Annotated in this window: 93 protein-coding genes and 2 other annotated features (1 of these 95 only partly in view); of the genes, 79 read left to right on the top strand and 14 right to left on the bottom strand. The window is 47.9% G+C overall.

Annotated features, from left to right (window positions below):
• Positions 1-20 precede the first annotated feature (20 nt).
• From KB186_RS18555 to KB186_RS18535, 5 genes are all read left to right on the top strand, one after another.
• Positions 21-131 carry an RCC1 domain-containing protein gene (locus tag KB186_RS18555; RefSeq protein ID WP_232774134.1) on the top strand — a complete coding sequence of 37 codons (111 nt, stop codon included), beginning with the start codon at positions 21-23 and terminating at the stop codon, positions 129-131.
• Positions 132-147: 16 nt separating this feature from the next.
• Positions 148-1,137, top strand: coding sequence for an RCC1 domain-containing protein (locus KB186_RS18550; RefSeq protein WP_232774131.1), 990 nt, complete (start codon positions 148-150; stop codon positions 1,135-1,137).
• 58 nt (positions 1,138-1,195) lie between these two features.
• The gene (locus KB186_RS18545) at positions 1,196-6,640 is read left to right on the top strand and encodes an RHS repeat-associated core domain-containing protein (RefSeq protein WP_232774130.1); all 5,445 of its coding nucleotides are present in this window, start codon (positions 1,196-1,198) and stop codon (positions 6,638-6,640) included.
• 17 nt (positions 6,641-6,657) lie between these two features.
• Positions 6,658-6,963: a barstar family protein gene (locus KB186_RS18540; RefSeq protein ID WP_173608525.1), complete on the top strand. Its 306-nt coding sequence runs from the start codon at positions 6,658-6,660 to the stop codon at positions 6,961-6,963.
• Between the two features lie 170 nt (positions 6,964-7,133).
• Positions 7,134-8,090 carry a phage lytic cycle repressor MrpR family protein gene (locus KB186_RS18535; RefSeq protein ID WP_232774129.1) on the top strand — a complete coding sequence of 319 codons (957 nt, stop codon included), beginning with the start codon at positions 7,134-7,136 and terminating at the stop codon, positions 8,088-8,090.
• 567 nt (positions 8,091-8,657) lie between these two features.
• On the opposite strand, the gene KB186_RS18530 is transcribed toward KB186_RS18535, so the two are convergent.
• The 4 genes from KB186_RS18530 to KB186_RS18515 form a co-directional block, all read right to left on the bottom strand.
• Positions 8,658-9,104, bottom strand: coding sequence for an acetyltransferase (locus KB186_RS18530; protein ID WP_232774133.1), 447 nt, complete (start codon positions 9,102-9,104; stop codon positions 8,658-8,660).
• Between the two features lie 158 nt (positions 9,105-9,262).
• Entirely contained in the window at positions 9,263-10,204 is a 942-nt protein-coding gene (locus tag KB186_RS18525) for a DUF4179 domain-containing protein (protein WP_232774128.1), read from the bottom strand.
• A complete protein-coding gene (locus KB186_RS18520) occupies positions 10,188-10,706 on the bottom strand; it encodes a sigma-70 family RNA polymerase sigma factor (RefSeq protein ID WP_232774127.1) in 519 nt (172 codons plus the stop codon). Before KB186_RS18520 ends, KB186_RS18525 begins: the two co-directional genes overlap by 17 nt.
• A 104-nt stretch (positions 10,707-10,810) precedes the next feature.
• Positions 10,811-11,560, bottom strand: a complete 750-nt coding sequence (locus KB186_RS18515) for a Gmad2 immunoglobulin-like domain-containing protein (RefSeq protein ID WP_232774126.1) — start codon at positions 11,558-11,560, stop codon at positions 10,811-10,813.
• Between the two features lie 242 nt (positions 11,561-11,802).
• Between KB186_RS18515 and KB186_RS18510 the strand changes: the two genes are divergently transcribed.
• On the top strand, positions 11,803-12,909 hold the full coding sequence (locus KB186_RS18510) for a peptidylprolyl isomerase (protein WP_232774125.1): 1,107 nt from the start codon (positions 11,803-11,805) through the stop codon (positions 12,907-12,909).
• An 83-nt stretch (positions 12,910-12,992) separates the two neighbouring features.
• Here the strand turns inward: KB186_RS18510 and KB186_RS18505 are convergent, their stop codons facing one another.
• Positions 12,993-14,024, bottom strand: a complete 1,032-nt coding sequence (locus tag KB186_RS18505) for a superoxide dismutase (RefSeq protein ID WP_221869276.1) — start codon at positions 14,022-14,024, stop codon at positions 12,993-12,995.
• 170 nt (positions 14,025-14,194) lie between these two features.
• Here KB186_RS18505 and racE point away from each other — a divergent pair, with 170 nt between their 5' ends.
• Entirely contained in the window at positions 14,195-15,007 is an 813-nt protein-coding gene (gene racE / locus KB186_RS18500; RefSeq protein ID WP_232774124.1) for a glutamate racemase, read from the top strand.
• Between the two features lie 96 nt (positions 15,008-15,103).
• Positions 15,104-16,156 carry a GerMN domain-containing protein gene (locus tag KB186_RS18495; protein ID WP_232774123.1) on the top strand — a complete coding sequence of 351 codons (1,053 nt, stop codon included), beginning with the start codon at positions 15,104-15,106 and terminating at the stop codon, positions 16,154-16,156.
• A 19-nt stretch (positions 16,157-16,175) separates the two neighbouring features.
• Here the strand turns inward: KB186_RS18495 and KB186_RS18490 are convergent, their stop codons facing one another.
• Positions 16,176-16,874 carry an MFS transporter gene (locus KB186_RS18490; protein ID WP_232774122.1) on the bottom strand — a complete coding sequence of 233 codons (699 nt, stop codon included), beginning with the start codon at positions 16,872-16,874 and terminating at the stop codon, positions 16,176-16,178.
• The gene (locus KB186_RS18485) at positions 16,831-17,028 is read right to left on the bottom strand and encodes a hypothetical protein (RefSeq protein ID WP_232774121.1); all 198 of its coding nucleotides are present in this window, start codon (positions 17,026-17,028) and stop codon (positions 16,831-16,833) included. The genes KB186_RS18490 and KB186_RS18485 overlap by 44 nt, the downstream gene beginning before the upstream one ends.
• 215 nt (positions 17,029-17,243) lie before the next feature.
• On the opposite strand from KB186_RS18485, the gene rph reads away from it, so the two are divergent.
• The 10 genes from rph (at position 17,244) to KB186_RS18435 (ending at position 29,097) form a co-directional block, all read left to right on the top strand.
• Positions 17,244-18,005, top strand: coding sequence for a ribonuclease PH (rph, locus tag KB186_RS18480; protein ID WP_173608511.1), 762 nt, complete (start codon positions 17,244-17,246; stop codon positions 18,003-18,005).
• Complete coding sequence (locus KB186_RS18475; RefSeq protein ID WP_048032069.1) at positions 17,998-18,591, top strand: XTP/dITP diphosphatase; 594 nt, start codon at positions 17,998-18,000, stop codon at positions 18,589-18,591. Before rph ends, KB186_RS18475 begins: the two co-directional genes overlap by 8 nt.
• 30 nt (positions 18,592-18,621) lie before the next feature.
• On the top strand, positions 18,622-19,161 hold the full coding sequence (locus KB186_RS18470) for a metallophosphoesterase family protein (RefSeq protein ID WP_173609121.1): 540 nt from the start codon (positions 18,622-18,624) through the stop codon (positions 19,159-19,161).
• A 125-nt stretch (positions 19,162-19,286) separates the two neighbouring features.
• Entirely contained in the window at positions 19,287-20,579 is a 1,293-nt protein-coding gene (gene tig / locus KB186_RS18465; RefSeq protein ID WP_221869279.1) for a trigger factor, read from the top strand.
• A 132-nt stretch (positions 20,580-20,711) separates the two neighbouring features.
• Positions 20,712-21,293, top strand: coding sequence for an ATP-dependent Clp endopeptidase proteolytic subunit ClpP (gene clpP / locus KB186_RS18460; protein ID WP_007722241.1), 582 nt, complete (start codon positions 20,712-20,714; stop codon positions 21,291-21,293).
• 20 nt (positions 21,294-21,313) lie between these two features.
• Positions 21,314-22,579 carry an ATP-dependent protease ATP-binding subunit ClpX gene (gene clpX, locus KB186_RS18455; RefSeq protein ID WP_012685515.1) on the top strand — a complete coding sequence of 422 codons (1,266 nt, stop codon included), beginning with the start codon at positions 21,314-21,316 and terminating at the stop codon, positions 22,577-22,579.
• A gap of 197 nt (positions 22,580-22,776) precedes the next feature.
• The gene (gene lonB, locus KB186_RS18450; protein WP_232774120.1) at positions 22,777-24,474 is read left to right on the top strand and encodes an ATP-dependent protease LonB; all 1,698 of its coding nucleotides are present in this window, start codon (positions 22,777-22,779) and stop codon (positions 24,472-24,474) included.
• 247 nt (positions 24,475-24,721) lie between these two features.
• On the top strand, positions 24,722-27,061 hold the full coding sequence (gene lon / locus KB186_RS18445; RefSeq protein WP_173608508.1) for an endopeptidase La: 2,340 nt from the start codon (positions 24,722-24,724) through the stop codon (positions 27,059-27,061).
• A complete protein-coding gene (yihA, locus tag KB186_RS18440; RefSeq protein WP_173608507.1) occupies positions 27,058-27,705 on the top strand; it encodes a ribosome biogenesis GTP-binding protein YihA/YsxC in 648 nt (215 codons plus the stop codon). The genes lon and yihA overlap by 4 nt, the downstream gene beginning before the upstream one ends.
• A gap of 39 nt (positions 27,706-27,744) precedes the next feature.
• Positions 27,745-29,097, top strand: a complete 1,353-nt coding sequence (locus KB186_RS18435; protein ID WP_232774119.1) for a protein O-GlcNAcase — start codon at positions 27,745-27,747, stop codon at positions 29,095-29,097.
• 49 nt (positions 29,098-29,146) lie between these two features.
• On the opposite strand, the gene KB186_RS18430 is transcribed toward KB186_RS18435, so the two are convergent.
• Positions 29,147-30,088: a DMT family transporter gene (locus KB186_RS18430; RefSeq protein WP_312027551.1), complete on the bottom strand. Its 942-nt coding sequence runs from the start codon at positions 30,086-30,088 to the stop codon at positions 29,147-29,149.
• 232 nt (positions 30,089-30,320) lie between these two features.
• On the opposite strand from KB186_RS18430, the gene hemA reads away from it, so the two are divergent.
• The 7 genes from hemA to KB186_RS18395 all read left to right on the top strand — a co-directional run bounded on the left by hemA (position 30,321) and on the right by KB186_RS18395 (position 37,363).
• On the top strand, positions 30,321-31,685 hold the full coding sequence (hemA, locus tag KB186_RS18425) for a glutamyl-tRNA reductase (protein WP_173604960.1): 1,365 nt from the start codon (positions 30,321-30,323) through the stop codon (positions 31,683-31,685).
• 242 nt (positions 31,686-31,927) lie between these two features.
• Positions 31,928-32,746, top strand: a complete 819-nt coding sequence (locus KB186_RS18420; protein ID WP_012685522.1) for a cytochrome C assembly family protein — start codon at positions 31,928-31,930, stop codon at positions 32,744-32,746.
• A gap of 24 nt (positions 32,747-32,770) precedes the next feature.
• Positions 32,771-33,700: a hydroxymethylbilane synthase gene (gene hemC / locus KB186_RS18415; protein ID WP_232774118.1), complete on the top strand. Its 930-nt coding sequence runs from the start codon at positions 32,771-32,773 to the stop codon at positions 33,698-33,700.
• The gene (locus tag KB186_RS18410) at positions 33,697-34,509 is read left to right on the top strand and encodes a uroporphyrinogen-III synthase (protein WP_232774117.1); all 813 of its coding nucleotides are present in this window, start codon (positions 33,697-33,699) and stop codon (positions 34,507-34,509) included. The genes hemC and KB186_RS18410 overlap by 4 nt, the downstream gene beginning before the upstream one ends.
• Entirely contained in the window at positions 34,493-35,467 is a 975-nt protein-coding gene (hemB, locus tag KB186_RS18405) for a porphobilinogen synthase (RefSeq protein ID WP_016739164.1), read from the top strand. Before KB186_RS18410 ends, hemB begins: the two co-directional genes overlap by 17 nt.
• Positions 35,468-35,474: 7 nt before the next feature.
• A complete protein-coding gene (hemL, locus tag KB186_RS18400) occupies positions 35,475-36,764 on the top strand; it encodes a glutamate-1-semialdehyde 2,1-aminomutase (protein ID WP_172142938.1) in 1,290 nt (429 codons plus the stop codon).
• A gap of 122 nt (positions 36,765-36,886) precedes the next feature.
• A complete protein-coding gene (locus KB186_RS18395; RefSeq protein WP_172142937.1) occupies positions 36,887-37,363 on the top strand; it encodes a GyrI-like domain-containing protein in 477 nt (158 codons plus the stop codon).
• A gap of 53 nt (positions 37,364-37,416) precedes the next feature.
• Here KB186_RS18395 and KB186_RS18390 read toward each other — a convergent pair whose 3' ends face one another.
• The gene (locus KB186_RS18390; RefSeq protein WP_232774116.1) at positions 37,417-38,094 is read right to left on the bottom strand and encodes an alpha/beta hydrolase; all 678 of its coding nucleotides are present in this window, start codon (positions 38,092-38,094) and stop codon (positions 37,417-37,419) included.
• A gap of 110 nt (positions 38,095-38,204) precedes the next feature.
• Here KB186_RS18390 and KB186_RS18385 point away from each other — a divergent pair, with 110 nt between their 5' ends.
• From KB186_RS18385 to KB186_RS18335, 11 genes are all read left to right on the top strand, one after another.
• Entirely contained in the window at positions 38,205-38,996 is a 792-nt protein-coding gene (locus tag KB186_RS18385; protein ID WP_221869284.1) for an alpha/beta fold hydrolase, read from the top strand.
• 88 nt (positions 38,997-39,084) lie between these two features.
• Positions 39,085-40,959 (top strand): bifunctional metallophosphatase/5'-nucleotidase, encoded by a 1,875-nt coding sequence (locus KB186_RS18380; RefSeq protein ID WP_221869285.1) that lies wholly within the window; start codon positions 39,085-39,087, stop codon positions 40,957-40,959.
• Between the two features lie 107 nt (positions 40,960-41,066).
• Positions 41,067-41,396: a PadR family transcriptional regulator gene (locus KB186_RS18375; RefSeq protein ID WP_173608498.1), complete on the top strand. Its 330-nt coding sequence runs from the start codon at positions 41,067-41,069 to the stop codon at positions 41,394-41,396.
• Complete coding sequence (locus KB186_RS18370) at positions 41,383-41,934, top strand: HAAS signaling domain-containing protein (RefSeq protein ID WP_173608497.1); 552 nt, start codon at positions 41,383-41,385, stop codon at positions 41,932-41,934. The genes KB186_RS18375 and KB186_RS18370 overlap by 14 nt, the downstream gene beginning before the upstream one ends.
• 1 nt (position 41,935) lies before the next feature.
• Positions 41,936-42,784: a DUF4097 family beta strand repeat-containing protein gene (locus tag KB186_RS18365; RefSeq protein WP_173608496.1), complete on the top strand. Its 849-nt coding sequence runs from the start codon at positions 41,936-41,938 to the stop codon at positions 42,782-42,784.
• Between the two features lie 138 nt (positions 42,785-42,922).
• Entirely contained in the window at positions 42,923-43,960 is a 1,038-nt protein-coding gene (hemE, locus tag KB186_RS18360) for a uroporphyrinogen decarboxylase (RefSeq protein WP_173608495.1), read from the top strand.
• 17 nt (positions 43,961-43,977) lie between these two features.
• Positions 43,978-44,910 carry a ferrochelatase gene (gene hemH, locus KB186_RS18355; protein WP_221869286.1) on the top strand — a complete coding sequence of 311 codons (933 nt, stop codon included), beginning with the start codon at positions 43,978-43,980 and terminating at the stop codon, positions 44,908-44,910.
• Positions 44,911-44,922: 12 nt separating this feature from the next.
• On the top strand, positions 44,923-46,332 hold the full coding sequence (hemY, locus tag KB186_RS18350; protein WP_221869287.1) for a protoporphyrinogen oxidase: 1,410 nt from the start codon (positions 44,923-44,925) through the stop codon (positions 46,330-46,332).
• A 94-nt stretch (positions 46,333-46,426) separates the two neighbouring features.
• A complete protein-coding gene (locus tag KB186_RS18345; protein WP_173608492.1) occupies positions 46,427-47,911 on the top strand; it encodes a LysM peptidoglycan-binding domain-containing protein in 1,485 nt (494 codons plus the stop codon).
• A gap of 14 nt (positions 47,912-47,925) precedes the next feature.
• A complete protein-coding gene (locus KB186_RS18340; RefSeq protein ID WP_173608491.1) occupies positions 47,926-48,924 on the top strand; it encodes a phosphotransferase in 999 nt (332 codons plus the stop codon).
• A complete protein-coding gene (locus KB186_RS18335; protein ID WP_173608490.1) occupies positions 48,911-49,906 on the top strand; it encodes a protein kinase family protein in 996 nt (331 codons plus the stop codon). Before KB186_RS18340 ends, KB186_RS18335 begins: the two co-directional genes overlap by 14 nt.
• Before the next feature lie 39 nt (positions 49,907-49,945).
• Here the strand turns inward: KB186_RS18335 and KB186_RS18330 are convergent, their stop codons facing one another.
• Positions 49,946-50,128: a hypothetical protein gene (locus tag KB186_RS18330; protein WP_217366939.1), complete on the bottom strand. Its 183-nt coding sequence runs from the start codon at positions 50,126-50,128 to the stop codon at positions 49,946-49,948.
• A 250-nt stretch (positions 50,129-50,378) separates the two neighbouring features.
• Between KB186_RS18330 and KB186_RS18325 the strand changes: the two genes are divergently transcribed.
• The 22 genes from KB186_RS18325 (at position 50,379) to KB186_RS18220 (ending at position 74,584) form a co-directional block, all read left to right on the top strand.
• Positions 50,379-51,581, top strand: a complete 1,203-nt coding sequence (locus tag KB186_RS18325) for a PP2C family protein-serine/threonine phosphatase (RefSeq protein WP_173608489.1) — start codon at positions 50,379-50,381, stop codon at positions 51,579-51,581.
• A 27-nt stretch (positions 51,582-51,608) separates the two neighbouring features.
• The gene (locus KB186_RS18320; RefSeq protein WP_173608488.1) at positions 51,609-52,847 is read left to right on the top strand and encodes an ATP-binding protein; all 1,239 of its coding nucleotides are present in this window, start codon (positions 51,609-51,611) and stop codon (positions 52,845-52,847) included.
• 107 nt (positions 52,848-52,954) lie between these two features.
• Entirely contained in the window at positions 52,955-53,281 is a 327-nt protein-coding gene (locus tag KB186_RS18315; protein WP_007726674.1) for an STAS domain-containing protein, read from the top strand.
• A 58-nt stretch (positions 53,282-53,339) separates the two neighbouring features.
• Positions 53,340-53,581, top strand: a binding site (T-box leader).
• Positions 53,582-53,638: 57 nt separating this feature from the next.
• The gene (locus tag KB186_RS18310; RefSeq protein WP_173608487.1) at positions 53,639-56,311 is read left to right on the top strand and encodes a valine--tRNA ligase; all 2,673 of its coding nucleotides are present in this window, start codon (positions 53,639-53,641) and stop codon (positions 56,309-56,311) included.
• Between the two features lie 43 nt (positions 56,312-56,354).
• On the top strand, positions 56,355-57,728 hold the full coding sequence (locus tag KB186_RS18305; protein ID WP_232774115.1) for a bifunctional folylpolyglutamate synthase/dihydrofolate synthase: 1,374 nt from the start codon (positions 56,355-56,357) through the stop codon (positions 57,726-57,728).
• Between the two features lies 1 nt (position 57,729).
• A complete protein-coding gene (gene murC, locus KB186_RS18300) occupies positions 57,730-59,112 on the top strand; it encodes a UDP-N-acetylmuramate--L-alanine ligase (RefSeq protein ID WP_173608485.1) in 1,383 nt (460 codons plus the stop codon).
• A gap of 456 nt (positions 59,113-59,568) precedes the next feature.
• Entirely contained in the window at positions 59,569-60,564 is a 996-nt protein-coding gene (locus KB186_RS18295; RefSeq protein WP_173608484.1) for a ketoacyl-ACP synthase III, read from the top strand.
• A gap of 113 nt (positions 60,565-60,677) precedes the next feature.
• Entirely contained in the window at positions 60,678-61,112 is a 435-nt protein-coding gene (locus tag KB186_RS18290; protein WP_173608483.1) for a prepilin peptidase, read from the top strand.
• Positions 61,113-61,229: 117 nt separating this feature from the next.
• Positions 61,230-62,522, top strand: coding sequence for a hypothetical protein (locus KB186_RS18285; RefSeq protein WP_232774114.1), 1,293 nt, complete (start codon positions 61,230-61,232; stop codon positions 62,520-62,522).
• 159 nt (positions 62,523-62,681) lie between these two features.
• On the top strand, positions 62,682-62,921 hold the full coding sequence (locus tag KB186_RS18280) for a DUF4321 domain-containing protein (RefSeq protein WP_007726664.1): 240 nt from the start codon (positions 62,682-62,684) through the stop codon (positions 62,919-62,921).
• A gap of 8 nt (positions 62,922-62,929) precedes the next feature.
• The gene (locus KB186_RS18275; RefSeq protein WP_173608481.1) at positions 62,930-63,517 is read left to right on the top strand and encodes a Maf family protein; all 588 of its coding nucleotides are present in this window, start codon (positions 62,930-62,932) and stop codon (positions 63,515-63,517) included.
• A 101-nt stretch (positions 63,518-63,618) separates the two neighbouring features.
• Positions 63,619-64,317 carry a RadC family protein gene (gene radC, locus KB186_RS18270; RefSeq protein ID WP_047072826.1) on the top strand — a complete coding sequence of 233 codons (699 nt, stop codon included), beginning with the start codon at positions 63,619-63,621 and terminating at the stop codon, positions 64,315-64,317.
• A 156-nt stretch (positions 64,318-64,473) separates the two neighbouring features.
• A complete protein-coding gene (locus KB186_RS18265) occupies positions 64,474-65,517 on the top strand; it encodes a rod shape-determining protein (RefSeq protein ID WP_173608480.1) in 1,044 nt (347 codons plus the stop codon).
• Between the two features lie 14 nt (positions 65,518-65,531).
• Positions 65,532-66,491 (top strand): rod shape-determining protein MreC, encoded by a 960-nt coding sequence (gene mreC / locus KB186_RS18260; protein ID WP_173608479.1) that lies wholly within the window; start codon positions 65,532-65,534, stop codon positions 66,489-66,491.
• Positions 66,491-67,015: a rod shape-determining protein MreD gene (mreD, locus tag KB186_RS18255; protein WP_173608478.1), complete on the top strand. Its 525-nt coding sequence runs from the start codon at positions 66,491-66,493 to the stop codon at positions 67,013-67,015. Before mreC ends, mreD begins: the two co-directional genes overlap by 1 nt.
• A gap of 21 nt (positions 67,016-67,036) precedes the next feature.
• Positions 67,037-69,469: a peptidoglycan D,D-transpeptidase FtsI family protein gene (locus tag KB186_RS18250; protein ID WP_221869295.1), complete on the top strand. Its 2,433-nt coding sequence runs from the start codon at positions 67,037-67,039 to the stop codon at positions 69,467-69,469.
• A gap of 151 nt (positions 69,470-69,620) precedes the next feature.
• On the top strand, positions 69,621-70,298 hold the full coding sequence (gene minC, locus KB186_RS18245; protein WP_026042972.1) for a septum site-determining protein MinC: 678 nt from the start codon (positions 69,621-69,623) through the stop codon (positions 70,296-70,298).
• A gap of 20 nt (positions 70,299-70,318) precedes the next feature.
• The gene (minD, locus tag KB186_RS18240; RefSeq protein WP_048032107.1) at positions 70,319-71,113 is read left to right on the top strand and encodes a septum site-determining protein MinD; all 795 of its coding nucleotides are present in this window, start codon (positions 70,319-70,321) and stop codon (positions 71,111-71,113) included.
• A gap of 57 nt (positions 71,114-71,170) precedes the next feature.
• Positions 71,171-72,301 (top strand): rod shape-determining protein RodA, encoded by a 1,131-nt coding sequence (rodA, locus tag KB186_RS18235; RefSeq protein WP_173608476.1) that lies wholly within the window; start codon positions 71,171-71,173, stop codon positions 72,299-72,301.
• A gap of 308 nt (positions 72,302-72,609) precedes the next feature.
• On the top strand, positions 72,610-72,810 hold the full coding sequence (locus KB186_RS18230; protein ID WP_005832370.1) for a cold-shock protein: 201 nt from the start codon (positions 72,610-72,612) through the stop codon (positions 72,808-72,810).
• Positions 72,811-72,969: 159 nt separating this feature from the next.
• Positions 72,970-73,755 (top strand): M23 family metallopeptidase, encoded by a 786-nt coding sequence (locus tag KB186_RS18225; protein WP_232774113.1) that lies wholly within the window; start codon positions 72,970-72,972, stop codon positions 73,753-73,755.
• Positions 73,748-74,584, top strand: coding sequence for a M50 family metallopeptidase (locus KB186_RS18220; protein WP_232774112.1), 837 nt, complete (start codon positions 73,748-73,750; stop codon positions 74,582-74,584). Before KB186_RS18225 ends, KB186_RS18220 begins: the two co-directional genes overlap by 8 nt.
• 10 nt (positions 74,585-74,594) lie before the next feature.
• On the opposite strand, the gene aac(6')-35 is transcribed toward KB186_RS18220, so the two are convergent.
• Positions 74,595-75,134 (bottom strand): aminoglycoside 6'-N-acetyltransferase AAC(6')-35, encoded by a 540-nt coding sequence (gene aac(6')-35 / locus KB186_RS18215; RefSeq protein WP_232774111.1) that lies wholly within the window; start codon positions 75,132-75,134, stop codon positions 74,595-74,597.
• A gap of 107 nt (positions 75,135-75,241) precedes the next feature.
• Between aac(6')-35 and KB186_RS18210 the strand changes: the two genes are divergently transcribed.
• The 9 genes from KB186_RS18210 (at position 75,242) to KB186_RS18170 (ending at position 82,557) form a co-directional block, all read left to right on the top strand.
• Positions 75,242-76,717 (top strand): Rne/Rng family ribonuclease, encoded by a 1,476-nt coding sequence (locus tag KB186_RS18210; RefSeq protein ID WP_173608472.1) that lies wholly within the window; start codon positions 75,242-75,244, stop codon positions 76,715-76,717.
• A 57-nt stretch (positions 76,718-76,774) separates the two neighbouring features.
• Positions 76,775-76,853, top strand: a sequence feature (ribosomal protein L21 leader region).
• Between the two features lie 10 nt (positions 76,854-76,863).
• Positions 76,864-77,175 carry a 50S ribosomal protein L21 gene (gene rplU / locus KB186_RS18205; protein WP_047072807.1) on the top strand — a complete coding sequence of 104 codons (312 nt, stop codon included), beginning with the start codon at positions 76,864-76,866 and terminating at the stop codon, positions 77,173-77,175.
• A 13-nt stretch (positions 77,176-77,188) separates the two neighbouring features.
• On the top strand, positions 77,189-77,539 hold the full coding sequence (locus tag KB186_RS18200; protein WP_173608471.1) for a ribosomal-processing cysteine protease Prp: 351 nt from the start codon (positions 77,189-77,191) through the stop codon (positions 77,537-77,539).
• A 7-nt stretch (positions 77,540-77,546) separates the two neighbouring features.
• Positions 77,547-77,840: a 50S ribosomal protein L27 gene (rpmA, locus tag KB186_RS18195; protein ID WP_005832382.1), complete on the top strand. Its 294-nt coding sequence runs from the start codon at positions 77,547-77,549 to the stop codon at positions 77,838-77,840.
• Between the two features lie 201 nt (positions 77,841-78,041).
• Complete coding sequence (locus KB186_RS18190; protein ID WP_012685565.1) at positions 78,042-78,626, top strand: sporulation initiation phosphotransferase B; 585 nt, start codon at positions 78,042-78,044, stop codon at positions 78,624-78,626.
• A gap of 13 nt (positions 78,627-78,639) precedes the next feature.
• Entirely contained in the window at positions 78,640-79,917 is a 1,278-nt protein-coding gene (obgE, locus tag KB186_RS18185) for a GTPase ObgE (RefSeq protein ID WP_173608469.1), read from the top strand.
• A gap of 8 nt (positions 79,918-79,925) precedes the next feature.
• Positions 79,926-80,591 carry a PilZ domain-containing protein gene (locus tag KB186_RS18180; RefSeq protein ID WP_173608468.1) on the top strand — a complete coding sequence of 222 codons (666 nt, stop codon included), beginning with the start codon at positions 79,926-79,928 and terminating at the stop codon, positions 80,589-80,591.
• A 289-nt stretch (positions 80,592-80,880) separates the two neighbouring features.
• Positions 80,881-81,336, top strand: coding sequence for a helical membrane plugin domain-containing protein (locus KB186_RS18175; RefSeq protein WP_047072800.1), 456 nt, complete (start codon positions 80,881-80,883; stop codon positions 81,334-81,336).
• Between the two features lie 42 nt (positions 81,337-81,378).
• Positions 81,379-82,557: an NAD(P)/FAD-dependent oxidoreductase gene (locus tag KB186_RS18170; RefSeq protein WP_221869300.1), complete on the top strand. Its 1,179-nt coding sequence runs from the start codon at positions 81,379-81,381 to the stop codon at positions 82,555-82,557.
• 50 nt (positions 82,558-82,607) lie between these two features.
• On the opposite strand, the gene KB186_RS18165 is transcribed toward KB186_RS18170, so the two are convergent.
• On the bottom strand, positions 82,608-82,760 hold the full coding sequence (locus tag KB186_RS18165; RefSeq protein ID WP_232774110.1) for a hypothetical protein: 153 nt from the start codon (positions 82,758-82,760) through the stop codon (positions 82,608-82,610).
• A 185-nt stretch (positions 82,761-82,945) separates the two neighbouring features.
• On the opposite strand from KB186_RS18165, the gene KB186_RS18160 reads away from it, so the two are divergent.
• The 7 genes from KB186_RS18160 to KB186_RS18130 all read left to right on the top strand — a co-directional run bounded on the left by KB186_RS18160 (position 82,946) and on the right by KB186_RS18130 (position 90,382).
• Complete coding sequence (locus KB186_RS18160; protein WP_106656758.1) at positions 82,946-83,389, top strand: ACT domain-containing protein; 444 nt, start codon at positions 82,946-82,948, stop codon at positions 83,387-83,389.
• Between the two features lie 37 nt (positions 83,390-83,426).
• The gene (locus KB186_RS18155) at positions 83,427-84,728 is read left to right on the top strand and encodes a homoserine dehydrogenase (RefSeq protein WP_173608466.1); all 1,302 of its coding nucleotides are present in this window, start codon (positions 83,427-83,429) and stop codon (positions 84,726-84,728) included.
• Positions 84,728-85,810, top strand: a complete 1,083-nt coding sequence (thrC, locus tag KB186_RS18150; RefSeq protein WP_173608465.1) for a threonine synthase — start codon at positions 84,728-84,730, stop codon at positions 85,808-85,810. The genes KB186_RS18155 and thrC overlap by 1 nt, the downstream gene beginning before the upstream one ends.
• Positions 85,807-86,736, top strand: a complete 930-nt coding sequence (gene thrB, locus KB186_RS18145; protein WP_173608464.1) for a homoserine kinase — start codon at positions 85,807-85,809, stop codon at positions 86,734-86,736. Before thrC ends, thrB begins: the two co-directional genes overlap by 4 nt.
• A 22-nt stretch (positions 86,737-86,758) precedes the next feature.
• Positions 86,759-87,622, top strand: a complete 864-nt coding sequence (pheA, locus tag KB186_RS18140; protein ID WP_088906742.1) for a prephenate dehydratase — start codon at positions 86,759-86,761, stop codon at positions 87,620-87,622.
• Positions 87,623-87,737: 115 nt separating this feature from the next.
• A complete protein-coding gene (locus KB186_RS28375) occupies positions 87,738-89,342 on the top strand; it encodes a LysM peptidoglycan-binding domain-containing protein (protein ID WP_304502619.1) in 1,605 nt (534 codons plus the stop codon).
• An 11-nt stretch (positions 89,343-89,353) separates the two neighbouring features.
• On the top strand, positions 89,354-90,382 hold the full coding sequence (locus KB186_RS18130) for a phosphotransferase (protein WP_173608462.1): 1,029 nt from the start codon (positions 89,354-89,356) through the stop codon (positions 90,380-90,382).
• Between the two features lie 55 nt (positions 90,383-90,437).
• Here the strand turns inward: KB186_RS18130 and KB186_RS18125 are convergent, their stop codons facing one another.
• Positions 90,438-92,426, bottom strand: coding sequence for a bifunctional 2',3'-cyclic-nucleotide 2'-phosphodiesterase/3'-nucleotidase (locus KB186_RS18125; RefSeq protein WP_232774109.1), 1,989 nt, complete (start codon positions 92,424-92,426; stop codon positions 90,438-90,440).
• Between the two features lie 214 nt (positions 92,427-92,640).
• On the opposite strand from KB186_RS18125, the gene KB186_RS18120 reads away from it, so the two are divergent.
• On the top strand, positions 92,641-93,213 hold the full coding sequence (locus tag KB186_RS18120) for a BofC C-terminal domain-containing protein (RefSeq protein ID WP_173608460.1): 573 nt from the start codon (positions 92,641-92,643) through the stop codon (positions 93,211-93,213).
• Between the two features lie 85 nt (positions 93,214-93,298).
• Here KB186_RS18120 and KB186_RS18115 read toward each other — a convergent pair whose 3' ends face one another.
• Positions 93,299-94,384: a hypothetical protein gene (locus tag KB186_RS18115; RefSeq protein WP_232774108.1), complete on the bottom strand. Its 1,086-nt coding sequence runs from the start codon at positions 94,382-94,384 to the stop codon at positions 93,299-93,301.
• A 132-nt stretch (positions 94,385-94,516) separates the two neighbouring features.
• Here KB186_RS18115 and KB186_RS18110 point away from each other — a divergent pair, with 132 nt between their 5' ends.
• The 4 genes from KB186_RS18110 to ruvB all read left to right on the top strand — a co-directional run.
• Positions 94,517-94,708 (top strand): hypothetical protein, encoded by a 192-nt coding sequence (locus tag KB186_RS18110; RefSeq protein ID WP_173608458.1) that lies wholly within the window; start codon positions 94,517-94,519, stop codon positions 94,706-94,708.
• Positions 94,709-94,851: 143 nt separating this feature from the next.
• The gene (gene ruvC / locus KB186_RS18105; protein ID WP_232774107.1) at positions 94,852-95,352 is read left to right on the top strand and encodes a crossover junction endodeoxyribonuclease RuvC; all 501 of its coding nucleotides are present in this window, start codon (positions 94,852-94,854) and stop codon (positions 95,350-95,352) included.
• The gene (gene ruvA, locus KB186_RS18100; RefSeq protein ID WP_047072771.1) at positions 95,349-95,966 is read left to right on the top strand and encodes a Holliday junction branch migration protein RuvA; all 618 of its coding nucleotides are present in this window, start codon (positions 95,349-95,351) and stop codon (positions 95,964-95,966) included. Before ruvC ends, ruvA begins: the two co-directional genes overlap by 4 nt.
• Before the next feature lie 4 nt (positions 95,967-95,970).
• On the top strand, positions 95,971-96,899 hold the 5' portion of the coding sequence (ruvB, locus tag KB186_RS18095; protein WP_012685582.1) for a Holliday junction branch migration DNA helicase RuvB. 70 nt of this gene lie beyond the right edge of the window; only the first 929 of its 999 coding nucleotides appear in the window; its start codon is at positions 95,971-95,973; its stop codon lies off the right edge, out of view.

Genomic DNA, 96,899 nt, shown 5'->3' with positions numbered 1-96,899 from the left:
CAGGTGGAGCACATACGTTGATGGTGAAAGAAGACGGAAGTGTATGGGCATGGGGACAAAACGCGAAGGGGCAGCTAGGAGATGGAACGGCACAAAATAGCACAGTTCCAGTATTAACGAATGATAAATAAAATGGAGTGAGCCTAAGTGAAAAAAAATCTAATTAAGTCAAATTTAATATGTAATATTTTACTGATGATGCTTGCAGTACTTTTTCTATCAAAAGAGACGACTTTGGCAGCGGGTAATGCAGTGAGTAGTGCTGCAGGTTCAGAGCACTCTCTCATTCTGAAGAGTGATGGTACCGTTTGGGCGTGGGGTGCAAATGGTGCCGGTCAATTGGGCGATGGTACAACCGTTCAAAAAAATGTTCCTGTCCAAGTAAGAGGCATTACAAACATTTCGCGTATTGCTGCGGGAGAGTACCATAGCGTAGCTTTGAAAGCAGATGGTACAGTATGGAGTTGGGGAACTAATGGTTATGGTCAATTAGGTAACGACACAACTAATAGTAGTGCCACACCAATACAAGCAATGGATCTAACAGATATTACAGAGATTGCTGCTGGAAGATATTATGGGTTAGCTCTCAAGAAAGATGGTACAGTTTGGATGTGGGGATATATGGCTGGAGGGAGCGTACAAAAAAAACCAATAAAAGTATGGGGTCTTACAGACATAAGGGCAATTGCTGCTGGGGGAGGTCACAGTCTTGCTGTTAAAAAGGACGGAACAGTATGGGCTTGGGGGGAAAACGAATATGGTCAATTAGGCATAAACAATACAACAGCGAATCAAGTTCCAACTAAAATAAACGGACTTTCAAATATTGTCTCTGTTGCTGCAGGATTCAAGCATAGTATGGCACTTGATGTAAATGGAAAAGTGTATGCGTGGGGCCTTGGGAACCAAGGACAAATTGGTGATGGCAATAATACGCTTAGAACTACTGTCCCAGTGAATGTACTAGAAGTGACAGAAATTGTGGAAATTGCAAGTGGGTCTCTTGCTAATCATAGTTTAGCTTTAAAGAGAGACGGAACAGTATACGCATGGGGAAATAATTATCCCGGTCAACTAGGAGATGGAACAACTAATAACAGTTTCAAACCTATAAAAGTTAAAATTACACCATAATATTTACTAGTAAATCCCCCTTCTAACCAAGGGGGACAACATTTCTTTCGGAGGCAATATGAAACTCCTGTCGACAAAATCAACCCTGATTTTTATATTAAGTCTTTCCCTATTTACGACGATGACACCACCAGTGAGCACCCTGGCAAATGAACCGTCAACCAGCGACTTATCAAATACTCAAGATATAGAATCATCAACTCCAAACGAGACAATAAATGAAATCCAGCAATCCATCGCAGAGCAAAATCTCAACCCTTTACCAGAAAAAACAGAAGCAAAAAATCCGGCATCATATAACGCCGAGGACATCGCTTCACTAACATGGACCCAGCTGGATGCAAACACAGCAATCGAAATCCACCAAACATTCGACCGATCCTTACTAAAGTACGCTGCCTATTTCTATCCAGATCTAATGCAGCTGCTTTCAACTGAAGAACAAGCAGAAGTCAAAGCTTTTTCCAGTGACCAGCTCATTTCTCAATTCGATAATCTCAGTCAGGAAAATAAGGACCTCTTAAATCGCCTTACACCCCTCGTAGCATCGAAAGTAAATGAAATCAAGAGTCTGGAAGAAACGCTCGACATTCAAGCAGTGAATACAACTCCTCCAGAAGTTCTCTACACAGAAAAAGATCAGGAGTTTCGCTTTGCTCGTTCAAAAACAGAGCAAGCCGTAGATGATGTATATCGCTCTGCAAACTTGGTCGAGCAAGATCTCTACTTACCAGGAAAGCATGGACTGGATCTGGATATAAAACGCCGATATCACTCCCTGAGCAGTAAAATCAGTGTACCAAGCTGGGACGATGATCTAGACAAGAATGAAGCCTTAAAGGCCAATGAGAAATTTGCAACAGGCTGGGATTTTAATATGCCGAGACTGGATATCGTCACGCGTGAGCAGGCAGCCACGGTAAGGGACGACCCCTATAATTCAGGCCAGCAAATCTACTCCACCAACGTAGACAAGAGTCCAACGGCGAATCGTTATTACATTAGCTTAGAGGACGGGACATCTTTAGAATACCGGTTCAACAAGTTTGTGAATTATCCATATAAAGACATCATGTTCATCACAGATGACGTGAATCGGAAGTACACACTGCATTACCGGAATCTGAAGTATGAATTTGATGTCAAGCTGGGAACGGTCGTCAAATCCAATATTTATGGGGACACGATCAAGTACAACCTGAACAGCGACGGAGAGCCAGTCAGCATCGAAGACAGTGTCGGCCGCTATGTGGTGCTGAAACGAAAGCAAAACGACACCACGCAAGACTTGATTGTCTATAAAGATAAAACTGAAACTACCGTGCTTAAGCACATTCGCTACCACTTTGAACGAAAGCTAGCATTGAACGGTTACTTTCAGCTCGTTCGAGTAGAAGTCCTGCCGACAGCAGGGAGTGGAAGCGGTCCTTATACTGTAGCAAATTATTCGTATCATAATCCTACTACCAAGGGCATTGCTTATTTCAATTTAAACAAGGAATACACATTGGACAAGCTCCCAACTGATCAAACGCTTCAAGATTCAGCAAAGTATTGGGAATCGGATACAAAGAAGCGTAAGGAAATCGATTACTTGCTCATGCAAGAAGTTTCCTATCCGTTGCAAGGATTAAAAATCAACTACGAATATCGCCCCTATCAACTAGGTCAAACGACGTTCAATGACGGTCTCGTACGGATTTTTCAAGACAAGTATGCACTAAGCTATGTAGCCTATCATCCTGTTAATAAAGTATCGTACAGCTATACGCAGAAAACGCCGAAAGGAACCAACACGTATAAGCTGGAAAAGAGCTATGCCAATAACGACAACCTCCGCGAAATATGGAAGGTGCCAAAGGAACAACTACCTAGATTGAAGAATTTTGCGGAACGACATGGGGATACCATCCAAGTCACCGAATCTGAGGCTTCCCGTTACACAAAGAATTCCATTTACAAGGTCAATCAGGACGGAAATACGTTGCTGCGAAGCGTTAAGACAACAGGCGTGAGCAAAGGCGGTACGAATGTATCTGGCGCGAAGTATCGGGTCGAGTACAATCCAACTACGTACACGACCTATGCCTATTCCGGCCGGAATACAAAGCCGACGTATCAATACGTTTTCTTGGAACCGACATCGGCAGTGAGCGATCTGGATGTATACAATTCCTACTTGAAAGATCCGAACCTTTCCAATCGTTCACGGTATGCGGCCAAGATAAACAATTACGCGCAAGAATCGTACTTCGAATATAACGATTACGGACAGCTGATCAAGCAGATTGCACCGGACGGGATTGTAAGTACATGGACATATGATGCAGAAGGGGTAAATCCATGGGGCTTCCGGACCTTCTCCGTACTAAAGGCAGCCAGAACGCAATCAACCTCCGCCTCGGGCGATCCGTATTATTCGAATACGACATTCGAGTACAACAATCAATATTTGCTCCGGAAGGAAACGGAGATCAACTCGTTCCCTGCCAATTTGATCAATAATCACAAGAGCCAATCGGTTGAACGGACATATGAGTACACCAATAACCAGCTCTACTCGATTACGGAAAACTTTGGCGCAGGAAAGACAAGGACGCAGACCTTTACCGCTTATGATCAATATGGCGTTCAGCCAACACAAATCGCACTCGCAGGTGTTGAGCTGGAAAGCGGCAAATCGGATGTATTGAATTTTTCCTACGACATCGATGACAAAGGCCAAATCAAAAGCCAGACCTATCCGAACGGAAGCAAAGCTACATACGATTACGATGAGTTAGGCCGACCGTTATCGGAGACTTTTCACAATCAAGGCGCAAAACGAACCATAACGTATGTGTATCGGGACGGCGAAGCTTCTGGATCGAGTTCAGAAGGACCGGGCATCGTGGAGAAAATTGCCCCGGATCAATCGAAGCTGATCACTTACTACACCCCGTATGGAGATACCGCCTATCAAGAGCAGGTGGGCACGACAGGTGCGAAGCGTCCATTGGTAGAAAACGAGTTTACGCCAGATGGCATGGAGATTAGTCGCACGGTTCCTTACGGGAAGCAGGAGCAAAGCACCTCGTACCTGTATGACTGGGACGGTTTTGTGTACCAAACGATGAATTCCTTAGGAACCACTAAGAACCATCGAAACAATGCCTACTCGGATGGAACAAGATACTTACCTCGTCTGACGGAACAAACGCTCTCTCCGAATGGCTATATCGCGACCACCTACCGTGATTTGTATGGAAAAGTGGAGAGCACGGAGGAGACGACGCAAAGCGGCAGTCATCATCGCGTGACGAACTACCAGACGGATCGATTCGGGAAAGTAACTAATAAAGAAATCTCAGACGGAAAAACTTCCCAAGCGTGGAGTATGCGCTTCGACCATAACGACAACCTGGTGTATTTGCAGGACCCTGAAAATAACGTAAATGTATACGGGTACGATGGGCTAGGCAATCTCACCAGTGTATTGGAGAATGGCACGACTACGGCAGAGTATACCTACAATAGTTTGTCGTGGAAGCTCTCGGAGAAGAATCCAGAGACAAGAGCGGAGACGTACACCTACGACAAAAGCGGTCTTGTGAAGAGTTACAAGGATAAAAACGGTGTCACATTCAACTACGACTACACGCCTTTCCATGAGTTAAAGAAAGTTTCTTCCGGCGCTTCTTTCTATGAAGACCGCGTGTATGATCCACAATCTGGCCTGCTTCTGAGTGAAAATAATCACACAGGAAACTCTATCAGCTATGGCTACGATGGGTTCCATCGGAAGAATCGCCAAACGATGATGGGCAAGGACTACCAGCTTCTGTATTCTGATAACGACGATACGATAGATACACTCGTATACCCTGCAAGAAGTGCGGTATCTGGTTCTGCCCCATCTCTAAGTGTCGGATACACCTATGACAACGCAAACCGCTTAAATTCGGTGGCGATACCGGGAGTCGGAACAACCACGTACACGTACGATATTAGTAACTCAGGAGAAACCAATGCGGTATCGTATCCGGGACAACCGAAAGCGATGCAGCAATCGGTCAGCTCATTTGGTGAAAAAACAGCCTTGAATCACGCAGACGGCTGGAATGAGACAAATGGCTACGATCTGTTTGGGAATATCACCAGCCAAAAGCGATCCGGTACGAATTATGGATTGTTTGTGTACGACAAGCTTTCCCGGATCAAGGAAGAATCGGTCGAAGGAAACGTCAAGCAATACGCCTATGACAAACGCGGTAACCGCCAAGTGTATGCAAACGCTCCGGTAGATATCCTGCGCTCCTATGAAATGAAGCACGATTTGTTTAATCGTTTACAGGAGTATAAGGACGAGAAAGGGACAACGACATACACGTATTATCCAGGTGGACTGCGGGCGACGAAGCAACAGACTGGTAGCGTAACGGATACGACTCACTACGTTTATTTGAATGGGCAAGTGATAGAAGAGCTGACGCAGGATGGCAGGGTCAAGGCGCGGAATGTGTTTGGTAACCAGTTGATCTGGCGAAAAGACTATGCGTCGAATCTTGAAGGTAATTACTATTACAATAGCCATGGTGATGTTGTCAAAATCAAGGCTCCCAATGGGAATGTTCTAAATACGTACGACTACGACATCTGGGGCAATTTGATTGCGGATAAGGTCAAAGAAACGATTTCCAACCCGTTTATGTATGCGGGGGAGATGTTTGATAAAGAGAGCGGGTTTTACTACCTGCGTGCCCGGTATTATGATCCGAAGATAGGGAGGTTTATCTCGGAGGATACGTATAAGGGGCAAGTGGATAATCCGTTGTCGTTGAATCGGTATACGTATGTAAGTAATAATCCACTGCGGTTTGTCGATCCAAGTGGTAATAAACAATGTGAAGGCGCGAATAATTGTGATGGAGATTACGAGTCACGTCTGCATTATATTTATGTAAGCACCAAAGATTTGGACTTGTCACAAGCTCTTACGATATTATCGACAAGTGGAAAGTTTTCCGATACAGTTGTCCAAGGTGCTCAAAGAACGGTATTACTATCAGTTATGGGACCAGACAAAGTCTCAAAATCATTCAGGAATGCGAAGAGTGCAGCCCAATTAACAAAATACAAAGAGGTTTTAAAGACATGGCAGGATGCTAACCCATTAATTGAGAGTTTAAGAAGTACTGGTAAACTACCGTCAAACTATTTTACTAAAGACCAAGCTCGGGCATATGGATGGGCAGAAGGTAAAGCAGTTGGAAGTTGGGTAAAGCATATCCCTAATGCACAAATAGGTGGAGACATATTTGAGAACAATAAAGGTACATTACCAATGATAAATGGAAGGGTGTGGTATGAGGCAGATGTAGGACTTGTAAATACAATGGGTAGAAATAAGCAGCCCGGTACTAGATTGGTATACTCAAATGATGGTCAAATGTGGATTACTATAGACCATTATGATAACTTTTATTACATTGGGAATTATTTTGATAATGGAAATATGACATAAAATAAAGGAGTGTCTTTATGAACGAATTTGATGATGAAGTACGTGTTGCAATGGTTGTTATTGATGTGTCGGAAGTCAAAGATCCTTTCGAGTTACAGAATGTATTGAAGGAGAAATTGGGGTTTCCTGATTTTTACGGTAAAAATTGGGATGCTTTTTGGGATGCTATTACTGGACTAGTTATGTTACCAGAAAAACTAGTTTTTATAGGATGGGATGATTTAGTAAGAAACCTACCTAAGGATGCAGAGTTTTTAGAAAAGTTAATTGAGAAAAAAAATAATAAGTACCCATCCACATTTGTGGAAGTAGACTATAAATAATGATTAGCCCCAAGCGAGTAACCAAAACTCGTATGGGGCTTCTTTAATTTATTCATGAAAAAAGCAAAAACTCTATTCTTGCTTTAAGGTGAAAATTTATAGTAATATAAATTCAAGGAAGTCAAACTGTAAATTTATAGTACACGTGTTTCAAAGAAAGGTGTGTAACCATGTTTAACCCCGAAACAAAAACAGCCTTTCTTCAAGGATATAAAGAAAATACCCAAAAAGCTTATTCTAGAGTGTTCAACCTGACAATGAAGTTCGAAGTGGAAAAGGATAAGGATTTGCTCCACTTTACACTGGATGAGATTGAAACTGCCCTGCACAGCTTCCATGCTTCTACAGGAGACTCTCTTAATACGGCTGGGAGAACGATTTCTGCTTACTTGAATTGGGCAAGGGCAGGGGGGCTTAGAGAGGACACCAATCCACTGGAGTCCGTTTCAAAAGAATGGTTTAAGAACATGGTAGGTAACACCCACCAACAATTTATTACGAAGCAAGAAATCGATGCAATTATTGACCAATGTAATAACGATCAGGATTCAGTGATTCTCTCCCTGTTATTCGAAGGTGCGGGTGGTAGAGAGGTAAGTGAACTACGCAATCTAAAACGTGATCAAGTCAATGATGAGAAACGAACATTGATATTGATTAACGATAAAGAAGAAACAAGAGAAATTCAAATATCCGAGCAGTGTCTGAAATTAATAAATGGCGCAATCAAGCAAAAGGATTATCTCAAAGGTAATGGGGAGATGAGACGAGATCATCTCAAAGAAACAAGTGAATTAATTGAAACAGGCTATGTAATCAGACCAGCCAAGACAAGAAATGTTCATATGGAACAAGTCAGTCCTCATCTGATTTATGGGAGATTACATGCATTAGAAGAATACTTTGGTTTTGATAATCTACGAGTGAAAACGATTCAACGCAGCGGGATGATCTGGATGGGAAAACAACTGTTAGAACGTGATGGCGAACTCGGAAAAGAGCAGTATTATGAGATATGCCAACAGTTCGGCATTAGCCAAGTCATGAATGGAAACAAGCTAGAGTATATGTGGTGGGGATTAAAAGACTTCGTAAATCCAGACATGATTGCTGTATTGTACAAGTAACGCACCTAGAGGATGTAATTCCTCTGGGAAAACAAGATAAAACTAAAAATTTATTGTAAATAGATAAAGGAAGGTGATCGAACGTATGAGTTGCTATCTTTTGTTCTAACATGCCAAATCATATTCAATATATTAAAATTTATAGTGAAAAGGAGAGAATACTATTGTTTGATTCCATCAAAATGAAAGTAAGTTCCGTATTTATTCAACCTGAAATATTACGACAATATAACTTTGCATCTTTAATCAGAAAACAGGTGTTATGACCACATTCCAAATGCAAGACGAGATCATACCATATATTAAATATCAGGATGCAAGCGGCACTTTAACTATCCAAGTTTCGATTCCCAAGATGCTTTATGGAAATAATGTCAAAGCAATCGAACAATCAGATATTCCCATTTTCTTTCAGCGTGTACAAGAACGATTACAGCAATTATTCGGCATCCACATTGCCACGAACCCCTGTTGGAAGCATACAAGATCATTCATGTAGAACAAGACTGTCTCGCAAGTAAAGAATTCCACTACACGAGACAGTCTTATTTTTCCAACAACCAAAAATTACCGTTCTAAACCTAAATGAATCAAAGGAAACGACCTCCCCGAACCATCCAGCTCAGACCGTCCTGTCTGCACAAACCCATACCTTCTGTAGAAAACGTAAGCCCCTTCGTTTTGCTCGTTGACATCTACTTTCAGATTCGGTCCATACTTACGTTCCGCATGTTCGAGTAATCTGCGCCCAATCCCTTTCCCGTGGTATTCTGGATCAACGAACAGCATTTCGATTTTCGCTCCATCAAGGCCAATGAAGCCTACAGGCTCTTTCTTCTCGTTAATTTCCATCCATACTTCAACAGCAGATAGTGCTTCATTTTTTACCATGTTTTTATAAAACGCAATATCTTCTTTCGCCAAAAAATGGTGCGTACGGCAAACGGCACGATACCAAATATCTACCAATTGATCACGATAGCTGGCTTCAAATTCAACAGTTTTGGTATTCATCATGAAACCTCCTGATTCAAACTAACAAATAAGAAAAGAGCGCTCTTGAGAGCTTATTATATAGAGTCGCTAAAAACTTTCCTATCCTGTTCACAGCTTTTCTATCCTCCCAGAATAATCTGACGATTGATCGGCGAGAAGGGGAGGGGAACCCAACCCTACCTGGCCTCAATCCCCCCAGGCACTTCCAAATACCCTCTCTTCTCCACAAACAATGGCTCTACAACCCCAAACTCATTCTGCAATTGCTTCATTTTCTCTTGAGCCTCGGCTTCCGTCCGATAATACCCGGCCTCGACAAAATATCCACCTTGCTTGTCCTTCAAAACCCGCATGTTGTCCGCGAACAACAGAGCTTCCTCCATAGCCCCGAGCGCCTCTCCATACGGCACGGAAGCAGTGCGCACCGAGTACACAGGCTGCTGCTCTTCTGGCGTTACTTCTTTTGGAGAAATCGTAATAACAACTTGCGCTGGCTGCTTATATTCCTTCACCTTATAAGCAATCGCTTCTTTAAAGGTCACATTAAACCGCACGAGAGAATCGTCCAACGAAATGATCTCGTAAGCATCTTCAATGTACGGACTTTGCTTCAATGTCTCGAAATCTTTGACAGCCGAAAATTTTCTCGCGCCACCAACAGCAAACGTCATCGTATTCGGATATTCCGTAAAACTCACGTGGAACGAGCTGGCGTTCTGCTGTACCTCATTATCCTGGGTAAAGTTCAAGATGATGTTTTCCCGGACTCCTTGCTTCTGTACCGTAATGAAGCTAACATCTACGGCATCCTGCGGAGTCCCCCCGCCTGCACTGCCTTTATTGAATTGCAATATTTTCACTAGCTTGCCCAGACCAGGCACGTTTTCCAAAGCACTCGCAAAGGCGGGGATTGTGTTCACGCTGACCGTGAAAAGAACAAAGACAGCGGCCGCGCTAACACCAGCGTGCTTTAACCAACGCGTTCTTGCTTGCGCACGTTTTCGATGAAGCTTTCCACGTTCGATGGCTTGCTCGGTGACTGCCGCCAACTCTTCGGGTATTTCAATATCGTGATAGGCTTGTTTGTAATCGTCCAGTTTGTTATCCAAGAGATTCACGCTCCCCAATGTTCACTTTCAATTTCTCCAGTCCGCGGTAAATGATCGACTTCACGGAGCTGAGGGGTATGTCTAGCACATCGGCAATGTCCTTGATGGGCATGTCTTCGAAATACCTCAGCATAATGACCGTTCTGGATTTTTCATCGAGTTGGCCCAAGGCATCATGCAAGTCGATGGCATCTTCCCGTGGTTTTTGCTCGTAGCTGCCTTCATGCTCTTTATCCATATAAACGACTTTTTTTGCTTTGCGTATGTGATCCAAGGCGCAGTTGACGGCGATTTTGGTTAGCCATGTTTGAAAATATTGCGGCTGCTTCAATTTGTGTATGGAGATAAAGGCGCGGTAGACAGTCTCCTGCACGATTTCCAGCGCGTCTTCCTTGTTTCGTACATAAGTAAAAGCCATGCGATATATTTTTTCTCTATTCTCTTGGATCAGAAGCGTAAAGCTGTCTTCATCACCGGAAATGGCTCTTTGTACCAGTTCAGTTTGATTCACGATGCTGCACACCCTCCTTGCTGAATACGTTAGGTTCTTCCTTTCCTCACCTAAATAATCCAGCAGCGCGAGACACACTGCGGGAGCGTAAATCCTTCTTATCCTTACTTTAATGGGAATACCATTTTATTTTTCGTTTCGCCGCTTTCTTGATCGATTTCAAACAGCTCGAGGGTGCTTGTGTTATTTTTAGACAGATTGCTCAGCGGAATGACAATCTCCTGAGAGAATTCACCCCATTCCGGGCCGCCTTTCGATGCTGTTCCAAAGCCTTTGGCAACGACTTGTTCGTCTTGCTTCACGGCATATTGATAGGTACCTTCGAAAACGCTAGCTTCGCCGGATACCGTGTACACGACAGACGGTGCTGCAAGCTTCAGGTTACGAAATACTTGGGTGTTTTTTACTTGATCGGAGCTATTTAATGGAATGGAAAGCTTGTTGATGATCTTCCCGTTCTCTTGATTAATTTCAAACATCTCGAGCATCAATGGCTCTTTTCCTATTAGCTCACTTGTTGGAATTTTAATCGTTTGCGCAAACGTTCCCCATTCCGGGCCACCATTTGAAGCTGTGCCGAACCCACTTGCGACAACGTGCTTCCCTTGCTTGACTACGTATTGGTACGTACCTTCAAAAACATTTGCTTCCCCTTTTAAAGTGTACAGGAGAGCAGGCTCTGCTAGTTTGATATTCCGAAACCTATTTTGTTCGGCTGGTTCGTTGTAGTTTGTTTCTTGCTGCGTGGTTACTGGGGGAGCAGCTTGGTTAGCCCAAGTCGTGCCGAGGACTCCGGCAAAAACAGTGCAAGTCAAAATAGAAGCAGCAACTACAGTGATCGTCTTTTTATTCATGGTATGTCTCTCCCTTATCAGGCATATGGTCGTGATGGATTGTTTGTTTTTGGTAGTAGCTTCATGAAGGTTACAAGGGTTAGACGGGGGAGGGACGCAAAAAGACGCAAGAGATTTTATGGGAAAAAATGATATTTTCTCGCTGTATTTAGCAGAATTTTTAAAATATTTCAGACAACGATTCACAGATTAAGCTATACTGTCTTTATGGAACAATCTTCTAATTAGTGGGGGCGGAAAATATGAAAAAACTCGTTTCACTGGCAGTCGTTGCAAGTATTGCGATCCCGTTACTAAGTCCAACGTTTGTCCAACATGCTGCTGCAAATGCTATTCATGACTATCGTAGCGAAGCTCAGGTCAACCAGTTCCGCCCACATGGTGGAGATAAGCAGGAAGTGAATGATTACATAGCGTCCTTGGTGAAACAACGATCCAATCCTGCTGAGGTAGCAAAGCTGGTGGCAGATGACTCCTTGACGAATTTTGCGATGAAAACCTATGTGGAAGGATTGGCGCAATACAAAAACATTCAGGTGATCGAAGCAAAAGTTGACAAGCTGTACACCGTCACGAAGGAGGATGCTTACAATAACTACCGTGCGATTGTGAAATTCAAATACGTCGGGTATACCGCAGATAACAAGGCCATTGAAAAAACGGATTATCTCGGTTTGGCCAGACTCGGTACAGACCCGGTGAACTGGAAGGCGTGGGGAGTCATTTGGCAGGACTCTGGCATCGATGTGTCAGATGTGAAGCTAATTCAGTTGGAGAAGCCGAGCAAAGGCGAAGAAATATGCGTGATCACGACAGATGCCGGTGTGATCAAGCTGAGACTGTTCCCGAACAAAGCTCCAAAAGCGGTGGAAAACTTTAAGACTCTCGCCAAAAAAGGGCAGTACAACAATATGATTTTTCATCGTGTGATTAACGATTTCATGATTCAGGCGGGAGATTTGAAAGGGCCGGATGGCAAGGAGCTGCCGAGTATTTACGGCGAGTCCTTTGAGGACGAGTTTAGCAGGGATCTGTTCAATTTCAGGGGAGCGCTCAGTATGGGGAATGCTGGACCCAATACGAACAGCACGCATTTCTACATTGTACAAAGTCCCAAGGTAGATCAGGAGTACCTCGATTTGTCGGCGCTGCCGTTGAACGCAGAAGCAAAGTATAAAGAAATTGGCGGACGGGCTTACCTCGACAACCGCCACACTGTTTTTGGTCATGTATTTGCCGGGATGGAAGTCGTTGACAAGATCGCTGCCCAGAAAACAGATGAGAATGCGAAGCCCATCCAAAATCCGATCAAGGTGCAAAAGATCGAATTTGTCCCGTATAACGAATAAGCTTCGCCAGCAAAGCAAAAACCCCCTCTCATTCCTGGCATTTGGGATGACGAGGGGGTTTGTCAATGAAGGGGAGATGCAAGTCAATACGGCTCCCAGCGCAGTTTGCGTGCCTTCTCGAATCGCTCTTCCACATAGGGCCAGTTGACGATATTCCACCAGTTCTCTACATACTTGTCTCGCTGGTTTTGATACGCCAGGAAATAGGCATGCTCCCATACGTCCAGGGCCAGTAGCGGAATCACATCCCATTGTGACAGGTTCTGGTGCTTTTCGGCCGTAAGAATCTCCAGATGATGTGCCCGCGGGGACCAAACGAGGATCGCCCACCCAGGACCTTCTACCTTTTCTGCCGCCTGACTAAATTGTCTCCTAAAGGCGTCATACGAACCGAAATACCGATTGATTGCCGCCGCGAGATCACCAGAGGGAGTGCCACCCCCATTTGGACTCATGGAGGGCCAAAAGATCGTATGCAAGTAATGACCGGCCCCGTTGAAGGCTAGCTCACGTTCCCAATGGCGAATGAGATCGAAGTTGCCACTCTCTCGGGCATCCGATAGCTTCCTCTCTGCTGTATTGAGATCGTCTACATACTTTTGGTGCAGTTTGTTGTGATGGATTTGCATGGTTGCTTCATCGATGTACGGCTCTAAAGCGTTGTACGCATAAGGGAGCGGGGGAAGGGTATGCCGGCCGACAGCCACGGGGCGTGCCGCACGGACTGGCTCGCGTGCACCGGGATAGGAAACGGGTTCTGGCACAACAGGCACTTGTGCTTCTTCCGCCACCGCTGGCTGTGCATTCATTGATTCCGCAACAGGTTCCCTCGTTTCTCCTTCCAGTTGGTCATCTTCACTCAACTGAGCCAGTCGTAAAAAGTGATGGAATTGCTGCTGCACTTGTTCGGCGCGAGTGATGAGAGCAGGGAGTTCGTCGCTGTCTTTTGCCGAATTGAGCATGGATGCTTGCCTTCCGATCTGTGTAAATGTTTCCTCGAATTTGTGCAGATGCCGTTCGAGTTCTCGGTTGAGGGTCTTATGTCTTCGCAAATGATCGATCCATTGGCGGCCCCATTGGCTCCAGTCCAGCAAATTCTTGGCTTCTTCTACCAAAAGATTCTCCTCCTCGTGGGCACATCATCACTCCTCACATTATGAAAGGTGCCTAGAGAAGGTGCGACATTTGCGGAGTACAAGAAATTTCATCTCGGCATATGGTAGTAGCACAAATGTTTGAGTGGTATGCTGTACTATATTCATTTCAACAGGGGAGACACATTAGCATGAGTAGAGAACGAGCGATAGCCGTTATTGATTCAGGAGTGGGAGGATTAACTGTTGCGAAGGAAGTCATGCGTCAGCTACCCGAAGAACGGATTGTTTATGTAGGCGATAACGCCCGTTGTCCGTATGGCTCCAAATCGCCGGAAGAGATTCGTACCTACAGCTTTCAAATGATCGACTATGTGATGCGTACACCGTTAAAGGCATTGGTGATCGCCTGTAATACTGCGACTGCCGTCGTGTTGGAGGAAGCGATGGGTGATTTGCCGCTGCCCGTCATCGGGGTGATTGAACCAGGGGCGCGTGCAGCTGTTCAAGTGACGAAAAACGGAAGGATCGGTGTCATCGGGACGGAAACGACCATTCGTACGAGGGCTTATGAACGTGCGCTTTTACGGATTCAGCCGGATCTGTACGTCGCAGGCATGGCTTGTCCCGCATTTGTGCCACTGGTGGAGAGCCACATGGCGAACACGGAGGAAGCAAGAAGAGTAGTAAAAGAAACGCTTGCCCCGTTCTTGCACGAAGATTTGGACACGTTAATTTTGGGTTGTACACACTATCCGTTGCTAGCTCCAATTATCTCGGAAGTGATGGGAGATCGAGTGCGCCTGATTAACTCCGCAGAGGAGACAGCACGAGAATTGTCCATGCAAATTGCGACGGACGCCGAAAGCAAGCAAATAGAGCGCCCGGAGCATCTGTTTGTGACCAGTGGGGACGCCCACAAATTCCGGACCATTGCAGAAGAATGGCTGGATTGCAAAGTAAACGTCCAGCACAACTCATTGGAAAAAACCGTCCAGCCCTAATGAAAGGCCTTGTCTGGCGAGACAAACTTTCAACGCATAAACCCAAGCCTAGCTCGTATACATGGTAGTACAAAGTGTGTGGAGGAGGCTGGGGAAATGAAGATAAGGCACATCGGGAAAATGACGGCCGTGCTGGGGGTGAGCGCAGTGCTTTTGTCGGGCTGCGGTCTCTTTGGCCCGGAAAAGGAAACGATAAGTATTGATGCACCACCACAGTCTGAGGTATCAGTTGATTTGCCAAACGGCACGCCGTCCCCGGATGCTGCAAAAGAAGGCGCACAACCGGTCGTTCAGGAGACTGGCGAGAGAATGGTGTACTTGCAGGATGCCAACGGATATATCGTTCCTGTCTCGATGACGCTCCCAAAATCAGAAGGTCCTGCCAAACAAGTATTGAGCTACATGGTAAAAGGTGGACCGGTAGAGAGCATGCTCCAGGGTGGCTTCTCCGCTGTCTTGCCGAAAGGGACGGAAGTAAAAGGACTTGTCATCAAAAACGGCATAGCCACTGTCGATTTTTCCAAAGACTTCAAAACGTACGAGGAGAAAGACGAGAAGAAAATTGTCGATGCCGTCACCCGGGCGCTGACGGAATTTAGCAATGTCAAGACTGTGCAAATTTGGGTGAACGGAACTCCATTAACAGAAATGCCAGCAGCCAAAACGCCCATAACGCTATTAGACCGTAATCAAGGAGTCAATCTCGAATTGGGCGATGGAGCAGTACCAGGAGACACTTCCAGCGTAACGGTTTATTTCCAGGGACAGCTGGATGATACCCGTACGTATTATGTCCCAGTCACTCGCCTGGTTCCTGAAACGGCTGATATCGCCAAGGCAACCGTTGAAGAGTTGATCAAAGGGCCGAAACAAGGATCTCATCTCTTCAGCTCCTTGCTGCGTACGACACGTGTTCTAAATGTGAAGCAGGAAAAAGATTTGGTGACGGTCAATTTGAGCAGTGACATCCTCAAGTATGACGATGGCAAGGAAGCGAGCCCAGAAGCTCTGCAATCGCTCGTCTTGTCATTGACAGAGACGACAGGAGCCAAGCAAGTGCAGCTGCTGGTGGAAGGAAAACCGCTAGCTAGTGGCGAGTTCACCAAGCCAGTGAGCCGTCCGGTTCAACTCAATCCCATACAGATGTAAGGAACGAGCCACGCCCGTATTAACGAGCGTGGTTTTTGTTCGTCAATGATTCGTTGCCACTACCGCGTACAGTTCTCCAAATAACCAGCCCGAGCACAAGTGATGGGATCGTGACCAAAAAGCCCGCCACAAAGCCGACTATGCGAGGCTCTGCTATCGTCAAAATCCAACCGCCAAGGAGCATGGATAGACCGATCAGGATGTTTGAAATCGTCGCATCCAAGGCAAATACTCTGCCATGGTAGCTGGGTGCGACATGCCGCATGATCAGCGTATTCAGGCTGGCGTTCCCCATTCCTCCTGCAACGGTGGACAGCGCAAAGAACAGTGCCGTTACATAAATCGTAGGTGAAAAGCTGGTCAAAAGCAGCGCAAAGCCTTCCAAAGCGAAGCTACTGGCAGCCACTTCGTTAAAGTAGCGCTGAAAGCGCTGAGCAAGCAGTCCCCCGATGATGAAGCCAATTCCGATCGCACCGTACAACAAACCAATTCCCCATTCACCGGCAGTAAACACTTGATAAGCATAGACACTGATCAGGACATTGATGATCCCCCCGCCGATTGGCCACACGGCTTTCAGCAAAAGGATTGCGTAGACAAGCGGTGTGGATGTGATGGCGCGAATCACCTCTCCGTAGGAAGAGACTTTAACCGTCTGCTGCAACTGCACGCTATTAACGGATTGGTCTGGGGAGGAGGGTACCTTCAGTCGAGCCAAAAACAGAGCTGCCTACAGCGATAGCTGTTCCCGTTATTTCGAGCAGCAGAGCGAGCACAGCAACGCTGTTAAACCAATCACCGATTCCGCTAAGGAAATTGGCGGTTAAAAGACGCCGCAAATTCGGCTTTTTCAAAAGAAACAGGAAGCTCATTACCTAAATTCACCTACCATCAAATTAATCAAATATCTAATTAGATAATATTCAAAGTAACGGGTGGTAGCAAGAGCTTTTTTTATGTGGAAGGAAGTGAAAAGAATATTTGCAATTAACGTAAATAGGGAAGAGGCGTTTGTGCAGTGGCAGATCGTTTCCTGCGTCTGGTATAATGAGCGGAGTGTAACAAAGCGATTTAGGAGGAACTTGGAATGAGAGTGGATGGCCGTGCCCATGATCAATTGCGCCCTGTAACCATTACGCGCAATTACATTAAACACGCAGAAGGATCGTGCCTGATTGAAGTCGGAGACACAAAGGTGATTTGTACGGCGACTTTGGAAGACCGGGTACCGCCTTTTATGCGTGGTGGCGGGAAGGGCTGGATCACAGCCGAGTATTCCATGCTTCCCCGAGCAACAGCGACCCGCAACGCGCGTGAGTCGTCCAAAGGAAAAGTCGGTGGACGAACCATGGAGATTCAGCGTCTGATCGGACGTGCTCTGCGCTCCGTTGTGAGCCTCGAAGCAATGGGTGAACGCACCATTTGGTTGGATTGCGATGTCATTCAGGCAGACGGTGGTACACGGACAGCTTCGATTACCGGAGCTTACGTGGCAATGGTAGACGCGATGCAAAAGCTGGTGGATAGTGGCACCTGGAAACAGCTGCCGCTCAACGACTTCCTGGCAGCGACCTCAGTAGGGGTAGTCGGTGAGGAAGCCGTGCTCGATCTCAACTACAAAGAAGATTCTACAGCGATTGTCGACATGAATGTCGTCATGACGGGAAAAGGAAAGTTTGTCGAGCTGCAAGGAACAGGGGAGGATGCTCCGTTTTCTCCTGAACAGCTACAAGAAATGATTGCCCTTGCAAAAGTCGGCATTGACAACTTGATTAACAGCCAAAAAGAGGCGCTCGCTGATGTTACGCTCTCTTTTGCACAATCAGTAGCGGAGGAAAGTCATGCCTAATCGAAAAAAAGTCGTTCTTGCAACACGTAACCAGGGAAAAGTGAAAGAATTCAACAGGCTGTTCGCAGATGCAGGCTGGGAAGGAATCAGCCTCGCTGAATTTGACGGTGTGCCTGAGGTAGTAGAAGACAAGGACACCTTCGAAGGAAACGCGCTGAAAAAAGCAATCGAAATCTCTACATACCTGAACATGCCTGCCCTCGGAGATGATTCCGGTCTGGAAGTAGATGCGCTGGAAGGACGCCCTGGTGTTTACTCCGCACGCTTCGCTGGGGAAGATGCAACAGACGAGCAGAATTGGCGTAAATTGTTGAAAGAGCTGGAAGAGGTTTCGACACAGGAACGCACAGCTCGCTTCCGTTGTACGTTGGCGTTGGTGATTCCGGGCGAAGAGCCAATCATTGCCACTGGCGCTTGCGAGGGTGTGATCGCACGTGAACCAAAAGGGACAAACGGCTTCGGTTACGATCCGGTATTCTACATCCCATCGATGGACAAAATGATGGCCGAACTCATGCCAGAAGAAAAGAACCAGATCAGCCATCGTGCTCGTGCCATGCAGCAACTGCTTGAAATCATCAAGTAGACAAGAGAGAAAACAGGAGAGTGAGGCGTGATGGGAATTCTCATCATGAGCGATAGCCACGGCTTGGTTCGGGAAGTAAGCCAGGTTGTCAACCGACATCATGTCGAAAAAATTTTGCATTGTGGCGATTTTTGTGTGGACCATAAGCGCGAGCCGTTTTCCAACATGACGCTTGTCCGAGGCAATTGCGATTCGACACAAGAGGTGCCGACCGAGCAAGAGACCAAATGGCGCGACCTTCACATCCTGCAAACGCACGGGCATCTTTATGGTGTGAAAGGCTCTCTTCTGCGCCTTCATTACCGTGCAGAAGAGGTCGGAGCAAACGTAGTCATATTCGGTCACTCTCATGTGCCTGTCTGTGGTGTGGAAAGAGACATCTTGTTTCTGAATCCGGGCAGCTTGCAAATGCCACGCGGCTTTCATGTACCGACATATGCTCTTTTAGAAGAGACAGGAACGAGTCCGACAGAAACTTACATATCAGTGGCGTTTTATGATCATGTAGGCAACCCGGTTTCACAATTGGGAGGGAACTATTCTGTTCGTCGACCAATGAGGTCTTCTTGAAAACTAAAAGATTTGTGCTATACTAGAATGGTTATAATGGCTAGAATATTATCATCCGAGCCTGCGAAGATACCATGGCGCGGCTGGCGATGTTCTGTTGATTCGATTTAGGAGGGGAAGTTTACGTGGCAGCAAATTGGGAAAAGGTAGAGAATAACCAGGGAGTCCTGACGGTTGAAGTAGATGCTACGCAAGTAGACGCAGCATTGGATCAAGCGTTTAAAAAAGTGGTTCAAAAAGTTCAAGTTCCAGGATTCCGCAAAGGAAAAGTACCACGCAAAATGTTCGAATCCCGTTTTGGTGTAGAATCTTTGTACCAAGACGCTCTTGACATTCTGCTTCCAACTGCATACGGACAAGCTGTTCGTGAAGCTGGTATTGAGCCAGTAGATCGTCCAGAAGTAGACGTAACGCAAATGGAACAAGGGAAAAACCTGATCTTCAAAGCGACTGTAACTGTGAAGCCTGAAGTGAAGCTGGGCGACTACAAAGGTCTGTCCATCGAAGATAAAGACTTCTCTGTAACCGAAGAGAGCGTTGACGCTGAACTGAAGCGCATGCAAGAGCGTCATGCTGAGCTCGTAGCAGTAGAAGAGGGTGCCGCACAAACAGGCGATATCGCTGTAATCGATTTCGAAGGCTTCCAAGACGGAGTAGCTTTTGAAGGCGGTAAAGCGGAAGATTATTCTCTGGAACTGGGTTCCGGTACTTTCATCGCAGGGTTCGAAGAGCAACTGGTTGGCCTGAACATCGGCGAAGAAAAAGAAATTACCGTAACTTTCCCTGAAGAGTACCACTCTCCTAACCTCGCTGGTAAAGAAGCGGTATTCCAAGTGAAGCTGAACAGCCTGAAGCGCAAAAACCTGCCTGCTTTGGATGATGAGTTTGCCAAAGACGTGAGCGAGTTCGACACGCTGGAAGAGCTGAAAGCAGACACCAAGAAAAAACTCGAAGAAAAAACTGCGCAAGAAAAAGATCAATATGTTCGTGAGCAGCTCGTTCTGAAAGCAGCTGAAAACGCTGAGATCGATTTGCCAGCAGTAATGGTTGAGCATGAATTGGATCAAATGGTAAATGAATTTGGTCAACGTCTGCAATACCAAGGCATGACGCTGGAACTGTACTACCAGTTCTCCGGAATGGATGAGAGCCAACTGCGTGATCAATTGCGTGCAGACGCAACATCCCGCGTTCGCACTTCCTTGACTTTGGAAGCAATCGGCAAAGCAGAAAACATCGAAGCAACAGAAGAAGACGTAAACGCAGAGCTGGATAAACTGGCTGGCGTATACGGCCGCCCAGCAGATGAGCTGCGCAAAATCTTCTCCGCACAAGATGGCATGGCTGCTCTGTACCGCGATGTGCAAACTCGCAAAACAGTAGATTTGCTGGTTGCAGAAAGCAAAGTAACAGCATAAGCTTAGAAGAACGCATGATTGGTCAGTGGGCAGGCTAACCCTGAGCGCTGGCTGTCAAGACCACAAGGCACGAGTGTATCGTGCCTTGTTTTTCCACCATTGACTTTTTTCGGCAAAGGAGGAAAATACATAATGCTAATCCCAATGGTCATCGAGCAAACAAGCAGGGGAGAGCGCTCCTACGATATTTACTCGCGCCTCCTGAAAGACCGGATTATTCTCTTGGGCACCGAGATTGATGATGAAATCGCCAATCTGGTTGTTGCTCAACTGCTTTTCTTGCAAGCAGAAGATCCGGACAAAGACATATCGCTATACATAAACTCTCCAGGTGGTTCTGTTACAGCCGGAATGGCCATCTATGACACCATGCAGTACATCAAACCGGATGTGTCCACGATTTGTGTGGGCATGGCTGCCAGCATGGGTGCGTTCCTGTTGGCTGCTGGTGCAAAAGGCAAGCGCTTCGCTCTGCCAAATGCCGAAGTCATGATTCACCAACCGCTCGGCGGTGTGCGTGGGCAAGCAGAAGACATCCGTATTCATGCGGAATGGATTATGAAAACGAAGCGCCAGCTGAATGAGATTTTGTCTGAGCGGACAGGTCAGCCTTATGAACGCGTAGAGCAAGATACAGACCGCGATAATTTCATGAGCGCAGAAGAAGCAAAGGCCTACGGATTGATTGACTCTATTATCGAACGCAAAAACTGACCCGTTGTGAGGTGAAGCGCATGTTTAAGTTTAACGACGACAAAGGCCAACTGAAGTGTTCCTTCTGCGGCAAGTCCCAGGAACAGGTGCGCAAGCTGGTAGCTGGTCCTGGTGTTTACATTTGTGACGAATGTATCGAACTGTGCAATGAAATTGTACAGGAAGAACTGGGCACTGAAGAAGAAATCGATATGAAAGAAATTCCAAAGCCAGTGGAAATTCGCAAAATCTTGGACGACTATGTGATCGGTCAAGATATGGCGAAGAAGTCCTTGTCTGTAGCGGTGTACAACCACTACAAACGGATTAATTCCGGGGCGAAGATCGAGGATGTGGAGCTGCAAAAATCCAACATCATGCTGATCGGGCCGACTGGTAGCGGGAAAACGCTGCTCGCGCAAACGTTGGCGCGCATTCTGAATGTGCCTTTCGCGATTGCGGACGCAACTTCTCTGACAGAAGCAGGCTATGTGGGCGAAGACGTTGAAAACATCTTGCTCAAGCTGATTCAGGCTGCCGACTATGATGTGGAGAAGGCTGAAAAAGGAATCATTTACATCGACGAGATTGATAAGGTAGCCCGCAAATCGGAAAACCCATCCATCACGCGTGATGTGTCTGGTGAAGGCGTTCAGCAAGCGCTTTTGAAAATTTTGGAGGGGACCGTTGCGAGTGTTCCACCACAAGGCGGACGCAAGCATCCTCACCAAGAGTTCATCCAAATCGACACGTCGAACATTTTGTTCATCTGCGGTGGTGCATTTGATGGCGTCGAGCAGATTATCAAGCGTCGTTTGGGTAAAAAAGTCATCGGTTTCGGTGCAGACTTCGGCGATGGCGTAAAAGGCGATCTGAAAGCCGGAGAATACCTAAAATACATTTTGCCGGAAGACCTGCTGAAATTCGGTCTGATTCCGGAGTTCGTCGGTCGTTTGCCAGTGCTGGCTACCTTGGAGCCGCTGGATGAGGAGACGCTCGTGCGTATCCTGACAGAGCCGAAAAACTCTTTGGTGAAACAGTACCAAAAACTGCTGAGTCTCGACGGTGTTGAGCTGGAGTTCGATAACGGTGCGCTGCTGCAAATCGCGAAAGAAGCGATTAAGCGCAACACTGGTGCGCGCGGACTGCGTGCGATTATCGAACAAATCATGCTCGATATGATGTATGAGCTTCCTTCCAGAGAAGACGTCAACAAGTGCGTCATTACCGAAGAAACGGTACGCGACAAAGTGAAGCCGCAACTGTTGACCAAAGAGGGACAGGAATTGCACGAAGAAACAGCCTAAGCATCGTCTACACGAACCATCTCGCGATAAGCGAGGTGGTTTTTTTGTTGTTGGTTTACGTCTACGCTTGCGGGGCAATACTACTTGATATCGTTCAAGAGAAGCTTTACATATGCACAAAACGGTCATGAACGTGTTCCTCTCTCTTCGGGGGACAAAAGTTGACCGCAAGCGAAGACGCATGGGAGGGACTGCATATGGACTATACGACATTGGTCATTGCTGTCATTGAAGTGGTTGTTGGTATCGTGATCGGCACCTACTTTTGGAACTTGCTGCGAGCGCAGAGAAACACGAAAACCTCAACCGAAAAGGAATCGCGCAAGGATCTGGATTCCATTCGTAAAATGAGAATGGTTGCATTGACAGAACCTCTGTCAGAAAGAACAAGACCAGCGACTTTGGAAGAAATTGTAGGACAAGAAGATGGGCTTCGTGCGTTGCGTGCCGCCTTGTGTGGTCCCAACCCGCAGCATGTCATTATTTATGGACCACCTGGTGTAGGCAAGACCGCAGCGGCTAGGGTCGTGCTGGAAGAAGCGAAGAAAAATCAGCTATCGCCGTTTTCTTCTGATGCCAAGTTTATTGAAATCGATGCGACGATTGCTCGTTTTGATGAGCGCGGGATTGCTGACCCGTTAATCGGCTCTGTACATGATCCGATCTATCAAGGGGCAGGCTCGCTTGGGCAGGCGGGGATTCCGCAACCAAAGCCAGGTGCAGTGACGAAAGCGCACGGTGGTATGCTTTTTCTTGATGAAATAGGGGAACTTCATCCTATTCAAATGAATAAGTTACTAAAGGTTCTTGAAGACCGCAAAGTCATGTTGGAGAGTGCTTACTACAGCGAGGAAAATAACCAAATTCCTTCGCATATTCATGACGTTTTCAAATACGGTTTGCCCGCCGACTTCCGTCTGGTTGGAGCGACGACGAGGTTGCCAGAAGAACTGCCTGCTGCGCTTCGTTCCCGTTGCCTGGAAATCTTTTTCCGCCCATTGAAGGCTGGGGAAATTGGGAGTATCGTGCGTACAGCTGTTCCTAAAATGAATATGAATATAGAAGACAGCGCTGTTTCCGTGATCGAGCGCTACGCGACCAATGGACGTGAAGCGATCAATACATTGCAAATCGCTGCGGGAATTGCCTTAACGGAAGAACGCGAGGACATCCAGGCTGCCGATGTGGAATGGGTGATGCACAGCAGTCAAAAATCGCCTCGCCCCGAAAAGCAGGTGCATGATGCACCGCAGGTCGGATTGGTCAACGGTCTTGCTGTGTACGGTCCGAACATGGGTAGTGTGATGGAGCTGGAAGTGACTGCTTCACCTACAGCTATTCCGGGTCAAGGTCGAATGGCGATGACAGGAATGGCAGAGGAAGAGGAAATGGGCAGCCGCAACCGGACGATTCGCCGGAAGTCGATGGCAAAAGGCTCGATCGAAAACGTTTTGACTGTATTGAACAGAATGGGCGTCCGTCCGTATGATTATGATCTGCATATCAATTTTCCGGGAGGCATCCCTGTGGATGGGCCTTCTGCGGGCATTACCATTGCCACTGCGATCTACTCGGCGATTGTGAATCAGCCTGTTGATAATTTACTGGCTATGACTGGTGAAGTGAGTATTCATGGGAAGGTAAAGCCAGTTGGGGGTGTAGTCGCAAAGGTGGAGGCTGCTAAACAGGCGGGAGCGACCCGAGTCCTCATTCCCCAGGAAAACTGGCAAAGCATTTTTGCCGACATGAAAGGGATCGAAGTCATTCCGGTCTCTACCGTCTCTGAAGTAATTGAGTTAGCTGTACCGCAAGCTGCCATGCAAGAAGCAGAGGCGACGGGATTTACTTTGCAGATCCCAGCAGAGGATCTCGCTTCCTCTCCGCTATCCCTGTAACAGTCGGGTATGCTCGCGGATTAGACATCGGATTGTGTTTGCGCTACAATGGAAAAAAGCTTCTGCTTGCAAAGAGCCTGAGGCCTTGCCCAGCCTGAAACGAGCTCCACAAAAAATGATTGTGTATGATCTTTTTTGTCTCGTTTTTGGGGCTGGGTGGGCGTTAGAAAAACGGCTTTGAGGGCCGTTTTTGTCTGTTATAGGGCTCTTTGCAAGAGGGTAGATCAACAAGGAGAGGTGCATCCGCTTGGGCGAACGTTCCGGTAAACGAGAATTACCGCTTCTCCCGTTGCGAGGATTGCTTGTTTATCCGACAATGGTACTCCATTTGGACGTTGGACGGGAAAAGTCCATCCGCGCATTGGAGCAAGCCATGGTAGACGATAACAAGATTTTGCTTGCGACACAGGAAGAGGTCCATATAGAAGAGCCAGATGCTGAGCAAATTTACAGTATTGGTACCGTTGCGCGTGTGAAACAAATGCTGAAGCTGCCGAATGGGACAATCCGTGTATTGGTAGAAGGCTTGCAGCGCGCGAAGATCGAGGAGTATCTTCAGCAGGAAGATTATTTCGTCGTGTCGATTACATATTTGCAAGATGAAAAAACAGAGCAAAACGAAGTGGAAGCCTTGATGCGTTCTTTGCTGGGCCACTTTGAGCAGTACATCAAGCTGTCCAAAAAGGTTTCTCCAGAGACGCTAACCTCTGTGCAGGACATTGAGGAACCGGGACGTTTGGCGGATGTGATTGCTTCGCACTTGCCGCTCAAGATGAAGGACAAACAAGAAATTTTGGAGACGACCAACATCAAGGAACGTCTCGAAATTCTTTTGACCATTTTGAACAACGAGCGCGAGGTACTGGAGCTGGAGCGCAAGATCGGCAACCGCGTGAAGAAACAGATGGAGCGCACGCAAAAGGAATATTACCTGCGTGAGCAAATGAAAGCTATCCAAAAAGAGCTGGGCGACAAGGACGGACGCCAGGGCGAAGTAGATGAGCTGCGTGCTCAGCTCGAAAAGTCCGACGCTCCTGAGCGAATCAAAGCGAAGATCGAGAAGGAGCTCGAGCGTCTGGAAAAGATGCCGGCGACTTCTGCGGAAGGCTCGGTTATCCGCACGTATATCGATACCTTGTTTGCGCTGCCGTGGACGAAGACGACAGAGGACAATCTGGACATTCATCATGCGCAGCAAGTACTCGATGAAGATCATTACGGCCTGGATAAACCGAAGGAGCGCGTTTTGGAGTATTTGGCAGTACAAAAGCTGGTAAACTCCATGCGTGGACCAATCCTTTGTCTGGTAGGTCCTCCGGGTGTCGGAAAAACATCTCTGGCCCGTTCCGTAGCGCGTGCAATCGGGCGTGAATTCGTTCGCATTTCCTTGGGTGGAGTACGCGATGAAGCAGAAATTCGCGGTCACCGCCGCACGTATGTAGGTGCTCTCCCAGGACGAATCATCCAAGGAATGAAGCAAGCCGGTACGATTAATCCTGTCTTTTTGCTGGATGAGATCGACAAGCTCGCATCCGATTTCCGCGGAGACCCTGCGTCTGCCCTGCTCGAAGTACTCGATCCAAATCAAAATGATAAATTCAGTGACCACTATATCGAAGAGACCTATGATTTGACGAACGTGATGTTTATTACGACTGCAAACAGTCTCGATACGATTCCACGTCCGCTTTTGGACCGGATGGAAGTCATCTCGATTTCCAGCTATACCGAACTGGAAAAGCTGAACATTTTGCGTGATTACCTCCTGCCGAAGCAAATGCAGGATCACGGTCTGGGCAAAGATAAGTTGAAAATGAACGACGATGCGATGCTGAAGCTCGTTCGTTTGTACACGCGGGAAGCGGGGGTTCGTAACCTCAATCGCGAAGCAGCCAACGTATGCCGCAAAGCTGCCAAGCTGATTGTGGGCGGTGAGAAGAAGCGAGTCGTGGTTACAGCCAAGACGTTGGAGACACTGCTCGGCAAACCGCGCTACCGCTATGGACTGGCGGAGAAAAAAGATCAAGTCGGCTCCGTTACAGGTCTGGCTTGGACACAGGCAGGCGGCGATACGCTGAATGTAGAAGTCAGCATTTTGCCTGGAAAAGGAAAGCTCACCCTGACAGGAAAACTGGGTGACGTCATGAAGGAATCTGCGCAGGCTGCATTCAGCTATATTCGCTCCCGTGCAGATCAGTGGGGAATTGATCCTTCCTTCCACGAGAAGAATGACATCCACATCCACTTTCCAGAAGGGGCGATTCCAAAAGACGGTCCGTCTGCTGGGATTACTATGGCAACCGCACTCGTATCCGCCCTCACGAAAATCCCTGTGAAAAAAGAAGTGGGGATGACCGGGGAGATTACGTTGCGAGGTCGGGTTCTGCCAATTGGCGGGCTGAAAGAAAAATGCATGTCTGCTCACCGTGCAGGTTTAACCACGATCATTTTGCCAAAAGACAACGAGAAGGATATCGAGGATATTCCGGAGAGCGTACGTGGTGAACTGACATTCTATCCAGTTGATCATTTAGATGAAGTGCTGCGTCACGCGCTAACTAAACAGCCAGTAGGTGACAAAGCATGAAAGTAACATCAGCAGAGTTTATTATCAGCGCGGTTGGACCGAAGCAGTATCCGACGGATGGCCTCCATGAGATCGCGCTGGTAGGACGCTCGAACGTAGGAAAATCATCATTGCTCAATAAAATGATGAATCGCAAAGGGCTAGCCCGGATCAGTTCTCGTCCGGGTAAAACCCAGACATTGAACTATTTCCGTGTCAATCAAATGCTCTACTTCGTTGACTTCCCGGGTTATGGGTATGCAAAGGTAGCGAAGACGATCAAGGAACAATGGGGAAAAATGATCGAGGGCTATTTGAAAAACCGGAAAGAGCTTCGTTTCATTATTCAACTGGTTGATATTCGCCATGCTCCGAGTAAAGACGATATTGCGATGTACGACTGGTGCAAGCAAATCGGGATTCCTACCGTAGTCGTAGCGACGAAAGGTGATAAAATCGCTCGCGGGCGTTGGATGCAGCATACGAAGGTCATCCGTCAAAGCCTGAATTTGCGCGGGGATGATACGATCATTGTATTTTCCTCGGAGACAGGTCAGGGCAAGGATGAACTGTGGGCAGAAATCATGCGTCGTATCCGTGCTGGAGAGGAAATGGCTAGGGAGACGGCTGCTATGGATGAAGAGACTGCTCCAGCCAATGAGTAATTCTTAGACCCAATTCGTCGTGGGGAAGGGAGCATCTGAGTGAGCGGGAGTGCTTGCTTTGCTGTACGTGGTGTGATCGAAGGTTTCTATGGAACACCTTGGACACATGAAGAGCGGCTGGATATGATCGACTTTTTGCACCGATATGATTACAACGCGTATTTCTATGCTCCCAAAGATGACGAGTATCTGCGGGAACGCTGGATGGAGCCGCTTCCTGAGAAAGCCAATCAACAGTTAGATGAGCTGATCCAGCGGGCAAAGGCTCATAACATGCAGTTTATTTATTGTCTGGGTCCTGGACTTAGCATGGAATATACGAATTGTCAGCACTTGGAGCTGTTGGGCAGGAAGTATCGGGATTTGTATGATCGTGGTGTGCGTTACTTTGCGCTATTGTTCGATGATATCCCCATGCACCTGTTGCATGACAAGGATGTAGCCGAGTTTGCCCATTTGGCGGAAGCGCATGCCCATACGACGCTTTACGTGTGGGATTTGATACGCAGTTGGGGCGATCCAGTCAAGCTGGTTGTCTGTCCTACGCAATACAATGGGATTGGAAAAGAAGCGTACATCATGTACCTCGGTCAGCATTTGCCGCCAGAAATCGATTTGTTCTGGACGGGACGATTCGTCTGTTCGCCCTATCTGACGGACGGCGATGCGATTCGTTTCCAAGAGTACACGGGTCATCAACCATTTTATTGGGACAACTACCCGGTGAATGATTTGGCCATGGCGAACGAACTACATATCGGTCCATTGCGTCACCGTGACCCTGACCTGTGGCAATACGCGGCAGGTTATGTGGCGAATGCGATGTCCAGACCAGAATGCTCGAAGATTCCTTTGATTACGACGGCAGCTTATTTGCGAGATCCGATCGGCTACGATCCTGATACAGTATGGAAACAAGCGGTCGAGGAAGTAGCGGGACAAAAGGATGCGGATGCTTTCTTCACCTTTGCGGATAACGTGCAAAGCTCGTTTTTATGTGAGGTGGAATCGCCGCGATTGCTGGAAGCGATCCTGACCTTCCGCTTTCATTTTTTGCAGGGAGATCGGCAAAAAGCCATTGCCGACTTGACTGCTCTTTTCCAGAAGATGGAGGCGGCGGCTGACAAGCTGTTGGCAGGGATGACGAATGGGAAGCTTGCAGAAGAAACGAGGCCATGGTTGGAGAAGTTCCATCTGTGGACCAAAGTCGGTCTTTCGGCAGTCGCTCTCATCGATCATGGGACAAGAGGAAGACTTCCACAAGCAGCCTATCACTTGCTCCGGCTCAAACAGTGGCTCAAACGAACGGAGCGTTACCCGCAAGAAGTGTGCGGACCGGTCATGCAGCTTTTTGTGGATGCGGTAATGCTAGAGGTTAAGAAGAGCTCATAAAAAAAGTTCCTTTCCCGAAGGGGTGAAGGAACTTTTTTTGCTTTTCGCATCAGGCGGATTCACGCCCGTCATTGGGTTTTCTCTGACGGAAATTCCGCAACCATTCTTGAATCGGCAGTTCTGCGAGAATCATGCCGGTGAAAATCAGGAGACATCCGGTTAACTGTCTTCCACTCAGTACTTCATGAATAAAGACGTAGGAGGTGAGGGCTGCAAATACAGGCTCCAAGGCGAAAATGAGAGCGACCCGCGTCGAGCTGGTTTGCTTTTGCAAGGCTGTCTGCGCGAGAAAGGCCAGTGCCGTGGCGAAAATAGAAGTGACGATCAAACCAAAGGCCACCTCGGGTATGAACAAGATCGCCGGATCAAAAGCACGACTCCAATCCTCAAAGAAAAAGGAGTACAGCCAGCTCATTACACCTACCGTGCCTAATTGCGTAATGGCAAGGGGCAAGGCTGCAAAACGAGGTGCGTATTTGCCTGTAGAGACGATTTGCATGGCGAAGCAGATTGCACCGAAGAATATCAGGGCATCACCAAGGTTAAAGGAGAATGACTGGTTCTGCGTCAGCAAATACAAGCCGAATGCTGCCAGAATCACACCGACGATAGCGAATGGTTTGACACGCTCACGCAAGAGCAAAAATGAGAAGAGCGGCACCAATACGACAGATAAGCCAGTGATAAATCCAGCTTTGGACGGCGATGTATACAAAAGTCCTACGGTCTGAAAGGCGTACCCCAAACAGAGCCAAAAACCGAGGATGACGCCGGCACGAAGCAGTGGTCCTCTCCATTCAGAGGTCTGCCCACGATGACGATTGCGGATGAAATAAATGATCAATAAAAATAGCGCAGCAATGGTAAAACGAACAGCGTTAAACGTATTGGGAGGCAGCGATGCGATTGCCTGCTGGACGATCAAAAACGTGGTTCCCCAGATAAAAGCAACGAGGAGCAGCGTTATGTCTGCCATCCATGGTTTTCTCAAAGCTTCTTTCCTCTCCTTTCTGACATTTTCGCAATTTTTCTTCTGCTTCATGTATAGCCGACATCATAAGGTATTCCCGGAAGGAACGCAAGCGGATTATACAGGATATACCCAAAGTGCACTCCGTTAAAAAACTTTTCACAATTACTCCTATCCGATTCGGGACATAATGATATAATAATAGTGCATTTTACATATGCCGCTAACAGGTTTGTTATTCTGGGAGGACATTATGGATATTCTTTTGCTGGGTTTAAACTATAAAACAGCTCCTGTCGAAATTCGCGAAAAGTTTACATTCAGCGACGATGGGACAGCACGCGCTCTTCATCTACTCTCCCAGACGAAGAGTATCGCAGAATGTATCATCCTGGGGACGTGCAACCGGACGGAAATTTACGTCGTTTGCGACCAGGCAAATATAGGCCGAGACTATACCCGCCGTTTTTTGGCTGAATGGTTCGGCGTGGAGAAAGAACAATTTAAGGATCATCTCTATATAAAAGAGAACGAACAGGCAATCGAGCACTTGTTCCGCGTCTCTTCCGGTCTTGATTCGATGGTAATGGGAGAAACACAAATCCTCGGACAAGTCCGGGATGCGTTTCTGTTGGGGCAGGAGCATCAAACGACAGGGACTGTCTTCAACACCTTATTCAAGCAAGCGATTACGTTTGCCAAGCGTGCCCATACAGAGACAGCGATTGGACAAAATGCGGTTTCTGTCAGCTACGCTGCTGTCGAACTGGGGAAAAAGATCTTCGGTTCCTTTGCAGGGAAGTCTGTCCTGATCGTCGGAGCGGGCAAAATGAGCGAGCTGACCGCCAAGCATCTGCACGCAAATGGATCGGAACGCGTCATGGTTGCGAATCGTACATTGGAGCGAGCGCAGCTTTTGGCAGAGAAGTTCAAGGGTGACTCCTGTACGATGGAGCAGCTGCCTGAGGCACTGCTCACAGCAGACATCGTCATCAGCTCGACCGGAGCGACAGGTTATGTTCTTGGCAAAAAAGAACTGGCTCCGATCATGAAACAACGAAAGCATCGTCCGTTGTTCATGGTGGATATCGCAGTTCCTCGCGATCTAAATCCTGACTTGCATGATCTCGATAACGTATTTTTATATGATATTGACGATCTGGAAGGCATCGTTGCGAGTAACGTTGCGGAACGTTCTCGTGAAGCGGAACGTCTGGATGTCATGATTCAAGAAGAGATCGTGGCTTTCACGACCTGGTACCAGACGCTTGGCGTGGCGCCATTGATCGCTGCACTGCGTGACAAGGCAAACACGATCCAAAGCGAAGCGATGCGAAAAATCGAAAACAAGCTGCCGAGCCTGTCTGAGCGGGAGATGCACATCATCCGCAAGACAACCAAGGGCATTGTCAATCAACTGTTGCACGATCCGGTCGTGCGTTTAAAAGAAATGGCAGCTACCAAAGATGGGGAAGAAGTACTGGATATTTTCGAGAAAATGTTTGCGTTGGAGGAGATCCTGGAGCGAAAAGAACAGGAAGCAATCTGGGCTAACGATAAAAATAAACAGACATCTTCTTCTCGGGAGCAAGTATTGGTTTCCCGGTTCCCTGACTAAGCTGACCTGACAATCTATCTGCTACTAGAGGTTGTTCAAAAAGTCGTCTTTTGATCACGAAGTAGCTCCGAAAGCTAATTCGACATCGAATATGGCGTTCACCTCCGAAGTCCGGTGCTCATGTAGATTACCTACACTGCGCTCCTCCTTCGTTCGGTTCTCGCCATCTTCTCGGTGCTAAAAAGCCGACTTTTTGAACACGCACTGTTAGAAACCGATTGGGAAAGTGGGGGAGAGAGTGCATGGCCGAGGTGAGATGGATCTACGACTTGACGATCTTTCTCTACGCTGCAAGTGTTCTCTTCTATTTTAACGACTTCTTGCAAAGCAACCGGAAAGTCAATCGTCTGGCTTTCGGGTTGCTTGTTGTCGTTTGGGCCTTGCAAACCGCATTTTTTGTCTCGCAAGCAGTCATGAAGGGGTATTTTCCAGTCATTACGCTGTTTGAGACGCTCTTTTTTTATTCATGGGTGCTGGTAGGCCTGTCGCTTGCCATTCACTATTTTTTTCGGATTGATTTGCTGGTTTTTTTTACCAATATTATCGGGTTTGTCGTGCTCGTCATGTCAATGTTTTTACCAGAAACGCCGATTGAGGCTGTATCGAGCATTTTGACCTCTGAGCTATTGCTGACGCATGTGACACTGGCCATGTTCAGCTACGGGGCGTTCTCGCTCTCGATGATCTTCTCGGCCATGTACTTGCTCCAGCACAAAATGCTCAAGGGAAGACGGTGGTCACCGTTGCTCAGGCGTTTGCCTAGCCTCGATCAATTGGAAGGCTACGCGTACCGAATGAACATGCTGGGTGTACCAATGCTCTTGCTTTCGATTGTATTAGGGATCATTTGGGGTAAAATGGTTTTGCCGGAGAAATTTCTGCTAGATTCAAAAGTAGTGCTCTCCGTGCTGGTCGTTGCGATTTATTCGCTGTGGCTGTACCAGCGCTATCGGGATACGATGCAGATGCGCAGACTCGCGCAGTGGAACGTCGTGGCGTTTTTGTTACTGCTTATCAATTTTTTAGGCTTCACTACTTCTACATTTCACGACTGGTGGTAGGAGCTGTTCATCAAGGAGGCTGTCATGGGAAAATGGAATGTGGGAACGCGTCGCAGCAAATTGGCGCTCACTCAAACGAATTGGGTCGTTGATAAACTGAAGGGGTTCGCACCTGAGGCTGATTTTGAATTGCATGAAATCGTGACGAAAGGCGATCGAATCCTCGATGTGACCTTGTCCAAAGTTGGCGGAAAAGGATTGTTTGTCAAAGAAATCGAGCAATCCTTGTTCGATAAGGAAACCGATTTTGCGGTACACAGCTTGAAGGATATGCCTGCTGAATTGCCAGAGGGCTTGGTAATCGGCGCGATTCCGAAGCGAGTTGATCCCAGAGATGTCCTGCTTTCCAAGGACGGCAAGACGTTGGATGAATTACCGCAAGGAGCTTTGGTAGGGACCAGTAGCTTGCGCCGTTCTGCACAGATTCTCGCCTATCGCCCTGATATTCAGATCGAATCTTTGCGTGGAAATATTGATACGCGCATGCGTAAGCTTGCGGAAGGAAATTTTGATGCGATCATCCTTGCTGCGGCTGGACTTGAGCGCGTGAACTTTGAAGGGGAAATCTCGCAGTTCCTGCCTGTTGAAATCAGCTTGCCAGCAGTCGGTCAAGGCGCGCTTGCCATCGAATGCCGAGCAGACGATGAGGAGACACTCGCTCTCTTGAAGCAGTTTGATGACGCACCGACGCGTTTGGCGGTAACGGCAGAGCGCAGCTTCCTGCACAAGCTCCAAGGGGGCTGTCAGGTGCCGATTGGCGCATATGCGACAATTGGTGAGAACGATGAAATTACGTTGACAGGAATGGTTGGCTCCCCAGATGGGAAGCAAATGTTCAAAAACACGGCGACTGGCCAGGATCCGTTAGCGCTGGGCATTCAAGTAGCAGAAGCACTTCTGGCGCAAGGAGCGGGAGACGTACTTGCGGAAGTATTGCGGGAGAATGAGCAATGATTGTCCACGGATCGCACAAGCCGCTGACTGGCAAGTGCATCATGGTCACCCGGGCAAGAAGTCAAGTTCGCGAGCTCGTTGAACAGATCGAGCGGTTGGGTGGAGAAGCATACGCATTTCCCCTGCTAAAAATGATGCCGCCGACGGACACTGCCAAGCTCGACGAAGCCATCACCCAGTTGCCAGCATACGACTGGGTGGTCTTCACGAGTGTGAATGGTGTGGGCTTTTTCATGGAGCGCATGCGCGAGGTCGGGGTAGGCCTTGAAGCGTTCACTGGCAAAATTGCTGCGGTTGGTCCGAAGACGGCCAAGGCGCTTGAGCATCACGGGCTCGAAGTAGCTGTCATCCCGTCTGATTACGTCGCGGAGGGCTTGCTGTCGAGCTTGTATGATCAGTTGCTTCCTGGTCAGCGCGTTCTGCTGCCTCGTGCAGATATTGCGCGCAAGACATTGCCAAAGGAGTTGGCTCGCTTGGGGCTTGCTGTGACAGAGGTAGACGTGTATCACACTGTCATTGATGCGGAGCACGCTCCAGAAGCAGCGGAAAAACTACAGCAAGGTCTCATTGATATCATCTTGTTTACCAGCTCTTCAACGGTGACGCATTTCATGGCGGCGATGGAGCCCTATGCATCGTTAGACTCGCTCAAGCACGTTCAGATAGCCTGTATCGGACCAATAACGGCAGATACAGCAAAGCAAAACGGGCTTTCTGTTCATGTGGTAGCAAGTGAGTACACCGTGGAAGGATTACTAGCAGCTATCATAGAGAATCTGGGAGGGAATCGACATGGCACAAACATTTGACCGTCATCGCCGTCTTCGCAAAAGCGCGGCTATGCGCAATCTGGTGCGGGAGAACCACGTACGGGTGGAAGACTTGATTTATCCGTTGTTCGTAGTGGAAGGAACCGGTATTAAGAACGAGATTCCGTCCATGCCAGGCGTATATCAGCTCTCTTTGGACAAACTGGCCGAAGAGATGAAAGAAATCGTAGCTCTGGGAATTCAAGCTGTTCTGATGTTTGGGGTACCAACACATAAAGACGCATGCGGAACAGAGGCGTACAATGATGATGCGATTACCCAGCAGGCGATGCGTCTGATCAAGGAAGCCCATCCGGAAATGATCGTGATTGCCGATACATGCCTGTGTGAATACACCGATCATGGTCACTGTGGTGTCATTCACGAAGGTGAAGTTGTGAATGATGAAACCTTGAAGCTTTTGGGTCAGACTGCCGTTTCCCAAGCAAAAGCTGGAGCAGATATTATTGCACCTTCCAACATGATGGACGGTTTCGTGATTGCAATCCGTGAAGCTTTGGACGAGGCTGGTTTTGAGCACATTCCGATCATGTCCTATGCGGTGAAATACGCTTCTGCCTTCTACGGGCCGTTCCGCGATGCGGCAGGCTCCACTCCACAATTCGGAGATCGCAAAAGCTACCAGATGGACGCGGCCAATGCACGTGAAGGTCTACGCGAGGCAGCTTCCGATGTAAAAGAAGGCGCGGACTTCTTGATCGTCAAGCCAGGTCTTGCCTTCATGGACATGGTTCTTCGTCTGCGTGAGAACTTCAACCTGCCGATCGTGGCTTACAATGTGAGTGCCGAGTATTCCATGGTAAAAGCGGCAGCTTTGAATGGCTGGATCGATGAAGAGCGTATCGTTATGGAAACATTGGTTGGCTTCAAACGCGCAGGTGCAGATATGATCATTACGTACCATGCAAAAGATGTTGCAAAATGGCTGGCGAGGTGAGCACGAGATGAATAGAGAAAAATCTACTCAGTTATTTGCAGAAGCACAGCATTACATACCAGGCGGAGTAAACAGTCCGGTTCGTGCGTTTAAGAGCGTGGGAGGCAATCCTGTTTACATCGCAAAAGGAGAAGGCTCCCGCATTTTTGATGTAGATGGAAACAGCTACATTGACTACATCGGCTCGTGGGGTCCATTGATCTTGGGTCATGCGCATCCGCGTGTCCTTGCAGCGATTACGGAAGTAGCTGCGCTTGGAACCAGCTTTGGTGCACCGACTGAGCGGGAAACAGAAATGGCAAAGCTCGTTTGTGAGATCGTGCCATCTGTCGAAGTCGTGCGCATGGTGAACTCCGGTACAGAGGCGACGATGAGCGCTCTGCGCCTCGCGCGGGGCTATACCCGACGCAACAAAATCATGAAGTTCGAAGGCTGCTACCACGGTCATGCCGATAGCCTGTTGATCAAAGCTGGTTCCGGTGTGGCTACATTAGGACTTCCAGACAGCCCAGGCGTACCAGAAGGAACAGCACACAACACGATTACGGTTCCTTACAATGATCTGGAAAGCGTCAAACTGGCATTTGAAGCGTTTGGGGATGATCTGGCAGCAGTTATTGTGGAGCCAATCGGCGGCAACATGGGGGTTGTTCCTCCACAGCCAGGCTTCCTCGAAGGGCTTCGTGAAATTACGGAGAAACATGGGACACTGCTCATTTTCGATGAAGTCATGACTGGCTTCCGTGTAGCATTGGGCGGTGCACAAGAGCTGTACGGCATTACTCCGGATTTGACAACGATGGGGAAAGTCATCGGCGGTGGATTGCCAGTAGGTGCATACGGCGGCAAACGGGAGATCATGCAACAAGTGGCTCCTGCAGGGCCAATCTATCAGGCAGGGACGCTGTCAGGAAATCCTTTGGCGATGGCTGCTGGTTTGACTACGTTGCAAGAGCTCAGCAAACCAGGCGCTTACGAGCGCTTGGAGAAGATGTCCGCCCGTTTGGCTGAAGGCTTGGCTGACAATGCCAAGAAGCTGGGCATTCCGCACACGCTCAATCGCGTAGGCTCCATGGTTTGCCTGTTCTTCACAGAGACGCCGGTGATCAACTATGAAACAGCGAAAACATCCGATCTGGAGCGTTTCTCGACATACTTTAGCTATCTGCTGGAGGAAGGCGTCATGATCCCGCCATCCCAGTTTGAGGGTATGTTCGTTTCTTTGGCTCATACGGATGAAGATATCGAACGGACGATTGAAGCAAGCTACCAAGCGATGAAAAAAGCGTTTGAATAAAGAATGAAAAGAAGAAAGCACTTCCTTGCTGATGCGGGAGGTGCTTTTTTTGACTTTGAGCAGGATTTTTCTATCTCCTGTCAAAATACGAAGGAAAATGCCGATGAATGAGGTGGAGAGAGATGGAAGGGACGATTGTTCACGTACCGCAAAAACATCTGATTGGGCTTAGCTTCTCCGGTTCTTTTCCGATGCTTGTCGAATACATGCCCAAACTATGGGAGACTTTTTTGAAGCGTCAGGATGAGATTCCTCTCGTGGTTTCACCAGATATACGTTACGACATCAGCGACGAGAATCGGACGTACCAAATGTATACCGAGTACATTGTGGTAGAGGTAGAGCGTTTTGAGCATATCCCTGAGGGCATGGTGGGGTTCACCATCCCAGCGAAGAAATACGCTCGTTTTACTCACACAGGACCGATGGAACAGGTTCAAAACACATACCACAGTCTGTTTGGCTGGCTCAACGAGAATGGACATCAAGTGGACGACCAAGCTCTTCGCATGGAGCGCTACGACCAGCGGTACCTTCCAACTGTGCATGAGTCTGCTCGGGTCGACAATGCCTATGAAATTTTTATTCCGCTTCGGTAAAAAACAAGAAAACAACACCTGCATTGCACGAGCAAGAGGTGTTGTTTTTGATGTCAATCCATTTGCTTGTCCAAGAAGCGTGATAGTTCACCCATGACAGACTGAAGCACTTGAAGGGAATCATCGACGTAGAGATCAACATCGAGGGAGTGCTTGGCGTTTTGCGGGAGATGGAGCTGGATGTTCGGTTTGGATGTGGCAAGCTGATCAACCACACCCTGGTTGTAGTAATGGTCGGCAGTGCCTGAGACGAGAAATACCTGTTGGGTAAGATTCAGCAATTCCGTATGGAACACATCCTCAGTCAGCAATGGAGTCAACAGGATAGCCGATGAACGGGCAAAACGAGATTCCTTGAGCAATCCGCTTGTTATCGGCACCGTACCGAGTGACTTCCCGAGGAAGAAAACTCGTTCATACTCGTGAACATCCAGCGCACGTGAAACAACGGTTTGCATCTCCTCGCTGATCCAAGCACTTCGCTCACCGAATGAGCAATTCCAAAAATCCGTATTGTCTCGTCCATACTCTGCGTGTACATGGACGAGATCGATCTGTTTGCTCAAAAAAATCATGGTAGAATAATACAGATAAGGTCTGTCGAACGAATAGCTGGCTCCGGGAAAGAAAAAACAGACGAAGCGAGATGGCGTCTGATTTGCCTGAATGTGCGTGTACGTCATTTCTCTGCCGTCCCTGACGATCACAGAGCCTGTTTTTGGGTATACCATCTACTAGCTGCACCTCTTTCATGTTCTTCGGAACAGGGGTATTTTCCAATCGTAAGGGCTAGTAGCATTTGTTGACAAGAAGTAAACAAACGATAAAGGAGCATGATTCGATGAAAAAGGAAGTCCAACTGAGTAACGGCATCAAAATAGCTTACGTAGAAGAAGGAACGGGGGAGTCTCTTTTTTTGATCCACGGCTTTTGCGGGAGCTCATCTTACTGGCACAAACTAGTGCCACTCCTGTCAAAAACGCATCGTGTCATTGCGATCGATTTGCGTGGTCATGGAGACAGCTCGGCCCCTGATGAACCGTATTCGATGGAGCGCTTTGCAGACGATCTGTCTTTGTTTGTAGATGAGCTGGGGGTAGCGAAGATTCATCTGTTTGGACATTCGCTCGGTGGCTATGTGACCTTGGCATTTGCCAATCAATACGCGGACAAGCTGGCGAGCTTTGGTTTGATTCATTCGACGCCATATCCGGATGACGACGCTGCAAAGGCCAATCGGGATAAAGGCGCAGACAACATCCGCCAAAATGGAATGGAGCCGTTTATCAAAGCGCTCGTACCGAAGCTGTTCGCACCTTCCCATATCGATACGATGAGAGAAGAAGTCCAGCTGGCAAAAGAGATTGGCTTTGCGACAAGCCCGGTTGGAGCTATTCAAACATTAATCGCCATGCGTGATCGAGCGGATCGCAATCATGTGCTGCAAGAAACAACTTTGCCTGTGCTATTAGTCGCAGGATCAGAGGACCAGATCATTCCTGCTGAAAAAACTTTTACAGTAGATAAAAATAACGTCGAGCAAGTGTTGCTCCCTGATGCAGGGCATATGGGCATGGTAGAGGCACCAGAGAAAATGGCAGAAGCCTTCAAGAGCTTTCTAAACAGAAAGTAAACAAATATCACACCATAGTCCTAGCAAATTTTGCTATAATGAAAACGTTATCCTATTTATTTATACATAGACGAGAGGGGAAATTATCATGAAAAAGGCACGTCGGATTACGATGACGGCGTTTGCATCTATCGTATTTGCATCGCTGATGTCTTCCTCAGCATTTGCAGCACCTTTGCATCCCGTACAGCACGTTGACTGGATGGTGAAAAAGGCAATTGTATCAGCAGGTCAAAATGGCGATCTTGCTTTGGATCGTGCCGTGACTCTCGCCGAAGCTACTGTTGTTTTCTCTAAATTGAAAGTGGCAAAAGTGGGAGCTGCCGCTAAAGGTGCTCATTGGTCCACTCCTTACTTCGACTGGGCGAAGAGCCAAGGTGCTCTCACACAAGAAGATTATAAAAACCCTGCGCAAGCGGTAACATCTGTCAAGCTTACACAAATGGCTGACAAACTGGGCTACAAAGTGAAGCTCGAAAACAAGGCGACTGTAACGCGCGGCGAGTTTTTCCAAGCATTGGGTGATGCGGCTACCACGCATGTAACGATTGCACACACCAACGATACACACGGTCATATTCAAGAAGACAAGAACCAAAAAGAATTCGGCTTTGCCAAAATCGCAACCTTGCTCAAGGAATGGCGTGCAGAGAACGAAAACTTCTTGCTCTTGGATGCTGGTGATACCTTCCAAGGTACCGTTTTCGTGAACCAATTCAAAGGCGAATCTGTTGTTCCGATCCTCAACAGCCTTGACTACAACGTAATGGCAGCAGGTAACCACGAGTTTGACTTCGGTTATGAGCAATTGCTCAAGCTGCGTGATATGCTCGAGCATCCAGTTATCTCAGCTAACGTATTCAAGTCAGATGGAAAAGAATTGCTGCCGCCTGTTTTCAAAGCAGAGATTGGCGGAAAGAAATTCGCCTTTGTTGGTTTCGTAGCGGAAGATACCCCTGTATTGACTCACCCTGACAACGTAAAAGGGCTGACATTCAAAAACCCGGTAGAAGTGGCGAAAGTACTTGTACCTGAGCTGAAAAAAGAAGTAGATCACGTGATTGTTGTTTCCCATATCGGAGTGAACGTAGACCGTGAAATCGCGAAAAACGTTCCTGGCATTGACCTGATCGTTGGTGGTCACTCCCATACTCCGCTGAAAGAACCTGAACTCGTAAACGGCACATACATCGTACAAGACTGGGAGTACGGCAAGTCACTCGGACGCGCTGACCTCTACTACCTCGGAAAAGAACTGGTAGCATTCAGCGGCGGTTTGAAAGAGTACGATGAAGCAGTTGTGGCTGATCCAGATGTAGATAAGATGGTTAAAGAAATCGTGAGCAAGATCGATACGGTCATGAATGTTGTCATTGCGAAATCCGAAGTACCACTCGACGGTGACCGTGCACTGGTACGTACGAAAGAAACAAACGTCGGTAACCTGATCACAGATATCATGCTGGAGCGCACGCAGTCCATCAAAGGCTATGAGGCAGATGTAGCACTTGCTAACGGCGGAGGCATCCGTACACAGCTGCCAGCAGGCGATATCACGAAAAAAGGTCTGTACACGCTCCTGCCATTCGAGAACAATACACTGGCAGTCGTAGAAGTAACAGGCGAAGAGCTGAAGAAAGCCCTCGAAAACGGCGTGAGCAAGGTAGAAGAGGGAGCAGGACGTTTCCCGCAAGTGAGCGGCATGAGCTTCACGTACAACCCATCCAAGCCAGCAGGCGAGCGCGTAGTAGAAGTAAAAGTTGGCGAAAAGCCGCTTGACCTGACCAAAACATATAAATTGGCTACGATTGACTTCCTGGCAGCAGGTGGAGATGGTTACGAATCTTTGAAAAAGCCATTCTTCAACACAGGCCTGTCCATGTACAGCATTGTGGAGGAAGGCCTGATCAAGCGGAAAACTGTCAATCCAAAAGTAGAAGACCGCATTGTTGAGGTAAAATAAGGTTTGACCGGACAGGGGTGGAGAAAAACCTCCCTGTCCGTCTTTTATTATGAAGTACCTTGCAATATATAGTAGCGATTTGGTAAGCTTTTACATGGGTGATATTGATGAACGTACAGTTTAAAAAAGGGGTTCTGGAGCTGTGTGTTCTCGTCTTGACAGCTAAGCAGGACAGATACGGCTACGAACTGGTTGCAAGCATCTCGGAAAAATTCCATATCTCTGAAGGAACGGTTTATCCCTTGCTTCGCCGTTTGACCCAGGAAGGATTTTTTACGACCTATTTGGCGGAATCACAAGAGGGACCCCCGCGGAAATATTACCAGCTGACAAATCGCGGACGTCAATACATGAATGACCTCGTCTTGGAGTGGCGAATATTTAACCGCGGGGTAAATGAGATCATAGAGGAGGGACTCGAATATGACAAGGCGTGAGTTTATGGATGAGTTAAATGCTTTGCTTAGCGCTTTGCCCGATAAAGAACGTTTAGACATTCTTGCCGATTATACAGAGCATTTTCTCTTGGGTATGAATCAAGGGAAGACGGAGCACGAAATCGCGGAAGGATTGGGAAGTCCGAAGCTAGTGGCACGCGAGCTTTTGGCTGGCTACCGAATTGATCAAGCTCAGTCCACCGCATCGGTAGGGAATATGACGAGAGCGATTATCGCGACAATCAGCTTGGGATTTTTCAATCTCGTCTTCGTTTTGGGGCCATTTCTAGGCCTGATCGGCATACTGATGGGGTTGTATGCGATGACTGCGGCGCTTCTGGTTGCGCCAGTTGGAATATTCTTGGATTACGGGATTCCTGCCCCTTCTCAAGAGCGACTTTTCTTGTTGTTCTCCAGCATGGTTTCCGTAGGATTGGGCGGAATGTTTGCCATTGGCTTGCTGCGACTGACGAAATGGCTGTATCGTCAGTTCTTGCGTTATCTCCAGTTCAACGTGAAGATGATCAGGGGGAAATGAGATGCGAAATTTAGGGAAAAGACTCTTTGGCATAAGTCTTCTTTTATTCATCATCGGTGTATGTGGAATCATCTGGCTCTTTACGAAGCAAGAAAATTTCTCCTTTTCGTTAAAACAAGTCAATGAAGAGCACGTGATCGAACAAGAGGTAAAAGCGATTGAGTTGCTGACGGAAGCGGCTGATGTGGAAATCATGGCAAGCAAGCAACCAAAAGCGAGCGTACGAATGGTCGGGGAAGTATCCGAACAACAGCAGGAGCGACTGGAGTTTCGGAGTGTAGTCTCACCAGATGGTACGCTGCTCGTAGAACTGCGTGAACTCCCCCACGTCAATATGTTTTATCCTCGTAACGGGAAGGTAAAGCTGGAAGTCTTCCTGCCAGAAAAAGTGTATGAGAACGTCCAGCTCGAAACGATGACAGGGGATATCAAGAGTGGAATGCTGCGTGCAAAGAACACGAAAATATCCACCGGCAATGGAGATGTGAACGTATCGGGCTATGAAGGAGAAGCACTTAACGTCCAGACAGCTACAGGTGATATCAATCTTGAGGATGTTCGCTCGGCCGTTGTAATCGAAAGCTCCACAGGCGAGATTGATAAACTGACAATGCCTGAGCTAACCCATGACGTTTCCATTCGAACGGATACGGGGGATATTCGAGTGACAGTGGCCAAGGAGCCTGCTGCAGCACAGTTGGAAGTAACGACAGATACAGGTTCCATCTCAACCACCTGGTCGAACCTCATCTATGAAAAGGACGAGGAATACAGGGTGAAGGCATCGATTGGATCAGGTGGACCCAAAATGACTGTGAGAAGTTCGACCGGGGATGTTCGCATTCAATAGGAGAAGTTTGGAAACACTGATGGATAGGATTGGAAACGGAAGAAACGAAAAGATTTTGACACAAAAGAGACATTACTTGTCGAATGACGAATGGTATCATATTGAAGGAAACATAATTGTGCAAAGCGAGGTTTATTCATGACCGCAAAAACTTTTAACGATACGTTTTTGAAAGCATGTCGCGGTGAAGCGACAGAGCATGTTCCGGTTTGGTACATGCGTCAGGCGGGGCGTTATCAGCCAGAATACCGCGCCATCCGCGCGAAGCATAGCTTTTTTGAAATGAATTACATACCGGAAGTTTGCGCGGAAGTGACACGTCTGCCCGTTGAGCAACTGGGTGTTGACGCTGCAATCTTGTTTGCAGATATCATGACGCCACTAAAACCGATTGGCGTGGATGTGAATATCGAATCGGGTATTGGTCCTGTAATCGCAAACCCAATCGAATCCTTGAAGGATGTTGAGCGTCTGCTTGAGCTCGATCCGGAAACACATGTGCCGTACATTCTTGAGTCCATTAAGATCTTGCGTCAGCAATTATCTGTTCCATTAATCGGTTTCGCGGGTGCACCATTTACACTGGCTAGCTATTTGATCGAAGGCGGCCCTTCCAAGCATTATCATAAGACAAAAGCATTCATGTATACGGAGCCAGTTGCTTGGCAGGCGCTGATGGAAAAACTGGGCGATATGACTATCATCTACCTCAAAGCGCAAATTAAAGCAGGTGCACAAGCTGTGCAAGTATTTGATTCGTGGGTCGGTGCATTGAATGACGAAGATTACCGCGAGTACATTACACCAGTCATGACGCGGATCTTCAACGCCCTAAAAGATACTGGCGTGCCAACGATCTATTTTGGTATCGGCGCGGGTCATCTTTTGATGGATTGGAACCGCTTGCCTGTTGATGTGGTTGGTCTGGACTGGCGTACTTCGATTACAACTGCTCGTGAAATGGGTGTGACGAAGAGGCTTCAGGGCAATTTGGACCCAACGCTGCTATTGGCACCTTGGGAGAAGCTCGAAGCGAAGGCGAAGGAAATTTTGGATGAAGGCACAAAACAGCCAGGCTTCATTTTCAACCTAGGCCACGGCGTATTCCCTGACGCCAAAGTAGAAACGCTGCAACAACTGACGAAGTTCATCCATAGTTACAAAAGGGACGTCTAATCAGGAGGGGCGCTTACATGTCAAAGCAGAAGATCGGACTCTTGTTAATGGCGTATGGAACGCCACGCAGTCCTGAACAGATTGAACCATACTATACGCACATTCGCCGTGGTCGCAAGCCACCACAAGAATTGCTCGATGATTTGATGGCTCGTTACGAGGCTGTAGATGGATTGAATCGATTTGCAGACATTACGGATGAGCAGGTTCACGCTCTCGAGCAGGAAATGAACAAACGCTACCCAGACCGTGAATTTGTAGGGTACCTTGGTTTGAAGCATATCGCTCCGTTTGTCGAAGACGCAGTAGAGCAAATGAAACGCGATGGAATTACCGAAGCGATCAGTCTTGTTCTGGCGCCTCATTATTCCAGTTACAGCGTCAAAGAATACAACGGACGAGCACAAGAGCATTCCGTGGCAATTGGTGGACCTGTCATCCACAGCATTGAGAGCTGGTATCTGGAACCAGGCTTCATCGGATATTGGGCAGATGCCATTCAAGCAACGTTTGCCGAGATGACGGATGAAGAGCGTGGACAAGCAGTCGTGATATTCTCCGCTCACAGCCTGCCGGAAAAAATTTTGAAGTCAGGTGATCCGTACCCAATGCAACTGGAAGAGACGGCAAAGCTCATTGCCGAGCAAGCAGGGATCACTTCCTATGCCATTGGATGGCAAAGTGCAGGAAATACACCTGATCCTTGGTTGGGACCAGATGTACAGGATTTGACCAGAGAGCTGTACGAAGCAAAAGGCTACCAAGCATTTGTTTACTGTCCTGTCGGATTTATTGCGGAGCATTTGGAAGTTCTGTTTGATAATGATGTGGAATGCAAAGCGGTTACAGATGAGCTAGGGGTACATTACTATCGTCCAGCGATGCCTAACGCCAGACCTGCGTTCATTTCCTGTCTGGCAGATGCAGTCGGAAAGAAGCTGGCGAATTAGGGGATCGATCATATGAGCGATAATACCTATCATATTACGATTATAGGCGGCGGTATAACAGGGTTGACCGCTGCTTTTTACTTACAAAAGGAAATCGAAGCAAAGGGCCTGCCCATCCGTTTTCAACTGATTGAAGAGCAAGGACGACTTGGTGGGAAAATCAAGACATGGCGTCACGAAGGATTTGTGATTGAGCAAGGTCCCGATTCGTTTCTCGAGCGAAAAACAAGCGCGGCTGAGTTGGCAGTGGACTTAGGGCTTGGGGATGATCTCGTTCGCAACAGTACAGGACAAGCTTATATTTGGCATCAGGATCGCCTGAAGGCTATACCAGAGGGAGCGGTCATGGGTGTGCCGACAAAGGTCATGCCTTTTGTCACAACCGATCTCATTTCTTGGCCGGGCAAGCTTCGGGCAGCTTTGGATCTCGTTCTTCCTGCCTCCAAAGGAGACGGCGATATCTCTGTGGGTGACTTTTTTCGGCGTAGGCTAGGTAATGAAGTTATTGATAATCTTATAGCGCCCTTATTGTCCGGTGTCTACTCCGGGGATCTCGACAATCTCAGCTTACTTGCGAGTTTTCCTCAATTCGCGCAAATGGAGAGGCAACATCGCAGCTTGATCGTAGCGATGAAGCATTCTCGCCCGCAAGCAAAAACGCAGGGAAAGCCAAAAGGCATCTTCCTGACGTTGAAGAACGGCTTGCAGTCTTTGGTTGAGGCAATCGAGAAGAGCTTGCCTGAAGATGTCATCTCGAAGAATACTGGTGTCAAAGAACTGGTGAAACGGCCAGACGGGAAGTACACCTTGGTATTGAAAAATGGAGAAGCGATTGAGACGGATACGGTGCTGTTGACCGTACCACATGCTGTCGCAGAGCCATTGTTCCGACCTTATGTACAAGTTCCTACCCTGCCACAAGCGAAGCCGCATATGGTAGCAACCATCGCAATGGCGTTTCCAGAGTCAGCAATTGATTTAGGGATGGAAGGGACAGGATTTATTGTACCGCGGAATTCTGGCGCAAAAATTACGGCGTGTACGTGGGCGCATCGCAAATGGCCACATACGACGCCGAAAAACAAAGCCTTGCTGCGTAGCTTTGTAGGGAGAGCAGGAGAGCAATCCTTTATGGAGCAGACGGACGAGGAAATTCTGGAGGTCATCCTCCGCGATCTGCGCAAGATCATGACGATTCGAGCAGAGCCGGATTTTTATAACGTATCACGCTTGCAAAATGCCATTCCATATGTTGTCGGACATCAGGCTTGGGTGCAGGATGTGAACAATCAATTAAAAGAAAAACTCCCTGGTGTTATCGTGGCAGGTGCGTCGTACAGTGGTGTAGGTGTACCAGATTGTATTGATCAGGGGAAAAAAGCAATAGCAGAATGGATTGCGTCTGTAAAACCGGGGAGATAGATAACCCCGGTTTTTCCTTTTTTTTCGGTGCTAAACGGCTCGTCCTGTCCATATAGTATAGGGAAATGTCCTGCACTTGAAAGGAGGAGCACGAATGGCATTACAGGATGGGCAACTCTCTTTTGCCATCAAGGAGACCATTTTCCTCTCATCCGATAGAGCTGGAATAGGTGAATTGCAAGAGCTGGAATTGGTTCCAGATGTAGAGGTGCTGGAAAACGATTCCTACATCTCGATCACGGGCTGCTTGCAATTAGTAGGGAAGTACGAGCCAATCAGGGAAGCCGCAGAAGCGACAGGCGGCGAAGGAGAATCGCTGGTTGAGGCCATGACTTTTACGCCCTTTCGCCAGGAAGCATCGGATCAAGCCTTTTATGGCTGGGAGGAACAGATCGGTCATCGCATTCCATTAAACATCACAATCCCATTGGATCGGATTACCGAGATCGGAGACATCTACGCAATTGTGGACAGTTTTGACTACAAACTGGAGTCACCACATCAAATGCTAATTGATGCCGATCTGAAGATTTTGGGGATCGTCCTGGGGGATAGAGCTGAAAAAGCGGAGCAGATCGAAACACGGGCTGCTAGTCCAGGCGAAGGAGCATGGGAATACACCTTCGCTGCTGGAGAGGATGGGCAAGAATATACGGAACCGACGTCCCTCGATGATATTGATCAAAAACTGAGTGCGCTGGAGGAAGAATTGGAGCGGCAGGCATTGCCGGCATCCTATGAATCAACCGAATCTCCTTCCATGTTCGATACTCCGGCTATTGCTCAATCCAATGAAGAGGAATACTACGAACAATATGGTGATGTGCTGGAAGTGACACAGTCCAATCCTCCAGAATCCTGGGAGACTGCTCCTATTTCGTATGACTTTGATTCCCAACAATCTGCTTCGTACGATTCTTCTGACTCCTATTCCGAACAGCCAGTATTGGCGGATGAGCAGGAGCAAATGAGAGAAATAGCCGAAAAAGATTCAGGACATGAGGAACCTATACTGGCTATACACGATCAACAGGCAATCGCATACATGCAAGTTTCCAATGAATCTACTGGTTCGTCAGTCGAGGCAGAGTCGCAGGAAGCAGTGCAAGAAGCGGTGGAAGCCAGTGTTGTAGCCGAGCCGGAACCTGAGCAAGAAGCAGAACCAGTCGTTGCACAACCAGAGACTGCCGCGGAAGATGTTGAAGTGCGAGTGGCGATTTCAGGGAAACCCTCCCAGGAAGAAAGAAGTAACGTGAACATTACTTCCATCTTCTCACAAGCGAGTCGTGCCAAACAGGAAGCGATGGCGTTGGAGGCGGAATCTTCATCCAGCTCTTCGCGACATGGGTCTGCGGCGAATGCCAGCCCTTCTACGATGGAGGCCATGCAAAATCTCACATCGTTTGTCCGGAAAAAAGAAGAGCGCTCCAGTCAGCTGAAAATGTGCATTATTCAGCGAGATGAAACGTTAGAGCATATTTCACAGCGATACTCCTTGCCTGTCTCCAAAATCGTGGAAGTAAACCGATTGACTTCCGAACAGCTTGTAGCAGGCCAGATTTTGTACATCCCACAATAGAGGAGTGGGGGACCGTGGATAAAATTGATCTCTCCGAAGTTTGCCAGCAATATCGGGCGCGCGTAATCCGAATTACGCCCCTTGATGATTGCTATTTATTGGAGACAAACCGGGGCCCCAAAGAACTCCACGTTTGGCCGCGTGTAGATGTGATGCGCTGGTCGTTTGCCTGGCGCGAACGACTGGCTCGTCAGGGGTTTCGAGAAGTGGAGCGGTTTATTCGGACGAGAGACACCAAGCCATTTTTAATTTTGGGTAAACGCGGCGTTACCATGACCGACCATCACCGACAATTCGAAGACTATCAGCCCGGCCAGGACATTGCGAGGCAATGCGGACGCGTGATCGCGATGATGCATCAGTCTCAGCAGGAAAGTCCTTTACTGTCCGGTAGTGATTTGCTCAAGCAGGAAAAGCAGCAAGTGGAGGAAAAAGGCAGGCGTGCCAAAGAGCTGGTCGAATCATTTCGAGCCAAATATGAGAAGAATTCTAAGGAAAATCGTTGGGTATCGGAGCTCATGAACCCTATGCTGCAAAGAATGGACCGTTCTGCCGCGATGTTGGCCCATGAGCGAATTACCACGGAGGCGGTCGCTGTATCCCATCGGGACCTTTTGCGTGATAACTGGGGAACGATAAACGGGAAGCTGTACTTGAGAGGCTTTTTCAGGCCGGTGATTTCTGTCCAGCAACGCGATGTTGCCACCTTTTTACGCGATCATTTTTTAACCCATAAGGATCTGAAGCAGATTGACGCTTTTTTTGACGGCTATGAAGAAATCAAGCCACTTACCTATGGAAACTATTCGTTGATTCTCGCCTTTATGGCTCGTCCTCGTGAAGTGTACAGAAGTATCGAATCTTACGTGAAACGCGTTTCGCTGGATCAAGAAGCGTCGATCGCTGGTATTGAGCACGCTTTGCAGAGTCAACAATCTGTTGACTTGCTGCTTCGGCATATTGCAGAGCGAGCCGAGCGTTCGAGGAGGGAGGGAGTCTATGAGTCGGTATGATGACATTGCTCCTTTGTTTAAAGAGTATGACATGTATGCCCAGAGCATTGACGTTTTAAAGGAGCCAAATGTATTTAAGGCGACGACTCCCTACGGCTCCTTCGTATGCAAACGAGCGCAAATACCCGTTCAACGTCTGGTTTTCGTCAGCGATATGCTTCGCCAATTGCAGCACCGCGGATGGGATGGGGCCGTTCCGTTTACGTACACGAAATACGATGATCCTTTTGTTCAACAGGGGAATACTGCCTTTTACGTAACCCCCTGGCAGCCAGGAAGTGAGGAATGGGCCGAGCAGCCCTTGTCTTGGGCGACCCCCGCCTTGGAACGTTTGGCGGAGCTTCATCATTTGACGCAAAACTATCGCTACGATGACCCGAGACAGGTAGAGCCGCTTGTGGACTCCTTGCTAAACCGTTGGCAATATTGGCAAGACCAAATGAATAAGGCGGCAACTCTTGCGCAGGAACGCAAATACCCTTCCCCTTTTGATCTGGTGTTTCTGGCAAACAAGGAGTTTATTGAGGAAATGGCTCAAACAGCGACAGACTTGTTGACCGATTGGCGAGAACGTCATGAGACACATGCTCATTTTCGCTTATCGTTAATCCATGGCAACCCGAATCCAGAGCATGTTGTGCCAGATCGATCGGGAAAAGGACGGCTGCTTAATTTTGATCGTGCCAGTTTTGATACACCAGTACGCGATTTGACGCTGTTTTATCGTACTTATTTTCAAATGGCGGGGGATGAGGCTGGAGCTTCTCAACTATTTCATCGCTACGCCGAGATATTTCCGCTGGAACCGGAAGAAATTGAACTGATGGCTTCGTTTTTGTCCTATCCGGAGAGGATCATGAGGGACTTGGATATTTATTACCATCATCCTCGCGAGTGGAGCGAGCTTTACGCTGTCCAACGTTTTGAAAAAGATATGGACCGCCTGATGCGCCTGCATCGTTGGGTCCAGCAAGCCTTTTAGCGAGCAACGTCTCACCGCGTGGGGCGTTGTTTTTCTTTTTTATAACCATTCAAGAGAGATGGCAACATAGAGCATGGCTAACAAACCGAGAAGGATGACATCAAAAGAGGTAGGAAACACAACCGTTCGAATAAACTGAAAAACCAACAGCGGAAAGAGCACTTGTTTGCAACCGTATTTGATCCGTAAATACGTGGGGTTATACTTCCAACGAAAATTCATCACAATCACCTCATTCCAGCATATGCGCGGTGACTTTGGACAGTGTCTACAACCTTGAGCAAACGCCTAAAACATTTTCATGGAAAGTAGATAGTGGTTTGAATAGTGCCCGAAAAGGGAAGGTGTAGGGCATGAAGGCTAGGACGAAACGAATAAAGGTGATCACAATGTTTTTGAAAATTGCCAAAACCCTTTTCGCAATTCCCGAAAGAAAGAATTATGCTAAAGTGTGTATGGGAGTGGCTCGGGGATGAATCATCAATTGGTCAAACTAATGGAATTGAAACAGAACTACGAGTATCTGGTATTGACCAGCAATGAGCAAAGCAAGCGCCAGGTCAATTACGAGAGTCTCATGCCATTTATAGAAGAGTTGGTCGATACGTGGTTCGTGAAAATGGACAAGCCTTGCTTCCTGTCGATCACGTTTGAATCGGCGCTAGGTGCTGTCTATTTTCGAATCGAGCGTGGGAACAAAGAGAGTGCAATAGCGCAGCGCGAAGTAGAGGAGCGTATAGTTGTCTCGGAACAGTGTGACACCGCTCAAACACCGCGTTATGTCCGCTTGTTCGCCCAGAGTAACGTCAACGACCGTGATCTAAAGGAACTGGAGAAATCTTTTTATGGACTGCTCCTCGTAAACATTCGGGCGTTGATCCTCAGATGTCAACAGGACCAGTCATCAGGACAGCGAGAAATCGAGATGGAGATGAAGCTGGCTAGACGAATGCAGTCGATGCTCATTCCGACAGAGGAATTGCAGTTGACCAGTTTGCGAACAAGAACGGTTTACGTACCAGTTGATTATGTAGGCGGAGATTACATCGACTATAGACAAATCAATGATCGCTACACCTGTTTTATCATAGCGGATGTGTCTGGGCACGGTTTTTTGGCCAGTATTTGGGCAACGGGGATTAGGATTGCCGTACGACAGGTTTTGCAGTCCAGCTATCTGCCGGACGAGATTTTGGAAAGACTCAATCAGTTGCTTTATGCAGATTTGGTGAAAACCCGTTCTTACATTACGATGCTGGTTGCAGTCTATGATGAAGTGGAACACAAAATTCGATTTAGCAGAGCAGGGCATCCGCAGCCTTTTTATTTGTCCAGGTCGAATCAAACCATTTTAACTAGCAAGGGCGGGGTCGGTCTAGGGCTTTTGCCCGATAGCACGTACCAAATGGAGGAGGTACCCTTAGAAGAAGAGGGCATGCTATTACTCTACACAGATGGCTTGCTGGATACAGGGAGAAAAGAAGTGATTCGAGGCAGCAGGCATTGGCTTGAAGAACTAACCTCCTTATTAAAGATGCCTGGTGACACTAAGCAGGACTTGATGAATCGAGTTGAGGCCTACTTAATGGAGATAACACAGCAGCGACAACAAACGGATGATATTTCTGTGTTGATTCTTCAATTTGAGCCTGAAGAGAGTATAGCCCTCGTGTAGTTGCGTCAGTGAATAGGAGGATGAACTGTGATTTTGTGTGAGCGTTGTCCGGACAATCCCACTTGTGATAATTGCCTTGTCGCGCTACGTTCTGGCGGTGCAGCAAACAAAGTTGTTCCGCCCCGCACTGTAAAGGTGACGAACCTAGCAACGATGGAATCGTTCCAGGCGAAGCTGGTAGCAGTGAGTCGGACGACCATTGGGTTAAGCAGTTCTGATCATGATTTGCACGGACGCATAGAAATAGAGCTCGCCTATGATTTTCGAATTATCGGTAGCGGATTGCGTGGTATAGCAGGTGATCCTTACTATATTATCGACATCGAAAAAGTTTTGCGACGGGAAGATGTTCTGGAGCGATTGCTCCTGGAAGAATTTCACACGTGGCACATGAGTGGCGAATTGGACCCTACAGACGTCTTGTTACATTGGAAGGATCGAGACGACGAGCGGGGGCGATTAATCAAACAAGAGATTCAAAAGTTATCGATACTGCGTCAGATCGAGACCGTTTTCCTCTATCTTTACGATGAAGGGAAAGTGCGTCCGCTGGGTGACGTTCGTGCGAGTTTGGAAGTCGAGCGAGAAATGCAACGACTGGTCGAAGAGGCAGCGGGAATGGGCGGACCTGTGAGGGAGCAAATTGTCACCTCGGATGGTACAAAGGTGTTCGAATTATACACATCTGTCTTGCCAGATCGGACCTGTGGAATCGCTTTGATTGATGTCACCGCCGTCATTGCAGAAGAGCGAAAAAGCAAAAGACGGGAATGGGAGATCTACAGGGATATTCTGGGTGTGGTCACAGAAGGTAAGCTGTTGTTGCTTAGTGATGAAGAATTATTTTTCTTGCTTCGGGAAGGGCATAAGCTCTTGGCGATCGATATCCGTTTACCGGAGCAGCTTGCAGAACTGCGAAAATTATTCAAGCAGGCTTTGGAACCACAAGGAATTTCTGATAAGCGATTGCTGCAGTTTCTCGTTGCGGTCAACGAAGCTGCTTCGAATACGTTGAAGCACGGCAATGGCGGTGTGGTCACGTTATACTTATCGAATGACAGGCAGATGTGCCGGGCTGTGATCCATGATGAAGGACAAGGAATTTTGCTCGAGGATATTCCGCGAGCTACCCTACAGCAAGGATTTTCTACACGCCACTCGCTTGGGGCCGGTTTTCATGTGATCCTGCAATACTGTGATCGTGTATATTTGAGTAGCTCGCTGGCGGGTACAAAGCTTATTTTAGAATGTATCCTTCCGCGTTAAGCAACGATTTCCAAAAAGCCAAATGTTTGCAAGTGAATGAAAATGGGTAATATAGTAAAAGGACGAGCAGATTGGGTGTACCGATACCTATTGAGAGGAGTTTGAGCATGGACTACCGCGCAACAGAGGCGAACGGACAAGCTACATTGTTTTTCGTCGGAGAGTTGGACATGGCTGTAGGAGATCGAGTAGGTGAATTGCTCCAGCAGTATGGAGGGCGAAATCAATCCGTTACCGTCGATTTTCAAGGTGTCTCCTTTGTAGATTCTTCCGGTATTGGAAGCCTGTTTTTTACCACGAAAGAACTATTGGCCATGGGCAAACAGGTAGAAATCGTCAATGTCCGAGAAGAAATTCTCGATATTTTGGGCGTTCTCGGTTTTACCGAAGCACTGGGCATTGCAGTTGGAAAAGTGGGCGAAACCCGGGTTTGACGCCAAACAGCGTGATTGTATATAATAGTGAAAGCTAATAATAAGACAACTACATACGATATGAACGATGAGTGGGAAGAGTAAGTCAGGACGCCTTGGCAGAGAGGAGAATCAGATGCTGCGAGATTCTCTAAGGTCATGAATGGCTGAAGGTCGCCCAGGAGTTTTTTCGGTGAAAGCATGCGCCTAGCCGAGACCGGTTCGCAACCGTTATCTTGTCAGAGTGAACACGCCATAAGCATGACGTTTATCGTGTGTTAACAAAGGTGGTACCGCGAAAATAATCCTTTCGTCCTTTGCGATGAAGGGTTTTTTTATTTTTTGCAAAGCAAGTTATGCGAATAGGAGGAGTCGTACATGTCTACACAGCCAACAACCGACATCGACCAATTGCTGCCGAAAAACTATGATCCAAAAGCAGCAGAAAACAAATGGTATCCGTATTGGATTGAAAAACAATTTTTCAAGGCAGAACGTGATCCGAATAAACGCCCGTTTACAATTGTTATTCCACCGCCGAACGTAACGGGTAAATTGCACCTGGGCCACGCGCTGGATACAACTTTGCAAGATATCATTACCCGTACCAAACGTATGCAAGGCTACAGCGCCTTGTTCTTGCCAGGTATGGACCACGCCGGTATCGCAACCCAAGCGCGGGTAGAAGCTACCTTGCGTGAAGAAGGCATCTCTCGCCATGATCTGGGTCGCGAAAAATTCGTGGAAAAGGTATGGGAGTGGAAGCACATTTACGCTTCGCATATTCGTGAGCAATGGGAAAAGCTCGGTCTTGCCCTGGATTACTCGCGCGAGCGTTTTACCATGGATGAGGGCTTGTCCCAAGCTGTACGCGAAGTATTTGTTCGTCTGTATGAAAAAGGCTTGATCTATCGCGGCAACCGCATCATTAACTGGGACCCTGCTGCTCGCACGGCTCTCTCCGATATTGAAGTAATCTACAAGGAAGTAAAAGGTGCGCTACATCACATGCGTTACCCATTGGCAGATGGCACTGGTTATATCGAAGTAGCTACAACCCGACCTGAAACGATGCTCGGTGATACGGCTGTAGCGGTACATCCGGAAGATGAGCGTTATAAAGACATGATCGGAAAAACCGTGATTTTGCCAATCGTAGGACGCGAAATTCCAATCGTAGCGGATGACTACGTTGATCCTGAGTTTGGTTCTGGCGCTGTAAAAATTACGCCAGCACACGATCCGAATGACTTTGAATTGGGCCTTCGTCATCAGTTGCCACAAATCGTTGTCATGGATGAGACGGGCACGATGAACGAGCTGGCAGGTATCTACAAAGGCTTGGATCGCTTTGCTTGCCGTAAGCAAATCATCAAGGACTTGACCGAGCAAGGTGTTATGTTCAAGGTTGAGGAGCATATTCATCAGGTTGGACATAGTGAGCGCAGCGATGCAGTCGTAGAACCATATCTTTCTACCCAATGGTTCGTAAAAATGCAGCCTTTGGCTGACGAAGCACTGGCTAATGCAAACAGCCCTGAGAGTGTGAAATTTGTCCCGGAGCGTTTCAAGACAAATTACCTGCGTTGGATTGAAAACATCCGCGACTGGTGCATCTCTCGTCAGCTTTGGTGGGGTCACCGAATTCCCGCATGGTATTGCGGAGATTGTAACGAAACGATTGTATCTCGCACGGATGTGACTGAGTGCCCTAGCTGCCACAGCCACAAACTGGAGCAGGACAACGACGTCCTCGATACATGGTTCTCCTCTGGTCTATGGCCGTTCTCGACACTGGGCTGGCCGGAAGAATCCGAGGACATGAAATACTTCTACCCAACGAATGTCCTGGTAACAGGCTACGATATCATCTTCTTCTGGGTTGCTCGCATGATGTTCTCAGGTCTTGAGTTTACCGGGAAAAGTCCGTTTGAGTCTGTCTTGATCCACGGCATTATTCGCGACTCCGAGGGCCGCAAAATGTCCAAATCACTCGGCAACGGTGTCGATCCGATGGAAGTGATCGAGAAGTACGGAGCAGATGCGCTGCGATACACACTGGCGACCGGAAACTCCCCAGGGAATGACCAACGCTTCTATTGGGAAAAGGTGGAGGCAAACCGCAACTTCGCGAACAAGATTTGGAATGCGTCTCGTTTTGCCCTGATGAACCTGGCTGACTTCAAATACGAGGAAATCGATTTGAGCGGTGAGCTGACTACACCAGACAAATGGATTCTCTCCCGCCTGCAAGCGACAATCGCAGATGTAACCCGTCTGTCTGACGCATTTGAATTCGGTGAAGCAGGCCGTGTACTTTACAACTTCATTTGGGATGACCTGTGTGACTGGTATATCGAGATGGCGAAGCTGCCGCTGTACGGTACAGATGAAGCGGCAAAGAAAACGACCCAATCCGTTCTGGTTACGGTTTTGGATCAAACGCTCAAGCTGTTGCATCCGTTCATGCCGTTCATCACGGAAGAAATTTGGCAGGCATTGCCTCACCAAGGCGAGAGCATCACAGTAGCACCTTGGCCAACTGTTAACGAGCAATGGATTTTTGCGGAAGCAGAAAGCGAAATGAACCAGTTGATGGATATCATCCGCAGCGTACGCAACATCCGCGCAGAAGTAAACGTACCGATGTCCAAGAAAATTGAGCTCTTGATCAAGCCAAGCGATGCATTGTCCGCTGAACGACTGACACGCGGTGAGCACTACCTCACTCGTTTCTGCAACCCTGAGCGTCTGGAAATCAGCCTGGATCTGGCTACGCCTGATAAAGCGATGTCTGCTGTGATCACGGGAGCAGAATTGTTCCTTCCACTGGCAGGCTTGATCGATATCGAGCAAGAGCTGAAGCGTCTGGAAAAAGAAGTGGCGACACTCAACGGCGAAGTGGAGCGCATTGAGAAAAAGCTCAACAATGCCGGATTTATGGCCAAGGCACCTGAAAAAGTAGTCGAAGAGGAAAAGGCGAAGATGGCAGACTACATGGATAAGCGGGATAAGGTGATTGCACGACTTGCTGAATTGAAGGGCGAATGATCCGCCATACCATCGCATATTTTTGAGAATGGAGCATTGTGGTATGCATGCAGAAGAAGGGTTTGTAGAATACACGCAAGCGCTCGACTGGCTGCATGGACTGCTCAGGTTCGGTCAACGGCCGGGGCTTGAGAGAATGCAGTGGGTTTTGGAGCAACTAGGACATCCTGAGCGGAGAATCCCATTTATTCATGTGGCTGGGACCAATGGAAAAGGTTCAACCTGCGCATTCCTGACGCAAATGCTGATGGAAGCCGGATATAGTGTAGGTACATTTACCTCCCCCTATTTGGTGGATTTCCGTGAACGCATCCGTTACAACGGCAGCATGATCACGGAAGAAGACCTATTGCAACTGGTGAATGAAGTCAAGGTATGGGTGCGACGATGCGAACAAGAAACAGAGTTCGGTTCCCCTACCGAATTTGAAGTGATTACGCTGATCGCCATTCTTTATTTTTCAAGAGTGGCGAGACCAGCGGTAGTCGTATGGGAAACAGGATTAGGCGGGCGATTGGATTCGACGAACGTCGTCCTTCCGCTTGTTTCAGTCATCACGAATATCGGCATGGACCATACACAGGTGTTGGGAGAAAGCTTGGAAGATATTGCCCGGGAAAAAGCGGGGATTATCAAGCCGGGTGTTCCTGTAGTCACGGGTGAGGTTAGGCCGGAACTTCTCGCGATTTTTGAGGAGCGCGCGAGACAAATGAAGAGTACGCTATACCATATAGGTGAACATTTCCAGGCAGAGCAGGTAGAGGAGCAGCTGGGTGACCAACAGTTTCGTTACAAAAGCATTCACCGTCGTGCGGAAGCATCCTACCGTCTTACCATGAATGGCATTCACCAAACAACCAATGCAGCCGTTGCTTTAATGACTATCGATGTCCTGCGAAATTACTTCTCTTTCTTGCTGGAGGAAGAAGAAATATCTCGCGGTTTGCAACAAACGCGTTGGCCTGGTCGTCTAGAAGTCATCTCTCCAAGACCAATGGTTATCTTGGATGGGGCACACAATCAGGAAGGAATGGAGGCACTTGTAAGCAGTCTGGATCGGTTGTTACCGGATGGAGTACAGCTGCATTTGCTCTTTTCTGGATTGGCAGATAAGCCGCTTGCCAAAATGGCAGAGTCGCTCGCACCAGTAAAGTCAAAAATTAAAAAGCTGCATGTGACAACCTTTGACTTCCCGCGTGCAGCCGAAGCCAATAGCTTACAAGAGTCGTTTTTAGCCGGTGGCTGGGAGCAAGAGTATCTCGATGCAGTCCCAGACTGGCGGGCGTTTCTCCTTTCTTGGATGCGGGAGAAGCAATCAGCGAAGGCGGATGACTGGTTGGTCGTCTGCGGTTCGCTCTACTTCATCGCCCAAGTACGCGCATTCTTTCCCACTATAGTAGAAGAGGCAGGTGAATAGGGTGGATCAGGCCCAACACGTCCACTTTGTGGGCATCGGCGGTTATGGCATGAGTGCCATTGCCCGCGTCTTGATCGACCTTGGATACAAGGTAACCGGCTCCGATGTCGCCATGAACGATTTGGCGAAAAAGCTGGAAGCAAGAGGGGCGGTCATTCATATTGGCCATAACGCTGCCCACGTGGAGGGAGCAGACAGCATCGTATACTCCACCAGTATTTCTAAAGACAATCCTGAGGTGATCGCAGGCCAAGCGCTAGGAATTCCGGTCATGCACCGTTCCCAAATGCTTGCTCGCATATTAAATGAGCGTACAGGAGTAGCAGTAGCCGGAGCACACGGCAAGACGACCACGACCTCGATGATCTCTCACGTGCTGGAAGAGTGCGGTGTAGACCCGACTTTCATCATCGGCGGTGAGTTAATGAGTGCTGGTACCAACGCAAAGGCAGGTGCCAGTGACTATGTCATTGCCGAGGCAGACGAGAGCGACGGTTCCTTTTTGGAATATAGACCGATGTATGAAATTGTGACGAGCATCGAACCAGATCATCTGGAGCATTTCGATGGCGACTTCAACAATTTGAAACAGGCGTACGTCCAGTTCTTGAGCCATCTCAAACCGGATGGAAAAGCGGTCCTGTGTATCGATGATTCACATGTGCGAGAAGTCATGCCGTCCGTCGAAAAAACGGTCGTGACGTATGCAGTCGATCCGAACTTTGTGGCACAAGCACAGTTTTCTGCCACTTCGATTGAATGTGGAGATCGTTGCAGTACATGCCAGATTTATCACAAGGATGAACGGTTGGGTGAATTGTGTCTCGTAGTCCCAGGCAAGCATAATATTGCAAATGCACTGGCTGCGATCATTGTATGCCTGGATATTGGCCTATCCTTTGATAAAATTGCACAGGCACTGTCTACTTTCAGCGGTGCCAAGCGCAGATTTCAAATTATCGGGGATGCACGAGGCGTCCTGGTCGTAGACGACTATGCGCATCATCCGACAGAAATTATCGCGACACTAAGCGGGGCAAGGGCGTCAGGCCGTCGTGTAATCGCTGTGTTTCAGCCGCAACGCTACACACGCACCTATTTCCTCATGGATGAATTCAGCCGTGCCTTTGCAGAAGCAGACGAAGTGATCATCACGGATATCTACTCCCCAGCGGGAGAAGAAAAAATCGAAGGAGTAACCTCCGAAGTGTTGGTGCAAAAAATCCGCACCAACAGCCACCCGCGTGCGCAGTACATTCCGACGAAGGAACAAATGCAGGAGCATGTCTTCAAAGGATTGCAAGAGGGCGATCTCGTGTTGACAATGGGTGCAGGAGACATTTGGAAATCCGCTTACTGGCTGGCTGAAAAGCTTGAGAAGTAACGGATAGAGACGTATACAGACTTGGAACCTACGGGTTTCAAGTCTTTTTATTTACGATCGCAAAGTTTTTGTGAAATACTGCTAAGAATGATCTACCTATATTTTAAAAGGCATCGATGAACCAACCAAGCTAGTGAGAAGAAAAAGCACAGGGCTCGCAGACCTTGACAACGCCTACCCAGTCGGAACTACAAAAAGGGGACCGCGCTTGTCGAACACTTCTTCTTTGAGAAACGTCCGCCCGTAGGGGTGGCTTTGGCTCGACGGTCCCCTTTTTTTAGTGGAGATGATCAGTGAATCTCCCTTGTGGGCGTGTCAGAGTCGAAGAGAACTGTGCTTTTTCTTCTCCACCACTATGTTGACTCAAACCAAAATGCCTTTTTTCTTAAAAAATTAGTACCAGATACTAATATCTAGTGTTATAATCAGATCATAAAAACGGAAGGTGATGATTGGATGATGACAAATACAAGCCCCTTCAAGTCGCGAATTACCGCCATCGGTACGTATGTGCCGAGTCGCGTTCTTACCAATACAGATATGGAAAAGCTAGTGGATACATCGAATGAGTGGATTTTGCAACGAACGGGTATTCATGAGCGCCGTATGGCAAGGGAAGATGAATTTACCAGTGATTTGGCCATCGCTGCTATCCACGATATGATCGCAAATTACGGGAAGGATGTCCGCGATGTCGATATGATTTTGGTGGCGACCAGTACGCCAGATTATCCATTCCCAAGTGTAGCAAGTCAAATCCAGGCGCATTTTCAAGTCGAACAGACGGGAGCCATGGACCTCTCCGCTACCTGTGCAGGATTTACGTATGCGCTCCATACGGCAAATGCACTCATTAGCTCTGGCTTGCATCGCAAAGTGCTGGTGGTAGGTGCAGAAACGTTAACAAAAGTTACTGACTATACGGATCGTACGACATGCATTCTGTTCGGTGACGGTGCGGGCGCGGTGCTGGTTGAGCAAGACTCTACAGCTCCTGGTTTTTTGTCCGCCTACTTAGGTTCAAAAGGGGACGGAGGGATTCATGTATACCGCTCGGGCTTGTCAACGCATATGGATGGACGAGAATTGAGCGGGAATGGATGCATGGTCCAAAACGGGAGAGAAGTCTACAAGTGGGCAGTAACTACTGTTCCAAAGGGGATGCAGGAGGTAGTGAGCCGTGCGGGCAAATTACTCGAAGATGTGGACTGGTTCATCCCGCACAGTGCCAATTTGCGCATGATCGAATCCATTTGTGAGAAGAGTCAGTTCCCTCTTGAAAAAACATTGTACAGTCTGACACATTACGGGAACACATCAGCGGCTACCATCCCATTGTCGCTCGCCCTGGGGATCAAGGAAGGCAAAGTAAAGGCAGGGGACACGATCCTGATGTATGGGTTTGGCGGTGGTCTCGTCCACGGTGGTCTTTTGTTTACGTGGAATCCGTAAAAGTGGTCATAGATCGAAAATAGAGAGGCTGTCCAGAACCGTTCTGGGCAGTTTTTTTGTCCCGGGAATGGCAGATATCCTTTATGGACTGTTTTCGACTGGGGGAAGAAAAAATGACTAACGCTGTGATATTATTCGTGCTCTGCCTTTACCTTTCGTGGGTAGATTTTCATCATAGACGAATACCTAATCGCGCGTTAGTTGCAGGGTTTGTATTGATTTCATTTTTCGAGTTTGTTCTCTTTTCGCCGATGGAATGGCTGATGGCTGGACTCTTTTCGATTCTCTGTTTACTCGTGTTTGGAGGCATCAGCTGGTACAGGCCGCTTGCACTTGGGATGGGGGATGTGAAACTGTTCGCTCTCGTCTGCTATGGAATTGGGGTTCGTGATTTTGTTCTTGTTCTTACGGTTGCGAGCTTGGCAGCCTTGCTCGTTTCTCTCGTTTTGTTGCTGATACGAAAAGGAAGTATCAAATGCGAGGTGCCGTTTGCGCCTTTTGTGACGATTGGGCTAGCTGTCCTTTTGGTTATGAGCGAAACCTCTTGAATTGGCATGGGGAATAGTAGTAGTAACAAATTCGATAGAATCACTAGATAGAAGTCATAACCCGTCCGAGCAAAACGTATGCTAGTACAAAGAGCCTGTGACTAGGAGGGCAAGCGTATGAGCGGACAAAATAAAAATCGTGTGACGGTCAAAATGAACGGCAGATTTTGGGATGAAAAGCGGGATGACATCCCAAAGGAAGAAAGTAGAAAGCGCACCCCAAAGGATGATACGCCACGCATTCGTTTTCAAGCTCCTCCCTTACCATTTACTGACCCGTTTAAGGAGAAGGGCAACGAAGCATGGGAACGCATGATGCAGCTACGAGGAGCTGCAGCCAAAGAAACGAAGTCGAACGTTGAATTCGACCAGACGACAAACTACTCCCACGAAATCGATTATTCCTTCGAGGATACCGAAGAGAAGGCATACAGAAGTAGTCCGATGAGTCGGCTTGCAGCGCTATGGCCAAAGGGACCCTTTTGGCGTACGACTTTAACAACAGGTGGGGCTGTAGCAATTGGCCTCTTGTTCGGATTTCTTGTTTTGACGGTCTTTTCCCAAAAGGAGTTTTCCGAGTCGTACGGAAATGTTCTGAGTGAAACGGTTCAGACACTGACCGCGCCGGGTGCAGGCACTGAACAAACGGTTGGGAAAAATGGTGTGGCAGGTCCTGCCTTGCCAGATGAAAGTCAGCAAACGCAAGGTGCGTCGATGAAAGGTATCGCAGCGGGTCAAACAGCAGTAGCTCTAAAACTTCCAGCCGTAAACATGTACGTTGCACAGGCGGGTGTATTTCAACCGGATGCATCGCCGCAAACAGCTGTAGAACCACTGGAGAAGGCTGGTATTCCTCATCTGCTGTATAAGGACGCGAGCAAGCAGTACATGTTCGCAGCCGCTGCTCCCACAAGAGATGCTGTGCTAGGCTTTGCTGCCAGCTTGAAAAACAAAGGCATGGATATTTACGTCAAAGAATTTACCTTTCCCGCTTTTGAAGGGTCTGTCCCTGTCGGAAAAGCCGCGAACGCATCTGGTGATCCTAACGTGAATGCCTTTTTCACCCACGGACTTAAACTCGTCCAAACGCTTTCGGCACAATCAGGGTTGATTATTACGACGGGTCAGCTTTCGCCAACGGCAAAAGAAACGGCAGAATTAAAAGAAATTCACCGCCAATTTCTGGAGGAAAGCCGTAAAATGGAAGCCAAGGAAGCCTGGAAGCCACTGCTAGATGGGATGGTAAATGGGGTGAATCAAGCGCTGGCAGCTAGGGACAAAATGGCAGAAGCGAGCGCTGGCAAAAAGGTGGAAAGCGCCGAATCCTATGCGTGGCAAGTGCAGGCAGGTGTTCTTGCCTTTTTCGAGAGCTATGCGAGCTGGATTCAAAATGCACGCACATCGACATAAAAATATGTTTATATGGTCTTCCGCAAGGTTTTCTTGCAGGAGGCCTTTTCTTTCTATACAGTAACTACCAGGAGCAATCAGGGATTGTTTCGCTTCTCCCCATTTGCTAAACTTATGTTTGGCAAAAAGAGAATCCCTTATAAAAAGGGAGTTGGGAAAATGGGGAAAGAAACGCTTACTCTCGTGTTTCTGTTGGTGAGTGGACTTTTGTTTGGCAGCATTATCGGGGAGATTTTAAGTCCCTGGCTACCTTTTTTGACCAAGAGCAAAGAGATTACTTGGTCGCCTGCGGCAGATTTAGAAATTTTGAAGTACGAACTGAACTTTCAGGTAAAACTAAATCTAGCCAGTATCGGAGGCTTAGCCCTCGCATTTTGGATACATCGACGAATAAAGTAGGTTGAAAAATGACGAAAAAAAATGTTCCTCTCATTCTGGCTTCATCTTCGCCGCGTCGAAGAGAGCTTCTGCAAACTTTAGGCTTATCATTTACCGTCATCACCAGTGATGTAGATGAGACGACAGCAGAGCATTTATCTGCGAGCGAAGTAGTAGAAGAATTGTCTTTGCGCAAGGCCAAAGAAGTGGCTTCTCGCTTGACGGAAGGCGTCGTTTTAGGATCTGATACGGTAGTCGTTCTTGATGACCAAATACTGGGCAAGCCTGTTGACGAAATGGACGCATATCGTATGTTGTCCATGCTTCAGGGGCAAGAGCACACCGTTTATAGTGGAGTCGCCTTGATAGATGTGGAGACAGGCCGTGCGGAAGTCTCACATAGTCTAACACACGTAAGAATTCGAGCTTTAACAGAGCAAGAAATCAAGTCGTACATTGCGACAGGTGAGCCGATGGATAAAGCGGGCTCATATGCCATTCAGGGTATTGGAGCCACGCTCGTGGAAGGAATAACCGGAGACTACTTCACAGTCGTTGGTCTTCCGTTAGGCCTGACGTCTACACTTTTGACACGTTTTGGGATGCCTATATTGTAAAGTTGTCATGCTTGAAGCAAGCGGCGACGGCCATACGCCTCATGAACATCTCCATGTCAGCCGTTTTCGTTAATGTGAATATGGCTGGAGGCGGATATAAAATGGCAACAAATACCTGTAACAAAACGCTGTTGAAAAACGTCCCTTACTATGACCGTCCACGTGAACGACTGCTTCGCGAAGGAGCGGTCCATCTGTCTGATACTGAACTTCTTGCCATTTTACTGCGGACAGGCAGGGAACAAGAGACGGCTCATCAGCTGGCTCAGCGCTTGTTAGCCAGGTTTGGAGACCTGCGTGGTTTAGCCCAAGCCTCTCATGCTGAGTTAACAGAGCTAAAAGGAATTGGTCCAGTCAAAGCGATTGAATTGCATGCTGCGTTTGAGCTTGGGCGTAGATTGATGGGAGTGCCTCGAGAGTATAGGGCTTCTATCCGTTTACCACGGGACGTAGCTGATTTGATGTCGCCTGAGCTTGCTCATTTGACACAGGAACATTTTGTCTGTCTCTTTCTGAATACCAAGAACCACGTGATTGGCAAGCAGACGATTTTCGTAGGCAGTCTGGACGCTTCCATCGTACACCCGAGAGAAGTCTTTAAAGAAGCGATCCGTCGTAGCAGCGCATCGGTGATATGCCTACATAACCATCCGAGCGGTGATCCGACACCTAGCAGGGAAGACATCGCGATTACGCATACATTGCGTGACGCTGGTGAACTGGTGGGGATTTCATTGTTGGATCATGTTATTATCGGGGAAGGCAAGTACGTTAGTCTCAAAGAGCAAGGGTACTTGTAACATGTTTTTACGCGCAAGAATTATCATCGATCCTTCTATGATTTATTGTGCGCATGAAAACCTTCCACAAAAGCGCGGTCGCTCTACCTTGGAGAGGCCTCGAAAGAGGTTCTCTTATGCTTGTCATTTGGATTAATATTTGGAAGGAGTTTTTTTATGTTTGGTGGATTTACACGTGACTTGGGGATTGACCTCGGCACTGCCAATACACTTGTTTTTGTGAAGGGTAAAGGAATTGTGGTGCGTGAGCCTTCTGTTGTAGCGATTCGCACTAATAACAATTCCATTGAAGCAGTAGGGAATGCAGCGAAAAGCATGATCGGTCGTACGCCAGGTAATATCGTAGCGGTTCGCCCAATGAAAGACGGGGTTATCGCTGACTTTGATACAACTGCGACAATGATGCGCTATTTCATCAATCAAGCACAAAAAAATCAAGGGCTGTTTACACGTCGTCCAAACGTAATGGTCTGTGTACCTTCGGGAATTACTGCGGTGGAAAAACGCGCGGTCGAAGATGCTACGAAGCAGGCTGGGGCGAAGGAAGCATATACGATTGAAGAGCCGTTTGCAGCCGCGATTGGTGCAGACCTGCCAGTGTGGGAGCCGACTGGAAGTATGGTCGTTGACATTGGTGGTGGTACGACAGAAGTCGCTATCATTTCTCTCGGGGGGATTGTTACATCCCGCTCCATTCGTGTGGCCGGGGATGAGATGGACGAGGCGATTATTCAGTACATCAAGCGCCGTTACAACTTGATGATCGGGGAACGGACAGCAGAAACATTGAAGTTGGAAATCGGCTCTGCGATTGCTCCTGATGAGGTCGAAAACGTTGACATTCGCGGTCGTGACCTTGTAACCGGATTGCCAAAAACGCTCTCGGTAAGCAGCACAGAGATCGCGGAAGCATTGGCAGAAACCATTTCTGCTATCGTAGAAGCGGTGAAGGTAACACTCGAAAAAAGCCCGCCTGAGCTCGCGGCGGACATCATGGATCGTGGAATTGTACTCACAGGCGGCGGTGCGCTCTTGCGCAACATGGATCGCCTGTTAAGTAAGGAAACGGGTATGCCCGTGCATGTCGCGGAAAACGCACTGGATTGCGTAGCGATTGGAACAGGTCGTGCATTGGAGAACATTCACCTGTTCAAATCCAAGCAAGGCATCACCTCTTCCCGACTAAAACGGGGTAAATAAACGGAGGGTAGGGCATGTCGTTTTTCGGGAATAAGCGGCTTATCATTGTACTTGTAGGCTTGGTCCTGCTTATCTCCGTCGTGGGCTTCACTTCTCGTGAACGGGTTAGCCTGACCTGGCCAGAAATGTTCTTCAAAGATACCTTCAGCGTGGTGCAGGGCTTTTTCTATCGCCCTGCCCAGGCTGTTTCTGGCTTTTTTCAGGAAATTGAGGAAGCGTACGGCGTATATGAAGAAAACAAGGCGCTTAAGGCAGGGCTGGATCAATACGCCAGTCTAAGTGCTGAACTGCACACGCTCAAGGCTGAGAATGATCGCCTTCGAGAAATGCTGCAGGCAAAAGATTCACTCAAGTCTTACCGCCTCCGCTATGCGGAAGTCGTGGCGAGAAACCCGGATACTTGGAACAACGTCATCACGATCGACAAAGGACTGAAACATGGCATCAAAAAGGATATGGCGGTTATTACAGCCAAAGGAATGATCGGCCGCGTACAGAGTGTAGCCAATTTTTCAGCTACAGTGGAATTGTTGACGAGCTACGAGCGACGTGACCATATTTCTGCGGATATTCTGACGCAGCAGGTGGTCGATGGCAAGCCTGTGTACCATCAAATTAGTGGTGTTATTGAAGAGTACGACGCGCAAAAGAGATTGCTCGTCATGCGCAAAATCCCTTGGGGGCAGGCCATTAAAAAAGATCAGCAAGTTATTTCATCCGGTTTGGGAGGAGTTGTTCCTCGCAATTTGCCGATTGGCTATATTGTTCGCGTTGAACCAGATGATTATGGCTTGACTCAAACCGCCTACATCCAGCCAAGCGCTGATTTTTCACAATTGAATGAAGTCATGGTTGTGGAACGAGACTTCACAATCGCTCCCAATGGTGAATTGATCCCGCAACAGCCAGCTGGCCAGACACAAACGCAGACAACTGTGCCTCCGGCTCCACCTGCTAGCGGGGGTGGTCAGTAATGGCTCGGTTTTTATTGACGTTGGGCGTCGTGGTTATGTTTGTTTTGGAAGGAACTGTGATGCAAGTATTTTCACCTGATACATGGGGTCTGTCTTGGATGACAGTACCCCGGTTTGCACTTGTCTGCTGCATCTTTATTTCGATGTATCTCGGCAGGCGCGAGGGCTTGTATTACGGGATTGCCTTCGGATTTTTACAAGATGTCCTGTTTGGGCAACTAATTGGAATCTATACCATGTCCATGATGGTGGCCAGCTACTTTGCAGGGATGATCGTTCTTTTGTTCCAGAGAGGATTCGGGATGGTTTTCATAACCAGCTTCCTGATTTTGTTCGGACATGAGTGGCTTTTGTATTCCTTGTTCCGCTTGTTTTCCGCTGCCCCCTTTGATGTTCAATGGATTTTGACGCATCAAATTTTGCCTAGTGTGCTGTTTAATCTCGCTTTTGGCTTACTGGTATACTTTCCGATCAAGAATGTCTGCAACAAGATTCTGGCGAAAAAGGAAATGCACATGCAGTAAGGGCGAAGGAGAGGAGAGTTCGTGGAAGAAGTCAAAGAACCGAAATCAGACATACCTATTCGGCTCAATATATTGTTTGTGATTGTATTTTTGTTCTTCGCCGCCATTATTTTGAGACTAGCCTTCGTGCAGCTGGTGGAAGGTGAACAGTACAAGCATGAATTGGAAAAGTTCAGTATTCGTGAACTACCGATTTCTGCTCCTCGTGGCCGTATCTTGGATAAAAATGGCGAGGTACTTGTTTCGAATAAGCCGGTGTACACCGTTCAATACGTTGAAGAACAAGGGCAGGACATTGATGAAGAGAAAGTCGCGGATCGTCTGGCTAAAATCCTCATTCCGGATGGTGGCAAAATTGGTACGGATAAGGAACTGTTAAAGAAGACGATTGAATTGAGATCAACTTTGCCTGTTGCTTTCAATGCGCAAGAAACAAACGATCTCAAGGCAAAGGTTGCGGCGAAGTTAAAAGCCGTTCCGAAAGCAGAGTCCGTTGATCAGATGTCAGACTTTGAACTGGTAAAAACTGCTGTGTATCTTGGGATGCGCGTTCGTTCTCCTTTTGATGACAAGGAGAGAGCAGACCTTATTAAGAAGCTGAATGCCGCCAAGCCTGGTACACCCGCGATTACGGAAGCGAACACTACTGACTTCGAGCTGTTAAAAATGGCGATAAACGCCAATATGACCCTCACTCTGAAATTGGACAAGGAAGATCGCAATGACCTCGCCAAAAAAGTGAAGGATCAGATCGGAGTTTTGCCAACTCCCGTGGGCTTGGCAGATAAGTCTGACATGGATTTGCTGCGCTATGCCTCGTTGTTCGACATGGATATCAAACTTCCGCTGACAGAGCAGCAACGCCAATTTCAGTGGCACAAGCTCTCTTTACTACAAGAGATGCGTTCACCGCAGATGGCCAGCTACATTCCGAGACGTGTCAAGGTAAACATCACGGAGCAGGAAATGTTCCAAATCGAAGAACGGCGTACTGAACTACCAGGAATTAGTGTAGAGTTGGAGCCTGTTCGCCAAATTTTCGAAGATCCGGATGGTTCAGCATTTGGTACTCACTTTCTCGGTTATATCAACGCGATTCGCCCTGAGAGCTTGAAAGAATATCAGGCCCAAGGCTACAACGCTATTGATCGTGTCGGTGTAACCGGACTGGAGAGCTCCTATGAACGTTATTTGCGTGGCAAAAACGGGATCATGGAAGTGCACGTGAACAAAAATTCGGAGACCGTAGAGAAAAAGATGCGCCAATCCCCTGAGCCAGGAAACGATCTTGTTTTGGCAATGGACTGGCGTTATCAAAGCAAGGTAGAGGCCATCTTGAAAGAAGAGGTTGAAGCATTCAAGAAGCGCCCGTCTACTCCAAAAGCATTTAAAGACGCACATGTATTGGTGATGAATCCGAATACGGGCGAAATATTGGCGATGGCGAGTTATCCAGATTACAATTTGAATCTGTATTACGACCGTAAGAAATTCAACGAGAATTACGCCTCGCTTATTTTGCCGAACGAATCAAACAGATTCATTTATACGCCGTATCCTCCTGCTTCTACCTACAAGCCACTGTCTGTCATGATTGCGCTTCAGGAGGGGCTGACTACACCGAACGAAGTCATCTATGACCGAGGCGGATTGTATGTCGGAAACACGTATAAACGCAACTGGAAGGCGGGTGGTCATGGAGCCGTTAATGCTCGTCGTGCCTTGCAGGTGTCGAACAATACGTATATGTACGAAATGGCGCTTCGCTTAGCAAGAAAAGGGAAAGATGGCTGGGAGAAGCAGTTCTCTGTCTATGATTACTACAATGCCCAGTTTGGACTTGGTGTGAAAACAGGTGTGGATCTACCGAATGAACATACCGGTTGGGAAAACCAGAACATGTACTTCGGGAACTTGGCGGACGTGATGATTGGTCAATATGATTTGTTCACGCCGATGCAGCTGGGTCAATACGTATCGACCATTGCCAATGGAGGATATCGGGTACGCCCCCATCTTGTAAAAGAAATTCGCAAAGGAACCACCGATCCGAAGAAACCAGGACAGACGCTCTCCGTCATTGAACCTGAAGTGCTCAACCGGGTTGATATCGATCCGAAGTATATACAGGTGGTAAGAGAAGGGATGCGGTTGGTTACTCAACCAGGTGGTACCGTTCAACGATTCAATGGGTTGCCGTTCACGGTTGCAGCCAAGTCTGGTACGGCACAAACGTCGCAGCCAGCGGAAAATGCACTGGTTGTCGGCTTTGCGCCTTATGAAAATCCTCAACTGGTATTCGTCGTCGTTGCGCCGAACAGTTTGAGAGATGGTACATCCAGTTCGGATGCTACTGGTCCGATCTCGCGTCGATTGCTCGAAGCTTACAATGAACTGAATCCAGGGGTCCTAACTGGTGGGGTTCCGAAGCCAAATCCATCGTCCTCGAAGTAACCGCAATGGTTGTCCAGGGCAATCAAGCCCGAGAGAATAATCGAGTCAAGCTCTTGTAAAACGCCACCAATTGACCCGATTCGGCAATTTTTTCACGCAGAGCAGGAAAAATCTTTCTGCATGGCGAATGGTATCGGTCGAGGTGAAACCGGTGACGACTGTGAAAAGCAAGGTCACGATCAAAGGGACTAAAGAGGGTCTCGTCTTCTTTATGGATGATACCTGTTCCTTCGACGAACTGCTGGCCGATATGCGTGAAAAAATAGAGCATAGCCACCAACAGATTTTGTCGGGGCCACTCATTCGGGTATCTATAAAATTGGGAAAACGATACTGCTCACCCGAGCAACAAGAGCAGTTGACTCAAATTATTCGGACAAAGGGCAACCTGGTGATCCATACAATCGAATCCGATTTGATCACGCGGGAAGAAGCTATGGCTGAACGCCTAAAAACCCATTTTTCCATACAGGTAAATACGGTACGCTCTGGGCAAGTTCTGGAGTTTGACGGTGATTTGCTCTTATTGGGAGATGTCAATCCCGGTGGGACGGTTCGCAGTACAGGAAGCATCTACGTGCTGGGACATCTCAGAGGGTACGCACACGCAGGTATTTCCGGTGACTCACAGGTAATTATTGCGGCTGCAGTCATGAGTCCTACTCAATTGCGGATTGCAGATGTGATTAGCAAGCCGGGTGAGGAATGGACGAATAATTCCGGAGGCACAGAATTTGCCTATCTGGAAAATGAGATCATGCTGGTAGCGAAAATGAACTACTTGTCGCGAATTCGCCCTGATTTGGGTGAGAAAAAGCGTGAGGGTTGAGGGAAAGAGGAGGAACGGACGTGGGGATAGGAATTGTCGTAACTTCCGGTAAAGGCGGCGTGGGTAAGACGACCACTTCCGCCAATTTAGGAACGGCGCTCGCATTGTTGGGACAAAAAGTTTGCATGGTAGATACCGATATTGGCTTGCGCAATCTGGATGTAGTCATGGGACTTGAGAACCGAATTATTTATGATCTGGTAGATGTTGCAGAAGGCGCATGCCGATTGCCGCAAGCTCTGATCAAAGACAAGCGGTTTGACAATCTGGCATTGCTCCCGGCTGCTCAGACCAAGGACAAATCAGCAGTAACTCCTGAGCAGATGGAGGAAATCATTACGCAACTGAAGCGGGAATATGATTATGTCATCATCGATTGCCCTGCGGGTATTGAGCAAGGCTTCCGCAATGCGGTGGCAGGGGCTGATCAAGCAATCGTCGTGACTACACCTGAAAAAGCGGCCGTGCGCGATGCGGATAGGATTATTGGCCTGTTAGAGCGAGAAAAAATCGGAATGCCTAAGCTGGTGATCAACCGCGTTCGCTCCCATATGGTGAAAAATGGCGACATGCTGGATGTAGAAGACATTTTGGATTTGTTAGCCATTGACTTAATTGGTGTAGTGCCGGATGATGATCATATCATTAAATCCGCGAACCAAGGTGAGCCGGCTGTAATGAATCATGAATCACGTGCTTCTATCGCGTATCGGAACGTCGCTCGTCGACTTTTGGGTGAAGCTGTCCCATTGCAACCATTGGAAGAAAAAGCGGGCGTGTTCCACAAAATGCGTAAATTCTTTGGACTAAAATAGGTAATACATGGCTCCCTTCTTTTATAGAGGGGAGTCACGTTTTCTAGGAGGAAACGGATGGACCTGGAAAAACGTCATTTAAAAACCATTGACTGGACCATCATTTTGATTATGGCAGGTCTGGGTGTCTTCAGCTATTTGGGGATTTCCGGTTCTGCGGCAGGTGTAGATAAGGCGCATCAGCAGGTCATTTGGTATGTGATCGGCTTTATTGTGTTAGGTGTGACATTGCTATTTGACTATCGTCTATTCCACAACACGGCCTATGTCTTATATGCACTCGGTCTGATTCTGTTGATCGGGGTATTTCAAACAAAGCCCATTAACAATACGACGAGCTGGTATGACCTTGGCCCTGTGTTGTTTCAGCCTTCTGAACCAATGAAGCTGTTCACGATCATAACGGTTGCCCGCTTCTTGTCCAAGAGGGCAAACGATCAGGATCGGTTTTACTATTTTTATAAGCTGATTCCGGTAATGGCTTTGGTTGGTGTACCACTGCTTTTGATTTTAATTCAGCCCGATTTGGGTACAGCGATGGTTTATACGGGTATGCTTGCCACTATGCTAATCGTTGGTGGTATACGGATGAAGCATGTATTGTATATGGGCGGGCTGGTCGGCAGTTTTTTTGCCGCTATGACACTGTTGTATCAATACAAGCAGGATATCTTTTTCAAGATTATCAAGCCGTATCAGTGGGATCGGATCGTCTTTTGGATGAACCCGGATCTTGAACCGATGGGACGAGGGTTCCAGCTCAAGCAAGCCTTGATTGCTATCGGCTCAGGGCAACTGTTCGGAAAAGGGATTGATACGCCCACACAAGCGAGCTTTGGATGGGTGCCGGTAGGAGAAAGTGATTTTATCTTTACCGTCATTGCAGAAAAGCTGGGCTTTGTCGGAGCGGGCTTGCTGATGATTTTGTTTTTCGTATTGATTTACCGAATGATCCGTATCGCGATGGAGGCAAAAGATCCGTTCGGCTCCTACGTTGTCGCGGGTGTCGTAGGGATGCTTACCTTCCAGATCTTTGAGAATATCGGGATGACAATTCAGTTGATGCCGATTACGGGTATTCCGCTACCGTTCATTAGCTACGGAGGGAGCTCGCTTGTAACCAACTTCCTGATCATTGGTGTGGTCCTCAACATTGGGATGCGTAAGGACAAGTTGCGTTTTGATTAAATAGTTGTTCAAAAAGTCTTCGGTTCTCGCCACTTTCTCGGTGTTGAATAGAAGACTTTTTGAACACTCATGAAATGCGTGACAAATGCAAATACTTATGCTAAAATCATCCTAAGTTAACCATTTTTACAAGTTATAGTGTTTGATTGATTGGTATGGAGTCGTACGTATTGTGAGTGACGTCACCAATTGTCAATCGCAATTCGTATGACTTTTTTTCCTTGACGCAAAAGGCTTATCTGTAAAAAAGAGGTTAACGCTACACTCTTTCGCCTCGTGGGGCGTAATGTTCAGGGAGGTTTTGTTTCATGCAACAAGGTATCGTAAAATGGTTTAACGCAGAAAAAGGATACGGCTTCATCCAAGTTGAGGGTGGCGACGACGTATTCGTACACTACAGCGCAATCCAGTCAGAAGGTTTCAAATCTCTTGACGAAGGTCAAAAGGTTGAGTTCGAAATCGTTCAAGGTAGCCGTGGACCACAAGCTGCTAGCGTAACTAAACTGTAAAAATTGACAGATTCAAAGGCAGTCTCTCATTGGGGAGACTGTCTTTTTTGCGTATTTCCAGCCGATACGCTGGGGCGTTGGAGAAGGACAACGCTCGTCATAAAGCAGATAGACAAGTCATAGGATGATACTAAAGGCTTGGCCTGCGGAGGGATGGACATGTTTGAAAGAGCAGATCGTGTAAAAGAACGACGGAGGGAGCGTTTGGAGCGAATCCGAACACAGTCGCGAGACAGCTATACTCCGTACGTCGATGATTGGAAAGATCCAATCGAAGAAACGCCAAACCCATTCAATGATTCGCCGCGCGAGAACGATCTGATGGACCAACCACCGTCCCATGAAAAGTGGGGCGTGCAAATTTTAGCATCTGTCTTATTGATTGGTGCTGCTTATGTATTGTTTCAAACAACGTTGATTCCTGCCTCATGGAAAAGCTCCGCGAAGGAAGTCATGACACGGGACTTTAATTTTTCAGGCGTAGCGGACTGGTATGAAGCGAGATTTGGACCGATTCCGACGATGCTTCCTTCGATACCTACCAATCCCCCTGCCGTGCCAGCCACGAGCACGACGAAGGATGCAAGTGCGGTATGGAAGTTCCCGAATAGCTGGAAAGTCGTAAAATCCTATGATCCAGAGAGTGCGAATGTGATCCTGCATACGGGTATGAACGATCAAATCACGATCGGAGAAGCTGGTTGGGTTGCTTTTGTCGGTGAAAAGCCTGATTATGGGACGACAGTGATTGTTCGTCTAACCAAAGGGCGGGAGATATGGCTGGGCAATCTCGATAGTATAGGGGTGACGAAGGACGAGGTCCTTGCACCTGGTAAAGTCATCGGAACCGCTCGGGTAATGGATCAGACATCACGTCATCTGTATGTAGGGGCCAAAGTGAATGAGCAATTTGTAAACCCCCTGGAAGTGATTCCGTTTGAATAGGGGAGGCTGGCTCGACATTCGGTTTCGCATTCACCTGCTATTTTGGGCGGTGATTGGCTTGTCCGTGGTGACAGGCCATTTTTTGGAGGTCATTACCTTGTTTGTCATCGTGCTGATCCATGAATTGGGGCATGTAGCGATGGCGCGTGAGCTCGGATGGACCGTAAAAGAAGTGCAGCTTCTGCCTTTTGGTGGAGTAGCGACGATGGAAGACTCGTATGCTACGGACCCAATGGATGAGATTGTCGTGGCGCTCGCAGGGCCCTTCTTAAATATGGTGATGATGGCTGCCTCGTACTTGTTTTGGTTTATGGGGATTTGGACGGAAGAGTGGGCCCGCTTTTTCTTGGTAAGCAATTTGACGATTGCGATGTTTAACCTGTTGCCAATCTGGCCATTGGATGGCGGGAGAATCTTGTTGGCCGTTCTATGCTGGTTTATGTCGTATAGGCAGGCGACGATGATATCGATGTCCGGAAGTACGCTGTTTGCGGGGATCATGGTGGGGATGTCCAGCCTGGAGTTGAAGTACAACTTAGCAGTAATCGGGATTTATTTATTGACGTTGAACATTCAGGCGTTTTTGCGGTTTCCTTATCAATTTTTTCGCTTCCTGGTGGAAAAATACGACCGGCAGCAAAAAGAAGCTGCTGTTCAAGCGATACGCGTGCATCCCGAGGAAACGGTACTGGCTGTCTCGCACAAGCTTCGGCGAGGATGCTCCCATCTTTTCTACGTACAAGGGGCGGGTCTCTTGGCAGAGGAACAGCTCTTGTATGCCCTTTTGTTTGAGCAAAAGCACGACGCTGCAGTGGGCAAGCTCCTTTAGACATTAGTCCTTAATCAGCAGGAGCGATCCATTCCATCAGCCAGCAATCACGCATGCTTCCTTCGTGCCATTCGTGCCGAGGAAGCTCTTTTACTTTTCGAAAGCCACATTTTTCGTAGCAACGGAGGGCTCGTTCATTCCATGCTTGCGGGTCAATGGCTACTTTTTGAACTCGTTTTTCCGTGTGGAGATAGTGGAGGATAGCTTTAACGAGCTGAGTGCCAATACCGCGATTCCAGTAAATAGGCTCTCCGATGAACTGGTCCATACCGTAGACAACGTCGTCTTTTGCATACCCATACTGTTGTTTTGCCGGGGCATCGAGCGGATAAAATTGCACATAGCCAATTGGTTTATCCGCGTATATGATCAGGCAGCGGGTTTCACCGTCGTCTTCTGAAAAAAAGCTTTGCAGTACGAGGGACTCGTCATGTGGCCGATCGCGACCTTCATAATAGGCCAAAACGCGCTCGTCAGAAAGCCATTTGACTAAATGAACGGAATCGTTAGGGGATAATGTTCTTATTTTAAGATCACCAGTATGAATCATGGTTTATCTCCTTTACCTTGACTTGGTAGCTATGTTAGATTACTTCCTATGAGCCCGGTTATCCTTCTTTTGGGCAACGTTTGTACGGGGAATAAGGAGTGAAAGCAGTGAAGCAAGTAGCAATCAGTGCACAAGGTGGCAGCATCCGCATCGCATTTATGGAAAACGGGAAATTACAGGAATGGCGTACACAGGATGTGGGGACACACGCAAGCGTTGGTGACATTTATCAAGGACGGATCGCAGATGTGAAGCCTGGTATCCAATCTGCTTTTGTTGATATTGGTACAGGTCAAAATGCTTATTTGTACGTAGATGACACGGTCGGTGTGGAGCCGGGTGGAACAGCGAAACCAAGTATTGCGGAACGTGTTCACGTAGGGCAAAAGGTATTGGTTCAAGTGAGTAAAGAGGCGATGGAAATGAAGGCGCCAAAAATCACGATGCGGATCAGCTTGCAGGGGCGTTACCTGGTGTACCTTCCGACTGAAGAAAGCATTTCACTTTCGCGTAAAATATCCGATGATACCAAACGAAAACGACTGCAACAGGTTATCTCTTCGACAGTAGAGCAAGGGGAAGGCTGCATTCTGCGCACGGAAGCAGCGGAAGCAGAAGAGCAGACACTTATTAGTGAATTGACTTATTTGCGCAAACGCTGGCAGGATATGCTGCGAACAGCGGAGGGACTGCGCTCGACCGGGCGGATTTTTCAGGATGCCGAGTTGATTGAGGTAGCGCTCCGAGATGGCTTGGCGAACGGAATGGATGAGGTGTTGGTAGAAGGTGCGGCGACTCATCAGGAGGTAAAAGCGGCGTTGGCAGCTCTTGCTCCGGAAGTACAAGAGAAGCTTCGCTGGTATCAGGGCAAACAGCCGCTCTTTGACTTCTTGGGAGTCGAGGCAGAGTTGATTCGTGCTCGTGATCGACAAGTCCCGCTTAAGAGTGGAGGGTCCTTGGTCATTGATAGGACAGAAGCGATGACGGTCATCGATGTAAACACCGGTTCATTCACTGGTGGGGGAGGGCAACAGCGGGAGCAGGCAGTGACGGCGACCAATCTGGAGGCGGTAGCTGAAATTGCCCGGCAGCTGCGGCTGCGAGACATCGGTGGCATCGTGATCATTGATTTCATTGACATGAAAGAGCAGGGCAATAAGGAACGAGTGATCGCGCGATTGAAACAAGAGCTGGCGAAGGACCCTGTGCCTTCGACTGTTCTCGGGATGACGTCGCTCGGATTAGTCGAGATGACGCGAAAAAGAGTTCGTGCGAGCCTGATGGAGCGGTTGACGGAGCCATGTGAGGCATGCAAGGGTCGAGGGAGAGTTTGGCGAGTAGACGAGCTGTTCCGGCGCTTGTACGCCGAAGTCACCGCTTTGGCAAAGAGCCAAGATGCAGAGGCTGTTCTCGTGGACATGCCACCAAGAGTGTTGGATATGATAGACGAGTGGGAAAAAGCAGAAGGAATTACATGGCCTGTCCAGATCTATAAGCGGCTGGTCCCTTCTATGAGTCCAGACAATTTTCAAATTGGATACGTCGGAAATCGGGCAGAGGCACAGCGATTACAATCGAAATAACTTGACTGGGCTATTGTAGCTATGATAACCTAATGGTTGTCATGCAGATATGCCTCGTGCATACTGTAACCGCACGAATCAGGTACATAAGCCGTCGCTTGTCGACGCACCTGTAAAGGCGAGTCTGAGTATAGGAGGTGCACACAGTGTACGCAATTATCGAAACCGGTGGAAAGCAATACAAAGTTGAAGAGGGAGCAGTTCTCTTCATCGAGAAATTGGCTGGCAACGAAGGAGACGTTGTTACTTTTGACAAAGTTCTCTTCGTAAGCAAAGACGGCAAAGTTACTGCAGGAGCTCCTACAGTAGCTGGTGCAACGGTAACTGGTAAAGTAGAAAAACACGGTAAAGCTGCAAAAATTATCGTGTACAAATACAAAGCCAAGAAAAACTACCGTCGCAAGCAAGGTCACCGTCAACCATTCACCAAAGTTGTGATCGAGAAGATCAACGCTTAATTGGTGACTTGTTATGATTGAAGTGATCGTGAGCCGTGCGCAGCACGGTATCCATGAAATTAGTATTTCCGGACATGCCAATGCGGGTGCCTATGGGGCAGACATCGTTTGTTCTGCTGTATCAGGCATCAGCTTTGGTATATTAAACGCCATCCAACCTTTGACCGGCATCACTCCTGATGTCGCTGTCGCACAAGAAGGCGGTGGGTTCTTGAAGTGGAGTCTTTCTTCTTCGGAGGATGAGACTGCACGCGAGAAACAACAGCTTTTGGCAGAGAGCATGGTAATTGCTCTTTTGTCAGTTGAGGCGAACTACGGTAAATACGTAAAAGTAAATGATCGTAAATGGCAGGGAGGTGTCTGATATGAACATGCTGTTTAACTTGGACCTTCAGTTTTTCGCATCGAAAAAAGGGGTAGGTTCCACAAAGAACGGTCGCGATTCCATTTCCAAACGTCTGGGCGTGAAACGTGGCGACGGGCAATTCGTTACTGCTGGTAACATTCTCGTTCGTCAACGCGGAACTAAGATTTACCCAGGTGCGAACGTAATGAAAGGCGGAGACGACACTCTGTTTGCAACTGCAGATGGTGTTGTTCGTTTCAAGCGTCTGGGCCGTGATCGCAAACAAGTTGTGATCGAGCCGGTTGCTTCCGAAGCGTAAATATTTGTTAAGAAAAACCCAGCGATATAGCTGGGTTTTCTTTTTGTCCGGCTCTTTTTTAACGAGCAGGAATTTAAAAATTCCGGAGCGCATAAAAACTTCCAGTAAAACGCGGTCGCTCTTCTATGATTTTGCCTCGAAAGAGGTTTTTTTATGGTACAATAGATGGGAAAGATATTCTTATCGACTTGGGTGAATGTGATGGGGGACGAGCGGAGGCTGTTTACGCATCAGACAGACCAACTGCTGACCGTTCTGAACAGGCAGCGGCATGACTGGTTGAACCATGTTCAGGTTCTGCTCGGCTATTTGCATTTGAACCGTACTGAACAAGGAGAGGCCCATTTGAAGCGCATCGCACAGATGGCGATGCAGGAATCGATGGTGGCCCGATTGAATAGCTCCTTGTTGTCCGTCTTCTTCTTGACATTTAACGCACTGAACAATGAATTGCTTTTAGAAGTAGACGTGTGCAATCATGTGGATCTCACGCGAGTAGTTTTGAACGAGCAAGACTTGTTTCAGTTGGTGTCAGAGATATTATGCACAGTGAACGATCATGTAGACCAGAGTGGATACGAAGCAGCCAGCATGCAAGTGAGCTTGCAGATGGATGAGCGTGGCGTTCATTTTCGTTTTGACCTGGCCGGTGTACTTCGTGCATCCGGAATGGAAGAATTGGAAAAGCTGATACGTAAAAGCGAACAGAGTACGGTGGAGGTCACCGAGTGGATACATACGGAAGAAGAATGGGTCCTGAAATTGGTGGTTCCATTCGCGGAATGAAAGAGGTGACACCATGTTTGTCGATCAGGTAAAAGTATATGTAAAAGGCGGGGACGGTGGTAATGGAGCCGTCTCCTTTCGCCGGGAGAAGTACGTACCGCTGGGTGGTCCAGCGGGTGGAGATGGTGGTCAAGGTGGAGATGTCGTATTTGTCGTGGATGAAGGTCTGCGTACACTGGTAGATTTCCGCTATCAACGACATTTCAAAGCACCTCGCGGAGAGCATGGCCGCAACAAATCTCAGCACGGAGCAGGCGCAGAAGATATGGTCGTGCGCGTGCCACCGGGAACAACTGTCATTGATGATGATACCAAAGAAGTAATTGCCGATCTCGTGGAGCAAGGACAACGTGCTGTGATCGCAAAAGGCGGACGTGGTGGACGAGGCAATATTCGTTTTGCCAACTCTTCGAATCCAGCTCCACACATCTCGGAGAACGGTGAGCCAGGTCAAGAGCGTTACATTGTCATGGAGCTCAAACTGATTGCAGATGTGGGCTTGGTTGGTTATCCGAGTGTAGGAAAATCCACGCTGCTGTCCAGTGTAACAGCTGCGAAGCCAAAAATTGCGGCGTACCACTTTACGACGCTGACACCGAACCTGGGTGTTGTGGATTTGGGGGAGCAGAGCTTCGTCATGGCTGACTTGCCAGGATTGATTGAAGGCGCGCATGAAGGTGTAGGCCTTGGTCATCAATTCCTGCGTCACGTAGAGCGTACACGCTTGATCGTCCACGTGATTGACATGGCAGCGGTTGATGGACGCGATCCATACGAGGATTATTTGCAGATCAACCGAGAGCTGACGATGTATAACCTCAAGCTCGAAGATCGTCCGCAAATTGTAGTCGCGAACAAAATGGAATTGCCAGAAGCAGAGGAAAACCTGCGTATTTTCAAGGAAAAAGCTCCAGATGTGAAGGTGTACGAAATCTCTGCTGCAACCCGTCAAGGCGTACAAGAACTGATGTATGCGATCGGGGATACCTTGGCGACGATTCCGGACAAGCCTGCTGTAGAGGAAGTTGCGGAAGTGGAAGAGCGCGTGGTCTTCCGAGCAGAAAAAGAACCAGAGGCATTCGAGATTACGCGTGATAATGATGTGTTTGTCGTCAGCGGTGAAAAGATCGAGAAACTCGTACGCATGACGAATCTGAACAGCTATGATGCAGCCCAGCGTTTTGCAAGACAAATGCGCAGTATGGGTGTAGATGATGCTCTGCGCAAGCTGGGAGCAAAAGACGGGGATACCGTTCGGATCGGCAAATTAGAGTTTGACTTTGTGGAGTGACAAAAACCATGATTGATATCCCATCACTGAACCCATTTTTGGGGGATAAACGACTCCAACGCGGTGCGACGCTACCGCTAATCATCTCCAAGCAGGTGAAGACACCTGTCCAAGTTTTGGTTGAACATGCAAAGGGCAGTTATCTCGTCGTTTCGTATGAGATGAAGCCTGAAACAAAAGCAGAGCTTCTCGGATCAACTGTGCGCATTCGTTGGGAGACGGATGCGGCAGTGAACACTATTGATTTGGAAGTAGTTTCGGAGCAAACGCTTTGGCCGATCAAGCTTTTAGGGATGATTCCGATTAGTGTAGGGGTAGAAATTACACAAAAGCGCAAGCAGGATCCCATCTCCCCAGATCTCGGTATTTCTGTCCCTTACAAGGTGATGGGAGCTAGACCGATCGAAGAAAAAGGCGAGGCAGTGTTGCTGAAATTCTCTCCAACCCGTCTTGTTTTGGGAACGGACGGTTATGTGTCAAAGGGCGATTTTCTCCATTTGTCTTTCAAGATACCGAAGCAAGCGCAGGAGATCGTCATGATGGCGAAAATCGTGGAAAAAACGTTCCAGGACAAGCAATCAATCATTGAATTAATCTTTACGGATATTAATGAGAAGCACCATGAAATCATCAAAGATTACTATAAAAGGCTCTCAACTACCGCTTCTTCCTAAGGAAGCGGTTTTTTTCCTTTGATGTTCCTGTGAAGAAGGTATATAGTAGTGTACATAGAGTTCTAAATCGAGCCTGTTCACTTTATGATTTGTTGTGTACGCTTTCCTGAATAAATACTTGTGAAATCATTCACTTTTGATTATTCGAATCCGTTGTTTGCTTTACTTTGTGAAAAATGTTACAAATAATTTTTTACCGGATTTTCAGGGAGAATAGCGGCCGTTACTCGTTTGAACAGGCATCGAGAATGAAAGGCCTCTATTCCAAAGCAAAGGAGGACGTTTTTTTATGTCTCAAACAACTACGCAACAAGCTCAAGCTGCTGCAGAAGTAGCAAGCACTGCTACTCTGGCACCAGCGCAGCAACAAGATGTACTGGATCAGCTGATGAAACCAGAAATCCAAGAGTCACTGAACGTATTGGTGGCGAATCTGCCTAAATTGGCGGAACTGACAACTCTTTTGACCAAAACGTATGATTTGGTACAAACGGTTGCAAATGATCATGTATTGATCGACGACATCAAAGGTGGAATGGAAGAGTTCGTAAAACCGATCTCTGATAAAGCAAAGGGTATTGCCCAAGCAGCCATTGAAGCCAATGACCGTGTTCACGTAGAAGAGTCTACGATCGGTTTGTTCGGTATTCTCAAAATGCTCAAAGATCCGCAAGTACAAAAAACATTGCGTTTCGCACAAGCATTCTTGGAAGTAACAGCAGAACGTCAACAACAAAAACGCTAGTTTTTTTATTATGGAATGGAAGACAAGGACGGAGGATTGGGCATGGCGAAGCATATTCTGATTCTAGGCGGCGGTTATGGCGGTTTGCTCAGCGCATTGACTGCACGTAAATACATGACGGCTGAAGAAGCGTCGATCACGGTGGTAAACCGTTTTCCTACTCACCAAATCATTACGGAACTGCACCGCTTGGCAGTAGGAAACCTGTCTGAACAAAACGTAGCGCTCCCTCTGGAAAGATTGCTGCGTGGCAAAGAGATTAACCTCGTAGTAGACACGGTAGAAAATATTGGTCTCGATTCCCAACGCGTAACACTGGCGAGCGGCGAGTCCATCAAATACGATGCTTTAGTTATTGCGCTGGGTAGTGAAACCGCATTCTTCGGAATCCCGGGCCTGCAAGAGTACAGCTTTACACTGAAGTCGGTAGAAGAAGCAAATCGTCTGCGCGCACACCTCGAAGAGCGCGTGATTGAATACAAGACAAGCAAAAATAAAGCAGATGTTACCTTCGTTGTGGGCGGTGGCGGTCTGACAGGTATCGAGCTTGTTGGGGAATTCGCTGATATGTTGCCAAATTTGTGCCACAAACATGGCGTAGACTTTGCAGACGTATCCATCTATTGCGTAGAGGCAGGTCCATCCATTTTGGCTGGTTTTGCTCCTGACCTGGTTGAGCGTGCGAAAACGAGCCTGGAAAAACGTGGCGTTCAATTCCTGACAGGCGTACCTGTAACGGAAATGAAAGAAACCACAGTTTGCCTGAAAGATGGCGGTACCATTGAAACCAAAACAATGGTATGGACTGGTGGCGTACAAGGCAATCGCGTAGTAGCTGAGTGCGGCGTGGAAGTAAACCGCGGGCGTGCAACTGTTACAGAATTCCTGCAATCCACTTCTCACCCTGATGTATTCCTTGCAGGTGACAGTGCGGTTGTAATGGGGCCAGAAGGTCGTCCATTCCCTCCGACTGCCCAACTGGCATGGCAAATGGGCGAAGTAGTAGGTCACAATCTCTTCGCGCACTTCAACGGCACCAAAATGGATACCTTCAAACCGGTATTCTCCGGTACACTGGGTAGCCTGGGCCGTAAAGACGCAATCGGAACAATCGGTGCAAGCCAACTGAAGCTCAAAGGCTTGCCAGCAACCTTGATGAAAGAAGCGAGTAACGTTCGTTACTTGACTCATATCAACGGTCTGTCCTCTTTGGCATACTAATCGAATCAGGAAAACCCGGGATTAAAATGTCCCGGGTTTTTTGTGTTTGTTTATCCGTTTCCGCTGGGATCTTCAATCACGTTTGGGGATTGGGCCATCTTTTTGCCCCGCATGCCATTGCCAAACTGATCGAGACTGCTTGGCTTACCTGCTGGGTGATTGTTACGACGCTCCGATTTATCTGACTTTCCACGTCCGGCCATTTGCCTTTCACCTCCTCCATACGATACGCATTATTGTGCGCGAAGAAGCCTCCTCTCATGTAATTAAAGTAAACCAAATATGATCCGATGAAAAAAAGTGACGGATAAGGATTGTCACATGAGATGCTTTCCGTTATAATGTCCTCTATGAAGAAACAACTGTTTTTCTCAGGAGGACACAACGCATGAAAAAGGAAGAAAAATTCTACTTGATTCGATCTGACATCCTGCCAGAATCGATTGCCAAAACGATTGAAGCCAAGAAGATGCTGGAATCCGGCGAAGTGGATACCGTGAATGAAGCGGTTGAACGGGTAGGATTGAGCCGCAGTGCTTTTTATAAGTACAAAGATGGCATTTTTCCGTTCAATGCGATGATGAGCGAAAAAATTATGACGTTTACTTTCTCTTTGGATCACATGTCAGGTTACTTGTCCAAAGTGCTCACATATGTAGCAGATCAAGGTGGAAACGTTTTGACCATCAATCAGACGATTCCACTTCAAGGGATTGCTACCATATCCATGTCAGTCGATATGGCTAATCTTCGCGTATCTAGCACGGAGTTTTTGGATAGCTTGCAGCTGATCCCGGGCGTTCGCAAAGCGATGATCGTCGGTAGAGGCTAAGTAAAAAACAATCAAAGAAAAGGCAGGGGAGAGAGACATGGAGAAGCAGAGCATTAAATTGGGGTTAATGGGTTTTGGAACAGTCGGGACTGGTGTCGTACGCATTATCCAAGCCCATCAGGAGGATTTACAAAAGCAAACTGGCCTCAGTATTGAGGTTTCCCGTATTCTAGTTCAGGATGCGGAAAAATCTCGTAATATTCCATCCATGGAGAGCGCGCTGACCACTGATCCTGCTAGCCTTTTGGATGATCCAGAAATTGAAGTCATCGTAGAAGTGATTGGCGGCATTCACCCTGCAAAGGAATACATTTTGGGTGCACTCGAACGAGGCAAGCACGTAGTAACAGCCAACAAAGATCTGATGGCGTTGCACGGAGCCGAAATTTTAGAGAAAGCGCAAGAAAAGGGCTGTGACGTTTTCTACGAGGCGAGTGTGGCAGGTGGTATACCGATCTTGCGTGCGTTAGTAGAAGGGTTCTCCTCAGACCGTATCGAGAAAATGATGGGGATTGTCAACGGAACGACCAATTACATCATGACCAAAATGAGCAAAGAGGGCGCAGAATACAGCGAGGTATTGAAAGAAGCGCAAGCACTGGGCTATGCGGAGCAGGACCCAACCTCCGACGTGGAAGGCTTTGATGCCGCCCGCAAAATGGCGATTCTGGCAACGCTGGGCTTCCGTGTACCGATGAAGCTCGAAGATGTAGACGTAAAAGGGATCAGTTCCGTGAGCAAGGAAGATATCGCCTATGGCAAGCAACTGGGTTATGAAATCAAACTGCTCGGACTGGCTCGTCGTGACGAAGAGGCGATTGAGGTAAGTGTGCAGCCGACTCTGGTTCCGAAATCTCATCCACTCGCTTCCGTAAATGGTGTCTTTAATGCCGTGTACGTACATGGGGAAGCGGTAGGAGAAACCATGTTTTACGGGCCGGGCGCAGGTGAATTACCGACTGCTACCGCCGTTGTGTCTGACCTGGTCACTGTCGTCAAAAACAGAAAGCTAGGAGTGAATGGACGCGGAATGGTTGCTCCATACAAAGAAAAAGTGCTGAAAGAAGACAGCGAAAAATTCTCTAAATACTTCCTGCGCATCGTAGTTGCAGATAAACGCGGTGTTCTTGCTCAAATTACGCAGCTGTTGGCTGACAAAAATATTTCCCTCGAGCAGGTCATCCAGCAACCGTTCAACAACGGACGTGAAGCGGAGATAATCATGATTACACACCTGTCCTCAAAAAGTGACATGGATGCGGTACTGGCTTACATGGAACAGATGGATATCGTATCAACTGTGCAGAGCTGCTACCGTGTAGAAGGGGGAGACAAATAATGGGTTCTAATCGACAGTCTGGCATTCTGGCACGTTACCGGGAATTTCTCCCGATCACAGAAAAAACTCCGCTGGTCAGCTTGCATGAAGGAAATACACCCCTGATCCATGCTCCGAACCTGTCCAAACAATTGGGGGTAGAGCTGTACGTCAAGTACGAGGGGCTCAATCCGACCGGCTCTTTTAAAGATAGAGGCATGGTCATGGCTGTAGCCAAAGCGGTAGAAGAGGGAAGCAACACAATCATGTGTGCTTCGACAGGGAATACATCAGCAGCAGCTGCGGCGTATGCGGCACGCTCAGGTTTGCGTTGCATCGTCCTGATCCCGAACGGCAATATCGCACTGGGCAAGCTGGCACAGGCCATCGCTTATGGTGCAGAAGTCATCGCGATTGACGGTAATTTTGATGAAGCGCTCGATATCGTTCGCGAAATTACAGCGAAAGAGCCGATTACACTCGTGAATTCCGTGAACCCTTACCGGATCGAAGGACAAAAGACTGCGGCATTTGAAGTGTGCGATGCGCTGACGGACGCACCTGACATTTTGGCTATTCCGGTTGGTAACGCAGGTAACATTACAGCATACTGGAAGGGCTTCGAGGAATATTTCGCAGCCAAAAAATCGAGTCGCTTACCAAAGATGTACGGATTCCAGGCAGCAGGAGCAGCGCCGTTGGTTCATGGCGAACCCGTAGCCAACCCGGAAACGATTGCGACAGCGATTCGCATTGGCAACCCGGCGAGCAAGGATGGCGCTTTGAATGCCATTTCGAAATCAAGTGGTCTTGTCGATAGTGTAACGGACGAAGAGATTTTGCATGCCTATCATTTGCTGGCGAAGAGTGAAGGCGTGTTTTGTGAGCCTGCCTCGGCAGCATCGCTGGCTGGTATTATCAAACTGCATGAGGCTGGAAGGCTTCAACCTGGCAGCCAGATCGTGTGCGTGTTGACTGGAAACGGACTAAAAGATCCAAATATTGCTTTGAAGCTGGTAGGTGAAGAGCCGCGTTCAGTTCCGGCGACACATGAAGCTGTGATGGAGCTGGTTCGTCAAAGCGGGAGAGAATTTGTATCATGAATGGACGGCGTGTAAAAGTAACCATACCGGCATCGACAGCGAATCTGGGACCGGGATTCGATGCGCTGGGAATGGCCTTCCAGTTGTATTCTGTTGTAGAAATGGAAATCAGTGATCATACGACAGTAGAGATGATGGGCAAGGAGCTGCAAGGAACACCGACGGACAAAAACAATCTTCTGTACAAAGTTGCGGCGGGATTGTTTCAAGAAGCAGGTCTCGCCATTCCTGAGCTCGCGATCCGTGCTTCCAGTGATGCCCCCCTGACAAGAGGATTGGGGAGCAGTGCGGCTGCGATTGTAGGTGCACTCGTAGCGGCCAACCATCTCGCTGGCGAACCGTTTACGCGTGAGCAATTGTTTGAAAAGGCAACCCGCCTGGAAGGGCATCCGGATAATGCCGGAGCTTCGATGTTTGGTGGTATTATTGTTGCAACAATGCCGGAAGTACCAGGAGACCCCGTTCCTTATGTGCGATTTTCTGCCCCGGCCGGATTGCAAACTCTCGTCGTGATCCCAGAATTCATGCTCTCGACAGAAAAAGCGCGGAACGTCTTGCCACAGGTGTACAGCAAAGAGGATGTTGTATATAATGTGGGTCATAGTAGTTTGCTAGTTGCTGCACTGGCACAAGGCAGACTCGACCTGATGGGACGGGCAATGTCGGATCGGCTGCATCAGCCGTATCGAGCAAAGCTTGTACCTGGCTTGAACGAAATCCTGGACAAAGCGACTGAACACGGGGCACTCGGGGCTGCTTTGAGCGGCGCTGGACCGACGATCCTCTGTTTCTTCTCTTCGGATGAAGAATTAGAGAAGCTACGTGCATTTGTGGACAGAGTGATGAAAGGGCACGACATCTCGTACCGCGTGATGATCTTGCAACCGGACGAAAATGGCGTACAGGTAGAAATCCATCAGAGATAGACCATAGTGGATAGGAGTAGCCATGGAGAAGAAACTTGCTTTTCTAGGACCGCGTGGAACGTTTACCGAAGAAGCAGCGCGTATCTTGTCGCTCGGACAAAAGCTATCTTTCGTTCCGTACCCAAGTATTATTGAAGTACTAGACGCTGTTTCCAAAAAGGAAGTGGCATACGGTGTCGTACCGATGGAAAACTCCATTGAAGGAACGGTCAATTCTACACTGGATTGGCTCATTCACGAAGTAGATTTGCCCATTTTGGCGGAGCTTGCACTGCCCATTACGCAAAACTTGCTGGTGGCAAAACGAGAGCATCCATTGCCATTGTCCGCGATTACGAGAGTGCTGTCACATCCTCAAGCGATTGCGCAAAGTCACAACTTTTTGCGTGAGAATTTGCCGGAAGCAGCGATCGAAACGGTAAACAGTACGGCATTGGCTGCAAAAATGGTGAGTGAGCATCCAGAAGAGCCGTGGGCTGCTGTAGGTACTCGATTAAATGTAGAGATCTATCCATTGGAGTTTGCGCGTGAACAAATTCAAGATTATTCGAATAACTACACGCGATTTGTTCTCGTCGGTCTGGAAAGTCTTGATCTGCCGGTTTCCCGCAAGGAAAAGACGACGATACTGGTCACGCTGCCAGAAGATTTCCCGGGAGCATTGTATCAAGTGCTTGCTGCTTTTGCGTGGAGAAAGGTCAACTTGTCTCGCATCGAATCACGTCCGACGAAGAAAGCACTCGGAAGCTATTATTTTGTCATCGACATTGAGCAGAAGATGGACGACGTCTTGTTGCCAGGGGCGTTTGCGGAGATTGAAGCCATTGGCTGTCAAGTTCGTCAGCTCGGGACATATCCATTTTATATGCATCAGACCAATTCCTAGAGGGATTGGTTTTTTCTTTTTCTGCTCTCTCCCAACAAAGGAATGGCGTCAAGGAGCAAAACGCCCATGACTGCATACGATGTTAGGGAGTTTGGTGCAAGGGAGGAGAAAAACATTGAGAATACACATCGTCCAAAAAGGCGATACGATGTGGAAGATCGCCAAAAGATATGGCGTCGATTACAAAGAACTGTTACGCCTTAATAGTCAATTAAAAACTCCCGATACAATTTATCCTGGAGCGAGAATCAAGATTCCGGCGAAACAAGTTCCTGTCCGACCATCGCAAAGAACGACACCCCCGCATCCAATGAGTGAGGCGGCCCCTTACGTGAAAGAAAGACCGATTACGGAAGAGGAAGAGATGGAGGTACCGCAAGAAATTGAAAGGCGGCCAATTGAGCCGGAAGAATCAGGAGAAGTGGAAATCGAATCCAGGGAGGAGACCAGACCTACTCTACCGCCGGCTCCCATTCCTACGAGACCACCCAAAGAGATGCCTAGACCTCCCAAAGAAATGCCAAGACCACCAGTTCCTTCTGTGTCCCCAGAGGTAGTCAGGCCAACGGCACCACCAACATTACCACCTCCACCACCAACACAGCCGATTCCAAAGCCAACGGAGCCGATCGAAAAACCAATCGAGACGCCAAGTGAAAAACCGATTGAGAAACCGATTGAGAAACCGATTGAGAAACCAACACCGTATAAACCACCGAACATTTCAGGGAATCCAGATGTGCAGCCTCCGGTTCCGCCTGTGCCTATACGCCCACTTATACCGACTCCACCTCCAACCAGAGTGAGCCCGTATATTTATCCACCGGCGATTCCACCGAATCAAAATGTGCCCTACATTCCATATAGACCACCGACCCAGGTCTTGCCCTTACAGCCTACACGACCGCCAGCAAATATATGCCCACCTTGCCCACAGCCGAATTATCCGCAACCACGGGTAAGTCCATTGCAACCGATGCAGCCAAACTACCCACCGCCACGGGTAAGTCCGTTGCAACCAATGCAACCAAACTATCCACCACGGGTAAGTCCATTGCAACCAATGCAACCAAACTATCCACCACGGGTAAGTCCGTTGCAACCAATGCAGCCAAACTATCCACCCCCAAGGGTGAGTCCGTTACGGCCGCAGAAGCCGTCTTCAAAGGTGAGCCCACAACAGCAGCACAAGCCACCTTCAAAAGTAAGCCCGCAACAGAAGCTGAAGCCATCGACGAGGGTAAGTCCGGAGCAAGAGCGCAGGCCAATGCCACAGGTGCGCCCATTCCCGCCATTCCCACCGTCGTTCATGCCACCATTCCCACCATTTCCGCCTTGCCCACCGTGGATTAGCCCGTTTGTACCAAATCGACCGATTGTAAGTCCAGAACAAATTCGACCAATCAATCCATTTCCAATCTTCCCACCACACATCAGACCGATGCCGTTTCCTTATCCATGCCCACCACCATTTCCACCCATGCCATTAAAGCGGCCACGAGCGAAGAAGCCTGTGTGCCCGGAACCAGTTGAGTCATCATCATGTGAGTGTTCTTCTGAAGTCCGGGAGTACAGAGGCCGAAAAGGCAAGTACAATCGTTCTCCACAGGGGATTCACAATAACATGATGTTCCCGCCTTCCCCGTGTATGGCTTCCATGCCTGAACAAGGGGTTTGGCCGAACTGGGGAGATGGGCATGAAGAATCCTCTTCTTACTGAGAGGGTATGGGATGAACAAAGGAATCTTATCTACCATTGAAAAGGCTTTTCGCTGTCAAATCTACGGGGTGAAGCCGAAGCGAAACGTCAACCTGTTAAAAACAGACCGGGGGCATTGGATACTCAAAGGATATAAGCAGGTCGAAAAAGCTGTGTGGGTGACAGAGTTAGCAGATGCACTACATCAGAAGGGCTTTCATCATACGGTGCAATATGTGGCGAATCAGGAAGGGACCAAAATTTTTGCATTTGAAGACCGCCATTACACCATTATGAAAATGATTGATGGGCATGAAGCAGATAACGCTTCTCTTTTCGATGTTAAAAAAACAGCAGAGACATTGGCACGTTTTCATGTCGCAGCTCAGGGTTTTCCTATTGCTCATTCCTATGCGTATGAAGGAAAACCGCCTCTTTTAGATAAATGGGAGAGCCGCTTGGAATACTTTGAGCGTTTGATGTGGTCGATTGAACAGAAGGGACCCCAGAGCAAACTGGAGCAACTCATTTCCCAACAGGCAGATCATGTCCTTCGGGATGGCAAGGAGCTCCTGGAATCTGCCTACAAACTGCCTCTGACGCCAGAAATGTTTTTAGCCATGGAGAGGGGGACGCTCGCGCACAGAGACGTGGCGAGTCATAACTTTTTGCTTACGGAGCGAGGCAATTGCTATTTGATTGACCTTGATACAGTAGGTCATGATCTTCAGCTTGTTGACCTTGTACAATTGATGTCGCGGATGCTATTGATGCAAGAGTACCGCATGGATTCCTTTGTGGAAGCGATGGAAGCCTATAGTAATGTCAACTATTTATCTGATACGCAGATTTGGGCTGTTCATCAATTGCTTCGTTATCCGGATAATTTCTTGCGGGAGGTAACGGGCTTGTATAGTCAGCGCCCAGGTTACCACATGCGGGGTGTCATGCAACTGATCCAGATGGAAGGCAAAGTGATGGCGAATCGCCAACGCTTTTTAAACGACGGAGAACGAATTTTCTCGCGCTCTCCGTGGGGGCATTACCATTTTGTTGGATAGTCGGATAAAATAAAACATCCCTCTCGTAAGAGGGATGTTTGTGTTGTTGGCAAGCTTACTTGGAAGCAGGCTTGGACAAATCAATCGAGAATTTCGCAAATCCGGATTCCAATACGTTGATGAACTTGATATTGGACAATTTTTCAGCGAATGGTTTCGCGTCAGGAGAAGAAGTGAAGGTAACATTCAGCTTCGCATCTACTGGAGCAAAAGACCAGTTGTTGTCTGCTGCTGGGTCGATATTTTTTTGGTTCAGGATGTAGTCGATTACGATTTGACGGTTTTCATCTGGAGAATCGATTACGATGTTTTTGCCATCCAGACCCGGGAACGCACCGCCGCCGCTTGCACGGTAGTTGTTGGTTACGACGATGAATTTGTCTTCAGGTTTTACTGGTTTGCCGTTATAAGACAGGTTTTTGATGCGGCTTGCATCTTTGTTTGCTACTTTTCCATCTACAGCGTATTTGGATGGCTGTGTAACATCGATTTGATAAGTAACACCGTCGATGACATCAAAGTTGTACGTTGGGAAAGACTCGTTGATGAGTGGTTGCTCATCTGTTTTCTTCGCATCGATTTGGTTGAACTGTCCAGCGGAGCGCTCCAACCATTCTTTCACCGTAGCTCCATCAACCAGAACCGCTTTCAGTGTGTTCGGGTAGATGTACAGGTCAGATACGTTTTTGATGGCGATTGTACCAGCTGGGATATTGGAGTAGTAGCTTACTCCGTTGCGGCCGCCTGCTTTAAATGGTGCACCAGCAGACAGAACTGGAATGCCTTCGTATTCTGTACCCTTCACGTTTTTCTCAACGAACCATTTTTGTGCATTGGTTACGATTTGGATAGATGGGTCATCTTGTACGAGTGCAAAGTAGCTGAAGATCGGGGAAGATGTTTTCCCTACAGCGGAGCGAACCCATTCAACCGTTTTATCGTGATCTTCTTTTACTGCTTCTACGATAGCTTTGTCTGCGTCAGCCAAGGATGCTTTGTTTGCTTTGTCATAGATCGGAACTACTTTTGTAGCAGAATCAGCCACTTTCCATTTTCCGTTTTCTTGTTTCAGCGTAAGGTCGATCACGCCGAGGTGGTTACCCCAGAAGCCAGGCATAACGGCTGGTTTACCGTTGAGCGTTCCTTTTTCTGCATCAATGCCTGGAATTTTATCGAATCCAGGGCCTGGGAATACGGAGTGGGAGTGTCCGAACAGAATCGCATCGATGCCATCTACTTTGCTCAGCTGGTAGCTAGCGTTCTCCAATTGAGGACCACCCTCGATAGGGCCAATTCCGGAGTGAGGAACTGCGATGATGATATCCGCACCTTTTTTCTTCATTTCAGGTACGAATTTGTTGGCAGTTTCCACGATGTCCTTCGCGATTACTTTTCCTTCTAGGTTAGCCTTGTCCCATTGCATAATTTGTGGTGGAACAAAACCGATTACACCTACTTTGAGTTTTACATCTTTGCCGTTCTCATCTTTAAAAGTACGCTCCAGGATTTCGTAAGGAGTGAACATGTTTTTGTCATTGTCAGGGTTTTTGTCCTTGTCGTCTACATAGACGTTGGAGTTTATGTAAGGGAATTTCGCACCTTTCAAGCTGGTGTCCAAGAACTCCAAACCAAAGTTGAACTCGTGGTTACCGATATTGGCAACATCATAGTCCATCAGGTTCATTGCTTTGTAAGCAGGGTGAGTATCTCCAGCTTTCAACGGGTCGATTTTTGCCACGTAGTCGCCCAATGGGTTTCCTTGCAACAAGTCACCGTTGTCGATCAGGATGCTGTTTTTCGCTTCTTCTCTTGCTTTTTTGACCAATGTCGCTGTTTTTGCGAGGCCAAACTCGTCTGTGTTTTTGTCTTGGTAGTAGTCATAGTTAACGATGTTGGTGTGGATATCTGTCGTTTCCAGCAGGCGAAGCTTGAGGACAGAACCTGTTTGCGCGCTTACAGGAGTAAGAGGAAAAGAGAGTGCGCCAACAATCAAAGAAGTGCTGAGGAGAAAAGCGGTCAGCATTTTTTTGTTCGTTTTTTTCATGTTTGAAATGACCTCCATAAGTTTACAATAATGCCAAGCAAAAATAGTTTATCATTAGATTCAAAGGCTGGATAGATGGCGAGATGAAATAGTATGTTAATTTTTTGTATTGACAAAAATAAAAAAATATAACGTCAATCCCTCTTTAGTCGCGTATGTCCCTGTTTCTTTGTGGCAATGATAGGAAGAAAAGCCTATGAAGAAGGGGTTCTAAGTGACTGAGAACAAAAAGTGGATGGTATACGCGACGTGGGGTGTAGCTTTAGCTACAGGCGTCGTAGTCGGTATCCTGTTCGTGGGTAATGACGGAAACGATTCAAGTCTTGCGCGTTTACTAAACCATACAGGCAATGCAGATGTAGTTGCGAGTCCGTCGTACGAGTTGGTTTTAGCTCGCCATTATTTGTGTGGGGTGCGAGATGAAGAGCATGTATCCGTTCGTACCAATCAACTGGCAGACGTCATGGGCAACTATAGTGGATGGGAAATTGTACAAGCAGAACCTGTCAAGTTGACCTTAATGAAGCGAGAGCAGGATATTGCGCCAGCGTGCAAAGAGAATGGACATATCGGAATAGCTGCGGACGGCATGCTTACCCTGTTTCATGGTCTGCCTGCTGAACAAGATGTCGTGCAAACTTTTTATCGAATCGATACTGCGAAAATGGAAGCGAGTCTGCCAAAAGAGGAATGGGAGAATCTGAAACGAGGGATTCGCATTCGGAATTTGGCAGAGTATAACAGTGTATTGTCCACCTATGGCGAATACCAATGGAGTGGCCAATGAAAACAGGTGGACCAAAAGAAATCCCTTTCGAGCCTTTCGTGTAACAAACACGGATTGTACTGGAAAGGGATTTTTATTTTCATTGCTATGGATTCAGTTCAACCCCTATGATTTGCCAGCGTTCCCCCGGGACTTCGCGGCGCAAAAGAAACTTCCATGTTCGTCGAAAATTCCCGCCTTCACGGGCGATGTACGCGAGCCGAACAGGAACCTCTAGCAAGAGAGGACCACGTTCGTCTGAAGGGATGACAATTTCAGAGGTTCGCACAGACTCGATCGCGGACAGTCCTTCTGGAAGTGTGAAGCCGTCTGTTGTCATTCGCATCGCATGAGTGTCATGTTCATGCAAAGCGGTGAGGAAGTAGCCGACTAATTCTTCAGGCGACGCCCCTTTTAGTGTAGTGGCAAGTGCTCCCGAGGCTTTGAGAATCATCATGCTGTGACTAGGATCGGGCTCTGAGCGTCGATGGGTAGAACTGCCAAAAAAGTGGATGCAAAAATGCCCCGGAAATTCATTTCCTTTAATCGCACCATCACCATGAGGCATTCCGTGCATGGATGCTGCAAAATAAGTACCGTCTACCTCTACCAGAATGGCTCTGCGCTTCCATGACCATTTTCCCTGATAAATGTTCTTCATGATTTGTGTATCCTTGCGCGTCAAGGGTTGAACATCGGCATGGCGACTACCTGCTCTGCGCTGGACATCAAAACGTAGTCCTGTTTCTAAATCAATTACGGTACCGAACTCCATCCGCTTTAACGTTTTTTTCACCTGCTCCCAAGGAATGGCTTGTGCAAAATGGACTGCCTCTACTGACTTGACCATTTCTTCGATCCGCTGGCGAACATCGTGTGCCAACACATAGCGACGAGGCATTTTTTTTTCATAAAGCTGGCCGTCGTGATCATATACATACGTTCGTTTTTTTACGGTCAATGTAGCACGTACCCAGTGCGGGTTATAGGAGGCGACTTCGGTAGCAGAACTCAATATCCGCTTCGCAAATTGCTTTTGATCACGGAAGGACATGGTCGTTTGGAAGGAGGAATCGGGTGACACTGAAACGGTGACCGTGATGTCATTCTTGACTTTGGCAAGCGTAGAGTGCGGCATGGATAGAGCGATTGCGAAAAAGCATATACAAAAAATAAGGACTTTGCTGCGCAAGAACCAACACCTCCACAACTTATCGTTTCAACAATAGGTTTGGCTCATGTGGCGTAAATCTTGGTATCATAACGCCCTTGCGCTTACGCCATACTGATTTCATACGGTGATCGAAGGAGGAGTCTTTAGACCATGTCTACCATGCCTAGAGGTAGCTACAAAGACCAGTTCCATCAGCGTTTGTACGTTCAGTTGAACCAAGGACACAACAAGCTCAATTACCAACAGATCAACAAGATCAAAGAGCACATGCAGAGTGGTGTAGACGAATATGCCCACATGCAGCATGATGTGTCGGATTCACTCGGAATGAACAGACACTAACAGACGCCGTATAACCCGTTCCTTTTATAGGGAGCGGGTTTTTATATATTTTGAACTTCGATACAAAATGGAAATACACGTTCGCTTTTTGGGTGCTTTGTGTTACAGTAGAGAGTAGAATCTTTGCTCACGGAGAGTGGACTATGCGCATTTTAGGAATTGACCCTGGCATTGCGATTGTTGGCTTCGGGGTTGTGGATAAAGAGGGCAGCCAATTGCGTCCCGTCCAATATGGAAGCATTCAGACAGAAGCAGGATTGCCAGTGCCGCTTAGATTAAAACAGATTTTTGAGGCAATGCAGAGCCTTCTGGAAACATATCGTCCCGATGAAATGTCTGTCGAAAAGCTTTTCTTTAATAAAAACGTGACGACGGCATTTACAGTTGGTCAAGCCCGAGGAGTTATTTTGCTTGCGGCAGAGCTGGCTGGTGTGCCGGTCTATGAATACACCCCGATGCAGGTCAAGCAAGCTGTGACTGGATACGGGGGAGCAGAGAAGAGACAAATACAGGAAATGACGAAGCTCCTATTGCGGTTAAAAGAAGTGCCAAAGCCTGACGACGTGGCGGACGCATTGGGCATTGCGATTACGCACGCACAGTTTCGCGCGTTCATTTCCATTTCGGAAGGGGTCAAGAAATGATTGATTTTGTAGAAGGTACACTTAGTTATCTCGATTCGGAATACATAGTTCTCGAAACCGGCGGAATTGGTTATCGACTGTTTTGCCCAAACCCGTACCAGTTCGTTCGGTATGAAGGCAGCAAAACCAAATTGTTTACCCACCATCACGTTCGGGAGGATGCCATCTTGTTGTATGGCTTCGCTACCCGTGACGAACGCGATTTGTTCCGCAAACTGCTTGATGTTAGCGGAATCGGTCCAAAGGGTGGATTAGCTATTCTGGCTGCGGCGACGCCTGAGCAGCTGGTGATGGCGGTTCAACAGGAGAATGTTACCTATTTGACGAAATTTCCGGGGATTGGGAAAAAGACGGCCCAGCGCATTATCCTCGATTTGAAGGATAAATTGGTAGGGTACACACCATCTGCGATTTTGACTGTTGCAGCGGGTGATTTGACAGCAGGCGAACAAGCTGTGTCTGCACTGAACGAAGCACTCGATGCGTTGACTGCACTGGGTTACTCTGATGGTGAACTGCAAAAAATCAGAAACACGCTGTCTGAGAAATCAAAAGAGGGCGATGGTGTAGAAAAGCTCATCAAACAAGGGCTTGCGTTGCTCATGAGGGGGTAGGATTTTGGATTCTCGGATCATCACGACGCATATGAATTGGGAAGAAGATGCGGCGGAGCTGAGCCTCCGTCCTCGTTATTTAAACGAATACATCGGTCAGCAGCATGTGAAGGAAAACTTGAAAATCTTTATTGAAGCGGCCAAGATGCGGAAAGAGTCATTGGATCACGTACTGCTGTACGGTCCGCCTGGACTAGGGAAGACGACTTTGTCGCAAATTATTGCAAATGAGCTGGGTGTGAATATCCGAACGACGTCTGGTCCGGCAATTGAGCGCCCCGGTGATTTAGCCGCGATTTTGACGAATTTGCAAGAAGGCGACGTCCTGTTTATTGACGAGATTCACAGGCTCAACCGAAGTGTCGAGGAAGTTTTGTATCCGGCTATGGAGGATTTTGCGCTGGACATCATTATCGGTAAAGGGCCAAGTGCTCGCAGTGTCCGTTTGGATTTGCCGCCATTTACACTGGTCGGGGCTACGACGCGGGCTGGCATGCTGTCCGCGCCGCTTAGAGATCGCTTTGGGGTCGTTAATCGCCTGGAGTTTTATACAGTCCCGGAACTGACCTTTATCGTTTCACGGGCAGCCGACATCCTGCAGGTCGTCATTCGAGAGGGCGGGGCAGAGGAGATTGCCAGACGTTCACGTGGAACACCCCGGGTGGCAAACCGTTTGCTGAAGCGGGTCCGCGATTTTGCCCAGGTAAAAGGCGAAGGCGTCATTACGACAGAGATTGCCAAGGAAGCGCTGGAAAGATTGCAAGTGGATGCCTGCGGTCTCGATCATATCGACCACAAGCTGTTGCTAGCGATTATTGATCGCTTTGACGGTGGACCGGTTGGACTGGATACGATTGCAGCAACAATCGGAGAAGAGTCACAAACGGTGGAAGATGTTTGCGAGCCATACCTCATGCAGATTGGCTTTATGCA

Origin of the sequence: Brevibacillus sp. AF8 (genome assembly GCF_021270385.1) — a bacterium.
GTDB lineage: Bacteria > Bacillota > Bacilli > Brevibacillales > Brevibacillaceae > Brevibacillus.
Note: the sequence above shows the minus strand (reverse complement) of the source record. Positions and strands in the feature narration are given on the sequence as shown.

What these genes read in the sequence shown, in the direction of transcription:
- KB186_RS18555 (WP_232774134.1), top strand. Translation starts at nt 21, where the DNA reads ATGGTGAAAGAAGACGGAAGTGTATGGGCATGGGGACAAAACGCGAAG.
- KB186_RS18545 (WP_232774130.1), top strand. Translation starts at nt 1,196, where the DNA reads ATGAAACTCCTGTCGACAAAATCAACCCTGATTTTTATATTAAGTCTT.
- KB186_RS18540 (WP_173608525.1), top strand. Translation starts at nt 6,658, where the DNA reads ATGAACGAATTTGATGATGAAGTACGTGTTGCAATGGTTGTTATTGAT.
- KB186_RS18535 (WP_232774129.1), top strand. Translation starts at nt 7,134, where the DNA reads ATGTTTAACCCCGAAACAAAAACAGCCTTTCTTCAAGGATATAAAGAA.
- KB186_RS18530 (WP_232774133.1), bottom strand. Translation starts at nt 9,104, where the DNA reads ATGAATACCAAAACTGTTGAATTTGAAGCCAGCTATCGTGATCAATTG.
- KB186_RS18515 (WP_232774126.1), bottom strand. Translation starts at nt 11,560, where the DNA reads ATGAATAAAAAGACGATCACTGTAGTTGCTGCTTCTATTTTGACTTGC.
- KB186_RS18510 (WP_232774125.1), top strand. Translation starts at nt 11,803, where the DNA reads ATGAAAAAACTCGTTTCACTGGCAGTCGTTGCAAGTATTGCGATCCCG.
- racE (WP_232774124.1), top strand. Translation starts at nt 14,195, where the DNA reads ATGAGTAGAGAACGAGCGATAGCCGTTATTGATTCAGGAGTGGGAGGA.
- KB186_RS18495 (WP_232774123.1), top strand. Translation starts at nt 15,104, where the DNA reads ATGAAGATAAGGCACATCGGGAAAATGACGGCCGTGCTGGGGGTGAGC.
- KB186_RS18485 (WP_232774121.1), bottom strand. Translation starts at nt 17,028, where the DNA reads ATGAGCTTCCTGTTTCTTTTGAAAAAGCCGAATTTGCGGCGTCTTTTA.
- rph (WP_173608511.1), top strand. Translation starts at nt 17,244, where the DNA reads ATGAGAGTGGATGGCCGTGCCCATGATCAATTGCGCCCTGTAACCATT.
- KB186_RS18475 (WP_048032069.1), top strand. Translation starts at nt 17,998, where the DNA reads ATGCCTAATCGAAAAAAAGTCGTTCTTGCAACACGTAACCAGGGAAAA.
- KB186_RS18470 (WP_173609121.1), top strand. Translation starts at nt 18,622, where the DNA reads ATGGGAATTCTCATCATGAGCGATAGCCACGGCTTGGTTCGGGAAGTA.
- clpP (WP_007722241.1), top strand. Translation starts at nt 20,712, where the DNA reads ATGCTAATCCCAATGGTCATCGAGCAAACAAGCAGGGGAGAGCGCTCC.
- clpX (WP_012685515.1), top strand. Translation starts at nt 21,314, where the DNA reads ATGTTTAAGTTTAACGACGACAAAGGCCAACTGAAGTGTTCCTTCTGC.
- lonB (WP_232774120.1), top strand. Translation starts at nt 22,777, where the DNA reads ATGGACTATACGACATTGGTCATTGCTGTCATTGAAGTGGTTGTTGGT.
- yihA (WP_173608507.1), top strand. Translation starts at nt 27,058, where the DNA reads ATGAAAGTAACATCAGCAGAGTTTATTATCAGCGCGGTTGGACCGAAG.
- hemA (WP_173604960.1), top strand. Translation starts at nt 30,321, where the DNA reads ATGGATATTCTTTTGCTGGGTTTAAACTATAAAACAGCTCCTGTCGAA.
- KB186_RS18420 (WP_012685522.1), top strand. Translation starts at nt 31,928, where the DNA reads ATGGCCGAGGTGAGATGGATCTACGACTTGACGATCTTTCTCTACGCT.
- hemC (WP_232774118.1), top strand. Translation starts at nt 32,771, where the DNA reads ATGGGAAAATGGAATGTGGGAACGCGTCGCAGCAAATTGGCGCTCACT.
- KB186_RS18410 (WP_232774117.1), top strand. Translation starts at nt 33,697, where the DNA reads ATGATTGTCCACGGATCGCACAAGCCGCTGACTGGCAAGTGCATCATG.
- hemB (WP_016739164.1), top strand. Translation starts at nt 34,493, where the DNA reads ATGGCACAAACATTTGACCGTCATCGCCGTCTTCGCAAAAGCGCGGCT.
- hemL (WP_172142938.1), top strand. Translation starts at nt 35,475, where the DNA reads ATGAATAGAGAAAAATCTACTCAGTTATTTGCAGAAGCACAGCATTAC.
- KB186_RS18395 (WP_172142937.1), top strand. Translation starts at nt 36,887, where the DNA reads ATGGAAGGGACGATTGTTCACGTACCGCAAAAACATCTGATTGGGCTT.
- KB186_RS18390 (WP_232774116.1), bottom strand. Translation starts at nt 38,094, where the DNA reads ATGGTATACCCAAAAACAGGCTCTGTGATCGTCAGGGACGGCAGAGAA.
- KB186_RS18385 (WP_221869284.1), top strand. Translation starts at nt 38,205, where the DNA reads ATGAAAAAGGAAGTCCAACTGAGTAACGGCATCAAAATAGCTTACGTA.
- KB186_RS18380 (WP_221869285.1), top strand. Translation starts at nt 39,085, where the DNA reads ATGAAAAAGGCACGTCGGATTACGATGACGGCGTTTGCATCTATCGTA.
- KB186_RS18375 (WP_173608498.1), top strand. Translation starts at nt 41,067, where the DNA reads ATGAACGTACAGTTTAAAAAAGGGGTTCTGGAGCTGTGTGTTCTCGTC.
- KB186_RS18370 (WP_173608497.1), top strand. Translation starts at nt 41,383, where the DNA reads ATGACAAGGCGTGAGTTTATGGATGAGTTAAATGCTTTGCTTAGCGCT.
- KB186_RS18365 (WP_173608496.1), top strand. Translation starts at nt 41,936, where the DNA reads ATGCGAAATTTAGGGAAAAGACTCTTTGGCATAAGTCTTCTTTTATTC.
- hemE (WP_173608495.1), top strand. Translation starts at nt 42,923, where the DNA reads ATGACCGCAAAAACTTTTAACGATACGTTTTTGAAAGCATGTCGCGGT.
- hemH (WP_221869286.1), top strand. Translation starts at nt 43,978, where the DNA reads ATGTCAAAGCAGAAGATCGGACTCTTGTTAATGGCGTATGGAACGCCA.
- hemY (WP_221869287.1), top strand. Translation starts at nt 44,923, where the DNA reads ATGAGCGATAATACCTATCATATTACGATTATAGGCGGCGGTATAACA.
- KB186_RS18345 (WP_173608492.1), top strand. Translation starts at nt 46,427, where the DNA reads ATGGCATTACAGGATGGGCAACTCTCTTTTGCCATCAAGGAGACCATT.
- KB186_RS18335 (WP_173608490.1), top strand. Translation starts at nt 48,911, where the DNA reads ATGAGTCGGTATGATGACATTGCTCCTTTGTTTAAAGAGTATGACATG.
- KB186_RS18330 (WP_217366939.1), bottom strand. Translation starts at nt 50,128, where the DNA reads ATGAATTTTCGTTGGAAGTATAACCCCACGTATTTACGGATCAAATAC.
- KB186_RS18325 (WP_173608489.1), top strand. Translation starts at nt 50,379, where the DNA reads ATGAATCATCAATTGGTCAAACTAATGGAATTGAAACAGAACTACGAG.
- KB186_RS18315 (WP_007726674.1), top strand. Translation starts at nt 52,955, where the DNA reads ATGGACTACCGCGCAACAGAGGCGAACGGACAAGCTACATTGTTTTTC.
- KB186_RS18310 (WP_173608487.1), top strand. Translation starts at nt 53,639, where the DNA reads ATGTCTACACAGCCAACAACCGACATCGACCAATTGCTGCCGAAAAAC.
- KB186_RS18305 (WP_232774115.1), top strand. Translation starts at nt 56,355, where the DNA reads ATGCATGCAGAAGAAGGGTTTGTAGAATACACGCAAGCGCTCGACTGG.
- KB186_RS18295 (WP_173608484.1), top strand. Translation starts at nt 59,569, where the DNA reads ATGATGACAAATACAAGCCCCTTCAAGTCGCGAATTACCGCCATCGGT.
- KB186_RS18290 (WP_173608483.1), top strand. Translation starts at nt 60,678, where the DNA reads ATGACTAACGCTGTGATATTATTCGTGCTCTGCCTTTACCTTTCGTGG.
- KB186_RS18285 (WP_232774114.1), top strand. Translation starts at nt 61,230, where the DNA reads ATGAGCGGACAAAATAAAAATCGTGTGACGGTCAAAATGAACGGCAGA.
- KB186_RS18280 (WP_007726664.1), top strand. Translation starts at nt 62,682, where the DNA reads ATGGGGAAAGAAACGCTTACTCTCGTGTTTCTGTTGGTGAGTGGACTT.
- KB186_RS18275 (WP_173608481.1), top strand. Translation starts at nt 62,930, where the DNA reads ATGACGAAAAAAAATGTTCCTCTCATTCTGGCTTCATCTTCGCCGCGT.
- radC (WP_047072826.1), top strand. Translation starts at nt 63,619, where the DNA reads ATGGCAACAAATACCTGTAACAAAACGCTGTTGAAAAACGTCCCTTAC.
- KB186_RS18265 (WP_173608480.1), top strand. Translation starts at nt 64,474, where the DNA reads ATGTTTGGTGGATTTACACGTGACTTGGGGATTGACCTCGGCACTGCC.
- mreC (WP_173608479.1), top strand. Translation starts at nt 65,532, where the DNA reads ATGTCGTTTTTCGGGAATAAGCGGCTTATCATTGTACTTGTAGGCTTG.
- mreD (WP_173608478.1), top strand. Translation starts at nt 66,491, where the DNA reads ATGGCTCGGTTTTTATTGACGTTGGGCGTCGTGGTTATGTTTGTTTTG.
- rodA (WP_173608476.1), top strand. Translation starts at nt 71,171, where the DNA reads ATGGACCTGGAAAAACGTCATTTAAAAACCATTGACTGGACCATCATT.
- KB186_RS18230 (WP_005832370.1), top strand. Translation starts at nt 72,610, where the DNA reads ATGCAACAAGGTATCGTAAAATGGTTTAACGCAGAAAAAGGATACGGC.
- KB186_RS18225 (WP_232774113.1), top strand. Translation starts at nt 72,970, where the DNA reads ATGTTTGAAAGAGCAGATCGTGTAAAAGAACGACGGAGGGAGCGTTTG.
- KB186_RS18200 (WP_173608471.1), top strand. Translation starts at nt 77,189, where the DNA reads ATGATTGAAGTGATCGTGAGCCGTGCGCAGCACGGTATCCATGAAATT.
- rpmA (WP_005832382.1), top strand. Translation starts at nt 77,547, where the DNA reads ATGCTGTTTAACTTGGACCTTCAGTTTTTCGCATCGAAAAAAGGGGTA.
- KB186_RS18190 (WP_012685565.1), top strand. Translation starts at nt 78,042, where the DNA reads ATGGGGGACGAGCGGAGGCTGTTTACGCATCAGACAGACCAACTGCTG.
- obgE (WP_173608469.1), top strand. Translation starts at nt 78,640, where the DNA reads ATGTTTGTCGATCAGGTAAAAGTATATGTAAAAGGCGGGGACGGTGGT.
- KB186_RS18180 (WP_173608468.1), top strand. Translation starts at nt 79,926, where the DNA reads ATGATTGATATCCCATCACTGAACCCATTTTTGGGGGATAAACGACTC.
- KB186_RS18175 (WP_047072800.1), top strand. Translation starts at nt 80,881, where the DNA reads ATGTCTCAAACAACTACGCAACAAGCTCAAGCTGCTGCAGAAGTAGCA.
- KB186_RS18170 (WP_221869300.1), top strand. Translation starts at nt 81,379, where the DNA reads ATGGCGAAGCATATTCTGATTCTAGGCGGCGGTTATGGCGGTTTGCTC.
- KB186_RS18165 (WP_232774110.1), bottom strand. Translation starts at nt 82,760, where the DNA reads ATGGCCGGACGTGGAAAGTCAGATAAATCGGAGCGTCGTAACAATCAC.
- KB186_RS18160 (WP_106656758.1), top strand. Translation starts at nt 82,946, where the DNA reads ATGAAAAAGGAAGAAAAATTCTACTTGATTCGATCTGACATCCTGCCA.
- KB186_RS18155 (WP_173608466.1), top strand. Translation starts at nt 83,427, where the DNA reads ATGGAGAAGCAGAGCATTAAATTGGGGTTAATGGGTTTTGGAACAGTC.
- thrC (WP_173608465.1), top strand. Translation starts at nt 84,728, where the DNA reads ATGGGTTCTAATCGACAGTCTGGCATTCTGGCACGTTACCGGGAATTT.
- thrB (WP_173608464.1), top strand. Translation starts at nt 85,807, where the DNA reads ATGAATGGACGGCGTGTAAAAGTAACCATACCGGCATCGACAGCGAAT.
- pheA (WP_088906742.1), top strand. Translation starts at nt 86,759, where the DNA reads ATGGAGAAGAAACTTGCTTTTCTAGGACCGCGTGGAACGTTTACCGAA.
- KB186_RS18130 (WP_173608462.1), top strand. Translation starts at nt 89,354, where the DNA reads ATGAACAAAGGAATCTTATCTACCATTGAAAAGGCTTTTCGCTGTCAA.
- KB186_RS18125 (WP_232774109.1), bottom strand. Translation starts at nt 92,426, where the DNA reads ATGAAAAAAACGAACAAAAAAATGCTGACCGCTTTTCTCCTCAGCACT.
- KB186_RS18110 (WP_173608458.1), top strand. Translation starts at nt 94,517, where the DNA reads ATGTCTACCATGCCTAGAGGTAGCTACAAAGACCAGTTCCATCAGCGT.
- ruvC (WP_232774107.1), top strand. Translation starts at nt 94,852, where the DNA reads ATGCGCATTTTAGGAATTGACCCTGGCATTGCGATTGTTGGCTTCGGG.
- ruvA (WP_047072771.1), top strand. Translation starts at nt 95,349, where the DNA reads ATGATTGATTTTGTAGAAGGTACACTTAGTTATCTCGATTCGGAATAC.